Below are 111,476 nucleotides of genomic sequence, written 5' to 3' on the forward strand. Positions count from 1 at the left end.
CCCTGCACGCGGTCCTGCGTGCTGCTTTGGGGGGCATGGTTCATGGATTTACAGCATCTGCGATATCGGCTCAGATCGGGGCACTACTATCTCTACGACATGCGTGATGCGCCCAATGCCATCACGGGCGAGCGCCCCTATCGCCTCAAGACCGAGCTGGTCGCCATCGCCTTCGACCGGATCACAGGCCGCGTGCATCAGCATGGCCACCCTACGCGCATCAACTCCTGGGCCATGGGTACGCAGCGGCGCCTGCGCATGGCCGGCGACTGGGACGGCGCGGACCGGCTGGTCGTGATCTCTGGCCCGCTGCCCGAGGACGAAATCAACAAATGCCTGGGTGTCCAGGGCTATTGCCGCTGGATGCTGATGCGTCTGGCCAGCCTGCCCCATGGCAAGTTCGGCGCCCGCCATACGGGCAGCCACGGCTGGCAACGCCGCGAGTCCGGCCAGCAGCGCCGCGCTGCCTGACTCCAGACAAAACTGCGGCAGCGCCTTTCCCGCCAAGCGCTGCCAGCTAGCAAATCAGGACTCGTCGCCCAGCTCCGAGGCATCGAGCACTTCCATCGCCTCCGGCAGCTTCACCACCGTCACCGGCAGACGGCTGTGGCGCACCACCTCGCGCGATACCGAGCCGATCAGAATGCTGCTCAGCCCGCCCAGACCCGTGGCGCCGATGATGATTTGCTCGCACTCCGTGCTCTGGGAGATGTCGATCAGCGTGTTGGCGGCCTCGCCCAGGCTGATCTCCACTTCATAGGACGCGCCCGCAGCCGTGAGCAGCTCCTGGGCGGCAGCCACCAGATCCATGCCCGCCTCGATGCTGGCGTTGGCGATCAGATCCGAATCCTGGGTGGCCAGCTCCAGCAGCGAGGCTTCTTTCTGCACATGGGCGACCACAAAATGGGCTTTGAGCCCCTGCCCCAGCAATCTGATGCCATGGCGCACGGCCTCCAGAGACGCTTCGGACCCATCCACGGCAATCATGATCTTGACCATATCCACTCCTTGTCCGGCCTTTTAACCCGATGGGCCCAGTGTAGACGCGGGCCACAAAGACGGATACTGATACCGGGCAAGCACGGGCTATTGAGGCAGGCCGCGCACGCATCTGGGAAAATGGCGGGCTATGCTGCAATTTGACCTGCTCAAGACCGATCCGACCAGCCACGCGCGCCGTGGCAAGCTCACGCTGAACCATGGCGTGGTCCAGACCCCCATCTTCATGCCCGTGGGCACCTATGGCACCGTCAAGGGCGTGATGCCGCGCAGCCTCGAGGAGATGGGCGCGCAGATCATCCTGGGCAATACCTTCCACCTGTGGATGCGCCCGGGCCTGGACATCATGAAGAGCTTCGGCGGCCTGCACGAGTTCGAGAAATGGAACAAGCCCATACTCACCGACTCGGGGGGCTTTCAGGTCTGGAGCCTGGGCGCCATGCGCAAGATCACCGAGGAAGGCGTGCATTTCCAGAGCCCCGTCAACGGCGACAAGCTGTTCATGTCGCCCGAGGTCAGCATGCAGATCCAGACGATCCTGAACTCGGACATCGTCATGCAGCTCGACGAATGCACGCCCTACGAGACCAACGGCCACAAGACCACCGAGGCCGAGGCGCGCAAGAGCATGGAGATGAGCCGCCGCTGGGCCAAGCGTTCCAAGGACGAATTCCAGCGCCTGGAGAATCCGAACGCGCTGTTCGGCATCGTGCAGGGCGGCATGTTCAAGAACCTGCGCGAAGAGTCTCTCGAGGCCCTGGTCGAGATGGACTTCCCCGGCTACGCCGTGGGCGGCGTCTCGGTGGGCGAGCCCAAGGAAGAGATGCTGGACATCATGGCCCACACCCCCCATCTGCTGCCGCAGCATAAGCCGCGCTATCTGATGGGCGTGGGCACGCCCGAGGATCTGGTGCAGGGCGTGGCCGACGGCGTGGACATGTTCGACTGCGTGATGCCCACGCGCAATGCGCGCAACGGCACCATCTTCACGCGCTTCGGCGACCTCAAGATCCGCAACGCGCGCCACAAGACCGACCACCAGCCGATCGACACCACCTGCACCTGCCACGCCTGCGCGGGCAGCAGCGGCGTGAGCTGGGACCAGGGCGGACGCGAGGGCTTCTCGCGCGCCTATCTGCACCACCTGGACCGCTGCGGCGAGATGCTGGGCCCGATGCTGACCACCATCCACAATCTGCATTACTACTTGAATCTGATGCAGGAAATCCGCAACGCGCTGGACGCCGGCACTTTTGCCCAGTTCCGCGCCCAGTTCAAGCAGGACCGGGCCCGCGGGGTCTAAGCCTTCGGCGGCGCCCGCCGCGCAAGCGGTGGGGGCCCCATGGTTCGTTTCAATTGAAAAAATTCGTCAACTAAGGCCAAAAAGCAGCAAAACAAGCCAAATCACAACAGGCTCTCATACAAACTTTGTCACACTTCAGACCGACAGCACGCATCTGAGGCCATGATTCATGGTCGTCCCGGTGCGCCTTCCGCAGTTTTTGACTCCGGCAACACGCTCGCGGCACTGTTTCATGACCGAAGCCTCCTCACCCCAGATCCGCTCCAACCCCGCGCCAGCCAGCCATGCTTTCAAGGCCACGGGCGTGCTGGGGAGCATGGTCCTGTTAGCGGCGCTGCTGGGCATCTGGGCCAGGCCCATGGGCTTTCTCTCGGTCGTCTGGCCCGCCAATGCCCTGCTGCTGGGCACGCTGCTGCACAGACCCGCATGGCTGCGGCCCGGCCCCATGCTGGCCGCTTTTGTGGGCTATGTGTGCGCCGATCTGATGACGGGCAGCCGCCCGGAAGTGGCCGTGCTGCTCAGCGCCGCCAATATGGCCGGCGTGGGCGCGGCCTGGCTGTTCATGCACCGACGCAGCCACCTGGTCCTCTTCATGCAGCGCCAGACCTCGGCCCTGCTGCTGTTCACGGGCAGCGGCCTCGCCGCGCTGGTCGCCTCCGCGATCGGCGGCCCGGTGCTCACGGTCGTCTTCCAGACGCCGCCCTGGCAGGCTTTTTCCATGTGGCTGAGCAGCGAATGGCTGAACTACATGATTGTGCTGCCACCCATGCTGGCCTGGCCCACGCGCCGGCTGCAGCGCTCCCCCGCGGCCCCGCAGCTGCCTCTGCTGCTGCGGGCCATACCGCTGCTGCTGGTCGTGGTGCTGGAGATCGTCAGCTACTGGCTGGGCGGCCCCGGAGCCCTGGCCTTTTCCATGCCCGCGCTGCTGTGGTGCGCGCTCAGCTACCGGGTCTTCACGCTCACGCTGATCACCTCGGCGCTATGCCTGAGCAAGATGCTGGCGATCTCGCTGGGTTCCTTCGAGTTCACGCCGGCACATTTTCTCGAGAGCGTGTCGTTTCGCATCGGCCTGTGCATGCTGGTGCTCGGTCCCCTGGCCGTCGCCAGCGCCCATGCAGCCCGTGCCGAGCTGCTGCGCCAGCTCAGGCATGCGGTCAACCACGACGTCCTGACCGACGTGCTGGCGCGCGGCGCCTTCCTCAGCCAGGGCCAGCGCCTGTTGGACCGCTGCGCCCATGACCGCCAGCCCATGGCCGTGCTCATGCTCGACCTCGACCATTTCAAGCAGGTCAACGACAGCTACGGCCATGCGGTCGGCGACCAGCTGCTGCGCAGCTTCGGCCTCATGCTGACCCAGGTGCTGCGCCCTCAGGATCTGGTGGGCCGCATGGGCGGCGAGGAGTTCGCCGTGCTGCTGCCGCAGGTCGACAGGATCACCGCGCAGAAGATCGCCAGACGCATCAACCAGGCGACACGCGAGCTCGAGCTGCCCCAGGCCCCCGACAGCATGCCCACCACGGTCAGCATCGGCATGCTCCATGTCGGTGCGCTGCAATCGCTGCAGCGTCTGGACCTGCTGCTGCAGCAGGCCGATCAGGCCTTGTATGCGGCCAAGTCCCGGGGCCGCGACCGCTATGAAACCCGCCTCTGGTCGGGGCCTGAAACTCCGGCGCTGCAACCCTGAGCCGAGCTCCGCGGCCCGGGCCTCAGCTCCCGGCCGGTGGCGCGGCCGGGCCGTCCACCGCCGCAACGCCCTCCTCCACCGGCAGAATCTTGCGTGCCGGCGTGCCGCAGGCATGGCAGAAGCGCGAGAAGGCGCTCTTGCGGGTGCTGCAGCTGCCGCAATGGTCAAACAGCCCTATGCCGCAATGGGGGCAGAAGTCGATCTCGGTGTTCTTGAGATCCACGGGCCGCTCGCAGCCCGGGCACACGCTCTTGGACAGTCGCTCCAGCGCCACGTCATAGCTGAGCTCCTCGCGACGCTGGACCTCGGGCAGGGCCTCCTGCAGCTTCTGCCTTTCCAGGTAGCGGTTGAGAGCCACGATCGCATAGCGTCCCAGCAGCACCGTGACCACGATGCCCACGATGTAGCGCACATAGCCGCCGTAGTCGGGCAGGTAGGGCACGAGTTCGACAAAGAAGGCGAACAGCGCAAAGAAGATGAAGCCCCAGACAAAAGGCCACCAGGTGCTCTTGCGCTGCCTGGCGAACAACCAGCCCGCGACCACCAACAGCGGCAGCGTGATGACCAGGCGGTAGAGGAAGACACGCAGCTCGCTGGCGCGCATGGCCGACTGCCATTGCGGATAGGCGGCGTCGCGCAGGCCGCTCATCTCGGCTTCGGCTGCGGAGACCGCCTGCGAGGCTTCGAGGTTGGTCTGTTCGTGCTGCTCCAGTTCCTGGCGCGCCTGGTTCTCGGACTGCTTGATATCGTCCAGCGCCTTGGTGCGCGCTATCAGCTCGGTATCCTGTTCGGGCCTTTCGGTGGCGCGGCGCGTGGCCACCCAGTTCTCGAAGGTGTCGCGGGCCGACTGGTAGCGGGCCCTCTCGGCGTCGTACTTGAGCTGGGCCTTGTCGCGCTCCCTGCCGGCCTGGTGGGCCAGGGCCTGGGCCTTGTCGATCTCGGCCTGCACCCGCCGCGCGTCCGCGGGCGGCACAAAGGACTCCACGGTCAACGTGGTGTTGGGCTGCGGCAGATTGCCGACCACCAGCCCGCCCAGCCCGATCAGAAAGAAGGCAAAAGCCACGGCCACCAGCCACAGGCCGCGGCGGAACCATTTCTCGGGCAATCGCAGGGATTTGCTCATCTCATCACTCCTTGCTTGATAGCTGCTAGCGCATTATTCATAAGCGCTGCAGCCAGATTCAATGCCTGTTCACTGCAGCACGCGTACCGGCGCGGCAAGCTGGCTGCGCTCCAGCCACCGGGTGACGGAATCCACGGTCACGGTTTCGATCTGGCTCGCATAGCGCTTGTCGTTGGGGTGATCGTCGAACGCGATGTTTGCGGCCGTCATGCGTCCGCCCAGGCGCGAGAAGGCACGGATGATGAGCGCGCTGGGCTCGTAGCCCTTGGACTGCAGCCAGCTCTGGGCCTGGACCCGGTTCTGGATGGTCGCGGGGTTCAGCGCCGCTGCCAGCGTTTCCGTCGCCCATTGGTTGGACTGCTGGTATTTCTGGCCCCAGGCATAGCTGACCATGCTGTAGGGCTCGCTTTGCAGGCGCAGCACGCTGGGCTGGGTCAGAAAGCTCAGCAGCGCCTGCTGCACGGCCGGCGTCGGCACCTGGATGGCCGCCTCGTAACGCCACAGATCGTCGAGAAAGAACTCGCCCAGCCCCTGCCGGTAGACATGGCCGCCGGCCGTGCCGCATTCGTTGAGCTTGTGCGCCACGCGCCACGGGCCTTCGGGCGTGCGGTAGGCCCAGCCGTAATGGGAATAGGTGAGCTCGTACTTACTCAGATCCTGACCCTGGCGCGCGAGCAGCACCACCTGGGTGCCGTTCTTCTGGTATTCGGCATCCAGCGCCTGCGCGGTGCGCATGGCCAGGTTCAGCGACTTGCTCATGGTCTCGGCCGTCAGGGGCTTGCTCTCGCAGCTGCGTCCCGCCTGGGCCGATCCCGCCCAGGCGATCAGGGCGGCACCCAGCACCAGCAGCAGGGTATTGGGAATGGATTTCAGGTGTTTCTGCGCGGGCAGCATGGCATGGACGACGGTGGTGTTGGGCATGGTGGTCTCCGGCTCGGGATCTGGATTACAGGCGCTCGTTGTGCATCAAGGCCTTGCCGATTTCATTGGGAATGAAAGCCAGCACCTTGCCCGCCGTGGAAAGAATCACGCCGGCGCCAATGGCGCTGGTCTGCACCACCGTGCCCACGCCCACCGACAGCGCGCCCGCGGCCTGGCCCGAGACCTTGACCACGGCCGAAGCACCGTCGGCCATGTTCTTGAGCACATAGCTCACGCCGTCGGTGCTGGGCTCCACGGCCGCCACCACCACGGAGGCGCCGGCGGCGGAAAGAAACAGGGGAATTGCCACGACACCCTCCGACGCGCCGCTGGTAGCCCCTGCGACCACCGAGGCCACCGGCAGGGCGGACAGCACCAGCGAAGCTTCACTGCCGCGCGCCTGGGCTGCGCCGCCGCCCAGCAGGGCGCAGGCCACGCCGAAAGCGCACAGGCCGTGGCGAAGAGTTCGGATAGAGGTCAAGGCGTTGATCACAAAGGGCTCCCGATTGTTGTTGAGGTATGGCGCCGCTTTTGTGCGGCGACGGGTGAATCATCTACGCGCCGGCGGAATTGACCAGCCGATTTGTCAAAATCGGCGTGATGCGGATCCCTGAGTAGCTTGAACCGATACTTTCCCGGCGGCTGCCGCATCTTGCACCGATCTCGCGCCCACAACTTTTAAAAATCATGAGGCATGTCATGCGGACGACTCCCGAAAACCGTGCCCGGCCCGCGCGCACCCTGGCCGTCTGCTCCGCAGCGGCCCTGGCGCTGCTGGTGCAGGGCCGCTGCCTGGCCCAGGGCGACGCCATAGGCGCTTTTTCCCAGATGGCCACGGGGCCGTTGGGCGCTCCCTGGCACTTCGCCACCCTGCCCAACAAGGCCCCCACGGACTTCAGCGTCGTGGAGCTCAACGGCGAGCATGTGCTGCGCGTCGCCACCCGCGATGCCTACGGCAACATGGTCCATGCGCTGCACCAGCCGCCATCGGCGGCGCTGCAGCTGCAGTGGCGCTGGCGGGTGGAACAGCTGGTGGAGCAGGCCGATGTCCGGACCCGGGCCGGCGACGACGCGGCCATCAAGCTCTGCGTGTCATTCGACTACGAGAAGTCCCAGCTGAGCTTTGGCGAGCGCGCCAAACTGCAGCTGGGCAGGATCAGCACCGGCGAGGACATTCCCGCCGAGACTCTGTGCTATCTCTGGGACAACCGCCAGCCCGTGGGAACCGTGCTGCACAACGCCTTCACCCACCGCCTGCGCTTCATCGTGCTGCAAAGCGGCGGCGCTCATCTGGGCCAGTGGATCACGGAGCGGCGCAATCTGGCGGCCGACTATCTGCAGGCCTTTGGCGAAGAGTCCGCCAGCATGCCCGCGGTGATAGGCGTCACGGTTTCCGCCGACTCGGACAACACCCATGGCAGCGGCCTCGCCTATATGGGCGATATCCGGCTGCAGCCCTGATCAGCGCTGCAGCAGGTCGGCCACGCGGGCCTGCAGCAGCGCCGGCGTGGTGGCCGCGGCGGCCACGGGCTCGCCCACGTCCAGGCCCACGCGGTTGAACAGGCCGCGGCGCATGGGCCTGACCATGGCCACATTCCGGCCGCCGCGCACCTCGATGCGGCTGAAATACGAGCCCCAGAGATTGCTCAGCGCCATGGGCACCACGGGCACCTCCAGGCCGTCGTCCCGGGCATGATCGAGAATCTTCATGATGCCGCCCTTGAAGGGCTGGAGCTGGCCGTCGGAGGTGATGCCGCCCTCGGGGAAGATGGCCAGCAGATCGCCGCTCCGCAGCACCTCGGCCGCACGCGCGAACGCGGCTTCATAGGTGGCGGGATCTTCCTGGTGGGGCGCGATGGGAATGGCCTTGGCCAGCTTGAACAGCCAGCCCAGCACCGGCATCTGGAAGATGCGGTGGTCCATCACGAAGTGGATGGGCCGCGGACTGGCCGCCATCAGCAAGATGGCATCGACAAAGCTCACATGGTTGCTGACCAGCACGGCCGCACCGTCGTGCGGGATGTTTTCGTCGCCGCGCACCTTGAAACGGTAGACGAAGTGCGTGATGACCCAGGCCACAAAGCGCAGCAGATATTCGGGCACCAGCAGAAACACATAGAGCGCCACGACGGCATTGGCAATGCCGGTGATCAGAAACACCTGGGGAATGCTGCAGCCCGCGGCCAGCAGGGCGCCGGCCAGCACCGCCGAGGCGATCATGAACAGCGCATTCAGGATATTGTTGGCCGCGATGATGCGCGCGCGGTGCGTGGGCTGGCTGCGCATCTGGATCAGCGCATACATGGGCACGCTGTAGATGCCGGCCGACAGCGCCAGCAGCCCCAGATCCAGCATCACGCGCCAGTGCCTGTGCTCGGCAAAGAAGGCCGCCACGCCCATCAGCTCGGAGGCCGGCAGGGAGCGCGTGGCAAAGAACAGATCGACCGCGAACACGCTCATGCCTATGGCGCCCAGGGGCACCAGGCCGATTTCCACCTGGCGGCGGCTGAACACCTCGCACAGCAGCGAGCCTATGCCTATGCCTACCGAGAAGATCACCAGCAGCAGCGAGGCCACATGCTCGTCGCCATGCAGCACCTCCTTGGCAAAGCTGGGGAACTGGGAGAGAAACACCGCACCAAAGAACCACATCCAGCTGATGCCCAGCAGCGAGCGGAACACCACGGGCTGCTGGCGGGCCAGCTGGAGGTTGCGCCAGGTCTCGGTAAACGGGTTCCAGTTGATGACCAGGCCCGGGTCCGTCGCCGGCGCATGGGGGATGAACTGGGCGCAGATGCGTCCCATGATCGCGACGGCCACGCAGGCCACGGCCACCTGCATATGGCCGACCTCGGGCACGGCGATCAGCAGGCCGCCGGCCACCTGGCCCAGCAAAATGGCCACAAACGTGCCCATCTCCACCATGCCGTTGCCGCCGGTCAGCTCGCGGTCATTGAGCACCTGGGGCAGATAGGCGAACTTGACGGGCCCGAACAGCGTGGAATGCAGGCCCATGAGAAACACGCACAGCAGCAGCACCGGCACCTGGGCCTGCACAAAGCCCCAGGCCGCGAGCAGCATGATGCCTATCTCCAGGTTCTTGACCAGGCGGAACATGCGCGTCTTGTCCCACTTGTCGGTCAGCTGGCCCGAGGTGGCCGAGAACAGCAGATAGGGCAGGGTGAACAGCGCGCCTATCACCAGGCCCGCCATGGAAGGCGGCAGCCACGAGACGCTGAGCTGGTAGGTCACCATCACCGTGAAGGCGAACTTGAACAGATTGTCGTTGCCGGCCCCCGCGAACTGCGTCCAGAAGAACGGCGCAAAGCGGCGCTGCCCCAGCAAGGCGAACTGGTTGGGATGGGTCTGCGGAGCCGCGGCCATGGCCACCTCACCGATCTGCGTGGAACTCATAAATTTCTCCCTTGTGCGCTGCCGGCATTGTGCCAACTTGCCTCGATTCCCGTGTGGGTTTTATGCCGCAAGCGCTTGATGACGCTGCGCCATTTGCTATGAAATCATTAGCTCGTGCGCAGTTTGCGCAAGGCCTGCAGCACGGGCCAGGCAGCCGCGGCGGCCATCACATGCTTGAGGCTGTGACCCGACACCAGGCCGCCCGTGGCCGCGAAGACGGCGGCATCGGAAAGCTCCAGCAGCTTGGCAAGCGCATACAGGCCAAGCACCCAACCCAGCCCCAGCGGCAGTGCGCGGCGACGCGGTGCCAGAAACGCCAGCCCGCCCACGAGCAGCATGCCGCCGGCCTGCACCAGCGCCCAGGGCAGCACATTGCCGGTGCGCGCCCATATCAGCACACCCAGCGGCGCTGCCAGCAGCACGCTGGCAGCCGTGGCCCGGGCGCTGGCATCGTCCAGCCGGGTCTGCACCGCCAGGCCCAGCAAACCTGCAAAAGCCAGGCTCATGCCCAGCCGGTCCCAGACCAGGGATCCATCCTGCGGTGCCCAGTGGTACACGGCCGACCCGGCACCCGAACTCAGCAGGCCCACGAAAAACAGCATGCACATGGCGCGGGCCGTGCCGCCCATGCGGGCCGCTCCCACGCGCCGCAGCGAGACCAAGCCCATGCATCCGGCCAGCACAAAGCCGAGATTGCTCAGCACACCGGCAGCATGCGGCCAGCCGGCCCAGCCACGCTGGTCGGCAAACGCGTGATAGTGTGCGGGCTGCGGCACCGCGGGCAGCACCAGGGCCAGCACCAGCAGCAAAACCATGGCGCCAAACAGGGCACGCCGCCCGAGCAGAGAGCGGCGTGCGGCCGGAATTTCCGCAGTCCGCGGGCCGCCGAAAGCGGACGAGGTGTGCAAACGCATGGTGCAGCTCCTTGAGCGTCGGGATGATTGGTCTGCAGTATGCGAACGCCGCCCGCACCGGCATCGATCTTCTACACTTGCGCCTTATCTCTGCACCGCAAGTACCATAGACCGATACCATGAGCACAACAGCCGATCTTGTCACCGCCATCAAGAAGGAACTCAAAGCCGCGCAGCTGACCTATGCCGATCTGGCCGAGGCCATAGGCATGGCCGAATCCAGCGTCAAGCGCATGCTGGCCAAGGGAGACATGCCGCTGTCGCGCATAGACGAGATCTGCCGCGCCCTGCATCTGGACTTTGCCGATCTGGCGCGCAGCGTGGCCGACAGCCGCCCGCTGCTGCAGCAGATGACGCGCGAGCAGGAGAACGCCGTGGTGGCCGACCGCAAGCTGCTGCTCACGGCCATCTGCGTGCTCAGCCAGTGGACGCTGGAGCAGATCGTCGCCACCTACCGCATCACCGAGCCCGAAGGCATAGGCTATCTGGCGCAGCTGGACCGCATAGGCATCATCGAGCTGCGCCCCGCCAACCGCTACAAGCTGCGCCTGGCCAAGACCTTCCGCTGGCAGGCCAACGGCCCGGTGATGGACTTCTTCCGCGAAAATGCCGTGCTCGACTACTTCGGCGGGCAGTTTGCGGGCGAGGACGAAACCATGCTGCTGGTCCATGGCTCCATCGCGCCGCATCTGGCATCCAATTTCGTGGAGCGCATTCAGCGCATAGGCCAGGACTTCTCGCAGCAGCATCTGCAGGACCAGCGCCTAGCAGCCAGCAAGATCGAGGGCTACACCCTGGTGCTGGGGATGCGCAAATGGGAGCTGCCCGCGTTTGCCACGCTGCGCCGCTGACCTGCAATTCTGATAGCTGCCAGCGCTTTGACCGCCGTGGCTGAAGCGCTATTTGACGTCTGTTTTCAGCTCGCAACCCGGCTTCACCAACGCGATACATAACATTGCAGGACTTAGCGCAAGCGCAACGCCCTCTTGACGTAGGCACCGCAATATCCAGCCATGGATTGACGGATGCCGGGGCCGACCCGAAAACCGGCCCGGCATTGCAACAAGAGGAGAAGGCTTATGTTGTCGCTTCGCAGCATTCTGAACATCACGGCCCTGGGCTTGCTGGCCCAGCTGGCTATCGCGGGCACGGCCCAGGCCCAGCCCATCGCAGTTCCGCAAGGCGCTTATGTGAACGTGCAGTACGGCGCACCGCCGCCCATGCGCTACGAAGCCATGCCCGCACCGCGCCGCGGCTATGTCTGGGCTCCGGGCCACTGGGAGCCGCGCGGCCGCCGCCATGTCTGGGTGGCCGGACACTGGGAACGCGTGCGCATGGGCTATATCTACCGCAAGCCCGTCTGGGCCCAACGCGGCGGCCAGTGGTATTACAGCCCGGGCCACTGGGACCGCGACGGCGATGGCCGGCCCGACCGCTACGACCGCCATCCCCACAACCCCTACCGCCGTTAAACGGCAACACCTATCGCTCCCTCCGCTGGTTTCTCCCTCCGAGTCATCACATTCCAGCGGATTTCAGGCCCACATCCCTTGGCGGATGCGGGCATTTTTTGCGTTTTCCCCACAATTTTTATTCAGCATAAGCATATAAAAGTAAAGCATTACTGCTCAAACATAATAAGCAGCATTCACTGGTTCTTCTGGACATCGTCAACCATGCGCCTGCTACCCCATCTTCTCTCCGGCTCCCGCGCTCTGGCGGCCACCGCCGTGGCCGCCCTGCTTCCCCTGGCCGGCCAGGCTGCCGACCATGGCACAGCCGGCTATCCCCACCAGCCCATCACCATGATCATGGGCTTCAATGCGGGCTCCGGCGTGGATGTGATCGGGCGCGTGGTGCAGGAGCCTCTGGGCCAGCGCCTGGGCCAGCCCATCATCATCGACTACAAGAGCGGTGCGGCCGGCAATATCGGCAGCGAATTCGTGGCCCGCGCCAAGCCCGATGGCTACACCATCTACTTCGGCACGGCGGCCACCCATGGCAGCAATGCGGCGCTCTACAAAAAGCTGCCCTTCGACGTGGAGACCGACTTCGTGCCCGTGGCGCCGCTGGTGGATGTGGCCAATGTGCTGACCATTAATCCCAATGTGATCAACGTCAAGAACCTCAAGGAGTTCGTGGACGAGATCAAGGCCCACCCCGGCAAGTACAACTACGCCTCCACGGGCAACGGCGCAGGCACGCACATGGCGTTTGCCGAATTCAACTCGCGCCTGGGCCTGGATATGGTGCACGTGCCCTACAAGGGCGGCCCCGAAGCCATCACCTCGGTGCTGCGCGGCGAAACCTGCTGCATCATGAACCAGGTGCAGACCGTGCTGAGCCACTACAAGGCCGGCAAGGTGCGCCTCTTGGGCGTGACCACGGCCAAGCCCGTGGAAGCCGTGAAGGAAGTGCCGACGATTGCCTCCAGCGGCCTGCCGGGCACCAAGGGCTTCAACAGCTCCATCTGGTTCGGCATCTTCGCGCCCAAGGGCACGGACCCGGCCATCGTCAAAAAGCTCAACCTGGCCGTCAACGAGGTGCTGAACCTGCCCGATGTGCGCGAGCGCTTTGTCTCCCAGGGCAATACCCTGCGCGAGGAAACACCCGAGCAGTTCAAGAAAACCGTGCACGATGATCGCCTCAAGTGGGCCAAGGTCGTCAGGGACGCGAAAATAAGCATCGATTGATGGCCTCCGCGCAGCCGCCTTCCTCCGAGGAGGGTGGTTGCGGGCGGCCCCTGCCGGACATCTCGCTTGCGGGATGGCGCCGGTTTCAGCGTTTTGAATCTGCGCCCGCCGCTACAAGCTGCTGGCGCTTTGTGGTTTGCTTATGTCTCTGAATGCTCTCGTCCGCGGCGGCCCAGCCGGTCTGGCCGCCCTCGAAGAACGCCTGCGCGACGATTTCGTCACGCTGGGCTGGCCCGCCAAGGCCTGGATCACGCCCACCCAGCGCCAGGCCGCTACGGTGCACGATGTCATCGTCGTCGGTGCCGGTCAGGCCGGCCTGGCCCTGCATGTGGCGCTGAGCCAGGTCGGCATCCGGCCCGTGCTGCTCGACAAATCCCCGCGAGGCTTTGAAGGTCCCTGGGCGACCACGGCGCGCATGGAGACCCTGCGCTCGCCCAAGGAGCTCACGGGCCCGGCCATGGGCATTCCCTCGCTGAGCTTCCGCGCTTGGTTCATCGCCCAGTTCGGCCTGGACGCCTGGTCCGCACTGGACAAGATCCCGCGCCTGCAATGGATGGACTATCTGCGCTGGTACCGGCGCGTGACGGCCGCCGACGTACGCAACGGCCACGAGGTCATGGCCATACGCCCGCAGGCCGATGGCGTGGTGGAGCTGGATGTGAAGGCCGAGGGCGAAGTCACGACCTGGCAGACCCGCCGCCTGGTGCTGGCCACGGGCCGCGACGGCCTGGGCGGGGCCACGATTCCCGCTTTCATGCAGGGTGTGGACAGGAAGTTCTGGGCTCATTCCTCCGACGAGATGGACTACGCCACGCTGGCCGGCAAGCATCTGGGCGTGGTCGGCGCCGGAGCTTCGGCCATGGACAGCGCGGCCACGGCGCTGGAGAGCGGTGCGGCCAGCGTGGACCTGCTGGTGCGCCGCAGCCAGCTGCCGCTGATCAACAAGTCCAAGGGCTCGGGCGTGCCCGGCCTGACCCACGGCCAGTATCTGCTGCCCGACGAGTGGAAATGGCGCATCCGCCACTACATCAATGCCCAGCAGGTGCCGCCGCCGCACGGCAGCACGCTGCGCGTCTCGCGCCATGACAACGCCTTCTTCAACCTGGGCTGCGCCGTGCAAGGCGTGGAGCAGGTCGGCGACAAGCTGCATGTGCAAACCTCGGCCGGCGTCTTTGTGCTGGACTTTCTGCTCATCTCCACGGGCTTTGCGATCGACTGGAGCCTGCGCCCCGAATTCGCCGATATCGCCCCCCATGTGAAGCTGTGGAGCCAGCGCTTCGCACCCGAGGCCGGCGACGAAGATGCCGAGCTGTCCGCCTCGCCGGACCTGGGCCCATTGTTCGAGTTCCAGGGTGGGCTGCCCGGCCTCGACCATATCCACTGCTTCTGCTATCCCGCTGCGCTCTCGCATGGCACGGTGTCCGGCGATATTCCGGCCATCAGCGACGGCGCGCGCAAGCTGGCCCAGGGCCTGGCCTCGCTGTTCTACCGCGACGATATCGAGCAGCACTTTGCCAAGCTGCAGTCCTATGCCGAGCCCGAGCTGGACGGCACGGAATGGACCGCAGCCGACAGCGCCGCGCGCATGCGCCAACTTCAACAATAAGAGACTCTCATGACCGACACGATTGACCGCCTGGCCGGGCTTGCCGCCGGCAGCCCCTGCTTCACCACGCGCCACGAGCGCGAAAAAGTCGCCCTGGCCACCCAGGCCTGCGAAGACCTGCTGCTGGGCAATACGCTGGACAGCGCGCTGACGCAGGCCGAGCGTCTGGTGCTGGCCGCCGAGCAGGCCCGCGTGAGCGGCGTGAGCGTGCTGGAAGCCGAATACCGCGCCCGTGCCGAGACGTTGACAGACGCCATCACGCCCGAGCTGCGCCAGATTCTGGACCAGGCTGGCGCCCGGACCGATGATGCGCGCCTGGATGCCATGCTGCACTTTGTGCGCACGCTGGCGCTGAACCCCGCCGAAAGCGACCGGGCCGCGCTGCTGGCGATTCCGGCCGCCGGCCTGTCGCTCAACGATACCGTGCTGCTGGCCCAGCTCATCGGCTTTGTCGCCTATCAGGCCCGCCTGCTGGTGGGGGTCAGGGCCATGGACGCCATGGGCGGCAAGGCTGAGGCAGCGACAGCCGAGCCCGTCGCCGCCGCCGCTTTTGTGCACCCGGCCAATCTGCCCGCACCCGGCGAGCCGCTGCGCCGCAACGGCTTTACCAGCGAAACCCTGGGCTGGACAAGCTGGCTCGAAGGACTGGACCCCGACACCGCCACACCCGAGCAGCAGCAGGTGCTGGATGTGAGCCACCCCAAGGCCCGCGGCATGGACTTCTATCTGGTGCTGGCGCGCCAGCCCCAGGTGCTGCTGGAGCGCTCCCAGGCCTTCAACGCCATCATGTATGCGCCTGGTGGCCTGTCGCGCGCCGAGCGCGAGGTCGCGGCCACCGCCGTCTCGCGCGCCAACGGCTGCGTGTACTGCGCCTCGGTCCACGCCCAACGCTTCGAGCAGTTGGCCAAGCGCAACGACGTGATGGCCCAGATGTTCGACGACCCCGACACGGCCGGCACCAATGCGCGCGAGCGCGCCATCATCCAGTCCGCGCTGGTTCTGACGCGGGCGCCCGGCGGCTTCGGCGTGCAGAACCTGCAGCCGCTGCGCGATGCCGGCCTGTCGGACCTGGAAATCCTGGACATGCTGCACTCGGCCGCGCTGTTCGGCTGGGCCAACCGCCTGATGCTCAACCTGGGCCAGGAAATCTGGCCCGCCAACGCCTAGGCCTCAGCGCATGGCGCGCGGGGCCACAGCGCCCCTCGCGCGGGCTCAGACGCCCGTGGTCGAGGGCCCTGTAAACACCGTGAGCACGCCGGCCAGCTGATGCACGCGTGCATCCATGAGCTGGGCCTCGGCCATCACGCCTATCAGGGGCACGGGGCCCAGCGCATGGCGCAGCAGCCGGAGCTCGGCATCGGTGCCGCCGAACAGCTCGCTGCCGCGCCCCTTGCTGCTCATGTACACGGCACCGCGAATATGCAGCGGGGCCGGCTCCGACTCGCCCCCGGGCTCGGCATCGGCGAAGTCGGCCAGCAGCGCATCCTTGAGGGCAGCGCCCATTTGCAGCAGCTCGTGGCGCGCCGCACTGGCCTGGCGCTGGCAGAAGATCACCGTATGCTCGGACTCCACCCCCGACGAGAGCGCAATGCCCTGACGCACGGGATCCAGCCCCACGATATGCAGCACCTGGGCCTCGTCGGTCAGCACGCCGCGCTCCAGCCCGCGCCCCAGCGGGGCAATCGCGGCCTGGGTCTTGCGCAGCTGCGACAGCGCCGCCTGCCAGCCGCCGCCCGCATGGGGACCGGCCTGCACGTCCAGCAGCTCCAGCAGCCTGGGCAGTGCGGGCTCGCCGTCAAGCGCCAGCAGCACCGGGCCCCGTGTCTCGGTGATCTCCAGCCCCTGACCCAGCGGAGTGCAGCCCTGTGCCAGACGCGAGATGCAGGCCACGTCGCTATCGAAGGCCACGCCCGAAAAACCGCCTTGAAACACGCCCACGCTGCCCCCAGAACGCAGGCGGGCCAGGTCCTCCTCCCGGCAGGCGAACTGCACGCTGTGCTCGCCGCCCACCGCGCCGAACAGATTGCCCGAGGAGGTGCGCTCCGAAAGCTCGAGCAGCAGCTCGGCCAGCTCGGGCTGGTCCACATCGGCATGCACCAGGGCGGAATGCGCTTCAAAGCCCGCCTCGGTACCGCCCAGAGCCAGCGGCGCCACGCCCGAGTAGATGCGGTAATGGGCGGCGGGAATATCGAGCAGCATCACGGCCAGGGACATCTCTTCGGAGTACTCGTGTTCCATGGCCAGCACCGCATCGCCGGAGCCGCCCACCCAGTCCGTAACCTGCGGCAGGGAGCGTGCCAGCAGCGCCAGCAGCTCCTGCGCATGGCGCACCATGCCCTTGGACACATAGACCAGGCCCAGCCTGTGCCTGGCCTGCGGCTGGCGCAGCAGCTGTTCGCGCAGCTGCAGCAGCACCCGCTCTGCGGCGTTGCGCCAGTCCGCATGACTGGCGTGACCTACGGGAAACAATGACATAAACCCTCCTGCCCCAGCTTGGATGGGCACGCCGTGCCCAGGCTTCAGTCCGCCCCTCTAGGCGCCGGGTCTAGGGCTTGCGCGCCGCCGTGCTTTTACGCGCCGGCTTCTTGGCGGCCGCAGGGCTTGCGGCCGCGGCGGGCTTGCTGCGCCCGCCGGTCGCGGTCTTTTTGGCAGCGGCCGGCTTGATCGGGCTGACGGTCTGGGCGGCCGCCGCGACCTGGTCCATGGCGGCCTTGGCAAAGCCGCTGGCCATCTCGGTCGCCTTCTGTGCGGCGGCCATGGTCTGCGGCGGTTCGGCCATGGCCTTGGCGGCGATCTGCTGGAACTGCTGTGTCAGCGCCCCCCACCACTGCATGGCCTGGCCCAGGGCAGCCTGGGTCTGCTGCTGCGGATTGGCGGCCGCCTCGGCGCCCGGCGTCGCCCCGTCGGCCTGGGCCTGAGCCGCTGGCGCCTCTCCCATGGGCCAGCGGCCGGCGGCCTCGGCCGCTGCACCAGGGAACTGGAAGGATTTGGCCAGCTCGCTCATGCTGACATTCATGCCCTGCAGCGTGGACAGGGTCATGCGCTGCACTTCCAGCGCCTGGATGGTTGCGGCCAGCGCGCGGCCGTTCTGCTCCAGCCAGAACTGCACGGCCTTGAGTTCGGCGATGCGCTTGTCCACCTCTTCCACGCTGACCGTGGGTGCCACCCATTGGGGCACGCGCCCCATGGGGTTGGCCGCCGCTCCGGCGCTTTGCGCCAGCCCCTGCAGAAAATCAAAGCCCGGAATGAATTTGCCGAAACCGAATGCCGATGTATCACCGCTCATAGTGCTCTCCGCGACAGGGATGGAAACCGATCTCCGCGTCCGGCTTGGCCGGACACGGAACTAGCTTACTGCAGTTGCGGCGGATGCTGCAAACAAAGGAGCAGGTCTCAGTGCTGATGCGCACCGTGCCCCATATGGCCGGATTCGGCGGGAGCCGTGCCGGCCGGCGGCGTCAATCGCACCGGCACCTGCAGATGCAGGCGCGAGAGCTCGCCCTTGGCGTCCTTGAACACCAGGGTGATGGGCACTTGCGTGTCCTTGAGCAGCGGGGCCTTGAGCTGCTGCAGCATCACGTGATAGCCGCCGGGCTTGAGGTCCACGGCCACGCCCTTGGGCAGATCCAGGGATTCGATGGCGCGCATGCGCATCACGTCCCCGTCCATCTTCATCTCGTGCACTTCGGACACGGCCGCGGCCGGCGATTCGACGCCCACGAGCGTGAGCGGCTCCTGGGCCGTCAGGCGCATGAACGCTCCCGAGGCCTGCTGGCCCGGCACGCTGGCGCGGGCCCAGGCATTCTCGGCCTTGACATGGGCCGCATCGGGGTGAGCCCAGGCCATGCCGGAAACCATCAACGAGCCCAGGGCCAGCAGGGTGAAACGACGCAGATTCATGAAACTTTCTCCATTCAAAACAGGTGATTTGCAGATACCGATAGCTATACGCTGCAGCCGGCGCCCGCCAGCGGCGGTGCCGGATGCCATGGTTGGGAAAGTTTCACAGCGGCGGTGCGCGCGCCGGTGGCAAGAGGCCGGCGAAGCGGGGCAGGCACCCTGCGTGCCAGATGGGGGCCGCAAACGCGACCCGGACCGGCCGGGCCATGAGCTGGGCCGCAGGCGGCGGCGCCAGCGCCGGCAGACAGAGCGCGCAGTCGATCGCATGCAGCGCCGGCAGCACCTCGTCGCCGGCGGGGCCGGGCACCCAGTGGACGGGTCCGGAGGCCGAGCACACGGGCTCCCAGCCGGCGACGGCCTGAGCCCTGGCATAGGGCGCGGCTATCGTGGCCAGCATCACGCAGCACCAGGCGGCCAGCACCCAGCGGACACTGTTCCGCCATGGCCGGCCTGCCTGATCTTGTACCCGCGAATGCATGGGCGGATTGTAGAAGATGAGCTCCCTATCCGGTTGGCGACCCGGGGCCTGCGGCGCTTGCCTCTACGATATGCACTGCGACTTGCACATTCCAACCACCAAGGAGACATGCATGCTGACTCTGTGCGGATTCTCGGCCAGCAATTACTACAACAAGGTCAAACTGGCCTTGATGGAAAAGCGAATTCCCTTCGAGGAAGAACTCGCCTGGCTGGGCAAAACCCATCCCGATGAATCGCCGCTGGGCAAAGTGCCTTATCTGCGCACCCGGCACGGAGCCATCAGCGAGTCCGACGCCATCATCGAATATGTGGACACCCTGTCGCCCACCGCGCCCTTGCTACCCGCCGACCCGTTTGCGGCGGCCAAGGTGCGCGAGCTCTGCGTCTATCTGAACCTGCACTTGGAGCTGGTGGCGCGCAACCTCTACCCCCAGGCCTTCTTCGGCGGCAAGATCAGCGACGCCACGCGCGACAAGACGCTGGAACAGCTGCGCAAGAACATCGCCGCCTTCGCCAAGATTGCGCGTTTCGACACACCGTTCATCGCCGGCGAACAATTCACCCTGGCCGACTGCAGTGCCATCGTGCACCTGCCGCTGATCAGCAGCGCCACCAAGATCATGGGCGGCACCGACCTGCTGGCCGAGCTGCCGGTGCGCGACTATCTGGCCCGCATGGGCGAGCGCCCCACGGTGCAGAAGCTCAACGCCGACCGCAAGGCCAACACCATCGAACTCATGGAGCATATGCAGGCCCAGGCCGCACGCTGACCGGGCCAGGCAACCCAAGCAATGCTATCTTCGCAGTCACTATGCGAAGCCTGTTTCATCTTGCCTACCATGTGACCGATCTTGACGAGGCACGCCGCTTCTACGGCGGCGTCCTCGGCTGCCGCGAGGGCCGCAGCACCGAGACCTGGGTCGATTTCGACTTCTTCGGCCACCAGATCTCCCTGCACCTGGGCCAGCCCTTTGCCGTGACCAATACCGGCAAGGTCGGCAACCACATGGTGCCCATGCCCCACCTGGGCGTGATCCTGCTCAAGCCCGACTGGCTGGCCCTGGCCGAGCGCCTGAAGGCCGCCGACACGCAGTTTGTGCTGGCGCCACAGGTGCGCTTCGAAGGTGAGCCCGGCGAACAATGGACCATGTTCTTTCACGATCCCAGCGGCAATCCCATCGAGGTCAAGGGCTTTGCCCATTGGGACGCGGTGTACGAGCACTGAGAGCGGGCACCCGCCTGAGTCCTCACCTCCCTACCGAAACCCATGCCAGCTCCCCGCAAGGCTCTTCCGGAAATTGATCCGCAGCGCTGCACGGGCTGCGGCTGGTGCATAGGCGTGTGCCCGCCGCATGTGCTGTCGCTGCAGGTTCAAAGCGCTACAGGGTTCGGCTCCAAACGCTCCACCTTGCACAATGCGCCCGCATGCACGGGCTGCGCCTTGTGTGCGGTGCGCTGCCCGTTTGATGCCATTCAGATGGTGAAAATCGCCAAGCCGCAACGGGTCACCGAGCAAGCTTGAACCACGCTCCGAACGCTCTGGCGGCGGCTGGATTTGTGACAGCCATGCCCGGTTTCCAGGGAAGAGAGCGGGTCTAGACCCGCTCTCTTCCCCCAAGACGACATTCAAACTACGCGGCCGCTTCCAGAAACCGCAGCAAACCGCTGCTGCGCTGCGTAGGACTGCCCATGGCCGACACCAGCAGCCCCGGCACCTCGGACCACAGCGAAAACGCCCGGCGCGCGCGCGTGATGCCGGTATAGACCAGCTCGCGGCTCAGCACGCTGCCGCCCTGGGCCGACAGCACCAGGGCCGTGTGCTCGAACTCCGAACCCTGGCTTTTGTGTACCGTCATCGCAAACGCGGTTTCCACATGGGCCAGGCGTGCCGTGCTCACATGGTGCAGGCTCTCCCCCTGCAGAAAATACACGCGCAGGCGTCCGGGGTCGGCAAAGCTGGACAGCGCCATGCCGATATCGCCGTTGAACACCCCTAGCTGCACATCGTTGCGCGTCACCATGACGGGCCGGCCCGCATACCACTCGCCGTCCTTGCGAATCGCGCCCTGGGCCTGCAGCGCGGCCTCCACCACACGGTTCAGGCCCGCCACGCCCCAGGCGCCCTCGCGCACCGCGCACAGCAGGCGGTAGCGGTCGAAGGCCTGGAGCACAGCCAGCACCCATTGCCGGTGCTCGAGCTCCGACGCGAAGCCCGCACGCCCCAGGGCCAATACCTGCGCATACGCCGCATAGCCGGCCGCCGTGCCGCGGCCGGCCACGGCGCTGCGCACCACGGCTTCCAGGTCGCCGCCCTCGCGCGCCCAGAGCTCCGCATCAGTGCCCGAGCGCGTCTGCTCCCGCAGCAGCTCCATGGCGGCCGGCGCATCGCCGGTATTCACGGCCAGGGCCAGCCGGCCTATGGGGCCGCCAAAACGCCGGCTCTCGCGCAGCATCACCGTGTGCTGGGCCAGCGGCAGCGATGGGCCGGCGGCCCGGAACTGCGCGGGCAGATCCAGGCCCGCGACGCGCCGCGCATAGGCCAGGGTCTGCGCCGCATAGCCGCCCCGCTGCGCGTCGCGGCACAGGTCGCCGAGCACGGCACCGGCCTCAACCGAGGCCAGCTGATCCTTGTCGCCGAGCAGGATCAGGCGCGCCGTGGGCGGCAGGGCCTGGAGCAGCGCGGCCATCATCTCCAGATGGATCATCGAGGCCTCGTCGACGATGAGCACGTCCACATCCAGAGGATGGCCCGCATGGTGGGCAAAGCGCCTGGTGTCGGGCCTGGCGCCCAGCAGCGAATGCAGGGTGCGGGCCGCGCCCATGCGCTTGACCAGGGACTCCAGCTCCAGCTCGCCCTGCACCGCGCCCTTCAGCTCCAGCAGCGAGCTGTCAATGGACTGCTTGAGCCTGGCCGCGGCCTTGCCCGTGGGCGCGGCCAGGGCCACGCGCAGCTGCGCGGCATCCGGCGCCGTGGCGAACAGCAGCGCCAGCAGGCGGGCCGCCGTATAGGTCTTGCCCGTGCCCGGCCCGCCGGTAATCACCGACAGACGCCCGCGCAGGGCCAGCGCACAGGCCAGCTTCTGCCAATCTACGGCAGCGGCCGACGGGGTGAACAGACGATCCAGCCAGCGCTGCACCTGCGCCTCGTCCTGCGCAGCTTCGGCCTCGGTGCGCTGCGCGATCTGCGCGGCCACGCTGCGTTCATAGTCCCAATAGCGGCGCAGATAGAGCAGGGGCGCCTCGCCGTCCAGCAGCACCAGCGGCTGGCCCAGATCGGGCGCGGCCACGGCCTGGCCCACGACGCGCACCACGGGGCTGCGACGCAGAGCCCGCAGCCAGGCCTCGAGCCGGCTTGGCAACTGCTCCCAAAGCGAGAGCTGTACCGGCATGGCCTCCTTGGGCCAGCCCAGGATTTCATTGGGATTCTGTGGCAGCGCGGCCAGCGGCAGGCAGCTGTGGCCGCGCCCTTCCATCTGCGCCAGCACGGCCGCGGCCACCAGCAGCGCGGGCTCGGCCTCGGAATCCTGGCCCGCCACAAAGGCGGCCAGCGCGCTGTCGAGCCGGCGCAGCAGGCCGGCATCGGCCAGGCGTTCCAGCGCTGCCAGAACGGCCGCCGCGTCCGGCGCGGAGCTCTCGTCCTCGTCATGCGCTGCGGCAAACAGATCCAGAGTCTGCAGATCGATTCTGCGGCGCCCCCTCATGGCTGCACCTCCTGCGCATTGGCCGCGGGGTCGCTCAGCAGCTCGTCGAGCGCCTGCAGCAGCGCCAGCGAGGGTTGCAGCAGTTGCATGCCGTCGGTCTCCCCGTCTATCCCGCGCATGAAAAAGTAGAGCGCGCCGCCCAGTTGCCGTGCGGGCTCATAGGCCGCACCCAGGCGGCTTTGCAGCAGACGGTGCAGCGCCAGCAGATACAGCGCGGCCTGCACGTCGTAGCGGTGCTCGAGCATGGCCTGCTCCAGCGCCTGCCGCGTGTATGCGGCGCCGTCGCTGCCCAGATGGTTGGTCTTGTAATCGAGCACCCAGTAGCGCCCCTCGTGACTGAAGACCAGGTCGGCAAAGCCCATGAGCATGCCGTGCAGCTCCCGCTCGGGCAGCACGGGGCGGGCCCGGCCCGGCAGAATATGCTCGCGGCACAGCGCGTCTATGCGCTGGGCGGACAGGCGCTGCGCGGGCAGCCAGAACTCCATCTCGGCCAGCAAGGCATCCGTCTGCCCCAGCTGCGCCAGCGTGACGCCCAGGGGCGCCAGAGGCTGGTGGACCACGGCGCGCAGCCACAGCAGCACATCGGCGGCCTGCTCCTTGCGGCCCGCGCGCTCGCAGCGCCGCAGCAAACGGGATTCCAGCGGATCGGCACACTCGCCCGGCCGCTCGCGCAGGCCGAAGCCCTCGGCCGCCAGCCACTCCATCTGGTCATGCAGAAAATTGCCCACCACGGGGCCGCGCATGAAGCGGTGCCATGCCGCCGTCTGACTGCGCGCGCCGGCCGCCAGCGGCAGAGCGGCAAGAGCGCTCAGATCCAGTGCCGCCTCGGCGGCATCCACGGCCTGCAGCGCACGTTCGTCCTCGGCGGGATGCTGGACGGCCACGGGCAGCACAGGCAGGCTGTGTGCGGCCATGGCCCGCGTCAGCGAGGAAAAGCTGCCAATGCCCCAGCGGCGGTCGAACTCCGCCGCATAGACCGCAGCCGGCTGCAGCGCCGGCAGATCCTGGGCGGGCACATAGCGCTCGGCCAGGGGCAGCTCGGCAGGCAGGTCGACCACGGCAATCTGCGCGCAGCTGTCGCCCAGGGCCTGCAGGCTGGCGCGCCAGTTGTCGGCCGATTGCGAGCTGGCGCCGGCCAGCAGATAGCCGGCCGCGCCCTGCTCGTTCGCGCAGCTCTTGCTGTTGCCGCGCTTCATGGGCGCCAGGCCCAGCCACAGCGCATGGCGCGGCCGGGTCAGGGCCACATAGAACAGGCGCAGGTCCTCGCGCAGCCGCTCGCGGTCGGCCCGCTCCAGCTGTTCGGCGTCATAGTCGAGCAGCAGCTCGCGCTGCGGTCCGGCCGCGCCCTGCAGCGGCAGGGACAGATAGGCGGCCTTGGCATCCACGGGCCTGAAGCTGCCGCCAAACGGCAGGCAGACCACGGGGTACTCCAGCCCCTTGCTCTTGTGCACGGTCACGACCTTGACCAGGTCGGCATCCGACTCCAGCCGCACGATCTGCGCCTCGCCCGCGGCGCCCGGCGCCTCGATCTGCGTGGCCAGCCAGCGTATCAGCGCCTGCTCGCCCTCGAGCTGCGCGCTGGCCGCCTGCAGCAGCTCGGCCAGATGCAGATAGTTGGTCAGGCGCCGCTCGCCCCCCATTTCCGCGAGCCAGCGCGCGGGCAGATCGAAGCGGTACAGCGTCTGGCGCAGCATGGCCAGCACGCCCAGCCGCAGCCAGAGGCTGTGCAGCTCCTTGAGCTGTTCGCTGCGCGCGTCGAACGCCTCGTCGTCGCTGGCCAGCCAGGCCAGCTCCTCGAACGTCAGGCCCATGAGCGGCGTGGCCAGCCCCGCGCGCACGGCCAGGCCGTCCAGCGGCGCGGCCACGGCGCGCAGCCACAGCAGCAGATCTCTGGCCTCGGCGCTGGCGAACACCGAATCCTGATCGGATAGATAAACCGATGCCACGGCGCGCCTGGCCAGGGCACGGCGCACGGCCGCGGCCTCCTTGCCGGTGCGCACCAGCACGGCGATATCGGCGGGGCGGATACGCTGCAGCGGCTTGCCGTCCTCGGCAAAACCCGTGCCCTCGTCCATCAGCCAGTGCACGATCCGGGCGGCGCAAAACTCCGCGCCGCGGCGGCGGATATCGTCATTGCTCAGCGGCTCGCCCGCGCTGCCGTCCCAGGCAATGGTCAGCGCGCTCATACGTCGGCCGCCCTGCACCAAGACCTCGCGGCGGCCCTTGGCCGCCACGGGTTCGAACGGCAAGGGGTTCTGCGCCCCGGCGCGGAACATGAATGCGCCTTCGCCGGGCCGCAGCTCGGCCTGCGCAAACCACTGGTTGACGGCCGCGACCAGCTCCTGGGTGGAGCGGAAATTGGTGCCCAGCACATAGTGCCGCCCCGCGGTGGCCGCACGCGCCTGCAGATAGCTGTAGATGTCGGCGCCGCGAAAGCCGTAGATGGACTGCTTGGGGTCGCCGATCAGCAGCAGCGCGCTGTCTTCGGCATTGTCTGCCGTGCGGTAGATCTGGTCGAACAGCCGGTATTGCAGCGGCGAGGTGTCCTGGAACTCATCGATCAGAGCCACCGGATACTGGGCGAGGATGCTGGCCCGCAGCGCGGGGCCGTTGTCTCCCGCCAAGGCCTGGTCCAGGCGCTGCAGCATGTCGGCGAAGCCGAAAGTGCCGGCCTGGCGCTTGAGCCACAGCAGGCGCTGCTGCACATTGGCCGCCGCATGCAGGCGCAGCGCCACGCCCATGGACGGCAGGCGGGAGATGGCCTGCAGCAGCTGCTGCAGCTCGGCAAACTCCGTGGGCAGCAGCAGATCCATGGTCGAGCCCTTGAAGGCCTCGGCCATGCCTTCGGGGCTCAGCCGCTTGCGCGCGGAATCGCTGAGCTCCAGCGCCATGTTCAGCGGGTCTTGGGCCCAGGCCTGGATGGCGGCGAACCAGCCGGTGTAGTGGCGCGGCTGCAGCTTGCGCTTGTCCCACAGGCCGGCGTTGCCATCGAGCTGGCCGTCCAGCCATCGCTGCAGACGCTCGGCCTTGTTCGGCCAGCCCCGGGCCAGCTCCTGCAGCCGGTGCGCGCGCTGCTGCCGGGTCTGCTCTATGCACTCGCCCAGCGTGCCGGCACCGGCCTCAGGCGCCAGGTTTTCGCGCAGCAGCGCCTGCATGTCCCGGATCAACGCATTCACATCGGGCCAGACTTCGAGCGCCTCCTCCAGCAGCTCGCCGGCCAGCGGATAGCACTGCTGGCGCCAGTAGTCCTGCGCGGCCTCGGTCTGGCGCTGGCTTTCGTCGGCCTCCAGCGTTTCGTCGAACAGATTGCCGCTGTCGAACGCGTGCTCGCGCAGCATGCGCTGGCACCAGGCGTCTATGGTGTGTATGGCCGCATCGTCCATGCACTGCGCGGCCATGTCGAGTCGCCAGGCAGCCGCGTCGCGCTCGCTGCCCTCGGCATAGGCGTCGCGCAGATCGCGCAGGAACAGGTCGTGACCTGCAGGCTCGGCTTCGCCGCGAAAGCACCGCACGGCTTCGATCAGCCGGCCGCGTATGCGGTCCGACAGCTCGCGCGTGGCGGCGCGCGTGAAGGTCATGACCAGAATCTCGGGCGGCATCAGGGGCCTGGTGAAACCATGCTCGCCGCCATGGCCCAGCACCAGGCGCAGATAGAGCGCCGCGATCGTCCAGGTCTTGCCCGTGCCCGCGCTGGCCTCGATCAACCTGGAGCCCCGAAGCGGGAAGTCCAGCGCATTCAGCAGATGGCTGCCGGCCTCGTTGACGCTAGCGCTCATGCCGGCTCTCCTTGCTGTTCCTGCTCGCCTGGCTGCGGCAGCTGCTGGACCCGTACCTGGGTCGCCAGCCACTCGTGCAGCGGGCCGTAGACCTGCTTGGCCAGGGTGTGGAAACGCAGATCGGCAATCAAATCCTCCCAGCCCGGATAGCAGCGTGCCCAGCTCGGGTCTTCGCATTCGCCGGCGTTCATATAGCCGCCTTCGTAGGCCTGGGCCGCAGCGCGCAGATCGTCATCGGCAGCGGCCACCGCGCTTCTGAGCGGCAGGGGCAGCGGCTCGTTCTGGCCCTGCAGCCACAGCCGCATCAGCGCCAGCAGGCGCGTGCGGGCCAACTCGGCATCCAGCGGCTCGACCCAGAGCAGCGCATCGCGCGCGATCACGGCCATCAGCGTCTGTGCGCCCGCAGCGGACAGCGCCAGGCTGCGCACATAGACCGACAGCAGCTTGTAGGCCTGGGGCACCCCCTCCCGGTTCAGCAGGCTGCGCGGCTCCAGCGCAAACCAGCAGCGGGCCGGGCCTTCGGCCTCCCCAGCACTGCGCTCGCGCAATCCGTCCATCCAGTCGTCCAGCACCAGCTCTCCATCGCACAGCAGCAGGCGCTGGCGTGGCGCTGCCTGCGGCCATTGCAGCATCTGCCGCTGCCAGGCCAGCAGCGAAGGCGTGGTCTGTGCGAGCAGGCCCCGGGCTTCGCGCTCGCCCAGGCCCGCCAGCGGCAGCACGCCGGCACGCGCCAGCCGCTGCACATCGCGCTGCAGCTGGGCCGCGACATCGAGCCCCTCGGTCGCAGACCGGGCCAGCTGCATGCGCACGCCCTGCTGCAGCTGCTGCACCAAGCCGTAGGCCGTGAGCCCGTCCACCGTGAACAGCTCCTCGTCCTCCACCACATCCTCCTCCTGCTCGAAGCGCACCAGCAGGCGATTGCGCAGAAAGACGCGCGCGGGATGGCGCAGAAAATCGGCAAGCCGCGCCAGCGTCAGCGGCACCTCGGGGTCCGGCACATAGGGCGCGACCTCGGGCCTGGCCTCCACCTCGCCGGGCTGGTGCGCCGCATGCCACTCACGCGCGAAGGTGGACAGGCCCGAGGCCGGCTCAAAATAGCGACGGCTGAAGGGCTGCAGCGGATGCTGCTGCGTGCGCTGGGCCAGCAGGTCGCCGCCGGCTTCGCCTTGCCAGCCCTGGGCCAGATAGTCGCGCAGCTGCGAGACCAGCACTGAGGGCGGCTGCTCGCTGTTGTCGCGCACATGACGGCCCGCCCAGCTGATATAGAGCCGGCTGCGGGCCGACAGCAGCGCATCCAGCATGAGCTGGCGGTCGTCGTCGCGCCGCGCGCGATCGCCGGGGCGCTGCTGGCCCGGCTGGGCCATCAGGTCGAAATCCGCACGCGTGGCGCGGCGCGGATAGTCGCCGTCGTTCATGCCCAGCAGGCAGACCACCTCGAACGGAATCGCGCGCATGGGCATGAGCGTGCAGAAGGTCACGCCGCCCGCGCGAAAGCGCTGGTTCAGGGCCGGCTCGGACAGGGCCTGCAGCCAGGCCTCCTGCGCGACCTCGAGCGGGATCCCGCTCTCGAAGCCCGCTTGCTCGCAAGCGCTCTGCCAGCTCACCAGCGCCGTATCCAATGCGGCCAGCAGGGCCTGGTCCTCGTCGTTCTGCGCGACAAAAAAATCGTCGAGCAGGGCACGCAGGCGCTGGGCCCAGACCTGGGGCGCAGCGGCCTCGCCGGCCGTCTGCCACCATTGCAGCATGCGGGCCAGCAGGCTGGCCAGGCTGCCGGCCAGCTCGGCCGTCAGCCCGCCAACCTCCTCATAAGGCTCTATCCCCGCGAAAGCCTGCGCGGACTCAAGGCCTAGCTCATCCGTGGCCGCGCCGCTGGCATAGCCGAGCAGCATGCGACGCAGGCCGAACCAGGCGCTGTTCGGGTCGCCGCAGGCCGCCAGACCCAGTCGGGCACGCTGCTCGTGATTGAGCCCCCAGCGTATGCCGGCCCCCGCCATCCAGTGCGTGAGCTGGGGCAGATCATCGGCCCTCAGGCCCACGCGCGCGGCCACGGCGGGAACATCAAGCAGATCGCAGAGTTCGCTCAGGCGGCAGCGCTGTTGCGGCAGCTTGAGCAGCCATTGCAGCGCCGTGACCAAGGGGCTGCTGGCGCGCGCGCCCACGTCGGCGATATCGAAAGGAATATGGCGCGCATCGTGGCGCCCGTACTGACCGAACACGGCGCGGATGGCGGGTGCCGCCTCTTCGATGGCCGGCAGCATCACCACCACCTCACGCGGCGCCAGCGCCGCCTGACCGGCTGCGGCGGGCCGGGCCAGCCAATGCAGCAGCTGGTCGTGCAACACCTCCAGCTCGCGCACCAGGCCATGGGCCTGGTGGAAAACCACGGAGTCGTCGGCGGCGGGGACCTCTAGCCGCGGATGCTCGGGCAGCGGCACCAGATCGCGTATGCGCTGCTGCACCTGCTGCAGCAGCGGCGCCTGCGCCAGCTCCTCGATGCCGCTCTCCTCGAAGACGTCCACGCGCGGCCAGCCCCATTGCGCGGCCGTATCGCCCGTGGTGTCGAAGGCATCGAGCTGGCGCACATAGTCGCGGCTTTGCCGGCCCCAGGCCGCCAGCAGGGGATGGGCGTGGGCATGCATGGCCGCCAGCGGGATCTGCGCCAGGTCCTTGCCGCCCTTGTTGGCGTGGCGGCGGCGCTGCTGACGCAGCAGCTCGCGCCCGTCGATCGCATCGGCCCAGTGAAAGCGGCAGGGGTTGGGCACGGCGATCAGCACCTGGCTGTGCCTGGCGATGCCGCTGAGGAACTGCATCAGCGACAGCGGCATCTGGCTCATGCCGAACACCACCACGCGCCGCGCCAGCGGCGTGACCGGAGGCTGGCCGCTATCCAACGCGCCCAGAATGCGCGCCAGCAGCGCAGGCCGCGTGGCGGCGCGCTGGGTCTCGTCCAGTTCGGCCAGCACCCTGCGCCACAGCTGGGGCTGCCATAGCTGGCCCTCGGGCACGGCCACATCGGGGCGGCCCGGCGTACACATCACATCCCGCCCCTGCTCCCAGGCGGCCAGCCAGTCGGCGCGGTAGATCTGGTACTGGTCGAACAGATCGGCCAGGCGCTCGGCCAGCTGCAGCAGACGCTGGGGCTCACCGGGGCGCAGGAAGTTGGCGATGGGAGCAAAAGCAGGTTCGGTCAGGCATAGCGGCAGCAGGCGCATCAGCCGCCAGATCATGGGTGTCTTGTCCAGCGGCGATTCGCGCGGCACCTCGGCCTGGCCCAGAATCTGCCGGTAGCTGCGCCAGACAAAGCGCGCGGGCAGTTCCACCTGGGCCGCCGCGCAAATGCCCTGCCGCTCGGCCATGCGCATCTTGAACCACTCGGCCATGCCGTTGCTCTGCACCAGCACGATCTCGGGCTCCAGCGCCTGCAGCGGATGCGCGGCCAGCCAGGCCAGCACGGTATCGGCCAGGGCTTCGGTCTGATTGCCATGCAGGGCGATCAACCCCGGTTGCCATTGCGCTGTCGATTGCTGCTCTGCTGCCACACACGCTCCTGTGCCTTGTGAAGGCACTAGCTTAACGGCTGGCGGTGATCCGAGCGCAGCCCGGAGCCGCTATCAAAACCAAAGCAGCCTGCGCCTTGCCAGCCTTCACTTCCCTATTCGACACCTTGGCAAGCGTTCAGGGGCCGGCACCGGTCGCTGCAATGCTTGAAGCGCGGCGCCCGCAGGCATCACGCTTGCCGCACAAAGTCGTGCCAGAGAAAGCGGCCGCGCAAAACAAAAAACCCAGATCGAAACGATCTGGGTTTTGTATTTTGGTGGCCTGGGACGGAATCGAACCGCCGACACAAGGATTTTCAATCCTCTGCTCTACCGACTGAGCTACCGGGCCTTTTGTGTTTCAGCGTTGTGCTGCTGAAGCCACGATTATATGCAAAGTTTCGACCCCAAATCCGAAAACGCGAAATTTCTTGAAAAAACTTAGCTGCGGCGGTTTCGGCCCAGGTCCACGCCCAGCTGCCGCAGCTTGCGGTAGAGGTGGGTGCGCTCCAGGCCGGTCTTCTCCGCCACGCGCGTCATGGAGCCGCCTTCGCGGGCCAGGTGAAATTCGAAATAGGCTTTCTCGAAGCCGTCGCGCGCCTCGCGCAGCGGCCGGTCCAGGTCGAAACCCTGGTGCGAGTTCGGCATATTGTCCTCGGCCGCCTGGGCCATCGCATTCACAGCGGCGGAAGGCGCGGAGCCCGAGTTGGGTGCGCTGGCTGCCTCGGGCGCCTGGCTGGCGGCATTGCGCGCCAAGCCCTGCTCCACGGCCTTGAGCAGCTTCTGCATGGTGATGGGCTTCTCGAGGAAGGACAGCGCGCCTATGCGCGTGGCTTCGACCGCGGTTTCTATGGTGGCGTGGCCGCTCATCATGATGACGGGCATGGTGAGCTGGCCTGCCGTGGCCCATTCCTTGAGCAAGGTCACGCCATCGGTATCTGGCATCCAGATGTCGAGCAGGACCAGGTCATAGGCATTGGTCGCGCGCGCCACGCGTGCCTGCGTGGCGTTCTCCGCCAGATCCACACTATGACCTTCGTCGTTGAGGATTTCCGACAACAAATCCCGGATCCCCAGTTCGTCGTCGACCACCAGTATGTTTGCCATGTTGTCTTAAGCCTGTTGCTGTGCTGTGTGGGAGGCGGGATCAAGCCGCCGGCACACGGTCGTTAGGTACAAATGATAGCGACACTCGCGCGCCTTGCACCACTCCGTCTTCCTCTCGATTACCCAGGTCCACCCTGGCCCCATGCTCGTCGGCAATTTTCTTGACGACGGCCAAGCCCAGGCCCGTGCCGCGGGCCTTGGTGGTCACATAGGGCTCGAAGGCTCTTTGCAGGATATTGGGAGCAAAGCCTGTGCCGCTGTCGCTGATGCTCAGCCGCACCCGCTGGGCCGCATCGTTCCAGCGCGTCTCTATGGTGACGGAGCCAGGAGTCTGCCCGGTTTCCTGAGCCTTCTGCGCGGTCGCATCTTGCGCATTTTGCAAAAGATTGTGGATGACCTGGCGCAACTGCTGGCTATCGCCGCGAATCAGCGGGCAGTTTTCGTCCAGCGAGGCCACCACGCGCACGGTCGCATTCTCCTCGCCGTAAAGCTGCAAGACCTCGGCCACCAATGCATTGAGGTCCATGGGCTGGAGCTTGGCCGCAGGCAGGCGCGCATAATCGCGGAACTCGTCCACCAGGCGTTTCATCGCACCCACCTGATCGACGATGGTCTTGACCGACTTGGCCAGCAGCGCCTGCTCCGTGGGCTGCAGCTTGTCGGTGAGCTTCATGGCCATGCGCTCCGCCGACAGCTGGATGGGAGTCAGAGGATTCTTGATTTCATGCGCCACGCGCCGCGCCACCTCGCCCCAGGCCTGGGCGCGCTGGGCGGAGACGATCTCGGAGATGTCATCGAAGACCAGCAGTCGCTGCTCCTCCGGCAGCTCGGCGCCGCGCATGACCAGGCTGGTGCTGTTGTGCACCACATCGCCATCGCCCGCATCCAGTTCATAGACCTGCTGCCAGCGCTCGCGCCCCTGCTCGGCCGAGGCATCGCCCAGAAACAGCTCGAACTGCCCCTGCACCACGCGCGCGAAATCCTGCAGGCCCGAGACATCGCAGAGGCGCTTGCCCTGGAAGACCGCCATGGGCGCGCGCAGAATGCGCGTGGCGCCGGGATTGCTGAGCACGATGCGGCCATCGCGATCCAGCACGATGACGCCCGAAGTGAGATTGTCCAGAATCGTCTGCAGATTGCTGCGGGCCGCATCGAGCTGCAGCAGATTGCGGTTTGCATCCGCGCGCGCATCGGCCAGCTGCTGGGTCATCACCGCGAACGAGCGGGTGAGCACGCCGATTTCGTCCTTGCTCTGCAGCGCGGGCTTGGGCCGCAGATCGCCGCGCGCCACATCGCGCATGCCCTGGGCCAGCAGCAGCAGAGGCTTGGCCAGCTGGTTGCCCAGCACGATGGCCAGCACCACGGCGCCGAACACCGCCAGGAACAGGGCCAGCGTGAGCGTGCCTATATACATGCGCTGCAGTCCGGTGCGAGCAAGCGCTCGCTCCTGATACTCGCGATTGGCCTCCTGCACCGCCAGCGCATTGCCGACCAGGGTCTGCGGCAGCGGAATCGTAGCCTGCAGATAGCGCGCCTCCTCCAGCAGATTCACCGCGGAGCTGGGCACCAGGGCCAGGGTCCGCACCTTGGCGCTGATACTGGCGTTGTCGGCGCCCGCGTCGCCCGCGTCGTCCAGCCCTTCGATGCTGGCCGCGGCGCGCTGGCCGCCCTGCTCGCGCAGGCTGCGCAGCATCTGCGCGCTGGGACGCTCGGGCGCCAGGCTGAACTGGGACTTGCCGGCGCTGGCGATGGCCTTGCCGGATGCATTCCAGAGCACCACGTCCGTCGCGCCGAGCTGGTCGCGAATGCGCTCCAGCACCAGCGCGGCCCCCGTGTCCGAGGCCTGCGACAGCTGCAGACCGGCCGTGCGCGTGTTGTTGGCCATGTCGTTGGCCACGGTGTCCAGCGTGGCGCTGGCCAGACTCACGCCGGCCGACAGCGCGCCCTCGACCTTGACGTCGAACCAGCTCTCTATGGAGCGCGACACGAACTGGTAGGACACCACATAGATCAGCAGGCCTGGCAACAGCCCGACCAGGGTGAAGATGCCGGCCAGCTTGAGCAGCAGCTTGCTGCCGAAACGTCCGCGCCTAAGGCGCAGCGCCAGCCGCAGACCGCCCCACAGCAGCACCAGCAGCAGCAGGCCCGCGACCACCACATTGGCCCAGAACAGCCAGCTGTAGTTGCGCTCATAGGCCAGGCGATTGTTGGTGGCCATGGTCAGCAGGAACAGCAGCAGCACCCCGACCACCACCATCAGCACCACGCCCGTGCCCACGGCCCAGCGCGTGGTGCGCGACCAGCGCGCCGTCGACGGCAGGCTGGCCTCGGTCTCCAGAGATTGAAAGTCGGGCATCAGGGAGCGGCCTCCATGACCTGGGTGCGCGACAGCTGCAGATTCCAGACCGAGCGCCCCAGCACTCCCATCTGCAAAGGCCTGGGCAGGGCCGACAGGTCCACGCGAAAGCGCAGCTGCACGGAAACGCCCGAAGTCGAGCTGAGCTGCGCGGGCTCCAGAATCTTCCAGCGCGAGATGCGCTGTATGGCCGCCATGGCGTCTTCCAGCTGTTCATAGGTCTGGCCCAGCGCCAGGCCCGTGCCGGAACTCGTGAACGCCGTATTCGAGATATGCAGGCGCCAGCGGCGCGTCAGCGGCTGATGGGTCAGGCGGTAGTAGCGGGTGGCCGTCCCCAGGTGCTGGTCGGACCAGTACCAGCGCTCGCGCTGGACCAGGGCCTCGGCCGTGAAGTACAGGGGAATGCCCTGGCGCAGCGCGTCCTCCACCTGCACCGGCAGGTCGAACTGCAGATTGGCCGAAAGGAAGACGCCCTCGTCCGTGCGCGTGACCTGCATGGAGCTGATGTCCGGCGGCACGGTGTCCGCACGGGTAGTGGCCGCCGCAGCCCACAGGGCCAACGCCATGATGGCCGCCCAGGCCATGCGCCATACCGCCCCCGCCTCGGCGTTAGCGCGTTTTTTCGAGCAGAGCGTAAAAAAAGCCGTCGTGATCACCCAGACGATTGTCGGCCACGACGCCGGCTTTGGTTGAGTTGCCGGGTATTAAATGGCCGGGAGCGGGCAAGCTGGCCGCCGTAGTGTTGCGTGCAAGAAACGCTTGCATCTGCTCATGCCCCTCGGCCTTGAAGATGGAGCAGGTGCAATAGACCATGCGCCCACCGGGCTGCAGCAGCGGCCAGAGGGTATCGAGCAGGTCGGACTGGATGGCCGCGAGCTGGGCCACATCGCTTTCGCGGCGCAGCCAGCGCACATCGGGCTGGCGCCGCACGATGCCCGAGGCCGTGCAGGGCGCGTCGAGCAGGATGGCATCAAACAACTGCCCCCCACATTGCTGTTCGAACCAGTCTTCTGGCCGGGAGGCATCGGCCACCAGCACCTGGGCCTGCAGGCCCAGGCGGGACAGGGTCTCCGTGATGCGGCCAGCGCGCTCGGGATCGATCTCCAGCGCCGTCACCTCGATGCTGCCGGGGGCGGCACGCTCCAGCAGATGGGCCGTCTTGCCGCCGGGGGCCGCACAGGCATCGAGCACGCGCAAAGGCCGGCCCTCGGGCTGGGCCAGGCCGGCAAGCAGCAAAGGGGCGGCCGCCTGGGCCGCGGCATCCTGCACCGAGGCCCAGCCTGCGGCGAAATGCGGCAGCTCCTGCACCGGAGCCGCGCGCTCCAACTGGAGCCCGGTTTCTGCGACCGCTGTCGCCTTCAAATTCATGGCATCCAGCGCCGCCTGATACTGGGCTGGCGTGCACTTCTGCGCATTCACGCGCAAGGTCATGGGCGGCTGCGCATTGTTCGCCGCCAGAATGGCCTGCCAGTCCTGAGGATGGTCTTTCTGGAGCCGCGCAATCCACCATGCGGGATGGTTCCAGACCGCGACGAGGTCGCCATCGGTCGCGGCCACCAGCGCATCGCGCTCACGCAGAAAGCGGCGCAGGCAGGCGTTGATGAAGCCGGACTGGGCGCGGGCCGCGCCGCGCTTGGCCGCCTCGACGGCCTGGTTGACAAGCGTGAACGGCGGGTAAGGCGCATGGCCCTCATCCCAGGCCAAAGCCAGTGCCGTGCTCAGCAAGGCGCTGACCTTGGGTGCGGGCGAGCGCGGCGCCAGCTGTTTTTGCAAGGCCTGGGCGCGTCCCAGATTGCGCAGCACCTGGAACAACAAGGCCTGCACACCGGGACGCAGCCGCTGCGGCACCTGTGCCAGCACGGTCTTGCTGGACTGCCCGCCCAGAATGCCGTGCAGAGCCTGGGCCACAGCTTCCAGCTGTTGCCAGAGCGCGGGAGCAGCGGGCGCATGGGCGTTCTTGTGTGTGGACGGCGTTGAAGTCATGGATGGCAGGCCTGGAAAATCTAGCAAAAGAAAACGCTCCCGTCTGCACGAGGCAGAGCGGGAGCGCGGTGCATCAGCATCGATCCGGACCCTTGCGGGACCGGACCGGCGCCTGGCTTACTCGGCCGATGCGTCGCCAGCGGGCGCTTCGGCTTCGTCGGCCGTGATACCGGCCAGCTCGGCTTCCTCAGCCTCGGCAATGGCGCGGCGCTCGGCGTCGTCCATCTCGTCCTTGGCCTTGCGTGCCTGGTGGTAGGCCAGGCCCGTACCGGCGGGGATCAGACGACCCACGATCACGTTTTCCTTCAGGCCACGCAGCTCGTCGCGCTTGCCCATGATGGCAGCTTCGGTGAGCACGCGGGTGGTTTCCTGGAAGGAAGCCGCGGAGATGAAGGAGTCGGTCGACAGCGAAGCCTTGGTGATACCCAGCAGCACGTTGGAGTATGTGGCCGGCAGCTTGCCTTCCTTTTGCATCTCTTCGTTGGTGTTGAGCACTTCCGAGCGCTCGACCTGCTCACCCTGGATGTAGGAGGTATCGCCGGAGTTCTCGATGACCACACGACGCAGCATCTGGCGCACGATCACTTCGATGTGCTTGTCGTTGATCTTCACGCCCTGCAAGCGGTACACGTCCTGCACTTCGTCAACGATGTAGCGCGACAGCTCTTCGATACCCAGCAGACGCAGGATGTCCTGAGGATCGGCGGGACCGTCGACGATGGATTCGCCCTTGTTCACCACCTGGCCTTCGTGGACCAGAATGTTGCGCTCCTTGGGCACCAGCTCTTCCCAGACCTTGCCTTCCAGATCGGTGATCTGCAGGCGGATCTTGCCCTTGGTTTCCTTGCCGAAGGACACGGTACCGGTCATCTCGGCCAGCGTGCCCTTGTCCTTGGGTGTACGGGCTTCGAACAGCTCGGCCACACGCGGCAGACCACCGGTAATGTCGCGAGTCTTCTGACCTTCCACAGGGATACGGGCCAGCACTTCGCCGGGGCCCACGTCCTGGCCGTCGCGCACCTGAATCAGAGCGCCGACCTGGAAGCCGATCGTCACAGCGTGGTCGGTACCGGGGATCTTGACTTCCTGGTCGTTGGCGTCGATCAGCTTGACCTGAGGACGCACCACCTTGGCCGAGCCGCGACGCTTGGGATCGATCACCACCAGAGTGGACAGACCGGTCACTTCGTCGACCTGCTTGGCCACCGTGAGACCTTCTTCCACATTCTCGAAACGCACTTGACCGGCGTATTCGGTAATGATGGGGCGAGTCAGCGGATCCCAGTTGGCCAGAATCTTGCCGGCCTTGATGGCTTCGTCGGGCTTGATGGTCAGCACGGCACCGTAAGGCACTTTGTGACGCTCACGCTCGCGGCCGTTTTCGCTGATCACGATCTCGCCAGAACGCGAAATCACCACCAGCTCGCCCTTGGTGTTGGACACATAGCGCATCGTGCTGTTGAAGCCGATCGTGCCGTTGGACTTGGCTTCCACGCTGGAGGCAACAGCGGCACGCGACGCGGCACCACCGATGTGGAAGGTACGCATGGTCAGCTGCGTGCCGGGTTCCCCGATGGACTGGGCAGCGATCACACCCACGGCTTCGCCGAGGTTGATCAGGCCGCCACGACCCAGGTCGCGGCCATAGCAGGTGGCGCACAGACCGAAGCGGGTTTCGCAGGTCAGTGCGGTACGCACCTTGACCTCGTCCACCCCCTGAGCTTCCAGCTCTTCGATCACATCTTCGTTCAGCAGGGTGCCGGCAGGCAGCAGAACGTCGCGGGTCTCGGGGTGCAGCACGTCTTCGGCGGTCGAGCGGCCCAGCACGCGGTCGCGCAGGGATTCGATCACTTCACCGCCTTCGACGATGGCGCGCATCAGATAGCCGTTGGAAGTACCGCAGTCCTGTTCGTTCACGACCAGGTCTTGGGTCACGTCCACCAGACGACGGGTCAGGTAACCGGAGTTAGCCGTCTTCAAGGCCGTGTCGGCCAAACCCTTACGAGCACCGTGGGTCGAGATGAAGTACTGCAACACATTGAGGCCTTCGCGGAAGTTCGCGGTAATAGGCGTCTCAATAATCGAGCCATCGGGCTTGGCCATCAGGCCACGCATGCCGGCCAGCTGACGGATCTGAGCGGCAGAGCCACGGGCACCGGAGTCGGCCATCATGTAAATCGCGTTGAACGATTCCTGATCGACTTCGTTGCCGTGACGGTCGGTGGTCTTCTGGACCTTGAGCTGGTCCATCATCACCTTGGACACGTCGTCACCGGCCTTGCCCCAAATGTCCACCACCTTGTTGTAGCGCTCGCCCGAGGTCACCAGACCGGAGACGTACTGCTGCTCGATTTCCTTCACTTCGGCTTCGGCGCGGGCCAGGATGTCGGCCTTTTGCGGCGGCACCAGCATGTCGTCGATGGAGATCGAGATACCGGCGTGCGTAGACAGACGGAAACCGTTCTGCAGCAGCTTGTCGGCAAACACCACGGTGGCCTTCAGACCGCACTTGCGGAACGAAGCATTGATCAGCTTCGAGATTTCCTTCTTCTTCAGCGCCTTGTTCATGTTGCTGAAAGCCAGGCCCTTGGGCAGGATTTCAGACAGCAGAGCACGGCCCACGGTGGTTTCCACGAGCGAGGTCACGGGCTCGAATTCGCCGGTTTCCTTGTTCTTGTTCCACTCGGTCAGACGCACGCTGATCCTGGCATGCAGCTCGGTCTCGCCGGCTTCCAGCGCGCGCTGGACTTCGGCCAGATCGGCAAACACCATGCCTTCGCCCTTGCCATTGATCTTCTCACGCGTGGCGTGATACAGACCCAGCACCACGTCCTGGGAAGGAACGATGGAGGGTTCGCCCGAAGCGGGGAACAGCACGTTGTTCGAAGCCAGCATCAGCACGCGAGCTTCCATCTGTGCTTCCACAGACAGAGGCACGTGAACAGCCATCTGGTCACCGTCGAAGTCGGCGTTGAAGGCCGCGCAAACCAGCGGGTGCAGTTGCAGGGCCTTGCCTTCGATCAGGATGGGCTCGAAAGCCTGGATGCCCAGACGGTGCAGCGTAGGCGCACGGTTGAGCATGATCGGGTGTTCCTTGATGACTTCTTCAAGGATGTCCCACACCACGGGCGTACCGGCTTCCACTTCCTTCTTGGCAGCCTTGATGGTCGTGGCGATGCCGCGCTGCTCGAGCTGCGCAAAGATGAAGGGCTTGAACAGCTCCAGAGCCATCAGCTTGGGCAGACCGCACTGGTGCAGCTTGAGGTAAGGACCCACGGTAATCACGGAACGACCGGAGTAGTCCACGCGCTTGCCCAGCAAGTTCTGACGGAAGCGACCGCTCTTGCCCTTGATCATGTCGGCCAGGGACTTCAGCGCACGCTTGTTGGCGCCCGTCATGGCCTTGCCGCGACGGCCGTTGTCCAGCAAGCTGTCCACGGCTTCCTGCAACATGCGCTTTTCGTTGCGCGCGATGATCTCGGGAGCCTTCAGCTCCAGCAGGCGACGCAGACGCGAGTTGCGGTTGATGACGCGGCGATACAGGTCGTTCAGGTCGGAGGTCGCAAAGCGGCCGCCGTCCAGAGGCACCAGAGGACGCAGATCCGGAGGCAGCACGGGCAGCACTTCCATCACCATCCAGCCGGGCTTGATGCCGGACTTCTTGAACGCTTCCAGCAGCTTCAGACGCTTGGCGTTCTTCTTGACCTTGACTTCGGAGCCGGTCAGATCGTTGCGCAGGCGATCGATCTCGATGTCGATATCAATGCCTTCCAGCAGGTCCTTGATACCTTCGGCGCCCATCTTGGCCGTGAACTCGTCGTAGCCGTACTCGGCGCACTTGGCGTCGTAGTCGTCCTCGGACATGATGCTGAACTTCTTCAGCGGAGTCATGCCGGGGTCGGTCACCACATAGGCTTCGAAGTACAGCACACGCTCGATGTCGCGCAGCGTCATGTCCAGCACCAGGCCCAGGCGCGAGGGCAGGGACTTCAGGAACCAGATGTGAGCGCAGGGCGCGGCCAAGTCGATGTGACCCATGCGCTCGCGGCGCACCTTGGTCTGCGTGACTTCAACGCCGCACTTCTCGCAGATCACGCCGCGGTGCTTGAGGCGCTTGTACTTGCCGCACAGGCATTCGTAGTCCTTGATCGGGCCAAAGATCTTGGCGCAGAACAGACCGTCGCGCTCGGGCTTGAAGGTACGGTAGTTGATGGTTTCGGGCTTCTTGACCTCACCAAAAGACCACGAACGGATCTTTTCGGGCGAGGCCAGACCGATCTTGATGGCATCGAAATGCTCATCAGGCGTAAATTGCTTGAACAGGTCGAGTAGCGATTTCATGGACTCTTTCCCTTTTCAAATTAAGAACGTTCGAGTTCGATGTCCAGGCCCAGGGAACGAATTTCCTTGACCAGCACGTTGAACGACTCGGGCATGCCTGCCTCGATGGAATGTTCGCCCTTGACGATGGACTCGTACACCTTGGTACGGCCTTGCACGTCGTCGGACTTCACGGTCAGCATTTCCTGCAGCACATAGGCGGCGCCGTAAGCTTCCAGCGCCCACACTTCCATTTCACCGAAACGCTGACCGCCGAACTGGGCCTTACCGCCCAGAGGCTGCTGCGTCACCAGCGAGTACGGACCGGTGGAGCGGGCGTGCATCTTGTCGTCGACCAAGTGGTGCAGCTTCAGATAGTGCATGTAGCCGATGGTGGTCGGACGCTCGAAGCGTTCGCCGGTACGGCCGTCATACAGATAGGCCTGGGTGCGGGTCTCGGTCAGGCCCTTGGCCTTGGCGATATCGTCCGGGTAGGCCAGCTTCAGCATGTCCTTGATTTCGGCTTCGGAAGCACCGTCGAACACAGGCGTTGCGAAAGGCACGCCGGTGGTCAATTCCTTGGCCATGGACATGACTTCGCCGTCGTCGAGGTGAGACAGCTCTTCCTTGCGACCGCTGCGGTTGTAGATCTCTTCCAGGAAGGCGCGCACTTCGGCAGCACGGGCTTCCTTCTGCAGCATGTCACCGATGCGCTGGCCCAGACCCTTGCCGGCCCAGCCCAAGTGCACTTCCAGCACCTGACCGATGTTCATACGCGAAGGCACGCCCAGCGGGTTCAGCACGATGTCGGCGGTGGAGCCGTCGGCCAGGAAAGGCATGTCTTCCACCGGAGTGATCTTGGAGACCACACCCTTGTTACCGTGACGGCCGGCCATCTTGTCGCCGGGCTGCAGGCGGCGCTTGACGGCCAGGTAGACCTTGACCATCTTCAGCACGCCGGCCGGCAGCTCGTCGCCTTGCGTGAGCTTCTTGCGCTTTTCTTCGAACGCCAGGTCGAAGGTGTGACGCTGCTGCTCGATGGAGTTCTTGATGGACTCCAGCTGAGCGGCCACATCGTCTTCGGCGGGACGGATGTCGAACCAGTGGAACTTCTCCACGCCGTCCAGATAGGCCTTGTCGATCTTGGCGCCCTTGGACAGCTTCTGAGGACCGCCATTGGCCACACGGCCGGTCAGCAGCTTCTCGATACGGTCGAAGGCATCGGCTTCCACAATGCGCAGCTGGTCGTTCAGGTCCAGGCGGAAGCGCTTGAGTTCATCGTCGATGATCTGCTGGGCACGCTTGTCGCGCTGGATGCCTTCACGCGTGAAGACCTGCACGTCGATCACAGTGCCTTGCGAGCCCTGGTCCACACGCAGCGAGGTGTCCTTCACGTCGGAAGCCTTTTCGCCGAAGATGGCGCGCAGCAGCTTCTCTTCGGGAGTCAGCGTGGTCTCGCCCTTGGGAGTGACCTTGCCCACCAGCACGTCGCCGGGTTGCACTTCGGCGCCCACGTAGATGATGCCCGACTCGTCCAGACGGTTCAGCTGCTGTTCCGACAGGTTCGGAATGTCGCGCGTGATTTCCTCTGGGCCCAGCTTGGTGTCACGAGCCATGACCACCAGTTCTTCGATGTGGATCGAAGTGTAGCGATCGTCAGCCACGATGCGCTCGTTGATCATCACCGAGTCTTCGTAGTTGTAGCCGTTCCAGGGCATGAAGGCGATCAGCATGTTCTGACCGATGGCGATTTCGCCCAGATCGGTCGAAGCACCGTCGGCCAACACATCACCCTTGGCCAGCTTGTCGCCACGGCTGACGATGGGGCGCTGGTGGATGTTGGTGTTCTGGTTGGAGCGCTGATACTTGATCAGGTTGTAGATGTCCACGCCGACTTCACCGGCCACGGCTTCGTCGTCGTTCACACGGATCACGATACGGGTGGCATCGACGTAATCGACGATACCGCCGCGCTTGGCGGTGACCACGGTGCCCGAGTCCACGGCGGCCACGCGCTCGATACCGGTACCGACCATGGGCTTTTCAGGACGCAGCACAGGCACTGCCTGACGCGACATGTTGGCGCCCATCAAGGCACGGTTCGCGTCGTCGTGTTCCAGGAAGGGAATCAGCGAAGCGGCCACGGACACGATCTGCGCGGGCGACACGTCCATGTACTGCACGCGCTCGGCCGACACCAGGGTCGATTCACCGGCTTCACGAGCCGACACCAGCTCGCCCACCAGATTGCCTTCGGCATCCAGATCGGCGTTGGCCTGGGCGATCACGTACTTGCCTTCTTCGATGGCCGACAGGTAGTCGATATCCATCGTGACCTTGCCGTCCACCACGCGACGGTACGGAGTTTCGATGAAACCGTACTCGTTCAGGCGGGCGTACAGAGCCAGCGAGTTGATCAGACCGATGTTGGGACCTTCAGGCGTTTCGATCGGGCAAACGCGGCCGTAGTGGGTCACGTGCACGTCACGCACTTCGAAGCCGGCACGTTCGCGCGTCAGACCACCCGGGCCAAGAGCCGATACACGGCGCTTGTGGGTGATTTCGGCCAGAGGATTGGTCTGGTCCATGAACTGCGACAGCTGCGAGGCACCGAAGAACTCCTTCAGGGCCGCAGAGATGGGCTTGGAGTTGATCAGGTCGTGAGGCATCAGAGGCTCTTGCTCGGCCTGACCCAGACGTTCCTTCACAGCCTTTTCGATACGCGCCAGACCGGTACGGTACTGGTTCTCGGCCAGTTCGCCCACGCAGCGCACGCGGCGGTTGCCCAGGTGGTCGATGTCGTCGACTTCACCACGGCCATTGCGCAGGTCCACGAGGATCTTGACCACGGCCAGGATGTCTTCGTTGGACAGCACCATGGGACCGGTCGCGCCTTCGCGGCCGATCTTGGCGTTGAACTTCATGCGGCCCACGCGCGACAGATCATAGGTGTCGGCGTTGTAGAACAGGCGCTGGAACAGGGCCTGCACGGCGTCCTCGGTAGGAGGCTCGCCAGGACGCATCATGCGGTAGATGGCAACGCGGGCAGCGAACTCGTCCACGGTTTCATCGGTGCGCAGGGTCTGCGAGATGTAGGCGCCCTGGTCCAGTTCGTTGGTGTAGATGCACTGAACGTCCTGCACGCCGGCGCTGCGCAGCTTCTTGAGCAGAGCTTCGGTCAGTTCCTCGTTGGCCTTGGCGATGATTTCGCCGGTATCGGGATCAACGATGTTCTTGGCCAGCACGCGACCCAGCAGGAAGTCTTCGGGCACGCTGACGAACTTGGTGCCGGACTGCTCGAGTTCGCGGGTGTGGCGCGCGGTGATGCGCTTGTCCTTGGCCACGACCACCTTGCCGGCCTTGTCGGTGATGTCGAAGCGCGCGACTTCGCCCTTCAGGCGCTCGGCCACGAACTCCATCTGCGCGCCGCTGTCCATCAGGCGGAAGTTGTCGTTCACGAAGAACGTTGCCAGGATGGTCTCGGGCGTCAGGCCGATGGCCTTCAGCAGGATCGACACAGGCATCTTGCGGCGACGGTCGACGCGGAAGTACAGCAGGTCCTTGGGATCGAATTCGAAGTCCAGCCAGGAGCCGCGGTAGGGAATGATGCGCGCCGAGAACAGCAGCTTGCCCGAGCTGTGGGTCTTGCCCTTGTCGTGTTCGAAGAACACGCCGGGCGAACGGTGCAGCTGAGACACGATCACGCGCTCGGTACCGTTGATGATGAACGAGCCCTTGTCGGTCATCAGAGGCACTTCGCCCATGTAGACCTCTTGCTCCTTGACTTCCTTGACCACCTTGGACTGGGCCGTGGAAGACTCGCGGTCATAGATGATCAACTGGACCTTGGCGCGCACGGCCGAAGCAAAGGTCAGACCACGGGTCTGGCATTCACGCACGTCGAAAGCAGGCTTGGCGAGGTTGTACTCGACAAACTTCATCTCCACAAAACCATTGTGGGAGACGATGGGGAAGGCGGAATTGAAGGCCGCTTGCAGGCCGTCAATGGTACGTTTTTTGGGGGCTACATCTGCCTGCAGGAATGCGGTATAGGCATCTTTTTGCATCTGCAGCAGATAAGGCACTTCGAGCACGCTATCGCGGCTCCCGAAGCTTTTGCGGATTCGCTTGCGTTCGGTATAAGAATAGGCCATGAGATCTCCGGGCAAAGACATGAGTCCTGGGTCTGCGACGACTGCCCCACAGGGGATTCACCCTGCGGGCTTGGCGGTTGGCCACTACCAACCATGGCTGACGGCGATGCGTTGCACATCGCCCGAACCAAGGCATCTTCTGCTGTCGGATTGTCAGAAGACACTAAAAAGCAGACTCCCTAGGAAACCTGCTTTTTGGTGTGTTCTTTCAGCGCGTTCCACAAGCGCCAAAGGCTGGAGACCCTTTTGGAGGTCTCCAGCCCTTGATTTCACTGAATTACTTCAGTTCAGCCTTGGCACCGGCTTCAACCAGCTTCTTCACAGCGGCTTCAGCGTCAGCCTTGGGAGCGGCTTCCTTCACGGTCTTGGGAGCGCCGTCAACCAGGTCCTTGGCTTCCTTCAGGCCCAGACCGGTGATTTCGCGCACGGCCTTGATCACGGACACCTTGTTGGCGCCAGCGTCGGTCAGAACCACGTTGAATTCGGTCTTTTCTTCAGCAGCAGCAGCGCCACCGGCAGCGCCGCCAGCAGCGGGAGCAGCCATAGCAGCGGCGGACACGCCAAACTTCTCTTCAATAGCCTTGACCAGGTCGTTCAGTTCCAGAACAGTCATGCTGTCCAGGGCGGTCAGGAATGCGTCTTTATCGAATGCCATTTTGATTTCCTAAATATGTTGGTTTGTTTTGCTGCGATTAAGCAGCAGCTGCCTCGGCAGCAACTTCTGCGCCTTCGCCCTTCTTGGCCGCCAGAGCGCCCAGCACCACGGCTGTACGCGAGATAGGCGACATGAGCAAGCCGCACAGCTGTGCGAGCAGTACTTCCTTGGAAGGGATGTTTGCCAGTTGCTTCACGCCATTGACGTCCAGGGCCTTGCCACCGAAAGCGCCACCACGAATCACCAGCTTGTCGTTGGTCTTCGCGAAATCGGCCACCACCTTGGCGGCGGCCACAGCGTCTTCAGAGAAGCCATAGACCAGCGGACCGGTCATCTGGTCGGCCACCACGTCAAACTGGCTGCCAGCCACAGCACGGCGGGCCAGGGTGTTCTTCAACACGCTGAGGCTCACGCCCTTGCTGCGGGCATCGGCGCGCAGTTTGGTCATGTCGGCGACCGTGATGCCGCGGTATTCCGCGATCACAAGCGTTTGAGCTTTAGCGGCGAGGCTGGTCACTTCGTTGATGACCGCTTCTTTCTCACTGCGATTCAGACTCAAGGTCTACTCCTTCAAATGCACACCCAGGGCAAGCCCTGAATGCACGCTCTTGTTGCAGCGACCAACTGTTTTGGAAATACATCCATCTGCAGCGGGATCGCCATCTGCGTTGGTCATCATGATTAAGTGATCGAATCACACCAACGGTCTTGGATGACCTGCGGAAGCCTCGGCTTCCACAGCCCACCACACCAGGCGAGCAGCAGCTCACCTGACGATTTCTAGCAATTACGCCGAGATGGTTTGCGTGTCGACGCGAACGCCCACACCCATGGTCGACGAAACCGCAACCTTGCGCAGGTACAGGCCCTTGCTGGAAGCGGGCTTGGCCTTGTTCAGGGCTTCGATCAGAGCAGCCAGGTTACCTTGCAGCTTTTCGGAGTCGAACGAGCGACGGCCGATCGTGCCATGGATGATACCGGCCTTGTCCACGCGGAACTGCACCTGACCAGCCTTGGCGTTCTTCACAGCCGTGGCCACGTCGGGAGTCACAGTGCCAACCTTGGGGTTAGGCATCAGGCCGCGGGGGCCCAGGATCTGGCCCAGCTGACCCACCACGCGCATTGCGTCGGGAGCAGCGATCACCACGTCGAAAGGCATGTCGCCAGCCTTGACTTGGGCAGCCAGGTCGTCCATGCCAACCACGTCAGCGCCGGCAGCCTTGGCTTCTTCAGCCTTGGCGCCTTGGGCGAACACGGCCACGCGAGCGGTCTTGCCGGTACCGTGAGGCAGCACCACGGCGCCACGCACCACTTGGTCCGACTTCTTGGCATCCACGCCCAGTTGCACGGCCACGTCGATGGACTCATCGAACTTGGCGGTAGCAGCTTCCTTCACCAGCGCCACAGCGTCAGCGAAAGCGTACAGCTTGGTGGAGTCCACCTTGCCCTGGAGAGCTTTTTGCTTCTTGGTCAACTTGGCCATTTACACACCCTCCACGATCACGCCCATCGAACGGGCAGAACCAGCCAGCGTACGCACGGCAGCGTCAACGTCAGCAGCGTTCATGTCCTTCAGCTTGGTCTTGGCGATTTCTTCCAGCTGAGCACGAGTAATCTTGCCAACCTTGGTCTTCAGAGGATTGGAAGAGCCCTTGTCCAGCTTCACAGCCTTCTTGATCAGAACGGTTGCGGGAGGAGTCTTGATGATGAACGTGAAGCTCTTGTCAGCAAAAGCCGTGATCACCACAGGCAGAGGCAGGCCGGGCTCGACACCTTGGGTCTGGGCGTTGAACGCCTTGCAGAATTCCATGATGTTGAGGCCGCGCTGACCCAGCGCAGGACCGATGGGAGGAGAAGGATTGGCCTTACCAGCTGGCACTTGCAGCTTGATGAAGCCGACGATTTTTTTCGCCATGTTGAGCTCCTTACGGGTATAGCGCCACTTGCAATGAATGCAGGCAGCTCCCCGGGGTTGCTGACTCTATAAAAAGGCTTCGCATCGAGTCAAAAAATGCGAAGCCTTGGATTCTATTGCGAATCTCAAGTTTTCTCAACTTGAGCAAATTCCAATTCCACAGGCGTTGCACGGCCAAAGATGGTGACCGAAACGCGCAGACGGTTCTTTTCGTAGTTGACTTCTTCGACGGAGCCATTGAAGTCGGCAAACGGGCCTTCCTTGACACGGACCATCTCGCCCACCATGAATTCGACCTTGTGGCGGGGCTTTTCCGTGCCCTCTTGCATCTGGTCCACGATCTTGCGAACTTCTTCCTCGGAGATCGGGGCCGGACGATTCTTGGCACCACCCACAAACCCCGTCACCTTGCTGGTGTGCTTGACCAAGTGCCAGGTGTCGTCGTCCATCACCATTTCAACGAACACATAGCCGGGAAACAGGCGACGCTCGGTGGTGCGACGCTGGCCGTTGCGCATTTCCACCACTTCCTCGGAAGGCACCAGGATGCGTCCGAACTTGGACTGCATGCCGGAGCGCGCAATACGCTCTGCGATATTGCGCTCCACAGCCTTTTCCATACCCGAGTAGGCATGGACGATATACCAGCGCAGATCGGGATTGGCAGATGCCGCTGCCCCACCATTCACATCTGTATCGACAGCATCAGCCATTACTTCCTCCAGCCCAAAATCAGGTCGTACAAAACCCATTCCAGAGTCTTATCGGTGAACCACAAGAACAAGGCCATCACCACCACGAAGCCGAAGACATACAAAGTCATTTGCAATGTCTCCTTGCGGGTAGGCCACACCACCTTCTTCACCTCGCGCCAGGCATCGCGCGCAAAACCAATGAAGCGCTTGCCGGGCTCGGAGATCAGGAACACACCAGCAGCCACGAGCAGGCCGACGATCAGCGCCGCCCACTGCGCCACCGGACCTTGCTTGCTCAGCAGATAAAAACCGGCAATAGAAGCAACGACTAAAGCCGCGACTGCGGCAAGCTTTGCTTTGTCAGCGCCAGAGCTGACTGTTTCAACCTGAGTAGTGGCCATATTTCATTTCAAATGCACAAAGAATGTGCAATTTTCAAGACGCCGAAGCCCGCCAAAGGCGGGCTCTCGTTGATTCCACCATTAAGAGGTGGCAGGGGCAGTAGGAATCGAACCTACAACCTTCGGTTTTGGAGACCGACGCTCTGCCAATTGAGCTATACCCCTACAAACCAATAATTAGGCAATGATCTTGGCAACCACGCCAGCGCCCACGGTACGACCACCTTCGCGGATAGCGAAGCGCAGACCTTCTTCCATGGCGATGGGGGCGATCAGCTTCACAGTGATCGACACGTTGTCACCAGGCATCACCATTTCCTTGCCTTCGGGCAGCTCGATGGAGCCGGTCACGTCGGTCGTACGGAAGTAGAACTGGGGACGGTAGTTGTTGAAGAAAGGAGTGTGGCGACCGCCTTCGTCCTTCGACAGCACGTACACCTCAGCGGTGAAGTGGGTGTGGGGCTTGATGGAGCCGGGCTTGCACAGCACTTGGCCGCGTTCCACGTCTTCACGCTTGGTGCCGCGCAGCAGAAGACCCACGTTGTCGCCAGCTTGACCTTGGTCCAGCAGCTTGCGGAACATTTCCACGCCGGTGACGGTGGTCTTCTGGGTGTCCTTGATACCGACGATTTCGATTTCTTCGCCGACCTTGATGATGCCGCGCTCGATACGGCCGGTCACCACAGTGCCGCGACCGGAGATGGAGAACACGTCTTCCACGGGCATCACGAAGGCGCCGTCAACAGCACGCTCGGGAGTGGGGATGTAGGTGTCCAGAGCTTCGGCCAGGCGCAGGATAGCGGGCTCGCCCTTGTCGGATTGGTCGCCTTCCAGGGCCAGCTTGGCCGAGCCGCGGATGATGGGGGTGTCATCGCCGGGGAAGTCGTACTTGGACAGCAGCTCGCGCACTTCCATTTCGACCAGTTCCAGCAGTTCTTCGTCGTCCACCATGTCGGCCTTGTTCAGGAACACGATGATGTAGGGCACGCCCACCTGACGCGACAGCAGGATGTGCTCGCGGGTCTGGGGCATGGGGCCGTCAGCAGCCGAGCAAACCAGGATAGCGCCGTCCATCTGAGCAGCGCCGGTGATCATGTTCTTCACATAGTCGGCGTGGCCGGGGCAGTCCACGTGAGCGTAGTGGCGGTTAGCCGTTTCGTACTCGACGTGCGAAGTGTTGATCGTGATACCACGAGCCTTTTCTTCAGGCGCGTTGTCGATCTGGGAGTAGTCCTTGGCTTCGCCGCCGAAGTGCTTGGACAGCACGGTGGCGATAGCAGCCGTCAGGGTGGTCTTGCCGTGGTCAACGTGACCGATGGTGCCCACGTTCACGTGGGGCTTGGTGCGCTCGAATTTTTCTTTTGCCATTTTTCCGACTCCGAAAAAACTAAATCACTGCAAGAGGATTTCGGCGCAACCCTATCAAAGCGAGCGCACCAGAAAATGGTGCCCATGGCGGGAATCGGACCCGCGACCTCTCCCTTACCAAGGGAGTGCTCTACCACTGAGCCACATGGGCAGTGAAGTTGCCGAAACAACTCCAAGAATCTTTGCTCGCAAACTGGAGCGGGAGACGGGAATCGAACCCGCGTCATTAGCTTGGAAGGCTAGGGTTCTACCATTGAACTACTCCCGCACAGATTCACTGCACGTGGTCACTATTTCTAGCAACCGCTCTTCTACACCATTTCTGGTGGAGGGGACAGGATTCGAACCTGTGTACGCGTAAGCGGGCAGATTTACAGTCTGCTGCCTTTAACCACTCGGCCACCCCTCCGAAGAGATTTGAATTGTAGCACCGTTTTTTCGACCCAAAAGAAATCAGTGATTTTTTTGATTTTTCGCCGATCGACGATTGCTGGCGCGGCTGGCGGGGATCGAACCCACGACCCTTGGCTTCGGAGGCCAATACTCTATCCACTGAGCTACAGCCGCGAATCCGTTAGTCACGCCGTGCATGGCCAACAACAATTCAACCTCGCAATTATCGCATGGGTTTCACCCTCCAATCACAAATCCAGGCGAAAACCCAAACCTGATAGATAGACATCGACCGTCACCCGCCCTATCGCCACCAGCGGATAGCCTCCCTCATTCAGAACCCAGCCATGGATGAGCCCCACAAACAAGGAATGCAGACCCAGGGCCGCATCCTGCGGCGACACGGCCAGCTGAAGGGATTGCGCCTGGGCCGCCAGACCCAGGTCGCGCGCAAATTTTTCCTGCGAGAGCCTGGCGCTTTCGACGTGCCGCACCCTCATGCCCTCAAGCTCCCCGACGTATTCCATCTTGAACAGCGCCGTCTCGAAGACCTTGCGCCGGCGCTCGTCCCCATCAAGGCTCTCGAACACCTTGAGGATGGACAGGCGAATGCGCTCCAGGGGCTGCAGGTCCCCATATTTGTCGTCGCAAATTTCATCAAACGGCATGCAGATGCGCCCCAGCATGGAGGCAAACACATCAACCTTGTCCTTGAAGTGCCAGTACACCGCACCGCGGGTAGCCCCCGCCCGCTGGGCAATGTCCCCCAGAGAAGTACGGGAAACACCCTTCTCGAAAAACACCTCCTCCGCCGCATCCAGCAACCTGGTGCGAGTCTCATCCGCCTCTGCCTTGGTCCTACGCACCATCCCTCACCCCCTCCGCACCCATCCACTACAACGCATGACAAACAGCCTCTTACACAGTTCTAGTCTCAACTTTTTTAATTATACATTTATGCATGTATGTATAATTTGCTGCCATTGTAGAAACGAGAGAATCCAGTCAACATCTCTCACACTCTGAGTGCACCCTCTTGGGACTGCGCTCTTTTATTGTTTTCAAACGTCTACCGGAAGGACTTTCATGCATCGCATGTATGAAACAAACCAGGCCCCGCAACGTCAATTCATGTTTGCACCAAGCAGCACACGCGCCGCAGTCATCAGCCTGTCCCTGATCGCCGCCCTGGGCCTTGCAGCTTGCAGCGACAAAAAAGCCGACCAGCAAAAAGCCCAGGCCGCAGCACAGGCCCAGCCTCCCGAAGTCGGCGTGGTCACCGTGGAACTGCAGAACGTGCCGCTGGTTTCCGACCTCCCCGGCCGCCTGGAAGCCTCCCGCATTGCCCAGGTGCGCGCCCGCGCTGCCGGCATCGTGCAAAAGCGCCTGTTCCAGGAAGGCTCCGACGTCAAGGCCGGCCAGGCCCTGTTCCAGATTGACGACACGCCTTATCGCGCCAATCTGCAAAGCGCCCAGGCCACCCTGGCTCAGGCGGAAGCCAATCTGGCCCAGGCTGCAGCCACCGCTCGCCGCTACAAGCCGCTCGTCGAAGCCAATGCCATCAGCAAACAGGATTACGACACGGCCATCGCCAACGAAAAAGCCGCCCAGGCCCAGGTCGCCGCCGGCAAGGCAGCCGTGACCAACGCCAACGTCAATCTGGGCTATGCCAGCGTGACAGCACCGATCTCGGGCCGCATCGGCCGCGCCTTGGTGACCGAAGGTGCACTGGTCGGACAGGGCGACGCCACTCAACTGGCCACCATCCAGCAGATCAACCCGCTGTACGTCAACCTCACACAGTCGGCCTCCGACATCATGCGCCTGCGCGAAGCGCTCACTTCTGGCAAGCTAGCAAAGGTAGGCGATAACGGCATCAAGGTCCACGTCTATTTGGACGATGGCAAGGAATATCCCCAGCCCGGCAAACTGCTGTTCACCGATCTGAGCGTCGACCCCACCACGGGCCAGGTCAGCGTGCGCGCCGAACTGCCCAACCCCACCGGGCTGCTGCTGCCCGGCACCTATGTGCGCGTGCGCCTGGAGCAGGCCCAGGTGGACAACGCGGCATTGATTCCCCAGCAGGCGGTGACCCGCAACGAAAAGGGCAACTTCGTCATGGTCGTGGCCGACGATGGCTCCGTCGCTCCCCGCCCCGTCCAGATCGGCCAGTCCAAGGGCACCAACTGGATCGTCACCTCGGGCCTGAAACCCGGCGAGAAGGTTATGGTCGACGGCCTGATCAAGGTGGGCATGGGCGCCAAGAAGGTCAAACCCGTGCCATGGAAAGGCGACGCAGCGCCTGCACAGCCGGCCGCTCCTGCAGCCGCCGCCCCGGCCGAACCGGGCAAGGCTGACGCCGCCAAGGCCGATAACGCCCAGACAGGCAAGTAATCAGGCAGAACTCGTATGTCGAAGTTTTTTATTCACCGACCGATTTTTGCCTGGGTGATCGCGATCTTCGTGATCCTCGCAGGCGTGATCTCCATCACCCGGCTACCGGTGGCGCAGTTCCCGTCCGTGGCGCCGCCCACGGTCAACGTGACCGCGACCTATCCGGGAGCGACCTCGCAGACCATGACGGATTCCGTGCTCCAGCTGATAGAGCGCGAAATGAACGGCGCCACGGGCCTGATGTACATGGAGTCAAAGGCCCCTGCTGGCGGCCAGGGCACCCTGACCATCACCTTTGCGCCCGGCACCAACCCCGATCTGGCGCAAGTGGACGTGCAGAACCGTCTCTCACGCGCTCTGCCCCGCCTGCCTTCGGTGGTCCAGGCCCTGGGCGTGCGCGTGGACAAGTCCATGAGCAACTTCCTGATGATCCTGGGCTTCCAGGCCGAGTCGGGGGAGACCTCGCGCGATGACATCGCCGACTATGTGAACCGCAACGTGCTGCCCGAAATCCAGCGTCTGGACGGCGTGGGCAAGGCCCAGCTGTTCGCCGCCGGCCGCGCCATGCGCGTCTGGGTGGACCCAGCCAAGCTGCAGGGCTACGGCCTCTCGATCGCCTCGGTCAACGCGGCCATTGCGGCGCAGAACCAGCAGATCTCCGGCGGCGCCCTGGGCGACATGCCGGCCCAGCCCGGCACGACCATGAATGCCACGATCGTGGTGCCCGGCCAGCTGACCACGCCCGAGGAATTCGGCAATGTGGTGCTGCGCTCCAACGCCGACGGCTCCACCGTGCGCCTCAAGGACGTGGCGCGCGTGGAGCTGGGCATTGAGACCTATGGCTTCAACTCGCGCATTGACGGCAAGCCTGCCGTCGCCATGGCAGTGCAGCTGACCTCCACGGCCAACGCCATGGCCACGGCCGGCCTGGTCAAGAGCAAGATGAAGGAGCTCGAGCCCTTCCTCCCCCCCGGAGTGAAATGGTCCGCGCCTTACGACACCTCCAAGTTCGTGAAGATCTCCATCGAAAAGGTGGTGCACACGCTGCTTGAGGCCATCGTGCTGGTGTTCATCGTGATGCTGATCTTCCTGCAGAACATCCGCTACACGCTGATTCCCACCATCGTCGTGCCCATCGCCCTGCTCGGCACATTCGCCGTGATGCTGTTCGCGGGCCTGTCCATCAACATCCTGGCCATGTTCGCCATGGTGCTGGTGATCGGTATCGTCGTGGACGACGCCATCGTGGTGGTGGAGAACGTCGAGCGCATCATGTCCGAGGAAGGCCTGCCCCCCAAGGAGGCCACCATCAAGGCCATGGGCCAGATCCAGGGCGCCGTGGTCGGCATCACCGTGATTCTGGTGACCGTGTTCCTGCCGCTGGCCGCGTTCAGCGGTGCGACCGGCAACATCTATCGCCAGTTCTCGCTGGTGATGGCGATCTCCATCTTCTTCTCGGGCTTCTTTGCGCTGACGCTCACGCCTGCGCTGTGCTCCACCATGCTCAAGCCCATTCCCAAGGGCCATGCGCACGACAAGAAGACCGGCCTGCTCGGTCCCTTCTACAACTGGTTCAACGCCAAGTTCGAAGCCGGCACCCACCGCTACAGCCGCGCCCTGCAAGGCGTGGTCAAGCGCTCCGTGCAGGCCTTGATCGTCTATATGCTGGTGATTGCCGGCGCCGCCTTCATCTTCATGAAGCTGCCCACCGCCTTCCTGCCCACGGAAGACCAGGGCTACGTGATCTCGCTGGCCCAGCTGCCCCCGGGCGCCACCATGGAGCGCACCAGCGCCACCATGACCGAGCTGGAGAAGTTCGCGCTGAGCCAGCCCGAGACCGACCACATCGTGAGCATCATGGGCTTCAGCTTTGCGGGCCAGGGACAGAACGTGGGTCTGGCCTTCACCACCCTCAAGGACTGGTCCGAGCGCAGCGGCAAGGGACAGGATGCATCTTCCTTCGCGGGCCGCGCCATGGGCGCCATGTCCAAGCTGCGTGACGGCTTCGTCTTCACGCTGGTGCCGCCGTCCATTCCCGAACTGGGCAACAGCGATGGCTTTACCTTCCGCCTGCTGGACCGCGGTGCCAAGGGCCATGCGGCACTGCTGGCCGCACGCAACGAGTTGATTCGCAAGGCCAACCAAAGCCCCGTGCTGACCGGCGTGCGCTTCGATGGCGTGGACGATGCCCCCCAGTGGCAGGTCGACGTGAACCGCGATGCGGTCTATGCGCAGAGGGTGAACATGGACGATCTGGCGACCACGCTGGCAACGGCGCTGGGCTCCAGAAACTCCACCGACTTCCCCAATGAAGGCTATATGCAGCGCGTCACCATCCAGGCCGATGCGGCTAACCGCATGCAGCCCGAGGACGTGCTGCGCCTGACCGTGCCCAATGCGCAAGGCCAGCTGGTCGAGTTGTCCACCATGGTCACGGCCAAGTGGATTTCCGGCCCCATGCAGCTGACCCGCTACAACGGCTTCCCCTCCATGAGCATCACCGGTCAAGCCAAGCCCGGCTTCACCAGTGGCGATTCCATGAAGGAAATGGAAAAGCTGGCCCAGGAACTGCCTGAAGGCTTTGGCTACGAATGGACGGGCCAGTCGCTGGACGAAATCAAGGCCGGCTCCTCCGCCATGCTGCTGTACGCCTTCTCCATCCTGGCCGTGTTCCTGTGCCTGGCTGCGCTGTACGAGAGCTGGAGCATTCCGCTGTCCGTGCTGCTGGTCGTGCCTCTGGGCGTGTTCGGTGCCGTGGCCGGCGTGCTCGCACGCGGCATGCCCAACGACATCTACTTCCAGGTGGCGCTGATCACGGTGATCGGCCTGTCGGCCAAGAACGCCATTCTGATCGTCGAGTTCGCCAAGGACCTGCATGCCCAGGGCAAGAGCGCGCTGGAAGCGGCTCTCGAGGCCGGTCACCTGCGTTTCCGCCCCATTCTGATGACCTCGCTGGCCTTCATCCTGGGCGTGGTGCCGCTGTACATCGCCTCGGGCGCCAGCGCCGCCAGCCAGAAGGAAATCGGTACCGGCGTGTTCTGGGGGATGATCATCGGCACGCCTTTTGCCGTGTTCCTGGTGCCCGTGTTCTTTGTCGTCGTGTTCAACCTCTTCGGCAAGCAATCCAAGCAAGACAACAACGCCACTTCCCCGGCAGCGATTAGCGCAACGCAGGGAGGCACTCATGATGAATAAAACTCTGCTCCCCGTGGCACTGGCCGGCGCGCTGCTGGCCAGCGGCTGCTCCTTTATTCCGAAGCTCGATCGGCCGGCCCTGCCGGTGGCACAGCAGTTCCCTGCGGCCACCGCGGCCGGAGCGGTGGCTGCTGCCGACATCCCCTGGCAGCAGTTCTTCACAGACCCGCGCCTGCAGCAGATCATTCAGCTCGCGCTGGACAACAACCGCGACCTGCGCGTGGCCGTGCTGAATATCGACAAGGCCCGTGCCCAGTACCAGATCCAGCGGGCGGCCCAGTTCCCTGAAATTGGCGTCGCGGGCTCGGGCAGCCGCCAGCCCAGCACGCTGACCGGTCAGTACGTGAACATGTACACGGCCGGGCTGACCATGCCCAGCTGGGAGATCGATTTCTGGGGCCGCATCGGCAGCCTCAAGGAACAGGCCCTGGCCCAGTACCTGGCCACCGAGGAAGGCCGCAAATCCGCGCAGATCAGCCTGATTTCCAATGTCGCCAACGCCTGGCTGGGCCTGCAGGCTGACGAGGAGCTGATGGACATCTCGCGGCGCACGCTGGGCACGCGCGAACAGTCCGTCACGCTGACCAAGCTGCGTCTGGACTCGGGCGTGGCCTCCGAGCTGGATTTCCGCCAGGCCCAGTCGCTGGCCGAGAACGCACGTGCCACCCTGGCCCAGCAGACGCGCCAGCGCGAGCTGGATGTCAATGCCCTGACCCTGCTCGTGGGCCAGGGCCTGCCGTCCGACCTGCTGGCCAGCCTGCAGGGCAAGAAGCTGTCCGATCTGCCCGCCATCGCCGATGTGCCCTCCGGCCTGCCCTCGGATCTGCTGCTGCGCCGCCCCGACGTGCGCCAGGCCGAGCAGAGCATGATTGCGGCCAATGCCAATATAGGTGCGGCACGCGCGGCCTTCTTCCCCACCGTCTCGCTGACGGCCGCGGCGGGCTTCGTCAATCCTGAACTCTCGGACCTGTTCAGCGCCGGCTCCAAGTACTTCAGCATTGCACCGTCGCTGTATCTGCCCATCTTCAATGCCGGCCGCACCCGCGCCAATCTGGAGGTGGCCGAGGCCGGCGAGAAGATTGCCGTGGCCCAGTACGAGAAGTCCATACAGACGGCCTTCCGCGAAGTCTCCGACGCACTGGTCAGCAGCCAGACGCTGCAGGACCAGCTGCAGGCGCAGTCGCGCCAGCTCGAGGCGGAGCAGGTGCGCTACAAGCTGTCCGACCTGCGCTACACCAACGGCGTGGCCAGCTATCTGGACCTGCTGGATGCCCAGCGCTCGCTGTTCTCCCTGGAGCAATCCGTGGTCCAGGTACGCCTGCAACAGCTGCAGAACCAGGTCAATCTCTACAAGGTGCTGGGCGGCGGCTGGACCGAGCCCGCGACGGCCAGTGCGGCCCCGACTGCCGGCACCGCGCAGTGAACCCGGAACGGCCGGCAGCAGTGCCGGCCTCCAGGCCCCAAAGGCGTCCTCGGACGCCTTTTTTCATGCCGGCCCGGCAATGGAAGCGGGCCAAGGTTGATCCAACTCAACCCCTTTATGCGGCAGCCGTCAACCCGTATCGTCGTGCACTGGCGTTCTTATCCCTCACTTCTATAATGGTTTGTTAAATCAAACCCATACGATGTCAGAGGACTTCATGAGCGAGCAACACCACGAAGAAGCCCATACCGGCCCCATCAAGAATCCCAAGCATTTGCTGCTTGCCGTCTTCTTCTCGTTTGTCGTTCCCGTCTTCGTGATCATTGGTCTGGTCAAGTTCGTGACCTCGTCGGACACCACGGGCGCAGGCTCCAGCCATGCCGAAATGTCCAAGGCCGTGCGCCTGCAGAAGGTCGGCAGTGTGGAGATACGCGATGCCAACCGTCCCCTGCGCAGCGGCGAGGAGGTCTTCAAGTCCCAATGCTCGGCCTGCCACGCCACCGGCGCTGCGGGAGCGCCCAAGTTCCAGGACACCGCGGCCTGGGGCCCGCGCATCAAGCAAAGCCTTGAGACCCTGGTGCACTCTGCGCTGAGCGGCAAGGGCGCCATGGCGGCCCAGGGCGGCGGCGAGTTCAACGACACCGAAATTGCGCGTGGCGTGGTCTATATGGCCAATGCCGCCGGTGCCAGCTTCCCCGAGCCTCAGGCGCCTGCAGGTGCGGCCGGCGCCGAAGCCTCCGCTGCTCCTGCTCCTACCGCGACACCGGCTCCCGCCGCCGCTGCACCGGCCGCAGCCCCCGTCGCCGAGGCCGCCCCCGCGGCCACCGGAGCCGATGCCGGCAAGAATCTCTACAGCACGACCTGCGTGGCCTGCCATGGCAGCGGTGTGGCGGGCGCACCCAAGTTTGGCGACAAGGCCGCCTGGGCTCCCTTTATTGCCAAGGGCATGGACGATATGGTGCAAAAAGCCACTCAGGGCGTAGGTGCCATGCCTCCCAAGGGCGGCTCCACGGCTTCCGATGCGGACTTCAAGGCCGCCATCCAGTACATGGTGAATGCAGCCAAGTAAGCCCCTGCTTCTGCCATGAAAAAACCGGCCTGGTGCCGGTTTTTTATTGTTATCGCCGTAAACCTTTTCCAGGCAAGCGTCAACAGCTATCAATTTTGCAGAGCTTGCGGGCTCAGCACAAAGCCGAAGCGCTGCGGCAGCTGCACGGCGTCGACCTCCTGCAGCTCTGGCAGCTCGCCGCGCTCCAGTGCATCGGCTGCATCCAGCATGTCCAGGCTGTGGACCATGCCCAGGCCCTGCGGCAGCAGCAGAAACAGCCGCCCCTGCTGATCCAGCAAGACCCGTTCCACGGCGGCCACCGGCAGCTCCTGGCCCGTGTGACTTTGCAGCTGCAGGCCCTGCTCCGCGCCGCGCAAGCGCCATATCCAGGGCGCGGCTTCCAGCTCCACATACACGCGCTGCGGACCATTCTGGAAATACCAGCGGCCGTCGGCCTCGGCCATATAGTTGCGGCCTATGAAGGCGGCCAGCTTTTCCTGGCTCACCGCATGGCCCTTGGCCCCTTCGCGGCCGCTGGCAAACGCGCCGCAGGCCTGGGCCTCGGCGTCCCGCAGCCACCATTGGCCGCGCGCATCCAGACCCAGCCAGCCCGCACAGGCCGGCACATTGGGCCATTTGGCCATGGCCTGTTTCACGATCTCATCCATTGCCACACTCCTCGTTGCTCGGCTCCAGCCATTGCGCCAGCCACTGCGTCACGGCCAGCGGCATGGCCTGCACATGGGCCGGCCAGGCGCCCGATGAAAAACCCACATGGCCGCCATGCGGCGGCTGCCACAGCTGCACGGACGCGCTGACATCGCCGGGCCCGGGCAGGCTGTCCGCAGGCACGAAAGGATCGTTGCGCGCATTCAGCAGCAGCAGGGGCAGGGCCACCTGCTTGAGCAGGGGCTTGGCGGATGCCCGTCGCCAGTAATCATCGGCGTCCCTGAAGCCATGGACCGGGCCGGTAAACACATCGTCAAACGCATGCAGCGTGCGCGCGCGCTGCAGCCTGGCCCTGTCGAACAGCCCCGGCGACTGCTGCCACTTGGCCAGGGCCTTGGGCACCAGGGTGCGCATGAACATGGGGGTGTAGAGCCAGCGGTTCAGTCCACGGCCCAGATTGGCTCCACCGGCCACCAGATCCAGCGGCGCGCAAACCACGGCGGCGGCCGTGACGAGCTCGGCCGCCGCCTGGCGCTGCAGGCCCGCCCAGCGGGCCAGGGCGTTGCCGCCCAGCGACACTCCCATGGCCAGCAGTCCGCCTCGCATGCGCGGCCGCAGCTGACGCAAGATCCAGTCCACCTCGTCGGCATCCCCCGAGTGATAGGCGCGCGGCAGGCGGTTGGGTTCGCCGCTGCAGCCGCGGAAATGCGGCACGGCCAGGCTCCAGCCGCGCTGCGCACAGACCTGTGCCAGCGCCAGGGCGTAGTGGCTCGAAGAGGAGCCCTCCAAGCCATGGAACAACACCAGCAGCGGCACTTGTGCGGCAGGGGCATGGCCTGAAAAGTCGACGTCGATAAAGTCGCCATCGGGCGTCTCCCAGCGCTCGCGCCGCCAGCGCAGCGGCGCATCGCCGGCCACGCTGCGGCGTGAACACAGGGCCGACCAGATGGTCTGCACATGACCGCCGGGCTGCCACCAGGGTGCACGAAATGTCTGCAGGTCCATGTTTCTAACCCCGCCAGACCTTGAGCCCAGCCAGCAGCATGCGCGGCCCGGCCGGCGCGACCGGGCCCAGGCGCCGCGCGGCGCGCAAGACATGCAGTGTAGAGACCTCGGACATGGCTCCAATGCTAGCGTCTCGCGCCTCCAGGCAACCGCTGGCGCCGCGCAAAAGCCCATGTGCTATTGTTTCATTTATCTTTTTTGCGAATGGATGCGCCCATGAAACGCTGGCTTCTGCTGTTGCTGACTTTTGCGTCGCTGCTGTCCCTGAACGGCTGCGGCTACAACGACTTCCAGCGCCTCGACGAAAAGACCAAGGCCGCCTGGAGCGAGGTGCTCAACCAGTACCAGCGCCGCTCGGACCTGGTCCCGAATATCGTGGCGACCGTCAAGGGCGAAGCCAATTTCGAGCAGGAAACCCTGACCAAGGTGATCGAAGCGCGCTCCAAAGCCACCTCCATCCAGGCCACGCCGGACCTCATCAACAACCCCGAGGCCTTCAACAAATTCCAGCAGGCCCAGGGCGAGCTGTCTGGCGCGCTGTCGCGCCTGATGGTGGTTGCCGAGCGCTACCCGGATCTCAAGGCCAACCAGGCTTTCCGCGATCTGCGCGTGACCCTGGAGGGTACGGAAAACCGCATTACGGTGGCGCGCAACGAGTACATAGGCACCGTGCAGGCCTATAACGTGCTGGCACGCAGCTTCCCGAGCAATATCACGGCCAAGGTGTTCGGCTATTCCGTCAAACCCAACTTCACGGTGCAGAACGAGGCCCAGATTTCCGAGCCGCCCAAGGTGGACTTCTCGGCCCCGGCGGCCCCTGCCGGAGCCAAGTAACCGCCACCGCGCCCAGATCCCATGCCAAACAAGACGCCAGCCCTTATTTGCAGAGCGCTTGCAGCTATTGTTTTTGCATGGCTGGGACTGCTCGCCGCGCTGCCGGCCTGGGCCCAGGCCGGCACCCAGCTGCAGCCCGTGCCCGAGCTCACGGGCCGTGTGATCGACACCACCGGCACGCTGGCCAGCGGCGATCTGCAGTCGCTCGGCGCCCAGCTCAAGAAGCTCGAGGACGACACCGGCGCCCAGGTCGTGGTGCTCATGGTGCCGACCACGGCGCCCGAGGACATTGCCGCCTATGCCTGGCGCGTGGCCAGCAGCTGGAAGCTGGGCCGCAAGGAGATAGGCGACGGCTCTCTGATCGTGGTGGCCAAGAACGACAGGCGCATGCGCATCGAGGTGGCGCGCAGGCTTGAAGGCGCGATTCCCGACATCCAGGCGGGCCGCATCATAGACGGGGCCATGAAGCCGCGCTTTCGCGCCGACGACTATGCGGGCGGCCTGTCCGCGGCCATAGAGCAGATGGGCCTGCTGATTCGCGGTGAAAAACTGCCTGCCCCCGAAGCTCAGCGCGCCAGGCAGTCCTGGACCCAGCATGCCGACTTCTTGCTGCCGCTGCTGTTCTTCGGCTTTCCGCTAGGCATTGCCGTGGCGCGCGCCGTCTTCGGGCGCGCAGTGGGCTCGCTGGTCGTGGGCGGTGCCGCCGGGGCCCTCGCCTATGTGTTTACCACCAGCCTGATGATTGCGGGATTTGCAGCCTTTCTGGGACTGCTCTTCACCCTGCTCTCCAATCTGTCGCGCGGCGGCCGGGGTGGCCCCTATATAGGCACGGGAGGCGGTGGCTGGAGCAGCGGCGGAGGTGGCGGCAGCTGGAGTTCCGGCGGCGGCGACAGCTTCAGCTCGGGCGGCGGTGGCAGCTTTGGTGGCGGCGGCGCCTCGGGGGATTGGTGAGATGAGCAGTGTTTTCCATCGCTTCGCGCGCCTGGTGCGCCATCGCTGGGCCGAGCTGCATCTGCGCCGGGCCCTGCCCGCGGCCACGCTTGCCGAGCTAGAACAGCTGATCGCCCACAGCGAGCTCGGCCATACCGGCCAGGTGCGCATCTGCGTGGAGGCCGGCCTGCCGTTCAGCTATATCTGGCGCGATGCCACGCCGCGCCAGCGCGCGCTGTCGCTGTTCGGCAAGCTGCGCGTCTGGGACACCGAACACAACAACGGCGCGCTGATCTATCTGCTGCTGGCCGACCATGCGATAGAGATCGTGGCCGACCGCGCGCTGGATCGCACCATGAGCGCAGAGCAGTGGCAAACGCTGCTCAGCGATATGCAGTCGGCCTTCCAGAGCGGCCATTTCAGCGTGGGGCTGGTGACGGCGCTGGAGCGCGTGAGCCGCCATCTGCAGCATCATTTTCCGCGCCGCAGCGAGCCAGGCCATGGGCAGGACGAGGACCACCTGCCCGACGCCCCCGTGGGGCAACAGCATTTGCCGCGCCGCAACAGCTGAGCGGCATGAAGCGCTTCAAGCCGGCCAGTGGCGCCCCGGCGACGCAAGCAGCCACAGCAGGGCCGCGACATTGACCAGGGCCAGCGACCAGAACCGCAGCTGAAAGCTGGTCTTGCTCGACTTGTGACGCAGCCACTGCTGGGCCAGTACCGCTCCGGGCCAACCGCCCAGCAGCGCCAGAGCCTGCAAGGTGTTCTCGGGCGTGCGCCAGCGGCCCTGCTGGGCCGACCACTTGTCCTGCCAATAGGCCATGAAGGTCAGCGCACTCAGTCCCGCATAGGCCAGCCAGACCCAGCGCGGCATGCTCCAGAAAACCGAGGCGGCCAGCATCAGCAGCAGCCAGGCCAGCAGCATCCCATAGCTGAACCGGCTGGAAGCCTGCCAGCCGGCCGCGCGGGCGGTCTGCGCCGTCCTGGCGCGTGGCTGGCCCCCGATTGGCGGCTGCGGCTTGCGCCAGGCGACCTGCTGCGCGCGCTTCCTGCCGTTTTCCAGCCCCACGGCAAATTCCAGCCTCTGCCCGGGCTGGGGGCGCTGCTCGGCGGGCGGACGCGGCACAAAAGCGCTGATGTGCACAAAGACCTTTTCGCCGCCGGCATCGGCCTCGATCCAGCCGAAGCCCCGCTCGTCATGCCACTGAACCAGGGTTCCCCGATAACGCATAGCGCTCATTTCTTGTTGTCGTCACAGTTTGAGGCCGCACGGCGATGGTCGGCAAATCGCCGGAACGAAGCTGTTGGATGATTGCAAAATAGCTGCCTGTCCTGCGCCGCCAGACCGGTTAGCGCCGGTGACTGTGTTAGCTTCGGGACAGCCGCATTTTCCAAAGAAAGCACCACCGCATGAAGAAATCTTCGCTCTCTCTTGCCATCATCAGCTCGGCCCTGGCGCTGAGTGCCTGCTCGTCCATCATCCCCAAGGGCGCCGAAACGCCCGACGAATACGACTATGTGCTGAGCTGCAAGCTCAAGGTCGATGATCCCAAGAAGTGCGAAGCCCAGGCGCGTGCCATGTGCGACGACCCCAGCAAGGCCGTGATCCGCAAGTCCCGCCATGTGGACCCCAAGGACAACTCCGTGGTCTACGCCTATCAGGCCGCCTGCAACAACTAAGCGGCAGCCCGCACTGGAACCAAAGGCTTGGGCTGGCGCTCAAGCCTTTTTGCCGTCTGCGCCTGATTCGGCCACAAAAAAAGCCACCGGAGCGATCCGGTGGCTTTTTTCACTGCAGGCAGCCGCATGGGAGCCGCACAACGAAGGATCAACGCTTCTGGCGATACTTGCGCAGGGCGGCAATCTGGGCCGCCATGACGGCCAGCTCGGACTGCGCGCGGGCAATGTCCAGCTCGCCCTTGGCGTTCTTCAGGGCTTCCTCGGCGGCAGCCTTGGCCTCGTTGGCCTTTTGCTCGTCCAGATCCTTGCCGCGGATGGCGGTGTCGGACAGCACGGTCACGCAGTTGGGTTGCACTTCCAAAATGCCGCCGGCCACGAAGACGAACTCTTCGCTGCCATCAGGCATTTCGATGCGCACCGAACCCGGCTTGATGCGGGTGATCAGCGGTGTGTGGCGGGGATAAATGCCCAGCTCGCCCGCTTCACCAGGCAAGGCGACAAAACGCGCTTCACCGGCGAAGATGGACTCTTCGGCACTGACCACATCAACGTGGATGGTGTTCATCTTTGCTCCTCAAAAAAGGTAAGACTGGAACTTGGAACCGGCAGGGCCCAGATCGGGGACACCGAGCAAGGGCCGCCCCGCAGCGAAGGTGTCGTCCCCCTCCTGAAAGAGAGGGGGAAGCGACGCAGTCGCTCAGGGGGTGCCGCAGGCTCAAGCCGCCAGCTTCTTGGCCTTCTCGAAGGCTTCGTCGATGGTACCAACCATGTAGAAGGCCTGCTCGGGCAGGTGGTCGGCTTCGCCGTTCACGATCATCTTGAAACCACGGATGGTTTCGGCCAGAGGAACGTACTTGCCGGGAGCGCCGGTGAACACTTCGGCCACGTGGAAGGGCTGCGACAGGAAACGCTGCATCTTACGAGCGCGGGACACGACCAGCTTGTCTTCGGGAGCCAGCTCGTCCATACCCAGAATCGCGATGATGTCGCGCAGTTCCTTGTAGCGCTGCAGCGTACCCTGCACTTGGCGAGCCACCTTGTAGTGCTCTTCGCCAACCACTTGCGGGTCCAGCTGACGGCTGGTGGAGTCCAGAGGATCCACCGCGGGGTAGATACCCAGCGATGCGATGTCACGGGACAGCACGACGGTGGAGTCCAAGTGAGCGAACGTCGTGGCAGGCGAAGGGTCGGTCAAGTCGTCGGCAGGCACGTAAACGGCCTGGATCGAAGTGATCGAACCCACCTTGGTGGAGGTAATACGCTCTTGCAGCTTGCCCATTTCTTCGGCCAGAGTAGGCTGGTAGCCCACGGCGGAAGGCATACGGCCCAGCAGAGCGGACACTTCGGTACCGGCCAGCGTGTAGCGGTAGATGTTGTCCACGAAGAACAGCACGTCCTTGCCTTCGTCACGGAAGGCTTCGGCCATTGTCAGACCGGTCAGCGCCACGCGCAGACGGTTTCCTGGGGGCTCGTTCATCTGGCCGTAAACCATGGCAACCTTGGATTCGTTCAGGTTGGCCTGGTTCACCACACCGGCGTCCGACATTTCGTGATAGAAGTCGTTGCCTTCACGGGTACGTTCGCCCACACCAGCAAACACCGACAGACCACCGTGGCCCTTGGCGATGTTGTTGATGAGTTCCATCATGTTCACGGTCTTGCCCACACCGGCGCCACCGAACAGACCCACCTTGCCGCCCTTGGCGAAAGGAGAAATCAGGTCGATCACCTTGATGCCGGTTTCCAGCAGTTCCTGCGAAGGCGACAGTTCGTCGTAGGCGGGAGCCTTGCGGTGGATAGGGGCAGTCAGTGCCTGGTCCACATCGCCGCGCTCGTCGATGGGGTTGCCCAGCACGTCCATGATGCGACCCAGAGTCGCCTTGCCCACGGGCACGGTGATGGGGTTGCCGGTGTTGGTGACCATCAGACCGCGCTTCAGGCCGTCCGAAGAACCCAGGGCAATGGTACGCACCACGCCGTCGCCCAGCTGCTGCTGAACTTCCAGGGTCAGGGCCGTGCCTTCCAGCTTCAAGGCGTCATACACCTTGGGCACCTGGCCGTGGGCAAACTCCACGTCCACCACGGCGCCGATACATTGAACAATCTTGCCTTGTACTTGAGCCATTTTTTGCTCCAATCTGTTTGTTCGTTAAAGCCGTTTACACAGCGGCTGCGCCTGCCACGATTTCCGACAACTCGGTCGTAATCGCTGCCTGACGCGTCTTGTTGTAGACCAGCTTCAACTCGCTGATGACGTTGCCGGCGTTGTCGGTAGCGGCCTTCATGGCCACCATGCGCGCCGATTGCTCGGACGCCATGTTTTCCGCAACTGCCTGGTACACGAGGGACTCCACGTAACGAACCAGCAGTTCGTCGATGACGCTCTGAGCGTCAGGTTCGTAGATGTATTCCCAGGATGCACCCGTCTTCTCGGCTTGCAATTTTTCGGACGACAGGGGGAGCAGTTGCTCCACCACCGACTCCTGCTTCATGGTGTTGATGAACTTGGTGTACGCCAAGTACACCGCGCTCAGCTTGCCTTCAGCATATTGGTCCAGCAACACCTTGACAGGCCCGATGAGCTTGTCCAAGTGAGGCGTGTCGCCCAAGCCTGTAGCGTGAGAGACCACCTTGGCACCGACACGGTTCAGGAAACCCAGTCCCTTGCCGCCAATGGCCACTGCATCTGTCGCAACACCCGCATCTTGCAGTTCGCGCAACTTGTTAGTGACGACACGCAACACGTTGGTGTTCATGCCACCGCACAAACCCTTGTCGGTCGTCACCACGATGACGCCGACCTTCTTGGCATCGTTCACTTGCATGAACGGATGCACATACTCAGGGTTAGCTTCGCCAAGATGGGCTGCAATGTTGCGGATTTTTTCGCTGTATGGACGGGCAGCCAACATCCGGTCCTGCGCCTTGCGCATTTTGGATGCAGCCACCATTTCCATGGCTTTGGTGATCTTCTTGGTGTTTTCCACCGATTTGATCTTGCCGCGTATTTCCTTACCTGCTGCCATGATGACTCCTCGCCGGTATTAAGCGAAGGACTTCTTGAATGCAGTAATGGCTGCAGTCAGTTCGGCTTCGTCCTTGCCTTCCTTGTCGAAAGCACGCTTTTCGTTCAGACGGTCCAGCAGAGCGCCGTGGCTGGTCTTCAGGAACTGGTGCAGACCAGACTCGAAGGACAGCACTTGCTTGACTTCGATGCCGTCCATGAAGCCCTTGTTCACTGCGAACAGCGAAGCGGCCATCAGAGCGGTCGACAGGGGCGAGTACTGAGCTTGCTTCAGCAGTTCGGTCACGCGGGCACCGCGGTCCAGCTGCTTGCGGGTCGCTTCGTCCAGATCGGAAGCGAACTGGGCAAACGCTGCCAGTTCACGGTACTGCGCCAGGTCGGTACGGATACCGCCGGACAGGCCCTTCACCACCTTGGTCTGAGCGGAACCACCCACGCGGGACACCGAAATACCGGCATTGATAGCGGGACGGATACCGGCATTGAACAAGCTGGTTTCCAGGAAGATCTGGCCATCGGTAATCGAAATCACGTTCGTGGGAACGAAAGCGGACACGTCGCCAGCCTGTGTTTCGATGATAGGCAGAGCGGTCAGAGAACCGGTCTTGCCCTTGACTTCACCCTTGGTGAAAGCTTCGACGTAGTCGGCGTTCACGCGAGCGGCACGCTCCAGCAGACGGCTGTGGAGATAGAACACGTCGCCGGGGAAGGCTTCACGTCCGGGAGGACGGCGCAGCAGCAGAGACACTTGACGGTAAGCCACGGCTTGCTTGGACAGATCGTCATAAACGATCAAAGCGTCTTCACCGCGATCGCGGAAGTATTCGCCCATCGTGCAGCCGGAGTAGGCCGACACGTACTGCATGGCAGCCGATTCGGAAGCGGTAGCAGCCACGACGATGGTGTATTCCATCGCGCCGGCTTGTTCCAGAGCGCGCACCACGTTCTTGATCGAAGAAGCCTTCTGACCAATCGCCACGTAGATGCAGGTAACGCCTTGGCCCTTCTGGTTGATGATGGCATCGATAGCGACAGCCGTCTTACCAGTCTGGCGGTCACCGATGATCAGCTCGCGCTGGCCACGGCCCACGGGCACCATGGAGTCGATGGACTTGATACCGGTCTGCAGAGGCTGGTCCACGGATTGACGCGCGATCACACCGGGAGCGACCTTTTCGATCACGTCGGTCATCTTGGCGTTGATCGGGCCCTTGCCGTCGATGGGCTGACCCAGGGCGTTCACCACGCGGCCGACCAGTTCGGGGCCCACGGGCACTTCCAGAATACGGCCGGTGCACTTGACGGTGTTGCCTTCGGCGATGTGCTCGTAAGCACCCAGAATCACGGCGCCGACGGAGTCGCGCTCCAAGTTCAGGGCCAGACCGTAGGTGGGCTGACCATCGGCACCGGCGGGGAACTCCAGCATTTCGCCAGCCATCACGTCCGACAGGCCGTGCACGCGCACGATACCGTCGGTCACCGAGACCACGGTACCTTGGTTGCGGACGTCAGTGCTAGCAGCCAGCCCTTCGATGCGGCTCTTAATCAGTTCAGAAATTTCTGCGGGATTGAGTTGCATGACTCTTTCCTTCTTTCTTGTGTGTTAGCCGAGACCTCAAGCGCGCATTACGCGGTGAGGGCCGCTTTCATTTGTTCCAGACGGGCCTTGACGGAGGTATCGAGCACCTCGTCGCCCACCACGACGCGAACGCCACCGATCAGCGAGTCATCCTGCTTTACAGTGAGGTTCAGCTTGCGGCCAAAGCGCTTTTCCAGCGAAGCGCCCAGCTCGGCCAGCGCTGCATCCGCAATGGGGAAAGCGCTGAACACCACGGCATCCGAAGAGCCGCTCTTGCTGTTCACGAGGCTGCGGAACTGAGCTGCCACTTCGGGCAGCGCGTCCAGACGGCCGTTTTCGAGAATCACACGCAGAAAGTTGCGTGCGGACTCGGGCAATGCCGACTTGACCACCCCCGTGATGAGATCGAACACCTGAGTGCCGGTCACATTCGGGTTGTCGGCCAGTTGGCGCAATTGCGGATTGGCGGCAATCGCCGCCAATTCCTCCACCCAAGCGACAGTGCTGCTCAAATCTGCGCCCTTGTCGGCGCAGGCTTTGAACAATGCTTCGGCGTAAGGGCGGGCAATGGTGGCGAGTTCTGCCATTTTTGCTTTCCTTACAGCTCTGTCTTGAGGCGGTTCAGCAGATCAGCGTGGACGCCGGCATTGACTTCCTTCTTCAGGATCTGCTCGGCACCCTTGACAGCCAGTGCAGCCACTTGCTCACGCAGGGCTTCACGGGCGGCAACGGCTTGCTGCTCGGCTTCGGCGCGGGCAGCGGCAACAATCTTGTTGCCTTCTTCTGTCGCGCGGGCTTTGGCCTCTTCGATGATGGCCTGGGCGCGGCGTTCGGCGTCCGCAAGCCGCGAAGCTGTTTCGTTGCGCGTCTGGGCCAATTCCTGCTCGACGCGCTTGTTGACAGCGGTCAGTTCGGTCTTGGCCTTGTCGGCAGCAGCGAGGCCATCGGCGATTTTCTGGGCTCGCTCATCCAGTGCCTTCGCGATCGGGGGCCACACGAACTTCATCGTGAACAGCGCCAAGACCAGGAAAACACCGAGCTGAACGAACAGGGTCGCGTTGATACTCACGGCAACACCTTTCTATTTAGGGCGTTGAACGGAGCTTAGGCCACCAGTTGGAAGGGGTTGGCGAAAGCGAACAGCAGGGCGATAGCAACACCGATCAGGAAGGCGGCGTCGATCAGACCGGCCAAGATGAACATCTTGGTTTGCAGTTCATTGATCAGCTCAGGCTGACGTGCCGAGGATTCCAGGAACTTGCCACCCATCAGGGCGATACCGATCGAAGCGCCGATAGCGCCCAGACCAACAATCAGACCGCAAGCCAGAGCGACGAGACCGAGAACGTTTTCCATGATGACTCCTAGGGATTAAAGGAAAGTTGAATTGAAAGGGAAAGGTCAGTGAGCTTCATGTGCCTGGCCGAGGTAAATCAGCGTCAGCATCATGAAAATGAAGGCCTGCAGGGTGATGATCAGAATGTGGAAGATCGCCCAGATAGAGCCTGCAATGATGTGCCCCACAGGGAGCAACACACCAGAGAGCGACATAGCCGCCGCACCACCCATCAGGGCAATCAGCATGAACACCAACTCACCAGCGTACATGTTGCCGAACAGTCGCATGCCATGCGACACGGTCTTGGCAACGTATTCAATGATCTGCATAGCCAGGTTCACGACACCCAGGATCACAGCAAAAATCGGATTCTTCGAGGTGCCGAACGGAGCGGTCACCAGTTCGTGCGCCCAGCCGCCCAGGCCCTTGATCTTCACGGAGTAGATCAGGCACAGCACCAGCACGCCGGTCGACAGACCCAGGGTGGTGGACAGGTCGGCCGTAGGCACGACACGCAGATAAGCGTGGTGGTCGCCGGTGCCGTGCTGCCACAGCACGGGCAACAGGTCCACGGGCAGCATGTCCATGGCGTTCATCAGGAAGATCCAGACGAACACGGTCAGAGCCAGGGGGGCGATGAACTTGCGCGATTGAGCGTTGTGGATATTGGCCTTGGCCTGGTTGTCCACCATCTCGACCAGCATTTCCACGGCAGCCTGGAAGCGACCGGGAACGCCGGAAGTAGCCTTGCGAGCGGCCAGCCACATCACGAACAGACCCAGCAGACCCAGCACGACGCTGACGGTGATGGAGTCCAGATTAATCACGGAAAAGTCCACGATGGACTTCTGCTTGATGTTCTGGAGGTGCTGCAAGTGGTGAACGATGTATTCACTTGCCGTTGGTGCGTGCTCTTCTGCGGCCATCGTCAACTTCTCTCAAATATCAATCGGTTTTTTGGACACCGGATCGCACCAGAAGCGCAATCCAATACGTTTTCATTACGACTATCAAGCCGACCAGCAAAGCCAGCCAGCTCAAGTTGGGCACCAGCTTGGGCGCAGCCGCCAACATGGCGATGCACAGCACCAGCTTGACCAGTTCCCAACCGAAAATTCCTGCCATGGCCGCCCCGGCACCTCCCGGCCGCTGACGCACCACACCTCTTGCAAACAAAGCCGCCGGCAGTACCACCGACAAAGCCCCATAGCCCGCCGACCATCCGGCCGCCGCACGCCCCGTCACCAGCCAGGCCAGCAAGGCCACGATGACTCCGACGGCCGCCTGGACCGCAACCATGCGCCAGACCGAGACCTGCGGAAAGCGCGAGCGCCATGCCGAGGCTTCCTGTGCCGTCAGGGGCTTGAAGTCTTCAACTTCGTCCTCATCCTGGTAATCAGCGGGCATCTTCGTCATGTTTTCTTTCGCACCACTGACCAGAACCGGGCAAGACTTTTTTACAAAGCCTCTGATTATAAGTAAAAACCCCCGACGATCGATAGGGGTTGATACCGTCATGAGCAAAAGGTCTTTGAACAAATTGCACGGCTGTCGCTGCAGGCCAACAATCGCCGGCCCGGGCTTCGACGCGGCGCAAGTGTGCCTCAGTCGGATGACGGAGTGCCCGGAATTGTCCGCCGCCCCCAGGGGACTTTGAGCCCCTCGGGCATGCTCTTCCGGCGCGGATTTAGGCCTACGCGCGCGTGCCACACGGGCGTGGCGCACAATCTTCGCCATAGCAGCACTCCTGGAACGGGAGCGCTTCGGATTACAAGCCAGCAACGGGATATCACCATGAACGACTCCACACCCAGCACCTCCGCCGCCAATGAGAACGGGTCCGCGGAAGATCCGCGCAAGGACTCGCTGATCGAGTACCCGAGCCAGTTCCCGATCAAGGTCATGGGCCTCAAGGACGAGCATCTGGTGCACGAGATCACCAAGATCGCCGAAAGGTTCGACCCCCATTTCGACGCCACCACCATCGAGCTGCGCCCCAGCTCGGGCGGCAAATACCTGGGCGTGACCATCACCATCACCGCCACCAGCCGCGAACAGCTGGACGACACCTACCGCGCCCTGACCTCGCACCCTCTGGTCAAGGTGGTACTGTGAACGCAGCCCCGGCCGCGCCCATGGATCTGCGCATTCTGGGCCGCACCGGCTACGCAGCCACGGTGGCCGCCATGCAGGAGTTCACGCGCACCCGCGATGCGGGCACCCGCGACGAGCTCTGGGTTTGCGAGCACTCACCACATTTCACCCAGGGACTGGCCGGCAACAGCGACCATATGCTGAGCCCCGGCGAGATCCCCGTGGTGGCCACCAATCGCGGCGGCCAGGTGACCTATCACGGCCCCGGCCAGGTCGTGGCCTATCCACTGCTGGACCTGCAGCGCATGGGCTACTTCGTCAAGGAATATGTGTACCGGCTCGAGGATGCCGTGATCCGCACGCTGGAGCACTTCGGCGTCACCGGTCACCGCGTGGCCGGTGCGCCCGGCATCTATGTGCGCCTCGACGACCCGCGCAGCCACGCCATGCTGGAGCAGCGCCCCCAGCTGCGCGAGCCCGGCAGCCCGCCGCCCGAGCCCCATTTCGAGGGCCTGGGCAAGATCGCGGCACTGGGCATCAAGGTCAGCCGCCACAGCACCTACCACGGAGTGGCCCTCAATGTCGATATGGATTTGGAACCTTATTCGCGAATCAACCCTTGCGGATACGCAGGGCTGAGAACCGTGGACCTTTCTACAATCGGCGTACAGACAACCTGGGACGACGCCGCGCATGTGCTGGGCCGCCAGCTGAAGGCGCGTCTGACTCCCTGAAGGCAAATCATGAGCACCAACGAAGTCGTGCGCGAAGCGCAATCCCAAGCCGATTACAACCCGCTGGCCAAGCAGAAGGCTGCCGCCAAGCTCTCGCGCATCCCCGTGAAGGTGGAGCAGGCCGAAGTGCTCAAGAAGCCCGAGTGGATCCGCGTCAAGGCCGGCAGCCCCAGCACGCGCTTCTACGAGATCAAGGACATTCTGCGCAAGAACAATCTGCACACGGTCTGCGAGGAAGCCTCCTGCCCCAATATCGGCGAATGCTTCGGCAAGGGCACGGCCACCTTCATGATCATGGGCGACAAGTGCACGCGCCGCTGCCCGTTCTGCGACGTGGGCCACGGCCGCCCCGATCCGCTGGACGTGAACGAGCCGCTGAACCTGGCGCGCACCATTGCTGCGCTGCGCCTGAAATACGTGGTGATCACCAGTGTGGACCGCGACGACCTGCGCGACGGCGGCTCGGGCCACTTTGTGGAATGCATCAAGAACATCCGCGAACTCTCGCCCGAGACGCAGATCGAGATCCTGGTGCCCGATTTCCGCGGCCGCGACGACCGCGCGCTGGAGATCCTCAAATCGGCACCGCCCGATGTGATGAACCACAACCTGGAAACCGCGCCGCGCCTGTACAAGGAAGCGCGCCCCGGCTCCGACTATCAGTTCAGCCTGAACCTGCTCAAGAAGTTCAAGGAACTGCACCCCAATGTGCCGACCAAGAGCGGCATCATGGTGGGCCTGGGCGAAACCGACGAGGAAATCCTGCAGGTCATGCGCGATATGCGCGCCCACAACATCGACATGTTGACCATCGGCCAGTACCTGGCTCCTACCAACAGCCACCTGCCCGTGCGCCGCTATGTGCACCCCGACACCTTCAAGATGTTCGAGGAAGAAGCCTACAAGATGGGCTTCACCCATGCCGCCGTGGGCGCCATGGTGCGCTCCAGCTACCACGCCGACCAGCAGGCGCATGCCGCCGGCGTCTGACCCTTGCCACCCGCTCACCAAGCCCGCATGCCGCGGGCTTTTTTTATGGCCGGCAGCGTTTGGGACAATAAAAAAGCAGAGCTGCTCGCGCATGCTCTGCCGTCATCTGGAGTGGTTTTCTCTCCGAATACCCTGTCGATCCAATACCAGTGCCCTGCAAAACAAGGCACGCAGCTCCGATCTCATCGCAAAAAAAAAGCCTGGCTAACCGGCAAACCGCTGGCTGGCAAAAACGACTGCAGGCTGAACAGGCCCGACGAGTCGCCCCACGATGAAACCGAGCTGTGCAGCGCCTGAATCCCACCAGAGTCGTTGCGCTGCAAGCTGGAACGCATCTTAACACCAAATGAGAATCAATCTCAATTGATTTTTCACAGTCGATGCAAAAGATTCTGTAAGCGGCTGTTTTGCAGCCACTTCGCAACCGTTGGCGCTTCTGACCTGCAAGCAGGGTGTCGGCCTCAATGGCGTTGCAAGACCAGACGGGCTTGATCGAAACGACGCGCACGCAGGTCATCGCGGCGGATCCACAGATAGAGCTGACCACTGTCGCCCCAGCCCATGCCGCCTTTTTCATCGCTGCCGATCTGCAGCAGCAAAAGCCATTGCGTTGCGGTATCGCGCACGGACTGCAAGGCGGCATCCGCATAGGCCTTGCCATTGCCGCAGCAATGGCCCGCAGCCACCAGCGCGCACTCGGTCTGCATATCGCTTTGCACGGGCGTAGGCCAGCCGCCTATGCGGTGGCAGCAGCTGTCCTCCCCGTCGCTGCCGGCACCGTTTTGCGCCTCGTCATGCCACCACTCGGCAAAGCGTTCGCCCTGTTCATCGGAGAGGTCCAGGCCCAGTGCAGCCCACTGCGCAGCCTCCATCGGCAAGGGCGTGCAGCAGGCATGCAGCTCGCAGGCCATGGGCGAAAGCTGCCAGTGCTCCGGCAAGTCCCGCAGGGCCGGTGGCAGTTGCCGCCGCTCCAAAGCGGCGGCGTCCTCGGAAAAAATCAGCTTCAGGGCGCAGGCATCGGCCGGGTCATAGCCCCAGGGCTGCTCCACCAGATCGTAGAAGACGGAAAGCACACCGGCCCGGGGGAAATCTTCGTCTACCGGAGCGACCGCCCGAACCTCGGCAAAGTTGATCTGGGCCAGAAAGCTCAGGGGAAAGGGCTTTTCAAGCCTCGCGACATGCTGCAAGGCCTCTTCACGGAACTGCCGGGCCTGCTGCGGTGTGGCCCAGCTCCAGCGGCGGTCGGGCGCCACGCTGTCCGCGCGATGCGACTGCACGCGCTGGAGGTGGTCGGGATAGGGGCCGCGCTCGGGCCAGCCCGTGCCGGCAGGCAGGTCGGGACGGCCGCCGAGCTTGGTGCAGCCGGGCGCGATGTCAGCCTCATCCGCGACGGACGAGGTCTTCAGCCAGACCGCGGGTCTGGCCTGCTCGGCCAGGCGCCGGGCCAGGCCCTCGTCTTCCAGCACCGGGATCAAAGCCTGGGCGAGCTGCTGCGGATTGGCATAGTCCATGGCCGGGACCTTGTCAGTGCGCCAGCAGCTCTGCGGGGTTGTCGCTGTTGATGACCTCTCTTGCCCAGGGCTCGAGCTTGCTGGCATCCGCGCGCAGTATCTCCTGCTTGATCGCCAGAATCTGCGCCGGGTGCATGGAGAAGCTGCGTAGCCCCAGACCCAGCAGCAGCCGGGTCATGCTCACATCGCCGGCCATCTCGCCGCAGACGCTGATCTCCTTGCCCGCCTCGTTGGCGGCGGCAATCACCTCGGCCACCAGCCGCAGCACGGCCGGGTGCATGGGGTCGTAGAGATGGGCCACGGTCTCGTCGGCGCGGTCTATGGCCAGCGTGTACTGGATCAGGTCGTTGGTGCCTATGGACAGGAAGTCGAAATACCGGAGAAAGGTGCGCACCATGAGCGCCGCCGCCGGTATCTCTATCATCGCGCCGAGCTTGACCTGGCCGTAGGCCACGCCGCGTGCGTCCAGCTCGCTCTGCGCCTGCCGCAGCTGGGCCAGGGTCTGCTCGATCTCGCTGCGATGGGCCAGCATGGGGAACAGCAGCTTGACCTGCCCATGGGCCGCCGCGCGCAGAATGGCGCGCAGCTGGGTGCGGAACATGGCGGTGTCGGCCAGGCTCCAGCGAATCGCGCGCAGACCCAGCGCGGGGTTGAGGTAATAGTCCTTGGGTTGTGCCTTGTCCAGCGGCTTGTCGGCGCCCACATCCAGCGTGCGTATGGTGACCGGCATGCCCTGCATGCCGTTGAGCGCCTCGCGGTAGGCGCGGTACTGCTCCTCCTCCCCGGGCAGATTGCCGCTGCGGCCCATGAAGAGGAATTCGGAGCGGAACAGGCCCACGCCCACGGCGCCCGCGCGCACGGCCGCGGCCCCGTCGCTGGGCTGCTCGATATTGGCCAGCAGCTCCACCTTCTGCCCGTCCATGGTGAGCGAAGGCGTGAAGCGCAGGCGCGCCAGGCGCTCGCGCTCGAGCTCGTTCTGGCGCTGCCTGAAGCTGTATTCGGCCAGGATGATGGGCGTGGGGTCGACGATCACCACGCCTTCGTTGCCGTCGATGATGAGCCAGTCGTCCTGGCGTATCAGCTGGCTGGCGGCGCGCGCGCCCACCACGGCCGGGATGTCCATGCTGCGCGCCACGATGGCCGTGTGGCTGGTCTTGCCGCCCACGGCGGTGACGAAGCCCGCAAACACCTTGCTCTTGAACTGCAGCATGTCGGCCGGCGACAGGTCCTGGGCCACCAGCACCAGCGGAGTTTCGCTCGCGCCTTCCAACGCCAGCTGCGGCCCGCCCTCGGCCGGTGCCATGGGTGGCGAGATGGGGCTGGCCGCACCCTTCATATGGCGCAGGATGCGCTCCACCACCTGCTCCAGGTCGGCCTTGCGCTCGCGCAGGTACTCGTCGTCCATCTCGTCGAACTGGCGCGAGATGATCTCCAGCTGCGTGGTCAGCGCCCATTCGGCGTTGTACAGGCGCTCGGAAATCCAGTTGCGTATGGCCTCGGCCAGCGCCTGATCCTGCAGCAGCATCAGGTGCACATCCAGCAACGCATCCAGCTCGCCGGGCGCATCCTTGGGCATTTCCTCCTGCAGGCGCCGCAGCTCGTCGATCACGGCGTTGCGCGCATCGCGCGCGCGCGCGATCTCGGCCTCCACCTGGTCGGGACGTATGAAGTAGTGCACCACCTCCATGCGGCTGGAGGCCACGACCACCGCGCGTCCAATCGCAATTCCCCGGGATACGGCCAGGCCGTGGATTGCAAATGTCATAGCGAATGCCCTTTCGCAACTGCTGCGATTGCTTCTTGCTCTTGTTTCCGCAGCAGACAGCACGTATCCCTGCCGCATCGCGACACGAAAACCTGCTCTTTGCTGCGTCCGGCAGGGTCTGCTGCGGCCCTGCCCCATCCTCAGCCCTGCGCGCCACAGCTGTCAACACGGCACGGCGCGCAGACAGCTTTTACTGGCCTTCGCCGAATTTGTCGTTGATCAGCGCCGCCAGCGCATCGATCGCCTGCTGCTCCTGCTCGCCATCGGTCTCCAGTTCCACTTCGGAGCCTATGCCGGCGGCCAGCATCATCACGCCCATGATGCTCTTGGCATTGACGCGGCGTTCGCCCTTGGTCAGCCAGACTTCGCAGGGAAAGCTGCCCGCCAGCTTGGTCAGCTTGGCCGAGGCGCGGGCATGCAGGCCCAATTTATTGCTGATGGTTATATTCGTCTTGATCATGAGAAGGTCGTGCGCTTTGATTTTGTCTGGAACTGCTGGCCACCTGCATCACGCCCTGGCTGCCGCCCACCATGGCCCTGGCGACCAGGGCATCCAGCGGCTCATGTCGATAGGTAATCGAGCGCAGCAGCATGGGCAGGTTCACTCCCGCCACCAGCCGCGCCGGCAATTGCCCCGTGAGGCGCTGGGCCACATTGCAGGGCGTGGCGCCGAACAGATCGGTCAGCACCAGCGTCGGAGCCTCCAGCCCGCCCTGCCCCGCAGCCAGCAAAGCCAGAGCGCGCTCCAGCGTGGCCTCGGGTGCCTCATGGGAAGGCACGTCCAAGGCCAGCAGGTCGTCGGCGCTATCGGCAAACACATGCAGGGCGCATTCGCGCAGCGCAGTGGCCAGCGGAGCGTGGGTGAGCAAAAGAATGCGCGTGGTCATGGGATCACAGTTCTTGATAGCAAATTATGGCGCGTTGACGGGATGGCCTAGATATTGAATGCGTGAGCCGGGTTTGCAGCACGTGAGGGATGGAGGCAGCTACTGCAGCCGCAGCCCCGCAAAAAACGTGTCGGCCTCGGCCGGCAGGACCTGGTCCGCGTAAATCACCGCGTGATAGACCCGCGCGGCCTGGCCCTCCATGCGGGCAAACCACAGGCCGTGGCCTACGACCTTGCGCCCTCCGGCGTCCAGGCCCTCGAAAGTCAGGCGCTGCGACTGCGGCAGGTTCAGCGCCCCGGCACTCACCCAGGGGCCGTCGCCTCTGGCATGCAGCAGCGCAGCCTGGCCCGCGGCCTGCTCGGAATGCAGCTGGGCCAGCACCGCGGCCTGCCAGTAGGTCAGGGTCTCGGCCGCGCGCGCGGGCTCCGCCACCCGGAAATGCGAGACCGCATAGGTGGCTCGCCGCGCCTCGCAGCCCAGTACCGACAGCTGCACCGTACCCAGGCCCAGCGCCACGGGGCGCGTGGCGGTCTGCGGCTCGCAGGGCAGAGCGATCTGCAGCGGCGCATCCTTGAGCTGCACCGTGCGCCAGTTCAGGACCGGGCTGCAAGCGGCCAGCGCCAGCGCAACGCCGGCGGCAAGAATGACAGCTTTAGCCCTCAGAAACTTCATACAGGCATTATCGGCAGCGCCCGGTGCCGCACCCGCCACATAAGCCTAGGGTTGACCCGGGGTCCGCAGGCGACTGAACTTTTTGCCCCTGCCAAACTCCAACCGCCAGGATTTGTGCACAATCAATCGCTATGGCAAGCAAACATTGGATCTTGGGCCTTGTGGCCGCCGCCGCTATCGGCATCGGGGCTTGGGTGTATTCGGGCGCCGGACAGTCGGCCGCGCCGCAGTCCACCTTCGTGCTGCTGGACGGCAGCCACAAGACCACCAACGACCTCAAGGGCAGGGTCACGCTGGTCAACTTCTGGGCCACCAGCTGCACCACCTGCGTGGGCGAGATGCCTGAAATCATCAGCACCTACAACAAATACAAGGACAAGGGCTTCGACACCCTGGCCGTGGCCATGAGCTACGACCCGCCCAGCTATGTGGTGAACTTTGTCGAGTCGCGCCAGCTGCCGTTCCAGGTGGCGCTGGACAACACCGGCAATGTGGCCAAGGCTTGGGGCGATGTGAAGCTCACGCCCTCCACCTTCATCGTCAACAAGCGCGGCGAGATCGTGAAGAGTTATGTGGGTGCGCCCGACTTCGCCGAGCTGCACAAGCTGATCGAAAAGCTGCTGGCCGAACCCGCCACGGTCTGATCTCAAAAAGTAGCTGCCGGCGCGCGACCCCACTGAGTTTCAAGCTGTTTTCTGCTTGAAAGGCTTGAACATCCAGCGCCAACAGCTATCAGTTCAAAAGCAGAACAAAAAAACCGGCTGCCCGCCGGTTTTTTATGGCCGCAGCAGGCGGAGCTCAGCGCTTGCGGAAGCTGTCGTGGCAGCTCTTGCAGCTGTTGGCGGCGGGGCCGAAAGCCGTCTTGAGGCTGTCCAGATTGCCGCTCTTGGCGGCCGCAGTGAGCTTGGCCGCCTCGGCCTCGGCCTTGCCCGCCAGGTCGTTGAACTTGGCCTGCTCCTGCCACACTTCGGGCTTGGCCTTGCCACCTTCGGTGCCGGCACCGAAGCCGGCCCAGGGCAGCTTGGACATCAGGGCCACGATCTCGGCGCTTTCCTGCGCGAGCTTGGCATCGAAAGCCATCTTGCCGTTGGCCATGGCGCCCAGACGGCCGAAGTGCGTGCCCATCACGCTCAAGGCGCTCTGACGGTATTTGATGGCATCTTCGGGCTTGGCAAATTGCGCCGCTGCCGGCAAGGCCGCGGAGGCGAGCACGGCGGCCAGAGCCAAGGCGGAGAAAGCTTTCATCGGGGTTTCCTTTCTTTTGAACAAACTGTCGCTGGCGAATTTCAAAAATCAGTATGCCAGAGGGTTGCGCGGCGCCCCGGGCGGCCTGCGGGCACAATGTGCTGCCACGATCCGCCCTGCATCACGCCCCCATGACACAGTCCTCCCACCCCGCCGCCGCCCGCAAAGTCCGCATCTGGGATCTGCCCACGCGCCTGTTCCACTGGCTGCTGGCCGGCTGCATCCTGGCGCTCACGGTCACCGGCAAGCTCGGCGGCAATGCGATGAACTGGCATCTGATCCTGGGCCAGACGGTGCTCGCGCTGCTGATCTTCCGCCTGCTCTGGGGCCTGGTCGGCGGCTACTGGTCGCGCTTTGGCAGCTTCACCCCCTCGCCAGCCGCGCTGGTGCGCTATCTGCGCGGCGGCGCCACGACGCGGGAGCATGCGGGCCACAATCCCCTGGGCGCTCTGTCGGTGCTGGTCATGCTCACCGTTTTGGTAGCGCAGGTGGCAAGCGGGCTGCTGAGCGACGATGAGATCGCCTTCAGCGGACCGCTGACCCGCTTTGTCTCGGGCGAAGCGATTTCCCTGGCCACCTACTATCACGCCCACTGGGGCCAATATCTGATCTACGGACTGGTGGGCCTGCACCTGCTGGCGGTTGCCTGGCACAGCCTCCGTGGTCAGCGGCTGGTTCCGGCCATGGTCACGGGCGACAAGCTGCTGGACGGCCCGGTCGCCACCAGCCGGGACAGCGCGGGCACGCGCCTGCTCGCCGCAGCGCTGGCCGTCGCGGCCAGCGCCATGGCCTGGTGGGTCGGCCAGCTGGGGCAGATCGCCGCTTTCTGAGCGCGGCCTGCCGTGCTTTAACCATGCGGCGCGCTTGCCGCTACACTGGACCTTCTTTCATCATTGCCTAGTTGCCGTGGACAAGCCTGCCGTGGACTTGTTGATCCCGACCCCGAAGGAAATGGACGCCGTGCGCCAGATCTTTCAGGAGTATGCGGACAGCCTGCACATCGACCTGGAATTTCAAGGATTCGAATCCGAAATCGCCGAACTTCCCGGCGAATATGCCGAGCCCCGGGGCCAGATTCTGCTGGCCCGCGTGGACGGAGCCATCGCCGGCTGCTGCGCGCTGCGCCCGCTCGACGATTGCGACTACCCCAATGCCGCCGAGATGAAGCGCCTCTATGTGCGCAAGGCCTTCCGCGGCTTCGGCCTGGGCCGCCAGTTGGCCGAGGCCATGCTCGACGTGGCCCGCCGTGCCGGTTATGACCATGTGCTGCTGGACACTCTCGACGATATGGAAGCCGCGCGCGCCCTGTATGTGGAGCTGGGCTTCGAATCCATCGAACCCTACTATCACAACCCCCTGCCCGGCGCGCATTACCTGAAGGCCGATATCTTGTAGCCCCCTGAGCCGCTACGCGGCGTCCCCCAGAGGGGGCGACAGCCTTTGCTGCGGGGCGGCGGGGCCGCCTAGGCCCTTGCTGGCCGTCTCTGGCCTGGCTGCGTCAGCGGTGGGCAGCCCAGGCTGCTTATATTTTTTGGCAACTGCGGTTTTGGCATTTAAGTTCCGCGCGGCCGCTGTCGCTTAGTACGGACAAGAGCGCCACGGTGGCGTTCGGTCCGTCATAACGACACTGTTTTTAGGAGCACTCCATGCTGAGCCTGCACACCAACGCCGCTTCCCTGAGCACCCAGAACGCCCTGGGCTCGACCAACAAGGCCCTGACCTCTTCCATGACCAAGCTGGGCACGGGCTACCGCGTCAACTCCGCCATGGACGACGCTGCCGGCCTGCAGATCGCCACCCGTCTGAACGCACAGTCCCGCGGCATGAGCGTGGCACAGAAGAACACCCAGAACGGCATCTCCATGCTGCAGACTGGCGAAGGCGCCCTGAACGAAGTCAACAACATGGTCCTGCGCATGAAGGATCTGGCCACCGAGGCAGCCAACGCCACCTCCACCACCAACGACCAGACCGCGATGAAGGCCGAGTTCGATGCACTGGCTACCGAAATCGACAACATCATGACCAACACCGGCTTCGGTGGTCAGGCTCTGTTTGCCGCTGGCGGTACGTTCACCAAGGCAGCAACCTTCCAGATCGGTGCCTCGGCCTCCGAAACCTATGCCTACGATGCCTCGGCCGACCTGACCTCTCTGACTACCGCTCTGGCCGCACTGAAGGGTGGCGACATCAGCACCGGTGCCAACGCCGCCATCACACTGGCCGACACTGCCTCGGCTGCCGTGGGCACGCTGCGCTCTTCGTTCGGTGCCGCCGCCAACCGCCTGGAACATGTGTACAACAACCTGGGCAATATGATCCAGAACACCGAAGCTTCCAAGGGCCGCATCATGGACGTGGACTACGCTTCCGAAACCGCCAACATGACCAGCAAGCAGATGCTGATGCAGGCCTCGACCGCCATGCTCAAGCAATCTTCGAGCATGAGCCAGATGGTGGCTTCGCTGCTGCAGTAATCGCAGAGCCCATGAAAGGCGCAAGCCTTTCTGGCCTCATGAAAAAAGCCAACCTCAGGGTTGGCTTTTTTCATGGGCTTATCGCACGCCTGGCCTACGCGTTCTGCGCCGCCGTGATGCGCGCCAGCACCGCCCTCACCTCGTCGCTCAAACCCTCCAGGCTGCAGCCCACGATGACCTGCTCGCCAAGCAGAAACGAGCGATAGCTGCGCCGCGAGCGCACGATCAGATCCACCTGGACCTGCACGCTGCTGCCCAGCTCCAGCACCGCCTTGGCGATCTTGCGGCCCATGAACAGCATGGCGGTTTCCTGGCGCGTGCCGCGCAAGGCAACCCCGCCCAGACTCAGGTCCTCCAGATGCAGCACGCAGCGCCGCTGGCCGAACTGAAAGCCGGCCTGGTAGTGTTGCCCCAGCGGCAGCTGCCAGCGCGGGTGGCGACGCCGCTGCTGCTGCAGCACCTGGGCCGGCCAGGGCGCCTGCAACCGCCAGCGCCCCGCGGCCGCGGGCTGCCAATCGGCCTGCAGCAGCCACTGGGCGCGCACGCCGCCAGGCATATGGGCCAGGGCCAGCACCTGGGGCGGCAGCGGCTGCACCGCTCCCGAGACCTCCAGCACCAGGGGCTCGCCCGGCTCCGCCCGCGCCAGCAAGGCCATGCCGCAAGGGCGGCCGCCGACGTCGCGCAGATCGGCCTCGTCGCGTACCTCAGCCAACAGGGTCATGACGATCTGCTGATGCTGCAGCAGCGCAAACACCTGCTGCATGGCCGCAGCTGTGTCGAGACGGTGGTACGGCATATCCGCTGCGGCGGGGACGGCTACGGCATCAGTCATGCATCTGGTTTTCGTGGTGGCGGACAAACTTCGAACGCGCTCAACCCAGCATGCCGCGGCTTTGCAGCAGCCGCGCCACACGCCGGCGGGCAATGGCGCGCACAGCCGGCACCACGGCCAGCACCCAGTCATAAGCGGGCGCCTGGCCCGCGTCGGCAAAGGTCTGTGCAAAGTGCTGCATGGTCGCCAGCTGGGCCGACATATCGGGCAGGCTGTGCCCGGCCTGCTGCTGGAAGGCGCGCACCACGGCCAAGGCCTGGCTCACCCGTTCGCGTGCGGCCGGCAGCGCCAGGCTGCAGGCCTGCACGGCCTCGGCATCGCCGGCGCTCCAGCGCTCCAGACCCAGGGCCTGCGGCCCGGACTGCAGGCGCGGCGCCACCCACTGGCCCGCGGGGAAGCGCTTGCCATTGCCCTTGACCATCAGTCTTTGCTGCAGCACAGGCCAGTCGGCCTCGTCCACCGACAGCAACAGGGGCTGCTCCACCCGGCCCACGAGAATGCCCAGCGGAGCCAGGGCCTGGGCCAGCGCATGGGCGTTGCCGGCCGGAGAACGCAGCTCGTCCGCCTGCCATGCGCCCTGCGCGCCATCCTGCCCCAGCAAGCAAAAGCCCAGCAGCTCCTGATCCTGGGCGGTTTCGGCCTGCAAGCTGTCCCAGCTCCAGCCATTCCAGACAAAGCCCTTGCGGGCCCGGTGCGTGGGCGACCAATGCAGGGTGTCGTCAAGACTGGCCAGGCTGCGCGCATGGCGCTGGCGCCAGCGCTGCTGCAGCGCCGCCAGAGCCGTGCGCAGGCGCGCCAGCCCGGCATCGGATGGCAGCTTGCGCTGGTGGCGGCAGGCCTGGGCCAGAACGTCCAAGGCCTCGCCGAGGGCTTCCAGATAGGCGGCGGCCATCTGGGCCTTGCTGATCTGGGTATGGAACTCGCGCACCCGCTGAGGTACCGCAGCAGCCATCCAGCCTCGCGGCCAGGTGCTGGCGTCGCGCACGGCGGGCAGGCTCGGCGTCGCCACCGGAGCCAGGGCCGCGGCCTGCGCGGAAACTCCGGGCTGCGCCGGCCCTATTCCTCCCAGGCGCCCAGGGGCGCCATGACCGATGCGGGTACTGCTCACAGCGCGTCAAACAGGCTCAGCTTGCTGACCTTCCCATAGGCCGACTGCGTGGCCTCAATGGCGGAAATCAGGGTCTTGAGCTGAACCGCAGCCGTCGAATAGTCGAGCTGCGAGTAATCCAGCACCGCGGTCTTGTTGGCGGTGCTAAGGTTGTTCCAGTCGGTGGACAGCGTGCTGATGATGTTCTGCGTACCTCCGAGCTTGGAGATCTTGGTGGATACCTGGTTCATCGCCGTATCCACGCCGGCCATGGCGCTTTGCAAGATTGCGCGGGTGGTGGGATCGTTGGCCGTGGTCGTGCCGCCCTGGATGGTGTCCACCGCTTTATCCAGCGCATTGAGCATGGCGCTCATTTCGTCGCCCAGCGTGACATTGGCCGGCTGGGTCAGGCCGTTGCCCACCACCACCTGCTGCTGCTCCGCATTGCCGCCCACGCTATAGCGGCTGCCGGCGGGCGCCGTGGCGTCGTAGAGCACGGTCGCGGTCTTGGACAGGGTGCCCGAAAAAAGATAAGTGCCTTCCTGGTCCTTGGTCAGGCTGCCCGCATAGAGCGCGTCGCGCAGCGAGGCCAGGTTGGTCGCCATGGCGCCCAGGTCTGCGCCGGAATTGCCGCCGTCGAGCGCCCACACCAGCAGATCGCGCGCACTCAGCAGGTCGCTGTTGATGCTGGACATGATGGTCTCGCTCTGGGTCATGCGGCTGGAGAGCGCGCCGATATTGTCCTTGTACTGCGCAATGCTGGCCTCTTCGCGCTGCAGGCGCGAGATGCGCACATGGGCGATGGGGTCGTCGCTGGGCCGGGTCAGCCGGTTGCCGGTGGACATCTGCCCCATCAGCTTCTCGAGCTGGGCATTGGAGTTCTGCAACGAGGCGTTGACGGTGATGTGGTACTGGGTGCTGGATACGCGCATGGCAGTTTCTTACGGAGCGTGGGACTGCGCTTCAGCGCATCTGGAGCAGGCTGTCGAACAGCGTGTTGGCCACGGTGATGACCTTCATATTGGCCTGGTACATCTGCTGGTACTGCATCAGGTTCACGGCCTCCTCGTCGGTGTTGACTCCGCTGGTGGAGCGCCAGTTCGACTCCGACTGGTCGCGCACCGTCTTCGCGGTCTCATACGAGGCATTGTTCTGCTGGCTGTACATGCCCAGCTTGCCCACCAGCTGGGTGTAGACATCGCCCAGCAGCACCGAGGTCCCCACCATGCCGGTGTTGCCCGCGCCATAGATGTTGACGCTCTGGTGCTGCAGCGCGATCAGCTCCTGCAGCTTGCTGCTGTCGCCCACCTTGGCCGCGTCGCCGGACAGGCCCAGCTGGGCGGGCGTGATGCCCGCATTGATGGTCAGCAGCGCCGCGCTCGAGGTGCCGTCGAAGACAAACAGGTCGGCGCCGGGCTGGCCGTCGGTGCCGAAGCCGCTGTTCAGCACCGCATTGGCCTTTTCGGCGATCACCTGGGCCAGGCCGCGTATCGATGCATCCAGCGGCGCAATCACGTCGCGCTCCAGCGCCGCGAGGCCGCCCAGCGTGCCGTTCCAGTTCTCCGCGCCCAGCTGGAAGGTTTCCGTGCCGAAGTTCACGTCCAGGGTTTGCGCACCCTGGTCCACCGTCACCGTCGCCGCGCGGTTGCCCACGACCAGCGGCTGCCCGCCCTTGAGCGAGAGATTGATGGCGCCATCGGGCTGCTGCGTGGCCTGCAGGCCCACCAGCTTGGACAGCTCGTCGATCTTGGCATCGCGCTGATCCTGCAGCGACGAGGTGTTGAGCCCGGCCCCCGTGCTCTGGGCGATCTTGTCGTTCAGCGCCGCGATCTCCTTGATGTAGGAGTTGACCTGCTCCACCGCCACGGCGCGCTGCTGGCGCACGGCCAGGGCCTGGTTGGCCACGATCTGGCTGAGGTTGTTGACGGTCTGGCCCAGCGCCTTGGCGGACTCGATGATCTGCTGGCGCAGCGGCGTGGAGGTGGGCTCCACGCTGGCCGCGCTGAGCGCGCCGAAGAAACCGTCCAGCGCCGTGTTGATGCCACCGCCGGCATCGCCCATCACCTGCTCGAGCTGCAGCAAATAGGTTTGCGCCGCCTCGTACTGCCCCTTGGTGCTGGCGGCACGCCACATCTGCTGGGTCTTGTAGCTGTCGGAGTAGCGGATCAGCGAGGTCACGGCCACGCCGTCGCCCGCCGACAGCGCGGTATTGGAAGAGGCCTTGGCCGTCAGCGCCACACCCTGGCGGGTGTAGTTGGGGGTCAGGGCATTGGCCAGGTTCTGGCTCACGGTGTTCAGTGCCACCTGTGAGGCCACCACCCCGGTCAGCCCGTTGAAAAGCATGCTCATGTCGAAGTCCTTGTCGCGGCAGAGGAAGCGGGCAGCATCTGCCGCACCAGCACATCGGCGATGCCGAACGCCCGGTGTCCGGCCAGGCTGTCGGCCACCGACTGCTCCGCCAATGACAGCGCGCTGTCATTGACCCGGTCGTTGATGGCGCTGCCGGAATCGGCCAGCGCCGCCGTGGTCTGCCGCATCTGCTTCAACATCTGGGCGACAAAAAAGCTCTCGAACTTTACCGCTGCCGCGCTCAGGCGCTGGGCGGTCTCCGCGGCGGAGGCCACGGCCGGGCCATGGGAAGCCGTGACGGCTGCGCCGGCTGCCGCTTCCAGAGGGCTCGATGTAGGGGCGAGATCCATGCTCAGCTTCCTCAGATGACGATCAGCTCGCCCTGCAGCGCGCCCGCCTGATCCAGGGCCTGCAGGATGGACATGATGTCGTCCGGCGACGCGCCGGTGCGGTTGATGGTGTCGATGATGGTCTGCAGCTTGGCGCCGGCCGGCCACTCGAACATATGGCCGTTGCCCTCCTGCACCAGCACGTCGGACTGCGGCGTGACCGCGGTGCTGCCCTGGCTGAAAGGCGCGGGCTGGCTGACCTGTGGCTGTTCGCGGATCACCACGCGCAAAGCGCCGTGCGATACGGCCGCGGCCTTGACGGTGACGCCCTCGGCGATGACCACGGTGCCGGTGCGCGAGTTGAAGACCACGCGCGGCAGTTCCTGGCCCATGGCCACCTGCAGGTCCTGCAGGTCGGCCACAAAGCCCACGCGCTGGGTCGGCACCTGGGGCGCACGCACCTCGATGCTGGTGCCGTCGCGCGTGGTCGCGATATCGCCGTAGCGCGCATTGATGGCTTGCACGATGTTGCGCGCCGTGCGGAAGCTCGGCTGGCGCAGCGACAGCATCACGGTGTCGCCGCTTTCGAAGTCGGTGGGAATCTCGCGCTCCACCGTCGCGCCGTTGGGGATGCGGCCCGAGGTGGGCGTGTTCACCGTCACGCTGGAGCCGCTGCTGCCCGAGGCATTCAGGCCGCCCACGACCAGCTGGCCCTGGGCCAGCGCGTAGGTCTCGTTGTCCACGCCGCGCAGCGGGGCCATCAGCAGCATGCCGCCGCGCAGGCTTTTGGCATCGCCCAGGGAGGACACCGTGACATCGATGGTCTGCCCCTTGCGGTAGCCCGGCGGGAACATGGCGCTGATCATCACCGTGGCCACGTTCTTGAGCTTGGTGCTGGTCTTCTCGGGCAGCTTGATGCCGAACTGGGTCAGCATATTGGTCACGGACTGGCCGGCAAACTTCACCTGGGTGCTGTCGCCCGTGCCGTTCAGGCCCACCACCAGGCCGTAGCCCACGAGCTGGTTCTCGCGCACGCCTTCCACATGCACCAGGTGGCGCAGGGGCCGCATCGCGCCCCTGGCGGCCAGATCGCCCGCCCGCGCCGACCTGCCGGAAGTCGATTGCGCGCCGGCCTGGGGCGCGAGGCCGGCCAGCGCCAGCGCCAGGGCAGCCAGCCCGGCATGACGGATCAAGCGGTCAACAAACATCGTGGTTCAGAAAGGGAAAAGAGGGCTTTGGAAAAACCGGGTCAGCCAGCCCGCCTGGCTGGCATCCGAGAGAGCGCCGTGGCCGGAATAGCCGATGCGCGCATTGGCCACGCGCAGCGAGGACACGCGGTTGTTCAGGTCCACGTCGGTGGCACGCACATAGCCGCTGAGGCGCAGCACCTCGTCGCCCTGATTGAGCGACAGCGCACGGTCGCCCTTGATATACAGCAACCCGTTGGGCAGCACCTGCTGCACGATCACCGTCATGGCTCCGGTCAGCGCGTTCTGTTGCGTGCTGCTGCCGCCGCCGTTGAACTTGCTGCTGCTGGCCAGCTCCACATCGGCCTTGATGCTGCTGCCGGCCAGTATGGGAGGGCTGATGCCGACATTGCTGCCCTTGTTGGTCTGGGTGTTGGCCTTTTTGCTGGCCTGGGTCACTTCTTCCAGCACCACGGTCAGCACATCGCCGGCGCGATGGGCGCGCTGGTCCGCGACCAGGCCCGTGGAGGCCTGGGGCACGAACAGGCCGCCGCCCTGGGCACGGGCCTGCGGTGCCAGCAGAAAGTCGGGCACCGTTTCCGCGGGCTGCGTGAGCTCGGGCGGCCGGGCCGCGCAGCCGGCCAGGGCCGCCGCACCCGTCATCAGCAGCAGGCGCGCGCGGGCCGCGCTCAGGGCCATCATGCGGCCTGCGCCAGATTGCGCATCATGTCGTCGGCCGCCGACAGCACCTTGGTGCTCATCTCATAGCTGCGCTGGGCGGAGATCATGTCCACCATCTCTTCCACGGCCTGCACATTGGAACTCTCCAGCGCGTACTGGCGCAGCGTGCCGAAGCCGGCCTCCCCGGGAGCGCCCAGCACGGCATCGCCGCTGGCCTGCGTCACCAGATACAGGTTGTCGCCCTGCGCCTGCAGGCCGGCCGGGTTCACGAAAGTCGCCAGCTGCAGCGTGCCCAGCTCACGCGGGGTGGCATCGGTCCCCACCATGGCGGAGACCAGGCCCGTGGCGCTGATGGTCACGGATTTGGCGCCTTCGGGAATCGTGATCTCGGGCTGCAGCGGCAGGCCGTTGGCATTGACCAGACGTCCCTCGTTGTCCACCTGCAGCTGGCCCGCCCGGGTATAGGCGGTATCGCCGTTGGCCTGCAGCACCTGCAGAAAGCCATTGCCCACAATCGCCACGTCCAGCTGCTGGCTGGTGTTCTGCAGGCTGCCTTCGGTGAACTGCTTGTGCGTGGACGCCAGGCGCACGCCCGTGCCCAGCTGCACGCCGGCGGGCACGCGGTTGTCGCCCTGGCTGTTGCTGCCCGGCATGCGGGCGATCTCGTAGAACTGGTCCTCGAACGCGGCGCTGTTGCGCTTGAAGCCCACGGTGTTCACGTTGGCCAGGTTGTGGGCGATGACCTGCAGCTTGGCTTCCTGGGCCTGCAGGCCGGTCTTGCTCACGAGCAATGCGGGATTCATAGGGATGCTCTTTTCTTGGTTTGCGGGCCGGCAGCGCTGCGGCTGCGGCACTGAGACTTAGTCGCGCAACAGGCGGTTGCCTGCCTCCACCATGCCGTCGGCGGCCTGGTAGAGCTTCATCTGGATTTCGAACTGGCGGCTGATGTCCATCACCGCCACCATCTCCTCCACGGGCCGCACGTTCGAGCTTTCCAGCGCGCCGCTGCGCACGCGCACGGTTTCGCTGGCCGCCAGCGTGGCGCCGTCGCGCGACACCAGCAGGCCCGAGAGGTTCTTGGCCAGCGGACGGCTGCCGTCGACCAGCTTCAGCCGGTCCACGGCCTGCATCTCGTTTCCGTTCTCGGGCAGGATGGACAGCGTGCCGTCCTCCGCCACCGCGAGCTTGCGAAACGGCGGCAGGACCACCGGCCCGCCGTCGCCCAGCACGGCGCGGCCCTGGATGGTGAGATTGCCCTGCGCATCTACCTGCATGACGCCGGAGCGCGTGTAGGCCTCGCCGTTCCCGTTGGCCACGGCAATCAGCCCCTGGCCCTGCACGGTGATGTCCAGCTCGCGCCCGGTTTCGCGCACGCTGCCCGTGCGCTGCGACACCACATCGGTGGAACCCGTGCTCTGGTGACGGCTGTCGTAGCCATAGCCCGGCACGGCCTGCGTGCCCGCGACTTCGTAGTCGGCGCGAAAGCCCGCCGTGTCGGCATTGGCCAGGTTGTTGGCATGCACCTGCTGGGCGTGGAAAGCACGCTCCGCGCCGGTCATGACGGTATAGATCAGCTTGTCCATGGCGGCCGCGCGCTTACAGCACCTGCATCAGGGACTGCATGATGTCGTTCTGGGTGCTGATCACCTTGGTATTGGCCTGGTAGTTGCGCTGCGCGCTCATCAGGTCCACCAGCTCGGATGCCACTTCCACGTTCGAGCGCTCGAGCTGCTGGCTCTCCAGCTCGCCCAGCTGGCCTGTGCCCGGCGTGCCAAGCAAGGCCGCGCCCGACTTGTTCGATGCCTGCCAGCTGGTGCCGTCGACGGCGACCAGGCCGCTTTCGCTGGGGAAGCTGGCCAGGGCGATCATGCCCACGCTTTGCACCATGCCGTTGCTGTACTGGGCGTTGACCGAGCCGTCCTTGCCGATCAGCACATTGACCATGGTGCCCGAGGCATAGCCGTCCGCTGCGTTGGCCGTGGTCGCGGTGTCCCCTGCGAACTGGGTGGTGCCCGCGTAGTTGAACGCCACGGACAGCGCGTTGGCTCCGGTGGGCGCCAGATTCACGGGATTGACGGTGGAGGCCGCGGCATCCAACTGGCCGGCGGCCGTGAACTGCAGCGTGCTGCTGCCCACGGCATTGTTCTCGTTCTGATAGTGGACCGTCACCTCGTTGCTCGCCGTCTTGACGAAGTACTGGGTGATGGTGTGCTGGCGGCCCAGCGAGTCATAGACCACCGAGACCGTGGAGCTGTTGTAGCTGCTCGAATCCTTGGGGTCGAAGGCATTGGCCGGCACCGTCCAGTCGGCCGACAGATTGCCGACGAAGTCCACCTTGGTGCTGGCCTGTGCGGGAATCTGGCCCGTGGGCACCTTGATCGTGCCCAGATTGCCCAGGGCCGTGCTGCCGGGAGTCAGGCCATAGCCCTGCACCTGGCGACCCATGTGGTCCACCAGATTGCCCTGCTTGTCCACGTCGAACACGCCCACGCGGGTGTAGTTGGTCACCCCCGTGCTGTCCTTGACCATGAAATAGCCCTTGCCGGAGATGGCCACGTCCAGATTGCGCCCCGTGCTCAGCAGGCCGCCGCCCACGTCCAGCGTCTGGGTGGTCGAGGCCGCGCGCACGCCGTTCGGGGCCGAGCTCGCATACATCGCGGCGAAGTTGGTGCGACTCGACTTGTAGCCCGTGGTGCCCGTGTTGGCAATGTTCTGGGAGATGTTGTCGAGCTGGTTGTTGATCGCTTGCAGCGCCGACAGCGCAATCTGGTAGCTCATGGTGTTCGGTCGGGTGAGGGAGGAAGAAAAACGTCAGCGCGCTCAGGCCTGCTGACCCACGAAGCGCGTGATGCGGGAGGGCAGGACATCGCCCAGCCCCTGCACCTGCAGGGCCACGGCGCCGGTGGAGGTCATGCGCACGGCCTGCAGCTTGCCGGCCACTTCGACCGGATAGCTGGTGCCGCCGGCGTCCTTTACGGCGATGTCGTAACGGCCCGCGGGCAGGCCCAGGGCCACCGGGTCGACGGAGAAGCTCGCATCGCCCACGCCGTGTGCGCCCAGGCCGACGGTGGTGACCTTGCCATCGGGCGCGGTCAGCTGCAGCGTCAGCTCGGCGGAGGCCGGCAGATTGACCACGGCCTGCAGCGGCGCATCGGCCAGTTGCAGGCTGCTGCTGCTGACCATCACCGTGGAGCCCACCTGGCTGCCCAGCTGCATGGTCTGCAGGCTATCTAGGATGGAGGACTGTGCGCTCAGCTGCGAGGACAGCGACTGCAGCGACTCGGTCTGGCTCAGCTGCGTCAGCTGGGTCACGAAGGTGCTCGAGTCCGTGGGCTGCAGCGGATCCTGGTACTTGACCTGGGCCACCAGCAGCTTGGTGAACATCTGGCCCAGCTCGCTCCCGCCCAGGGCCTGGGAGATGGCGTCGCTGCTGCTGCCCGCGGTGCTGCTGGCGGTGGTGGCGCTGTTGATCAGGCTCATGATTGCTCCCCGAGGCGCAGCAGCGATTGCTGCATGGAGCGCACGCGCCCCAGCACCTCGACATTGGTTTCGAAGGCGCGCGAGGCCGACATCATGTCGGTCATCTCGGCCACGCTGTTCACATTGGAGTAGTAGACATAACCCGCGGCGTCGGCCACGGGGTTTTCGGGCTCGTGCGCCTTGCGCACGGGCTCGGTGGTTTCGAGCACGTCCAGCACCTGCACGCGGGCCGCATAGCTCTCCAGCGAACTCTGGCCCATCACGGCTGCGAACACCGGCTTGCGCGCCTTGTAGGCCTCGGTTTCCGAGGAGGCCGCGGCGCCGGCATTCGCCAGATTGCTGGCCACGGTATTCAGGCGCGTGCTCTGGGCCGTCATGGCCGAGCCGGCGATCTGCGCAATTTCACGGAATCCCATGCTCACTCACCCTTGATCGCGGACTGCAGGCCGCGCAGCTTCATGTTCAGAAAAGTCAGGCTGGTCTGGAAGTCCGAGACGTTCTGCGAAAACAGCGCCTGCTCCACGCCCACTTCCACGGTGTTGCCGTCCCGCGAAGGGTGGTTGGGCACGCGGTAGAGCGCATCGGAGCTGCTGGCGCCCCAGTCCGCCGTGGACAGCAGGGAAGCACCGCTTTCGGCGGCCCTGGCCATGGTGGCGGAGAAGTCGATGTCGCGGGACTGGTAGCCGGGAGTGCTGGCATTGGCCAGATTGGACGCCAGCAGCTGCGTGCGCTCCGAGCGCACCCGTAGCGCCTGTGCATGCACGGCCAGGGCCGTGTCGAAATTCAATGCCATATCACCCTGTCGCGCGCCGCAAGGCTGGCGCGGATTTCTGTTTTCAATTGCGCATGAGATATTTCATTCGCTCCCTTTAAATCATACTATGACGAATGTTTCATTTCGATACTTTCCCTGGACTCAGTCCACAGAAACCGCAAACTTCTCGTTTTTGATAGCTTGAATCTCCTTTGAATATTGATGATTAGAGAAAATTATTTTTCAAATCGTTTTACAGCAATGCATTCAAGCTATCTATTTATGAGCAGTCTCCTAGAACCACGGTATGCCATCGCGGGCATAGGCAGCAGCACGGAAGCTCGAACCGGATCTTCAGAGCGAGGAACGATGGCTCCATCAACAGTAAATTAGATATATTAATTACATGAATTTATGGCAAATTGTTCGGCCCCGCTGCTGGTGCGCGCTGGCCCTCGGCGCAGCCGGCTGGTCCGCCGCTGCCGGCGAGCTGCCCGCAGGCCTGGAAGCCGCGCTGCAGGCCCGGCTGGAGGCCGCCTGGCAGCAGGCGGCCCTGCCCCCGGCTCTGCGCGAAGGCCTGCAATGGCAGGTGCAGTTCAGTGCCCCGCGCGGTGCGGCCCTTGAGTCCTGCCCCGATGGCTGGGAGCTGCCGCCGGTGGCACTCCAGCGCTTGGCCCGGGTGTCCATGCCCGTGCGCTGCGGCGCTGCGCGCGGCAGCGTGGTGGCCCAGTTGCAGGTGCGCGCACCGGTCTGGGCGCTGCGCGCGGACACTCCGGCCGGCCGCCCCCTGCAAGCCCAGGACCTGGTGCAGCGGCTGCAGCCCGTTGCCCATGCGAACGAGCTGCTGCCGGCCAGCACCTGGCTGGGCCTGCCGCTACGGGCCGATGGCCAGGCCGGCCAGGTGCTGCGCGCGCGCGATGTGGAGCGGCCCATTGCCGTGCGCAAGGGCGACAAGGTGGAAATCCGCGCCCAGGGCGACGGGGTTCAGGTCAGCGTGGCCGGCATCGCCACCGCCAGCGCCAAGCTCGGCGACACGATCACGGTGCGCAATGCGCGCACCGGCCGCCCGGTCAAGGGCACGCTGATAGCGCCCGGCGTGCTGCAGGCGGGCAGCCAGGCGCCGGCGGGAGCGCTGCAGATCAGGGCTGAGGAATCTGACGACTGATGCGCACCAGCTTTTGCGCGTAGTCGGGGTCGGTCGCATAGCCGCCGGCCGCCAGCGCGCCCGCAAAGGCCTGGACATCGTTGCCCGTGCGCAGGGCGCTGCGGTAGCGCGGGCTGTGGGCCAGCAGATTCACGTAATCGGCAAAAGTGGCATCCAGACTCGCGTACTGGCGAAAGCTCTGTGCCTGCTGCACGGCCTGGCCGTCTTCGTATTCCGTGGTCATGGCCTGGGTGCTGGCGCCGCTCCAGCTCCCCTGCGCCTTGATGCCGAACAGGTTCAGGCTGTCCAGCCCCTGGGCATCGCGCACCGGGCGCTGGCCCCAGCCGCTTTCCAGCGCCGCATGGGCCATGACGGCGCGCGCAGAAACCCCCAGGCGCTGCGCGGCCTGCTGCGCCCACGGACCTATGCGGTCGAGAAACGCCTGCTGTGCGGGCTGCAGGGCTGCAGCAGCGCCGTCTGCAGCGCTACTGCGGTCGGCGGCACCGGCCGCCCCCGCGGCCTCGGATTTGCGCTCGGTCTGCCTCAGCGCCTGCATGGCCAGCCATTGGGCCTGAGGACTGGGCAGCGCAGCGGCCGAGCCGCCCTGGGCAATGAACTGCTGCACCTCGCGCGCCACCTCCTGGCCCAGCGGGGTATAGCCGGCCGCGCCCATCTCCGGCGGCATGCCGGCCCCTGCGGCGGCGACCGCCGGCTGCGGACCGACACTCCAGGCACCGCCTGCGGCCGGCACGGACGAGAACGAGGGAAGCGCCGGCAGCGCGGGCCAGTCAGAACGGAGCATAGATTTCCGCCTGCGCGCCGCCCGCGATCACGGTGCGCATCAGATCGGCCTGTTCCATGATGAGCTCGCAGTTGCGCAGATTCAAGGCCTTGCAGCTCTGCACCTGCGTCTCCAGCTGTGCCCACAGCGCCTGCAGCTGCTGCTGCAGCGGCGCCTTCAGCAGGCCGAACAGCGCACTCATGGACAGCGCCGCCCCGGCCGGCAGCAGCGCACGCGCATGGGATACGCGCTGCTGGCGGCTGTCCGCCAACGCATCCGCCTGGGCCGTGATGTTCTGTGCCACCTGCGCCATGGCCGGTGCGTCATGCCGCAGGGCCGCGTGGAACTGCTGCTCGAGCAGCTCGCGCAGGCGGCCATAGGCCGCCAGATCCTGCTGCATGCCCTGGGCGATGGCCGCCCAGCGCTGTTGCATCCCCGGAAGGACTGGAGTCTCGCCCATCAGACCGCGCTCCCGTGATGGCGCTGGATCAGCTGCGCCAGCTTCCGAGGATCGAAGCTGATATCGCCCCGCGCCAGCGCTTCCTTGATCTCGGCCACGCGGGCCGCATCCACCTCGGGCATCTGCGCCATCTGGGCCTGGGCGCGCTGCACGCTGGCGGCCTGGGCACCGACCTGCACCTCGGGCGCCGCCACGGCCGCAGCCATGGGCAGCGCCGCGGCGGCTTCCTGCACGCGGTTGCCATGGGCTGCCGCACTGCCTGCGGTCGGCGCCAAGGGAGTCAATTTCATTCGTGAGCCTCTGAGTTTGCTGCTTTGCATCATGACAGCTTTCAAGGGGCTTTGGCCGCAGCGCCCGGCGCGGGCTTGAGCAGCATCTCGCGCAAGCGCTCCAGCATCGGCGTGTCGGCCGGCGAGCTTTGCAGCTCCGGCGTCAGCGGCTCGCTCACCGGTAGCTGGCCAAAGGTCCGGTGCACGTTCTGGGCATGGGCCTTTGTCGTGACCAGCAGCTCCACGCGCCGGTTGATCGGGGCTTGCGGATTCTGGGGGTCGGCTGGCGCCACCTCCGCCATGCCTATGACCTGCAGCACGCTGCGCGCGGGCATGCCGCCCAGCATCATGTGGGCACGCGCCATCAGGGCCCGCTGCATGGACAGCGACCAGTTGGAGGCCGCGAACGCATCGTGACCGCTGAAAGGCTGGGCATCGGTATGGCCCGCGATCACCAGCTGGTTGTCGATCTCGCGGAACATGGGGCCGATGCGGCGCAGCAGGCGCACGAACTCCGGCGTGGGCTCGGCGCTGCCGACCTTGAACATGCCGCTTTGCTCCGTGTCATGCACGGTGATGCGCAGGCCCTCGGCCGTCACGGCGGTGATGATGTGCTGATCCAGGCCCACCTGCGCGCCCACCTCGCGCACCCGGCGCGACAGCTGGGCCAGCTCCTCGGGCGTGTCCAGCAGCTTCTGCACCTGGAGCTGGCCGCCGCTCTGCTCCTGGGACTGGGGGTTGACGGGTTGCTTGGGGATCAGCGCGCCCGGCTGGTATTCGCCCACCATGCGCGTGCCCAGCCCCTGATAGGTCATATTGGGCGCGGCTCCCGCGGCCATGGCCACCTCGATCTCTTCCTTGTCGCGCGCGGCCAGCACCCACAGCACCAGGAACAGGCACATCAGCGCTAGGCAGAAGTCGGCAAACGCCACCTTCCAGGCGCCGCCATGCTCCTCATGCGCATGCTTGCCGCCGCTTTTCTTGACGACGACCTCGCCATGCTCCTGACCGGGGCGCTTAAGCACTCGCGCCTCCGGTGTCGCGCGTGTTCATGTCGTTGATCCAGGTTTCCAGCGTCGCAAAGCTGGGCTTGATGTTCAGCGGCACCAGACGGCGCCCCGCGTCGATGGACAGCAGCGGCGGCTTGCCCGCCACATGGGCCACCAGCACCACTTTCACGCACTCCATGGCCGACAGATGCTCCATCACCCGCTGCTTGATGAAGTTGCACAGCGGATCCAGCACGCCATAGCACAGGAAAATGCCGATGAAGGTACCGACCATGGCCGCACCCACCTTGACCGCGATCTCGCCGGCCGTGGCGCCGTCGGCCACATAGCTCATGGCCATCACGATGCCCAGCACCGCCGCCAGAATGCCGAAGCCGGGCATGGCCTCGGCAATCTTGCCCAGCGACTTGGCGGGCTGCAGCAGCTCTTCCTGGATGGCTTCCAGCTCCTGGTCCAGCACGCCTTCGAGCTCGTGGCTGCTGATCTTGCCCATGGCCATCAGGCGGAAGTTGTCCACGATGAAGTGCAGCAGCTTGGTGTCCGCCAGCACCAGCGGATAGCGCTGGAACAGAGGGCTTTCCTTGGGCTTTTCCACATGCGCATCCAGGGCCTTGAGGCCGCCCGAGGCGGTCAGCAGCAGCTCATACATCAGCAGCAGCAGCTGGCGCTGGAACTCCACGGTCTGCTTGGTCTGCGACATCACCTGACGCAGCTGCAGCCACAGTTCGGCCAGGATGTGCTTGGGATTGCCCAGCACCAATGCGCCCAGCCCCGCGCCGGCGATGATGAACACCTCCATAGGCTGCCAGATCACACCCAATTGCCCACCGCTGAGCACATACCCTCCGAAGATGGTGCCCAGCACGATGGAAATGCCCAGTAGTTGCAACATGTTCTGTGTTTTCCCGATGGCGACTGGAGGACTCAGGCCTCCACCAGCACCGCGCGCATCTTGCGCAGTGCCTCTTTGTTGATCTGACAGACCCTGGCCTCGGACAGCTCCAGCACGGCAGCGATTTCCTTGAGGTTCAGGTCGAATTCGTAATAGAGCTGGATCACGCGCTGCTCCCGCTCATGGAGCTGGGCCAGCACCTGCTCCAGCAGATGGCGCTGCAGCACCGCATGCTGCGGATCGGCGGCGGAGCAGGGCACATCCAGCCCCTGGCCCAGCATCTCGTCCAGGCTGGCCATGGCCTCGGCCGACTCGGCCTGCTCGTAGGCCAGATAGGCTTCGTCGTCCATGCCCAGCGCCTGCTGGATCTGAGCCGGCGTGGGCTCCGCGCCCAGCTGCCGGCGCAGCGCGCGCACGGCGTCGCGGGCCTTGTGCGCGTTCTGGCGCACGGTGCGCGGGCGCCAGTCCTGGCGGCGCAGCTCGTCGAGGATGGCGCCGCGCACGCGCTGGCGCGCATAGCCGGCAAAGGCCTCGTCCACGGCGCCGTAGCGGCGCAGCGCCTCCAGCAGGCCCAGCAGGCCGATCTGGGTCATGTCGCTCTGGTCCATGACCTCGTCGGCCTGCGAAGCCAGCTGCCGCACCACGCGCTTGACCATGGGCAGGTAGGCGGTCAGCACCTCCTGCTCCTGCTGCGGCGAAACGGCCGCCTGGCCGTAGCCCAGGCCGTCCGGCGCCCAGGCGGCCGCCGGCAGCAGCGCTGCCGCAGCGTAGGCGTGGGTGTCTGGCTGCAACATCGGTGCGCGGCTTATTCGATGATCAGGCGCGAGACCATGACCTTGTCGAAGGGCTGCAGGTCCGGCTGGCCGGCATAGGCGGCCTCCAGATCGGTGCTCAGCAGCTCGGTCCAGGCATCGATGCTCATGGCCCGTGCCTGCTCCAGATCCAGTTGCGACAAGGTGCGCACGGCCACGCCCTTGAGCATGGGCAGCTCGGCCTTGACCGCTTTTTCATGCAGCTTGTCGGTGCGCAGCACCAGATCCAGCGAGATATAGGTGTTTTGCATGCGCAGGCCCGGCTGCGACTCGCTCTTGAGCATGACCAGGACCTTGTCCAGCGTCACATAGCTGGCCTGGCGCGCATCGAAGCGCGGCGCAGCCTGCTCGGCAACCGAGGCCGCCGACGCATGCTGCTTCCACCACCAGAGACCGCCTGCGGCGCCGAGCAGCAGCACCAGGACCACAGCGATCAGTATTGCTATCTTCTTACCCATCATTCCTCCTGCACTGCCTAGGCAGCGCCATTCCAGGCCTGCAAGGCCTGGCCTATCTCATCGTCCTCGGCCAGCTGCCAGGGTCTGTTGCCGTCGCGCGGCTGGCCGCCCTGGCCGTTGGCCCCGGCGTGCCGGCCCTGGGCCACCACCACGGAGGCTTCGCCGCTGGTGCGCGCCTGCAGCTCCTGGCGCAGGCCTTCGGCCAGACCTGCCAGCTGGCGCCCGACCTCGGCATGCGAGGCCTGCATCCACACCTGCACACCCGCGCCGTCGTGCTGGATACGCAGCTCCACCGTGCCCAGCTGCGGCGGATCCAGCCGCACCGTGGCGACCTCCACACCCTGGGCCTGCTGCCACTGGATCCGGTCGGACAAGGCTTGCAGCAAAGGCGTTGCCGAGCGCGCCTGGGGCGCGGCAGCGGCCGCTGCCACTGTCGGCGGCTGGGCCTGGCCCTCATTGCGCTCGGGCGCCACGACCGGCGCCGCGCCCTGCAGCGAAGTCGCATCCACCACCGCAGCCACGCCGGCTTGCAGCCGCTCGCCCGATGCGGCTGGGGCGCTGGCGGCTCCCGCCGCTGCCGCCTGGCCCAGGGGCAGGCGCGACATCTGGCTGCGCGCCAGGGCGTCCACCGCGTCGCTCGCCGGGGGCGCCCCCTTCGCGCTGTCCACGGCCTTGCGAGCGAGCTCTGCCGCCCCGGTGATGGCGGCAGGCGCAGCGTCCCCGGCGCCGGGCGCTACGGCAGCCATGGCCGGCTGGGCTGTGGGCTGCCACACGGGAAGAAAGCTGGCGAGTTCCTGCCATGCGGCCTGGTCGGGGCTGTTTTCCTGCGCTGCTGCGCCCTCGTCCTGATGCACCTCACCGACCGGCGCGGCCGCATCGCCGAGCACGGCCTGGGCCACGGCAGCAAACAGCTGCAGCGGCTGGACGGCGTCCGGAGATGGGGCTGCGGCGGCCTGATCCGCGGCCGGCGCCACGACGGCGCTAGGCGCAGCAGTGGCGGCCGCAGGAGCTTCGGCCTGTGGTGCCAATGGCAATGCGTTCATGAAAACTGCTCCTGCCATGCATAGGCTTTATGGGCTTCGTTCTGGTTCTGCAGGTCGCGCAGACGCTCGCCGGTTTCGGCCAGAGCCAGCTGGCAGGCCGCGCGCGCCTGGGCATGGGCCCGGGCAATCTGCTGCCAGGCCGCCAGCACTGCGGCATCGCCGGGCAGCGCGGCAGGCGGCTGCTGCGCCCACTGCTGGGTCAGGCGGTCCAGCTGCGCCAGACGCTCCCAGTCCTGGTCAGCGCCCGCTGCGGCCAGTTGCTGGGCCAGCGCCTGCAAGCGCGGGAGATCAGAGACGGGCATCCGCCATTCCCTGCCAGCCCGCCCGCAAGGTCTGGACTATGCCCAGCACCTCATCCACCTTGGACACATCCATCTCGAACCCGGCCTGATTCAGGCGGTGGGCGCAGAAGTCATACAGCCGCGACAGGTTCTCCACCACGCCGTTGCCGGTGTCGGCCTCCAGCGCGCTGCCCAGACCCGTGAGGATGTCGGCACATTTGGCGATGGAGTGGGCTTTTTCCTCGAAGCGCTGGTGCTCGATGTGCATGCGCAGACGCGCCATCTCCTCCAGCAGGCCATCCACCAGCATCAGCACCAGCTCCACGGGCGATGCCTGGGCGGTTTGCGCCACCATATTGGCGGCGCGGTAGCCGCCGTATCCTTCGTTCCAAATCTGCTCGTTCATGTGTCAAGAGGACGCGGTCCGGCTCACTTGGAGGAGGACGAGAACAGCGAGCCCAGCAGGCCCGTGGTGTTGCCCATCGTCGCTTCCAGGTTGGCCAGCGCCGTAAATTGCGTCAGATAGCGTTGGTAGGCCTGGTCATGCAGGCGGTCGATCGTGCTCTGGTCCTTGGTGTACTGGGCCAGCTGTTTTTGCAGACCGTCCTGACGGTTCTTGAGATAGCCCGTCGTGGAGTTGGTCCAGGTGTTGATATAGGTCTGCAGCGTCCCCATCACGCCGCTGCGCTTGTATTCCAGCGTATTGGTCTGGCCCAGCAAGGTGTTGAGGCCGTCGGGGTTGGCTGCCACCTTCTTGGCGAAGCGGTCGGCATCCAGAGCGATGGTGCCGTCCCGCTGGGCGGAGATGCCGTAGTCCGTCAGGCTGACGCCGCCGACACTGGTGCGCAGCAGGCTGTTGAGCTGGTTGCGCAGGCCGCGCACGCCGGAATCGCCGTTGAGGGGGCCGGCCGAGACCTTGGTGTCGGCATTGCCCGCGGCGGTCAGCTTGTCTATGGCCTTGACCAGGGTGTTGTAGGCATCGACAAAGCCCTGCATATTGCTCTTGGTGGCGGAGTCGTCCTTGGCCACCGTGACCGTGAACGGGCTGGAGCTTGCCTCCTGCAGCACCAGCGACAGGCCCTCGATGCCGGTATAGGTGTTGGAGGCCTGGCGGATTTCCGCGCCGCTGCCGCCGCCAAGGCTCAGCACCGCGTTCTGCGCCAGGGCCAGCTGGGTGCCGCCTATGCCCGAACCACCCGCAGGCGGCATGGTGACGGCAGTGCCCGCCTGATCTTGCGTCTTCAGCGCAGCCACGGTATTGGCCCAGTCGGCAGCCAGTTGCGCAGCGTCCGCGGCAGCCGTGCTGGTGGACACCTTGTGCAGCTGGAACGCATTTTCCAGGCCGGTGCTGGTGGCATTGAGCAGCAGCTTTTGCTCGCCGTTCTCGGTGACGACGGCGGCCGTGATCTTGCCTTCGCTGGCCTTGTTCAGAGCGCGGGCGATTTCCGTGACGGACAGCTTGCCGTCATGGTTCTCGTCGGCGGCGCTCAGGTCCAGCTGGATGTAGCCGCTGCCACCCAGGGTGGTCACCACCAAGGTGGTGTCCTGGGGGTAGCTGGTATCGAGCGCGAGGCCCAGCTCCTGCATGGAGTACAGCGACTGCTGGGCCGTGGCCAGCTGGCTCACGGAAAAACTGTAGGTTCCCGCCGAGGCGCTGCTGCTGGCCGACGCCGTGGCCGCCGTGCTGCGCGAGACCGTGGCGGTCTGCGCCACCACGCTGCCCTTGCCGGACAGGGTACCCAGCGCCGTGGTGAACGTGGACAGGGCCGACTGCAGGCTGCTGAGCGCCGTGACCTTGCCTTGCGCCTTGCTGGTGCCGGTGTTCACCTGCGTCTGCCGCGCGTAGATATAGCTGTCTGCCAGAGCCTTGGCGGTAGAGACCGGATCGTAAGTTGCCACTGTATTCCCCTTGTATGCGTTCGCGGTTGGGCGGTACTAGCGGTTTCCGGTATCCGACAGGCGCCGCTGGCGCTGCCATGTCTGGCCGGCCAGTTCATCCATGCGCTTTTGTTCCTGGCGCTGCTGCTGCACGGCCAGGTCGGTGCGTGCTCGCTCCAACACCGACTGCATGCTTCCATGCTGCCGGACGGCCGCCTGCAGTTGCGCCTGGGCCTGGGCATATTCGAGCTGCTGCACCCCGAAGGTGTCGCGGCATTGCTCGGCCATGTCCAGCAGCCCGGAACGGAAACCCGCTGCGTTCGCATACAAGGCGACGTTGGCGTGCAATTTCTTCACTCCGGCGCTGTCGGCCATGCTGCGCAGGCGGTCCAGCTGGCTGCGCGTGTGCTCCAGCCGCTCGCGCGCCTGGCTGGTTTCGGCCAGGTTCTGCTGGGCGCGCTGGTCCAGCACCTGCACCCAGCGGGACAGAGCCGTCATGGGGACACTCATGCCAGCACCTCCCGGAGTTGGGCCCAGCAGGCCGGCAGCGCCGCGGACTCATGGGTGCCCTGGCGCACATAGGCCTCGAGCTGCGGCCAGCGCTGCACCGCCCGGTCGGTGCGCATATCCGCACCGGGCACATAAGCCCCCATGGGAATCAGGTCCCCGACCTGGGCATAGCGCGACATCAGTTCCTTGGCCTCGCGCGCCGCCTGCAGCTGGGCCTCGGACACCACCTGGGGCATGCAGCGGCTGATGGAGGCCCCCACGTCGATGGCCGGGTAATGCCCGCGCTCCGCCAGCTCGCGCCGCAGCACGATGTGACCGTCCAGAATGGCTCGCGCCGTGTCCGCGACCGGGTCCTGCTGATCATCGCCTTCGGCCAGCACGGTGTAGATGGCCGTCATGCTGCCCGCGCCCTGCTCGCCGTTGCCCGCGCTCTCCACCAGCTGGGGCAACATGCTGAACACCGACGGCGGATACCCGCGGGTGGCCGGCGGCTCGCCCAGGGCCAGCGCGATCTCGCGCCGCGCCATGGCATAGCGGGTCAGCGAATCCAGCAGCAGCAGCACATTGCTGCCCTGGTCGCGAAAATGCGCGGCGATGCTGTGGCACAGCTCGGCCGCCATCATGCGCAGCAGCGCAGGCTCGTCGGCCGGCGCCACCACCACGATGGCCCGGCGCATGCCTTCCGGGCCCAGAGCCTGGTCTATGAACTCCCGCACTTCGCGGCCGCGCTCGCCGATCAGGCCGACCACGATGACATCCGCCTCGGTCTGGCGCGTCACCATGCCCAGCAACACGCTTTTGCCCACCCCGCTGCCGGCGAACAGCCCGACGCGCTGGCCGCGCCCCAGCGTCAACAGACCATTGATGCAGCGCACGCCCACGTCCAGCGCCTGGTCTATGGGGCGCTTCTTCAGCGGATGCACCTTGGGCGGCTGGGCCGGCAAAGGCGTCTCGCCGCCCAGCCGGCCCTTGCCGTCCAGCGGCTCGCCCAGGCCGTTGACCACCCGGCCCAGCCAGGAAGGGCCGATCAGCGGCTGCTGGTGCTCGCCTTCGGGCACCACGCGTGCGCCCGTGGCCAGGCCCGTGGCCAGGCCTGCGGCCTGGCGCAGCGGCATCAGATAGGACACGGCACCGCGAAAGCCCACGACCTGGGCCGGCAAAGGCATGCCCGAGGGGCTGTCGATCAGGCAACGCGCACCCAGCGGCAGCGCGGCGCCCGTGCTCTCCAGCAGCAGTCCGGTGGCGGCATGCAGGCGGGCCGTGGGCTGTGCCACGGGCACATCCTCCAGCCGGATGCTGCGCAGCGACTGCGCCAGCACTCCCTCTGCCGCGGCCACCGGGCCCGTCATGGCGCGGGCTCCTGCAGCAACTGCCCCCGCACCTGCTCCATGCAGGCGGTCAGACGCTGCTTGCAGCCCGCGTCCACCTCTTCTTCTCCGACCAGCAGCCGGCACTCGCCGGCTTCCAGCCCGCTGTCGGCCTGCAGCTGCCAGGCGGGAATGCGCGCGGCATCCAGCTCCTGAATGCGCTGCAGGTCGGCGGGATTCAAAAAGACATGCACGGTGCCCGTGCGCTGCGGCATGCCGCTCAGGGTTTCCTCGACCAGGGCCAGAATCTGCGCGGGCTGCAGCGTCAGCTCGCAACGCACCACCTGACGCGCCACTTTTTCCACCAGTCCGACCAGATCCTTGCGCAGGCTGGCCTCCCAGTCCGCATGCAGGGCCTGCAACTGCGCGGTCAGCGCCGTCACCGGAGCCCCCAGGCGCTGCAGCTCGTCGCGGGCACCGGCCAGCGCCTGCGCGCGGCCCGCATCCAGACCGGCCTCATGACCGGCCGCATAGCCCGCAGTTTCACCTTCGCTCTGCCCCTGTGCAAAGCCCTGCGCATGTCCGCGCTGTGCGGCCTGCTCGTAGGCCTGGGCCAGCTCCTGGGCGCCCGCCGAAACCGGCGCGTCCTGCGCCTGCTCCGGATGCGTGCTGTCGGCCAGCACCAGGTCCAGCGGCGGAAAGTGGTAGGGGCGGTAGCGCACGCTCATTCCACCACGGCCTCGGCAAACAGCTGGATCTCCAGCTCTCCGGCCTCGACCATGGCCTTGACCAGGTCCATGATTTCGCGGCGCGCCTGCTCCACGCGACTGAGCGGCACGGGGCCGCTGCGGCGCATCTGGTCCTCGAAGCTCTGCGCCTGGCGGCGGGGCATGGCGCCCAGCACGGCCTTGCGCACGGCAGGCTCGGCGCCCTTGAGGGCCAGGGCCCAGAGCTCGGCGGGCACGGCTTCGATGATCTGGGTCAGCGAGGTCTCGGACTGGGTCGACAGCATGAAGAAGTCGTACATCTCGGTCTCGATCGCCGAGGTGATCCCCGGGTCGCGGGCGCGCAGCCGCTCCACCAGCTCCTGCTTGTTGCCCGGAATGCGGTTGAGGATCTCCGCCGCCTGCTTCACGCCCTCCATGGCCACGCTCTGGGTGCCGAACTCGCTCAGATACTGATCGGTCAGCAGCTCCAGCTGCACCAGCAGGTCGCGGTCTACATCCTTGAGCTTGGCCACGTTCAGCACCAGGGCCTCGCGCCCCGATTCCGGCAGGTACTCGATCACATCGCCGGCCAGCTTGGGCGGCAGGAATGCCAGAAACACGGCCTGCATGCGCGGATGCTCCTGCGCCAGGCGCTCGGCCAGCCAGGCCGGCGAAGCCCATTGCAGCCGCCCCATCTTGGGCCGGATCTCGTCGCCGTAAATGCTGTCGAGCACGCTGCCCGCGATATCGCTGCCCAGGGCCAGGCCCAGCGAGCGCTGCAGAAAGCTGCGCGAGGCGCCGTGCACGCCGCTTTGCTCGCGGTAGTCGTCAAAGAAATGCTGCAGCGACTGGCGCACCGAATCCACGCGGATGCCGCTCATGCGCGACATCACCTGCGTCACGGCGAGCAGGTCTTCGCGCTCCAGGCAGCGCAGCACGCCGGCCGCGGGCTCCTCGCCCATGCTCAGCAGCACGATGGCCGCCTGCTCGATCAGGTTCAGGCTTGCCTCCTGCCTGGCGGCCAGTGCCGCCGCGCCCTCAGCGCCCGTTACCAACTGGTTGGCCATGCTTTTGCACCCATTGTTTGACCACTTCCGCGACGCGCTCGGGCTCCTTGGCCGCCAGCGTGCGCAGGTGTTCCACCATCACATCCACCTCCGAGCCCGGCGGCGGCAGGTCCACGTCCTCCAGCAACGGCACCATGGACAGCTCGGCCGACGGCCTGGCCGCGGCTTGCGGAGCCTGCAGCAGACCGGCGGCGCCGGCCGCGGCGCCCAGGAGGGCGGGCTCGGCAGCTGTCGTGGCGGCAGTGCGCCCGCCTTCGCGCAGATGGCGCAGCACGCCATTGACCAGGCGCACCAGCACCACCAGCACCACCACGCCGGCCAGGCTCCACAACACCATCACGGCGATGTCGAACCAGTGCGAGGGCTGCTCCCACCAGGCGGGCAGCGCCAGCGGCGCCTTGAAAGCCATGCTGGCGACCGCGATCTGGTCGCCGCGCGCGGCATCCACGCCCAGGCCCACGCGCAGCAGCTTTTCCACGCGCGCCAGCTCCTCGGCAGTCCAGGCCTTGGCTTGTTGCGGAGCCACGGCATCGTCCAGCATCACGGCCACATGCAGCTTGTTGATGCGGCCCTTGCCGCGCTTGACCTGCACCACGTTGCGGTCATAGGCATAGCTGCGCGAGACCGCGGCGCGGAAATTGCCGTTGGCAGCGTCCTTGGCCGCGTCTTTTCCAGGCTCGGCCTGCACATTGACCGGGCGATTGCTCAGCGAGCCCGGCACGCCCAGCGCCACGCCGCCATGGCGGTCGTTTTCCTCGCGCGTGGCCTCGCTGAGCACGCGCGGATCGCCGCTGTAGCGCTCGAAGGACTCCTCGGTGCGGTCCTGGCTCAGGTCCGCCGTCACCGTCACGCGGAAATGCCCCTCGCCCACGGCGGCCGTCAGCAGCTCCTGGGCGTTCTGACGCAGCTCGGCGCTGAGCTTGCCGGCCTGCCCCTCCTGGGCCAGGGGGTCGAAGCCTTCGGACAGGTCCACGCGCGCGGACAGAAAGTTGCCCGCCTGGTCGGTCAGCGCCACGCGCTGCGGCTCCAGGCCGGCCACGCTGCTGGCTACCATGTGGATGATGGCCGCGATCTGTTCCTGCTTGAGCTGCTGGCCCGGCTTGAGCTGCAGCACCACCGAGGCCGAACTCTTGTCGCCGGTGTTCACCACGAACGAGGAGGAGCGCGCAATCGACAGATGCACGCGGGCCGCGGCCACGGCGTCGAGCGAGCCTATGCTGCGCGCCAGCTCGCCCTCCAGGCCGCGGCGGAAACGCACGTCCTGCACGAACTGGCTGACGCCCAGCGGATCGTTGCGATCCATCAGCTCCAGGCCCTCGGGCAGCTTGGCCGCGACTCCCTTGGCGGCCAGCAGCATGCGCGCACGGCCGAGATCGGTATCGGCGACCAGCACCTGGCCGGAATCAGGATCCAGCCGGTATTTGAGTCCGTCGGCCTCCAGCACCGACACCACGTCGGCCGTGGCCACGTTTTCGCGGGCACCGAACAGGGGCCGGTAGTGACCGCTGCCCTGCCACATCAGCAGCACCACGACGGCGGTCACGATGGCCGCCACCAGCACCAGGGGCAAGGCCACGCGCGCCAGGCCGGGATGGCTTGCAAATGAGAGCACACCGCCCTTGCCAGGCAGGCTCGATAGACGGTTTTTCATGGAATCCAGCAGCTGCATCGCGAACCTCAGACCTGAAGCTTGACGACTTCGTCGACCGCGCCCATGACCTTGTTGCGCACCTGCATCAGCATGGAGAACGACAGGCCGGCTTCCTGGCTGGAGAGCATGGCGCCCACCAGGTCATCGCTGTGGCCGGCGTCGACGGCGGCCATGCGGTCGGAGGCCGCACGCCCCTGGGCATCCACGGACAGCACAGCGCCTTCCATGAGGCGCAGAAAGCCGCTGCCGGAGGCGGGCTGATCGGCCGCAGGCGCGATGGGCGACTGGGCCAACTGCGGAGCCGCCATGGGCTCGAAAGCCACCTGGGAGCGCAGCAGAAGGCTGGAAGGTTCGATCTTCATCGGTACGTCCCCAGCCATGCCACCCGCGCATGCATGACGCGTACAGGTGGCAGCCCTCAGGGAATAAGTTGTTGCACGAATAGTATACTATTCACAATTGATACAAATTGAATCGCTTTACCAAGACACTTGGATTTCACAGTGCAGACGGCATTTTTTCTTCAGAATCGCACTGCACTACCGCATCAAACTAAAGCGTAAAAGATATCTATTGTGCAGAATGCAACAGCCTTGAACCCTGTCTTGCTAGGCCGTCCGGTGCAAGCCTTCGACCAGCTGGCCCTGCTGCTGGCACAGCAGGTGCAGGCCGCGCTGCAGCGCACCGGTCACCGGCAGGTGAACCTGCACATCGCCCAGACCCAGTTCCTGCCGCAGCGCAGCCCCGCCCCCGCCCGGATGCAGGTGCAGATGCAGCGCGCCACCGTGCTGGCCCATATGGCGGCCCGCTACGGCTTCAGCGCCGAGCCCATGCCCCAGGGGGTTGACGCGCCTCCCGTCAGCAGCACCGAGCAGCGCATTCACGCCGCACTCGACGCCGCGGTGTGCGCGGCCGCGCAAGACCTGTGCGCCCAGGCCCAGGCCGCGCTGCAGGAGCAGCCCGCCACCACGGCCAGCGCCTGGCAGTGGCAGGCCCAGATCCAGATCGGCGACGGCGACTGGCAGCCTCTGCTGCTGACCCTGGACGCCGACACCAGCCGCACGCTGGAGCACTACGCCCTGCAGCTGCGCCGCAGCCAGCGCCCGGCCGCAGCCGCCCAGGCCAAGCCGGCCGCCCCCCTGCACGTGGACGTCACCGCCTGCCTGCTGGAAAAAACCGTATCCACCGCCGACATCCAGGCCCTGCGCCCGGGCAGCGTGCTGCCCATCGCCCTGGGCCGCGCCACGGTGCTGCTCAACGGCCAGGCCCTGCTGTCTGCGGCCGTGGCCGAGCACCAGGGCAAGTTGCATCTGACGGCTTTCGAGACTTTGGAGTAAACCCATGGACCTGCAAGACCTGCTGGACAGCCCGGTGGACACCGGCGCCGAACTCAGCCCCCCTCCCGTAGCCAGCGCCGCCGCCGCGCACAGGCTGTCGCCTTTTCTGCATCGCATTCCGGTGACGCTGACGCTGGAAGCCGGCTCGGCCCGCATCACCCTGCAGGAGCTGGCCGAACTGGGCGCCGACAGCGTGGTGCCGCTGGACACCATGGTCGGCGAGCCCCTGACCATCAAGGTCAACGGCACGGCCATCGGCAAGGGCGAGGTCGTGGTCAGCGGCGAGGCCTACGGCCTCAAGGTGCTGGAGCTGCACGCCGAGCTGCCGGCACTGGACCTCTGAGCCGCCCGACTCCTCACATGCCTGCTTCCATCCACAGGGCGCCACGCGCCCTTGTTTTCTTGGCGCTGGCCGCCGGCCTGTGGACGCTGCTGCCGCATGCGCAGGCGGCCAATATCCCGCTGCTGGAAAGTCAGCAAAGCCATGGCGTGACACAGCTGTCGGTCAAGACCGAGGTGCTGGTGCTGATGACGCTGCTGGGCCTGCTGCCCATGATGGCGTTGATGATGACCACGTTCACGCGCTTCATCATCGTGCTGGCGCTGCTGCGCTCGGCGCTGGGCCTGCAGCAGGGCCTGCCCACGCGGGTGCTGACCGGCGTGGCGCTGATCCTGACCCTGCTGGTCATGCGCCCCGTGGGCGATCGCCTGTGGACCGAAGCCTTCGAGCCTTACGAGAAGGACAAGATCGGCCTGATCGAAGCGCTCAAGCGCGCGGAAAAGCCCATGTCCGACTTTCTGCTGGCCCAGACCCATGAAGCGGCGCTCAAGCAGGTCAGCGCCCTGGCCAAGGAAGGTCCGGTGGCCGATCCCAGGGACCATGCCTTCACCGTCAAGGTGGCGGCCTTTGTGCTGAGCGAGCTCAAGACCGCCTTCATGATCGGCTGCGTGCTGTTCATCCCCTTCCTGGTGATCGACCTGGTCGTCTCCTCGGTGCTGATGGCCATGGGCATGATGATGCTGTCGCCGCTGGTGATCTCGCTGCCCTTCAAGATCCTGCTGTTCGTGCTGGTGGACGGCTGGTCGCTGACCGTCAACACCCTGGTCACCAGCGTGCAGGGGCTGTAGCGCCATGACTCCCGATATCGCCGTCGACCTGCTGCTCCAAGCCATCCGGCTGGTGCTGCTCATAGTCTGCGTGCTGGTGGTGCCCGGCCTGGTCACGGGTCTGCTGGTCAGCCTGTTCCAGGCGGCCACGCAGATCAACGAGCAGACGCTGAGCTTTCTGCCGCGCCTGCTGGTGACGCTGCTGGCCCTGGCGCTGAGCGCGCGCTGGCTGGTCACCCAGCTGATGGACTTCTGCGTGCGCTTCTTCCAATACGCCAGCACGCTGCTGGGCTGAAACGCGCCATGGAGCAAGGCCTCTACCCCTTTCTGCTGCACTGGCTGCAACTGCTGTGGTGGCCGTTCGCGCGCACCATGGCGCTGCTGGCCTTCGCGCCCATCTTCGGCGACGCCACCGTGCCCATGCGGGTGCGCGTCATCCTGGCGCTGACCCTGGCGGTGGTGGCCCTGCCCAGCGTGGCCCCGCAGGTCACGCCCGTGAACGCTCTGTCGCTGACCGCCGTGGCGCTGACGCTGGAGCAGATCGCGATTGGCGCCGTGCTCGGCCTGGGACTGCAGTTTGCGGCCACGGCGCTGAACATCTTCGGCTTTCTCAGCGCCTCGCAGACCAGCCTGGCCATGGCCATGCTCAACGACCCGGTGCACGGCAGCTCGTCGGACGCGCTGTCGCTGCTGGCCCTGCTGCTGGGCATGCTGCTGTTCTTCCTGCTGGATGTGCATCTGCTGGTGACCGGCATCCTGGCCGCCAGCTTCGATGCCTGGCCCGTGGGCCAGAGCCTGGCGCGGCTGCAGCTGCAGACCGTGGCCTACAACGTGGGCTGGGTGTTTGCGGCCGCCTTTCTGCTGGCCACGCCCATCATCTTTTCCGCCATGCTGGTGCAGCTGGGCTTTGGCTTCATGGCCCGCATCTCGCCCAGCCTGAACATCTTTGCGCTGGGCTTCTCCGTGGTCACGCTGTTCGGCCTGGCCATGCTGGCCTTCATGCTGCGCCATATCCCCGCGCACTATCTGCAGATGACTCAGCGCACGCTGGACATGCTGACCCAGCTGATGAAGGGCTGACGCATGGCCGAGAGCTCCGGCGACAAGTCCGAACAGGCTTCGGATCACAAGCTGCGCAAGATGCGCGAGGAAGGCCAGGTGGCCCGCTCGCGCGACCTAGCCACGGCCGTGGGCCTGGTGGCCACGCTGCAGGTGACGGCGCTGTTCATGCCCGACTATCTGCGCCAGTTCCACGGCCTGTTCCAGCGCGGGCTGGCAGATGCCTCCGGGCCCGGCGCCATCGACAGCATGGTGGGCGCGGTCTGGGCCGACGCGGCGCGGCTGTTCCTGCAGATGCTGCTGCCGCTGTTCATCACCCCGGTGCTGACGGGCCTAGCCTCGCTGGTGCCCGGCGGCTGGCTGCTGTCGCTCAAGAACCTGCAGCCCAAGTTCGGCCGGCTGAGCCCCAAGCAGAACCTGTCCAAGTTCTTCAAGTCCAAGCATTACGGCGACCTGCTGATGGCCGTGCTCAAGGTGCTGGCCGTGGCCGGCGTGGTCTATGCGTTCTGCAAGGCCAATATGCGCCACTTCACCGCCCTGCCCTCCATGACCCTGGACCTGGCGGTGCGCGAAGGCGTGAGCCTGTTCCTCTCGGGCGTGATGTCCATCGTCATCATCTTCGTCATCCTGGCGCTGATCGACGTGCCGCTGCAGCGCTTTTTCTTTCTGCGCGGCCAGCGCATGAGCAAGCAGGAAGTCAAGGAAGAGCACAAGAGCAACGAAGGCCGGCCCGAGGTCAAGAGCCGCATCCGCCAGATCCAGCGCCAGCTGGCCCGCCGCAGCGTGCGCGCCACCGTGCCGCAGGCCGATGCCGTCATCGTCAATCCCGAGCACTATGCGGTGGCCGTGCGCTACGACACCCAGCGCGCGGAGGCGCCCTTTGTGATTGCCAAGGGCGTGGACGAGATGGCTTTCTACATCCGCGAGATCGCGCAGCGCCACCAGGTGGAGGTGGTCAGCCTGCCGCCGCTGGCGCGCGCCATCTATCACAGCAGCCAGGTCAACCAGCAGATACCCGCCGTGCTCTACCGCAGCGTGGCCCAGGTGCTGCACTACGTGCTCCAGATCAAGGCCTTCCGCCAAGGCCAGCGACCCGCACGCCCCGAAATGCCGCAGGCGCTGGACGTGCCTGCCGAACTGTCCGATCCGCCCCCCGCACCATGAAGCCCTATCTCGCTGCCCTGCGCCAGTCGCTGTCCCGCCACCAGTGGGCCGTGCCCGTGTTTCTGCTGGCCCTGCTGGCCATGGTCATGCTGCCGCTGCCGCCCCTGGCGCTGGACATCTTCTTCACCTTCAACATCGTGCTGTCCCTGGTGGTGGTGCTGGTGGCCGTGGGCGTGAAGCGGCCGCTGGATTTCGCGGTCTTTCCCACCATCATCCTGGCCACCACGCTGCTGCGCCTGGGGCTGAACGTGGCCTCCACGCGCGTGGTGCTGCTGCACGGCCAGAACGGCCCGGACGCGGCCGGCCATGTGATCGAGTCCTTCGGCAATGTGGTGATAGGCGGCAACTTTGTCGTGGGCCTGGTGGTGTTCATCATCCTGATGATCATCAACTTCGTGGTGGTGACCAAGGGCGCGGAGCGCATCTCCGAGGTCTCGGCCCGCTTCACGCTGGATGCCCTGCCCGGCAAGCAGATGGCCATCGACGCCGACCTGAATGCCGGCCTGATCAACCAGCAGCAGGCCCAGGTGCGGCGCAAGGAGGTCGCGACCGAGGCCGACTTCTACGGCGCCATGGACGGCGCCTCCAAGTTCGTGCGCGGCGATGCCATCGCCTCCATCCTGATCCTGGTGATCAATCTGATCGGCGGCGTGGCCATTGGCTCGCTGATGCACGGACTGCCGCTGGGCGAGTCCTTCCGCCTGTATGCGCTGCTGACCATAGGCGACGGCCTGGTGGCCCAGATTCCCGCGCTGCTGCTGTCGGCGGCGTCGGCCGTGATCGTGACCCGCATCAGCGATGCGGACGCGGGCGAGTTCTCGGAACAGGTGCACCAGCAGCTGCTGGCCAAGCCCTCGGTGCTGTATGGCGCGGCGGCGGTGATGCTGGTGCTGGGCCTGATCCCCGGCATGCCCTGGCTGCCCTTCCTGGCCTTTGCGGCGGTGCTG

General features: G+C 65.3%; 111 protein-coding genes and 6 tRNA genes (1 of these 117 only partly in view). 36 read left to right on the forward strand and 81 right to left on the reverse strand.

From position 1 onward, the window contains the following. The first annotated feature begins 42 nt into the window (after positions 1-42). A complete protein-coding gene (locus AB6724_RS04800) occupies positions 43-471 on the forward strand; it encodes a hypothetical protein (RefSeq protein ID WP_369337376.1) in 429 nt (142 codons plus the stop codon). A gap of 54 nt (positions 472-525) precedes the next feature. Here AB6724_RS04800 and AB6724_RS04805 read toward each other — a convergent pair whose 3' ends face one another. Further along, positions 526-999, reverse strand: a complete 474-nt coding sequence (locus tag AB6724_RS04805; protein ID WP_369337377.1) for a universal stress protein — start codon at positions 997-999, stop codon at positions 526-528. Positions 1,000-1,129: 130 nt separating this feature from the next. Between AB6724_RS04805 and tgt the strand changes: the two genes are divergently transcribed. Continuing rightward, positions 1,130-2,302: a tRNA guanosine(34) transglycosylase Tgt gene (gene tgt, locus AB6724_RS04810; RefSeq protein WP_369337378.1), complete on the forward strand. Its 1,173-nt coding sequence runs from the start codon at positions 1,130-1,132 to the stop codon at positions 2,300-2,302. A gap of 232 nt (positions 2,303-2,534) precedes the next feature. Further along, positions 2,535-3,986, forward strand: coding sequence for a GGDEF domain-containing protein (locus AB6724_RS04815; protein ID WP_369337379.1), 1,452 nt, complete (start codon positions 2,535-2,537; stop codon positions 3,984-3,986). Positions 3,987-4,008: 22 nt separating this feature from the next. Here AB6724_RS04815 and AB6724_RS04820 read toward each other — a convergent pair whose 3' ends face one another. From AB6724_RS04820 to AB6724_RS04830, 3 genes are all read right to left on the reverse strand, one after another. After that, positions 4,009-5,109, reverse strand: coding sequence for a serine endopeptidase (locus AB6724_RS04820; RefSeq protein WP_369337380.1), 1,101 nt, complete (start codon positions 5,107-5,109; stop codon positions 4,009-4,011). A gap of 69 nt (positions 5,110-5,178) precedes the next feature. Further along, the gene (locus tag AB6724_RS04825; RefSeq protein ID WP_369337381.1) at positions 5,179-6,030 is read right to left on the reverse strand and encodes a DUF2145 domain-containing protein; all 852 of its coding nucleotides are present in this window, start codon (positions 6,028-6,030) and stop codon (positions 5,179-5,181) included. A 25-nt stretch (positions 6,031-6,055) separates the two neighbouring features. After that, positions 6,056-6,523: a hypothetical protein gene (locus AB6724_RS04830; protein ID WP_369337382.1), complete on the reverse strand. Its 468-nt coding sequence runs from the start codon at positions 6,521-6,523 to the stop codon at positions 6,056-6,058. A gap of 206 nt (positions 6,524-6,729) precedes the next feature. On the opposite strand from AB6724_RS04830, the gene AB6724_RS04835 reads away from it, so the two are divergent. Continuing rightward, entirely contained in the window at positions 6,730-7,491 is a 762-nt protein-coding gene (locus tag AB6724_RS04835) for a DUF3047 domain-containing protein (protein WP_369337383.1), read from the forward strand. Here AB6724_RS04835 and AB6724_RS04840 read toward each other — a convergent pair whose 3' ends face one another. Beyond that, positions 7,492-9,444 carry an MFS transporter gene (locus AB6724_RS04840; RefSeq protein ID WP_369337384.1) on the reverse strand — a complete coding sequence of 651 codons (1,953 nt, stop codon included), beginning with the start codon at positions 9,442-9,444 and terminating at the stop codon, positions 7,492-7,494. Positions 9,445-9,551: 107 nt separating this feature from the next. Then, positions 9,552-10,358: a hypothetical protein gene (locus tag AB6724_RS04845; protein ID WP_369337385.1), complete on the reverse strand. Its 807-nt coding sequence runs from the start codon at positions 10,356-10,358 to the stop codon at positions 9,552-9,554. A gap of 119 nt (positions 10,359-10,477) precedes the next feature. Here AB6724_RS04845 and AB6724_RS04850 point away from each other — a divergent pair, with 119 nt between their 5' ends. From AB6724_RS04850 to AB6724_RS04870, 5 genes are all read left to right on the forward strand, one after another. Then, entirely contained in the window at positions 10,478-11,209 is a 732-nt protein-coding gene (locus tag AB6724_RS04850) for a helix-turn-helix domain-containing protein (protein WP_369337386.1), read from the forward strand. 228 nt (positions 11,210-11,437) lie between these two features. Next, on the forward strand, positions 11,438-11,830 hold the full coding sequence (locus AB6724_RS04855; protein WP_369337387.1) for a YXWGXW repeat-containing protein: 393 nt from the start codon (positions 11,438-11,440) through the stop codon (positions 11,828-11,830). 204 nt (positions 11,831-12,034) lie between these two features. Further along, on the forward strand, positions 12,035-13,051 hold the full coding sequence (locus AB6724_RS04860; protein WP_369337388.1) for a Bug family tripartite tricarboxylate transporter substrate binding protein: 1,017 nt from the start codon (positions 12,035-12,037) through the stop codon (positions 13,049-13,051). A gap of 142 nt (positions 13,052-13,193) precedes the next feature. Beyond that, on the forward strand, positions 13,194-14,657 hold the full coding sequence (locus tag AB6724_RS04865) for a SidA/IucD/PvdA family monooxygenase (protein WP_369337389.1): 1,464 nt from the start codon (positions 13,194-13,196) through the stop codon (positions 14,655-14,657). A 9-nt stretch (positions 14,658-14,666) separates the two neighbouring features. Continuing rightward, positions 14,667-15,824, forward strand: coding sequence for a CMD domain-containing protein (locus AB6724_RS04870; protein WP_369337390.1), 1,158 nt, complete (start codon positions 14,667-14,669; stop codon positions 15,822-15,824). Between the two features lie 45 nt (positions 15,825-15,869). Here the strand turns inward: AB6724_RS04870 and AB6724_RS04875 are convergent, their stop codons facing one another. The 4 genes from AB6724_RS04875 to AB6724_RS04890 all read right to left on the reverse strand — a co-directional run bounded on the left by AB6724_RS04875 (position 15,870) and on the right by AB6724_RS04890 (position 18,954). Continuing rightward, a complete protein-coding gene (locus AB6724_RS04875) occupies positions 15,870-17,132 on the reverse strand; it encodes an FIST signal transduction protein (protein WP_369337391.1) in 1,263 nt (420 codons plus the stop codon). A gap of 70 nt (positions 17,133-17,202) precedes the next feature. After that, on the reverse strand, positions 17,203-17,943 hold the full coding sequence (locus AB6724_RS04880) for a PhaM family polyhydroxyalkanoate granule multifunctional regulatory protein (RefSeq protein WP_369337392.1): 741 nt from the start codon (positions 17,941-17,943) through the stop codon (positions 17,203-17,205). Between the two features lie 107 nt (positions 17,944-18,050). After that, positions 18,051-18,557 carry a copper chaperone PCu(A)C gene (locus AB6724_RS04885; protein ID WP_369337393.1) on the reverse strand — a complete coding sequence of 169 codons (507 nt, stop codon included), beginning with the start codon at positions 18,555-18,557 and terminating at the stop codon, positions 18,051-18,053. A 103-nt stretch (positions 18,558-18,660) separates the two neighbouring features. After that, positions 18,661-18,954 (reverse strand): hypothetical protein, encoded by a 294-nt coding sequence (locus AB6724_RS04890; protein ID WP_369337394.1) that lies wholly within the window; start codon positions 18,952-18,954, stop codon positions 18,661-18,663. 193 nt (positions 18,955-19,147) lie between these two features. On the opposite strand from AB6724_RS04890, the gene AB6724_RS04895 reads away from it, so the two are divergent. The 3 genes from AB6724_RS04895 to AB6724_RS04905 are packed head-to-tail and all read left to right on the forward strand — an operon-like array spanning position 19,148 to position 20,559. Further along, a complete protein-coding gene (locus AB6724_RS04895; RefSeq protein WP_369337395.1) occupies positions 19,148-19,807 on the forward strand; it encodes a glutathione S-transferase family protein in 660 nt (219 codons plus the stop codon). Positions 19,808-19,848: 41 nt separating this feature from the next. After that, complete coding sequence (locus AB6724_RS04900; protein ID WP_369337396.1) at positions 19,849-20,262, forward strand: VOC family protein; 414 nt, start codon at positions 19,849-19,851, stop codon at positions 20,260-20,262. A gap of 42 nt (positions 20,263-20,304) precedes the next feature. Next, positions 20,305-20,559, forward strand: a complete 255-nt coding sequence (locus tag AB6724_RS04905) for an ATP-binding protein (protein ID WP_369337397.1) — start codon at positions 20,305-20,307, stop codon at positions 20,557-20,559. A 109-nt stretch (positions 20,560-20,668) separates the two neighbouring features. Here AB6724_RS04905 and recD read toward each other — a convergent pair whose 3' ends face one another. The 23 genes from recD to AB6724_RS05020 all read right to left on the reverse strand — a co-directional run bounded on the left by recD (position 20,669) and on the right by AB6724_RS05020 (position 50,266). Further along, positions 20,669-22,738 carry an exodeoxyribonuclease V subunit alpha gene (gene recD / locus AB6724_RS04910; protein ID WP_369337398.1) on the reverse strand — a complete coding sequence of 690 codons (2,070 nt, stop codon included), beginning with the start codon at positions 22,736-22,738 and terminating at the stop codon, positions 20,669-20,671. Beyond that, on the reverse strand, positions 22,735-26,514 hold the full coding sequence (gene recB, locus AB6724_RS04915; RefSeq protein ID WP_369337399.1) for an exodeoxyribonuclease V subunit beta: 3,780 nt from the start codon (positions 26,512-26,514) through the stop codon (positions 22,735-22,737). The genes recD and recB overlap by 4 nt, the downstream gene beginning before the upstream one ends. Further along, complete coding sequence (gene recC, locus AB6724_RS04920; protein ID WP_369337400.1) at positions 26,511-30,053, reverse strand: exodeoxyribonuclease V subunit gamma; 3,543 nt, start codon at positions 30,051-30,053, stop codon at positions 26,511-26,513. Before recC ends, recB begins: the two co-directional genes overlap by 4 nt. 273 nt (positions 30,054-30,326) lie before the next feature. Then, positions 30,327-30,402, reverse strand: a tRNA-Phe gene (locus tag AB6724_RS04925). A gap of 89 nt (positions 30,403-30,491) precedes the next feature. After that, positions 30,492-31,157 (reverse strand): response regulator, encoded by a 666-nt coding sequence (locus tag AB6724_RS04930; RefSeq protein WP_369337401.1) that lies wholly within the window; start codon positions 31,155-31,157, stop codon positions 30,492-30,494. A gap of 40 nt (positions 31,158-31,197) precedes the next feature. Further along, positions 31,198-33,513, reverse strand: a complete 2,316-nt coding sequence (locus AB6724_RS04935) for a sensor histidine kinase (RefSeq protein ID WP_369337402.1) — start codon at positions 33,511-33,513, stop codon at positions 31,198-31,200. Next, entirely contained in the window at positions 33,513-34,079 is a 567-nt protein-coding gene (locus AB6724_RS04940; protein WP_369337403.1) for a DUF4390 domain-containing protein, read from the reverse strand. Before AB6724_RS04940 ends, AB6724_RS04935 begins: the two co-directional genes overlap by 1 nt. Positions 34,080-34,122: 43 nt before the next feature. Then, entirely contained in the window at positions 34,123-35,496 is a 1,374-nt protein-coding gene (gene rsmB, locus AB6724_RS04945) for a 16S rRNA (cytosine(967)-C(5))-methyltransferase RsmB (protein WP_369337404.1), read from the reverse strand. Positions 35,497-35,613: 117 nt separating this feature from the next. Further along, entirely contained in the window at positions 35,614-39,837 is a 4,224-nt protein-coding gene (rpoC, locus tag AB6724_RS04950; RefSeq protein ID WP_369337405.1) for a DNA-directed RNA polymerase subunit beta', read from the reverse strand. A 20-nt stretch (positions 39,838-39,857) separates the two neighbouring features. Next, a complete protein-coding gene (gene rpoB / locus AB6724_RS04955) occupies positions 39,858-43,970 on the reverse strand; it encodes a DNA-directed RNA polymerase subunit beta (protein ID WP_369337406.1) in 4,113 nt (1,370 codons plus the stop codon). A gap of 277 nt (positions 43,971-44,247) precedes the next feature. Beyond that, positions 44,248-44,625 (reverse strand): 50S ribosomal protein L7/L12, encoded by a 378-nt coding sequence (rplL, locus tag AB6724_RS04960; RefSeq protein WP_003065690.1) that lies wholly within the window; start codon positions 44,623-44,625, stop codon positions 44,248-44,250. Between the two features lie 37 nt (positions 44,626-44,662). After that, positions 44,663-45,184, reverse strand: a complete 522-nt coding sequence (rplJ, locus tag AB6724_RS04965) for a 50S ribosomal protein L10 (RefSeq protein ID WP_369337407.1) — start codon at positions 45,182-45,184, stop codon at positions 44,663-44,665. Positions 45,185-45,412: 228 nt separating this feature from the next. After that, positions 45,413-46,108, reverse strand: a complete 696-nt coding sequence (rplA, locus tag AB6724_RS04970; protein ID WP_369337408.1) for a 50S ribosomal protein L1 — start codon at positions 46,106-46,108, stop codon at positions 45,413-45,415. Further along, positions 46,109-46,540, reverse strand: coding sequence for a 50S ribosomal protein L11 (gene rplK, locus AB6724_RS04975; protein WP_066480245.1), 432 nt, complete (start codon positions 46,538-46,540; stop codon positions 46,109-46,111). Positions 46,541-46,665: 125 nt separating this feature from the next. Next, a complete protein-coding gene (gene nusG, locus AB6724_RS04980; RefSeq protein ID WP_369337409.1) occupies positions 46,666-47,253 on the reverse strand; it encodes a transcription termination/antitermination protein NusG in 588 nt (195 codons plus the stop codon). Continuing rightward, positions 47,253-47,636: a preprotein translocase subunit SecE gene (gene secE, locus AB6724_RS04985; RefSeq protein WP_369337410.1), complete on the reverse strand. Its 384-nt coding sequence runs from the start codon at positions 47,634-47,636 to the stop codon at positions 47,253-47,255. The genes nusG and secE overlap by 1 nt, the downstream gene beginning before the upstream one ends. An 89-nt stretch (positions 47,637-47,725) precedes the next feature. Next, positions 47,726-47,801, reverse strand: a tRNA-Trp gene (locus AB6724_RS04990). A 12-nt stretch (positions 47,802-47,813) separates the two neighbouring features. Beyond that, complete coding sequence (gene tuf, locus AB6724_RS04995; protein WP_369337411.1) at positions 47,814-49,004, reverse strand: elongation factor Tu; 1,191 nt, start codon at positions 49,002-49,004, stop codon at positions 47,814-47,816. A gap of 76 nt (positions 49,005-49,080) precedes the next feature. Then, positions 49,081-49,155 (reverse strand) — tRNA-Thr (locus tag AB6724_RS05000). A gap of 43 nt (positions 49,156-49,198) precedes the next feature. Continuing rightward, positions 49,199-49,272: transfer RNA gene (locus AB6724_RS05005), tRNA-Gly, on the reverse strand. 55 nt (positions 49,273-49,327) lie between these two features. Next, positions 49,328-49,413: transfer RNA gene (locus AB6724_RS05010), tRNA-Tyr, on the reverse strand. Positions 49,414-49,495: 82 nt separating this feature from the next. Continuing rightward, positions 49,496-49,571: transfer RNA gene (locus AB6724_RS05015), tRNA-Arg, on the reverse strand. 74 nt (positions 49,572-49,645) lie between these two features. Further along, positions 49,646-50,266 (reverse strand): TetR family transcriptional regulator, encoded by a 621-nt coding sequence (locus tag AB6724_RS05020; protein ID WP_369337412.1) that lies wholly within the window; start codon positions 50,264-50,266, stop codon positions 49,646-49,648. 226 nt (positions 50,267-50,492) lie between these two features. Here AB6724_RS05020 and AB6724_RS05025 point away from each other — a divergent pair, with 226 nt between their 5' ends. The 4 genes from AB6724_RS05025 (at position 50,493) to AB6724_RS05040 (ending at position 57,478) form a co-directional block, all read left to right on the forward strand. Beyond that, positions 50,493-51,791: an efflux RND transporter periplasmic adaptor subunit gene (locus AB6724_RS05025; RefSeq protein WP_369337413.1), complete on the forward strand. Its 1,299-nt coding sequence runs from the start codon at positions 50,493-50,495 to the stop codon at positions 51,789-51,791. Between the two features lie 15 nt (positions 51,792-51,806). Continuing rightward, positions 51,807-54,986, forward strand: a complete 3,180-nt coding sequence (locus AB6724_RS05030) for an efflux RND transporter permease subunit (RefSeq protein ID WP_369337414.1) — start codon at positions 51,807-51,809, stop codon at positions 54,984-54,986. Next, a complete protein-coding gene (locus tag AB6724_RS05035) occupies positions 54,979-56,409 on the forward strand; it encodes an efflux transporter outer membrane subunit (protein ID WP_369337506.1) in 1,431 nt (476 codons plus the stop codon). The genes AB6724_RS05030 and AB6724_RS05035 overlap by 8 nt, the downstream gene beginning before the upstream one ends. 217 nt (positions 56,410-56,626) lie before the next feature. Then, positions 56,627-57,478: a c-type cytochrome gene (locus AB6724_RS05040; protein WP_369337415.1), complete on the forward strand. Its 852-nt coding sequence runs from the start codon at positions 56,627-56,629 to the stop codon at positions 57,476-57,478. Between the two features lie 89 nt (positions 57,479-57,567). Here the strand turns inward: AB6724_RS05040 and AB6724_RS05045 are convergent, their stop codons facing one another. Both AB6724_RS05045 and AB6724_RS05050 read right to left on the reverse strand, forming a co-directional pair. After that, positions 57,568-58,125: a DUF2946 family protein gene (locus tag AB6724_RS05045; RefSeq protein ID WP_369337416.1), complete on the reverse strand. Its 558-nt coding sequence runs from the start codon at positions 58,123-58,125 to the stop codon at positions 57,568-57,570. Beyond that, positions 58,118-59,131, reverse strand: coding sequence for a YheT family hydrolase (locus tag AB6724_RS05050; RefSeq protein ID WP_369337417.1), 1,014 nt, complete (start codon positions 59,129-59,131; stop codon positions 58,118-58,120). Before AB6724_RS05050 ends, AB6724_RS05045 begins: the two co-directional genes overlap by 8 nt. A gap of 216 nt (positions 59,132-59,347) precedes the next feature. On the opposite strand from AB6724_RS05050, the gene AB6724_RS05055 reads away from it, so the two are divergent. The 3 genes from AB6724_RS05055 to AB6724_RS05065 are packed head-to-tail and all read left to right on the forward strand — an operon-like array spanning position 59,348 to position 61,466. Next, positions 59,348-59,965 carry a LemA family protein gene (locus tag AB6724_RS05055; protein ID WP_369337418.1) on the forward strand — a complete coding sequence of 206 codons (618 nt, stop codon included), beginning with the start codon at positions 59,348-59,350 and terminating at the stop codon, positions 59,963-59,965. Positions 59,966-59,986: 21 nt separating this feature from the next. Next, entirely contained in the window at positions 59,987-60,916 is a 930-nt protein-coding gene (locus AB6724_RS05060) for a TPM domain-containing protein (protein WP_369337419.1), read from the forward strand. 1 nt (position 60,917) lies between these two features. Next, positions 60,918-61,466 carry a TPM domain-containing protein gene (locus AB6724_RS05065; protein WP_369337420.1) on the forward strand — a complete coding sequence of 183 codons (549 nt, stop codon included), beginning with the start codon at positions 60,918-60,920 and terminating at the stop codon, positions 61,464-61,466. A 15-nt stretch (positions 61,467-61,481) separates the two neighbouring features. Here AB6724_RS05065 and AB6724_RS05070 read toward each other — a convergent pair whose 3' ends face one another. Continuing rightward, the gene (locus tag AB6724_RS05070) at positions 61,482-62,135 is read right to left on the reverse strand and encodes a DUF1294 domain-containing protein (protein WP_369337421.1); all 654 of its coding nucleotides are present in this window, start codon (positions 62,133-62,135) and stop codon (positions 61,482-61,484) included. 170 nt (positions 62,136-62,305) lie between these two features. Between AB6724_RS05070 and AB6724_RS05075 the strand changes: the two genes are divergently transcribed. Further along, positions 62,306-62,575, forward strand: coding sequence for a hypothetical protein (locus AB6724_RS05075; protein ID WP_369337422.1), 270 nt, complete (start codon positions 62,306-62,308; stop codon positions 62,573-62,575). A gap of 148 nt (positions 62,576-62,723) precedes the next feature. Here AB6724_RS05075 and AB6724_RS05080 read toward each other — a convergent pair whose 3' ends face one another. The 9 genes from AB6724_RS05080 to AB6724_RS05120 all read right to left on the reverse strand — a co-directional run bounded on the left by AB6724_RS05080 (position 62,724) and on the right by AB6724_RS05120 (position 69,925). After that, positions 62,724-63,140, reverse strand: a complete 417-nt coding sequence (locus tag AB6724_RS05080; protein ID WP_369337423.1) for a F0F1 ATP synthase subunit epsilon — start codon at positions 63,138-63,140, stop codon at positions 62,724-62,726. Positions 63,141-63,290: 150 nt separating this feature from the next. Further along, complete coding sequence (atpD, locus tag AB6724_RS05085; RefSeq protein ID WP_087085357.1) at positions 63,291-64,700, reverse strand: F0F1 ATP synthase subunit beta; 1,410 nt, start codon at positions 64,698-64,700, stop codon at positions 63,291-63,293. A 34-nt stretch (positions 64,701-64,734) separates the two neighbouring features. Further along, entirely contained in the window at positions 64,735-65,601 is an 867-nt protein-coding gene (atpG, locus tag AB6724_RS05090; protein WP_003065400.1) for a F0F1 ATP synthase subunit gamma, read from the reverse strand. Between the two features lie 18 nt (positions 65,602-65,619). Further along, positions 65,620-67,179, reverse strand: a complete 1,560-nt coding sequence (gene atpA / locus AB6724_RS05095) for a F0F1 ATP synthase subunit alpha (protein ID WP_369337424.1) — start codon at positions 67,177-67,179, stop codon at positions 65,620-65,622. Positions 67,180-67,226: 47 nt separating this feature from the next. Next, positions 67,227-67,766, reverse strand: coding sequence for a F0F1 ATP synthase subunit delta (locus AB6724_RS05100; protein ID WP_369337425.1), 540 nt, complete (start codon positions 67,764-67,766; stop codon positions 67,227-67,229). A gap of 11 nt (positions 67,767-67,777) precedes the next feature. Then, positions 67,778-68,248, reverse strand: a complete 471-nt coding sequence (locus tag AB6724_RS05105) for a F0F1 ATP synthase subunit B (RefSeq protein ID WP_369337426.1) — start codon at positions 68,246-68,248, stop codon at positions 67,778-67,780. 35 nt (positions 68,249-68,283) lie between these two features. After that, entirely contained in the window at positions 68,284-68,535 is a 252-nt protein-coding gene (atpE, locus tag AB6724_RS05110; protein ID WP_003059376.1) for a F0F1 ATP synthase subunit C, read from the reverse strand. Positions 68,536-68,580: 45 nt separating this feature from the next. Beyond that, positions 68,581-69,444: a F0F1 ATP synthase subunit A gene (gene atpB / locus AB6724_RS05115; RefSeq protein ID WP_369337427.1), complete on the reverse strand. Its 864-nt coding sequence runs from the start codon at positions 69,442-69,444 to the stop codon at positions 68,581-68,583. A gap of 19 nt (positions 69,445-69,463) precedes the next feature. Beyond that, the gene (locus AB6724_RS05120; RefSeq protein WP_369337507.1) at positions 69,464-69,925 is read right to left on the reverse strand and encodes an ATP synthase subunit I; all 462 of its coding nucleotides are present in this window, start codon (positions 69,923-69,925) and stop codon (positions 69,464-69,466) included. Positions 69,926-70,312: 387 nt separating this feature from the next. Here AB6724_RS05120 and AB6724_RS05125 point away from each other — a divergent pair, with 387 nt between their 5' ends. Genes AB6724_RS05125 through AB6724_RS05140 form a run of 4 tightly spaced genes read left to right on the forward strand, consistent with a single transcriptional unit; the run spans position 70,313 to position 72,633 of the window. Then, positions 70,313-70,633: a YbeD family protein gene (locus tag AB6724_RS05125; protein ID WP_369337428.1), complete on the forward strand. Its 321-nt coding sequence runs from the start codon at positions 70,313-70,315 to the stop codon at positions 70,631-70,633. A gap of 20 nt (positions 70,634-70,653) precedes the next feature. Beyond that, positions 70,654-71,346, forward strand: a complete 693-nt coding sequence (gene lipB, locus AB6724_RS05130) for a lipoyl(octanoyl) transferase LipB (RefSeq protein WP_369337508.1) — start codon at positions 70,654-70,656, stop codon at positions 71,344-71,346. Between the two features lie 9 nt (positions 71,347-71,355). Continuing rightward, positions 71,356-72,336 (forward strand): lipoyl synthase, encoded by a 981-nt coding sequence (lipA, locus tag AB6724_RS05135; protein WP_369337429.1) that lies wholly within the window; start codon positions 71,356-71,358, stop codon positions 72,334-72,336. A 45-nt stretch (positions 72,337-72,381) separates the two neighbouring features. Further along, complete coding sequence (locus AB6724_RS05140) at positions 72,382-72,633, forward strand: hypothetical protein (RefSeq protein WP_369337430.1); 252 nt, start codon at positions 72,382-72,384, stop codon at positions 72,631-72,633. Positions 72,634-72,797: 164 nt separating this feature from the next. Here AB6724_RS05140 and AB6724_RS05145 read toward each other — a convergent pair whose 3' ends face one another. The 5 genes from AB6724_RS05145 to AB6724_RS05165 all read right to left on the reverse strand — a co-directional run bounded on the left by AB6724_RS05145 (position 72,798) and on the right by AB6724_RS05165 (position 77,171). Next, entirely contained in the window at positions 72,798-73,847 is a 1,050-nt protein-coding gene (locus tag AB6724_RS05145) for a YwqG family protein (protein WP_369337431.1), read from the reverse strand. A gap of 13 nt (positions 73,848-73,860) precedes the next feature. Next, the gene (gene ptsP, locus AB6724_RS05150) at positions 73,861-75,612 is read right to left on the reverse strand and encodes a phosphoenolpyruvate--protein phosphotransferase (protein ID WP_369337432.1); all 1,752 of its coding nucleotides are present in this window, start codon (positions 75,610-75,612) and stop codon (positions 73,861-73,863) included. A 190-nt stretch (positions 75,613-75,802) separates the two neighbouring features. Beyond that, positions 75,803-76,072, reverse strand: a complete 270-nt coding sequence (locus AB6724_RS05155; RefSeq protein WP_369337433.1) for an HPr family phosphocarrier protein — start codon at positions 76,070-76,072, stop codon at positions 75,803-75,805. Continuing rightward, entirely contained in the window at positions 76,041-76,499 is a 459-nt protein-coding gene (locus AB6724_RS05160) for a PTS sugar transporter subunit IIA (protein WP_369337434.1), read from the reverse strand. Before AB6724_RS05160 ends, AB6724_RS05155 begins: the two co-directional genes overlap by 32 nt. A gap of 99 nt (positions 76,500-76,598) precedes the next feature. Next, entirely contained in the window at positions 76,599-77,171 is a 573-nt protein-coding gene (locus tag AB6724_RS05165; RefSeq protein ID WP_369337435.1) for a hypothetical protein, read from the reverse strand. A gap of 131 nt (positions 77,172-77,302) precedes the next feature. On the opposite strand from AB6724_RS05165, the gene AB6724_RS05170 reads away from it, so the two are divergent. Next, positions 77,303-77,815 carry a peroxiredoxin family protein gene (locus tag AB6724_RS05170; protein ID WP_369337436.1) on the forward strand — a complete coding sequence of 171 codons (513 nt, stop codon included), beginning with the start codon at positions 77,303-77,305 and terminating at the stop codon, positions 77,813-77,815. A gap of 154 nt (positions 77,816-77,969) precedes the next feature. On the opposite strand, the gene AB6724_RS05175 is transcribed toward AB6724_RS05170, so the two are convergent. Beyond that, positions 77,970-78,416: a c-type cytochrome gene (locus AB6724_RS05175; protein WP_369337437.1), complete on the reverse strand. Its 447-nt coding sequence runs from the start codon at positions 78,414-78,416 to the stop codon at positions 77,970-77,972. 131 nt (positions 78,417-78,547) lie between these two features. On the opposite strand from AB6724_RS05175, the gene AB6724_RS05180 reads away from it, so the two are divergent. From AB6724_RS05180 to AB6724_RS05190, 3 genes are all read left to right on the forward strand, one after another. Then, positions 78,548-79,246, forward strand: a complete 699-nt coding sequence (locus tag AB6724_RS05180) for a cytochrome b/b6 domain-containing protein (RefSeq protein ID WP_369337438.1) — start codon at positions 78,548-78,550, stop codon at positions 79,244-79,246. A 76-nt stretch (positions 79,247-79,322) separates the two neighbouring features. Next, positions 79,323-79,811: a GNAT family N-acetyltransferase gene (locus AB6724_RS05185; RefSeq protein ID WP_369337439.1), complete on the forward strand. Its 489-nt coding sequence runs from the start codon at positions 79,323-79,325 to the stop codon at positions 79,809-79,811. A 251-nt stretch (positions 79,812-80,062) separates the two neighbouring features. Then, positions 80,063-80,893, forward strand: coding sequence for a flagellin N-terminal helical domain-containing protein (locus tag AB6724_RS05190; RefSeq protein ID WP_369337440.1), 831 nt, complete (start codon positions 80,063-80,065; stop codon positions 80,891-80,893). Between the two features lie 94 nt (positions 80,894-80,987). Here the strand turns inward: AB6724_RS05190 and AB6724_RS05195 are convergent, their stop codons facing one another. The 13 genes from AB6724_RS05195 to flgB are packed head-to-tail and all read right to left on the reverse strand — an operon-like array spanning position 80,988 to position 91,631. Continuing rightward, complete coding sequence (locus AB6724_RS05195) at positions 80,988-81,725, reverse strand: PilZ domain-containing protein (RefSeq protein WP_369337441.1); 738 nt, start codon at positions 81,723-81,725, stop codon at positions 80,988-80,990. A 40-nt stretch (positions 81,726-81,765) separates the two neighbouring features. After that, positions 81,766-82,833 (reverse strand): hypothetical protein, encoded by a 1,068-nt coding sequence (locus tag AB6724_RS05200; protein WP_369337442.1) that lies wholly within the window; start codon positions 82,831-82,833, stop codon positions 81,766-81,768. Further along, positions 82,830-83,744 carry a flagellar hook-associated protein FlgL gene (gene flgL, locus AB6724_RS05205; protein ID WP_369337443.1) on the reverse strand — a complete coding sequence of 305 codons (915 nt, stop codon included), beginning with the start codon at positions 83,742-83,744 and terminating at the stop codon, positions 82,830-82,832. The genes AB6724_RS05200 and flgL overlap by 4 nt, the downstream gene beginning before the upstream one ends. A 31-nt stretch (positions 83,745-83,775) precedes the next feature. Continuing rightward, on the reverse strand, positions 83,776-85,161 hold the full coding sequence (gene flgK, locus AB6724_RS05210) for a flagellar hook-associated protein FlgK (protein WP_369337444.1): 1,386 nt from the start codon (positions 85,159-85,161) through the stop codon (positions 83,776-83,778). After that, on the reverse strand, positions 85,158-85,511 hold the full coding sequence (locus tag AB6724_RS05215) for a hypothetical protein (RefSeq protein ID WP_369337445.1): 354 nt from the start codon (positions 85,509-85,511) through the stop codon (positions 85,158-85,160). The genes flgK and AB6724_RS05215 overlap by 4 nt, the downstream gene beginning before the upstream one ends. A gap of 11 nt (positions 85,512-85,522) precedes the next feature. Beyond that, positions 85,523-86,698 carry a flagellar basal body P-ring protein FlgI gene (locus tag AB6724_RS05220; RefSeq protein ID WP_369337446.1) on the reverse strand — a complete coding sequence of 392 codons (1,176 nt, stop codon included), beginning with the start codon at positions 86,696-86,698 and terminating at the stop codon, positions 85,523-85,525. Between the two features lie 6 nt (positions 86,699-86,704). Beyond that, complete coding sequence (flgH, locus tag AB6724_RS05225) at positions 86,705-87,379, reverse strand: flagellar basal body L-ring protein FlgH (protein ID WP_369337447.1); 675 nt, start codon at positions 87,377-87,379, stop codon at positions 86,705-86,707. Continuing rightward, the gene (flgG, locus tag AB6724_RS05230; protein WP_369337448.1) at positions 87,376-88,161 is read right to left on the reverse strand and encodes a flagellar basal-body rod protein FlgG; all 786 of its coding nucleotides are present in this window, start codon (positions 88,159-88,161) and stop codon (positions 87,376-87,378) included. Before flgG ends, flgH begins: the two co-directional genes overlap by 4 nt. A gap of 57 nt (positions 88,162-88,218) precedes the next feature. Then, positions 88,219-88,941 carry a flagellar basal body rod protein FlgF gene (locus AB6724_RS05235; RefSeq protein ID WP_369337449.1) on the reverse strand — a complete coding sequence of 241 codons (723 nt, stop codon included), beginning with the start codon at positions 88,939-88,941 and terminating at the stop codon, positions 88,219-88,221. 13 nt (positions 88,942-88,954) lie between these two features. Continuing rightward, entirely contained in the window at positions 88,955-90,136 is a 1,182-nt protein-coding gene (locus AB6724_RS05240) for a flagellar hook protein FlgE (protein ID WP_369337450.1), read from the reverse strand. A 42-nt stretch (positions 90,137-90,178) separates the two neighbouring features. Beyond that, entirely contained in the window at positions 90,179-90,838 is a 660-nt protein-coding gene (locus tag AB6724_RS05245; protein ID WP_369337451.1) for a flagellar hook capping FlgD N-terminal domain-containing protein, read from the reverse strand. After that, the gene (gene flgC, locus AB6724_RS05250) at positions 90,835-91,254 is read right to left on the reverse strand and encodes a flagellar basal body rod protein FlgC (protein WP_369337452.1); all 420 of its coding nucleotides are present in this window, start codon (positions 91,252-91,254) and stop codon (positions 90,835-90,837) included. Before flgC ends, AB6724_RS05245 begins: the two co-directional genes overlap by 4 nt. Positions 91,255-91,256: 2 nt before the next feature. Beyond that, the gene (flgB, locus tag AB6724_RS05255; RefSeq protein ID WP_369337453.1) at positions 91,257-91,631 is read right to left on the reverse strand and encodes a flagellar basal body rod protein FlgB; all 375 of its coding nucleotides are present in this window, start codon (positions 91,629-91,631) and stop codon (positions 91,257-91,259) included. A gap of 367 nt (positions 91,632-91,998) precedes the next feature. Between flgB and flgA the strand changes: the two genes are divergently transcribed. Further along, the gene (flgA, locus tag AB6724_RS05260) at positions 91,999-92,757 is read left to right on the forward strand and encodes a flagellar basal body P-ring formation chaperone FlgA (protein ID WP_369337454.1); all 759 of its coding nucleotides are present in this window, start codon (positions 91,999-92,001) and stop codon (positions 92,755-92,757) included. Here flgA and flgJ read toward each other — a convergent pair. Genes flgJ through fliE form a run of 17 tightly spaced genes read right to left on the reverse strand, consistent with a single transcriptional unit; the run spans position 92,732 to position 106,224 of the window. After that, positions 92,732-93,538 carry a flagellar assembly peptidoglycan hydrolase FlgJ gene (flgJ, locus tag AB6724_RS05265; protein WP_369337455.1) on the reverse strand — a complete coding sequence of 269 codons (807 nt, stop codon included), beginning with the start codon at positions 93,536-93,538 and terminating at the stop codon, positions 92,732-92,734. The two genes, flgA and flgJ, sit on opposite strands and share 26 nt — an antisense overlap. Beyond that, on the reverse strand, positions 93,525-93,950 hold the full coding sequence (flgN, locus tag AB6724_RS05270; RefSeq protein WP_369337456.1) for a flagellar export chaperone FlgN: 426 nt from the start codon (positions 93,948-93,950) through the stop codon (positions 93,525-93,527). The genes flgJ and flgN overlap by 14 nt, the downstream gene beginning before the upstream one ends. Before the next feature lie 26 nt (positions 93,951-93,976). After that, complete coding sequence (gene flgM, locus AB6724_RS05275; RefSeq protein ID WP_369337457.1) at positions 93,977-94,267, reverse strand: flagellar biosynthesis anti-sigma factor FlgM; 291 nt, start codon at positions 94,265-94,267, stop codon at positions 93,977-93,979. Between the two features lie 41 nt (positions 94,268-94,308). After that, positions 94,309-95,271: a flagellar motor protein MotB gene (locus tag AB6724_RS05280; RefSeq protein WP_369337458.1), complete on the reverse strand. Its 963-nt coding sequence runs from the start codon at positions 95,269-95,271 to the stop codon at positions 94,309-94,311. Next, positions 95,264-96,148, reverse strand: a complete 885-nt coding sequence (gene motA, locus AB6724_RS05285; RefSeq protein WP_369337459.1) for a flagellar motor stator protein MotA — start codon at positions 96,146-96,148, stop codon at positions 95,264-95,266. The genes AB6724_RS05280 and motA overlap by 8 nt, the downstream gene beginning before the upstream one ends. A 32-nt stretch (positions 96,149-96,180) precedes the next feature. Continuing rightward, complete coding sequence (locus tag AB6724_RS05290; protein ID WP_369337460.1) at positions 96,181-96,942, reverse strand: FliA/WhiG family RNA polymerase sigma factor; 762 nt, start codon at positions 96,940-96,942, stop codon at positions 96,181-96,183. Positions 96,943-96,953: 11 nt separating this feature from the next. Beyond that, positions 96,954-97,418 (reverse strand): hypothetical protein, encoded by a 465-nt coding sequence (locus AB6724_RS05295; protein ID WP_369337461.1) that lies wholly within the window; start codon positions 97,416-97,418, stop codon positions 96,954-96,956. A gap of 17 nt (positions 97,419-97,435) precedes the next feature. Then, a complete protein-coding gene (locus AB6724_RS05300) occupies positions 97,436-98,461 on the reverse strand; it encodes a flagellar hook-length control protein FliK (protein WP_369337462.1) in 1,026 nt (341 codons plus the stop codon). Continuing rightward, positions 98,458-98,763 (reverse strand): flagellar protein FliT, encoded by a 306-nt coding sequence (gene fliT, locus AB6724_RS05305; protein WP_369337463.1) that lies wholly within the window; start codon positions 98,761-98,763, stop codon positions 98,458-98,460. The genes AB6724_RS05300 and fliT overlap by 4 nt, the downstream gene beginning before the upstream one ends. Next, complete coding sequence (gene fliS, locus AB6724_RS05310; RefSeq protein WP_369337464.1) at positions 98,750-99,148, reverse strand: flagellar export chaperone FliS; 399 nt, start codon at positions 99,146-99,148, stop codon at positions 98,750-98,752. The genes fliT and fliS overlap by 14 nt, the downstream gene beginning before the upstream one ends. 23 nt (positions 99,149-99,171) lie before the next feature. After that, positions 99,172-100,641, reverse strand: coding sequence for a flagellar filament capping protein FliD (gene fliD, locus AB6724_RS05315; protein WP_369337465.1), 1,470 nt, complete (start codon positions 100,639-100,641; stop codon positions 99,172-99,174). A gap of 36 nt (positions 100,642-100,677) precedes the next feature. After that, positions 100,678-101,118 (reverse strand): flagellar FliJ family protein, encoded by a 441-nt coding sequence (locus AB6724_RS05320; protein WP_369337466.1) that lies wholly within the window; start codon positions 101,116-101,118, stop codon positions 100,678-100,680. An 8-nt stretch (positions 101,119-101,126) separates the two neighbouring features. Further along, positions 101,127-102,449 carry a FliI/YscN family ATPase gene (locus AB6724_RS05325; protein ID WP_439329830.1) on the reverse strand — a complete coding sequence of 441 codons (1,323 nt, stop codon included), beginning with the start codon at positions 102,447-102,449 and terminating at the stop codon, positions 101,127-101,129. 26 nt (positions 102,450-102,475) lie between these two features. Next, entirely contained in the window at positions 102,476-103,165 is a 690-nt protein-coding gene (gene fliH / locus AB6724_RS05330; protein ID WP_369337468.1) for a flagellar assembly protein FliH, read from the reverse strand. Next, positions 103,162-104,211: a FliG C-terminal domain-containing protein gene (locus AB6724_RS05335; RefSeq protein ID WP_369337469.1), complete on the reverse strand. Its 1,050-nt coding sequence runs from the start codon at positions 104,209-104,211 to the stop codon at positions 103,162-103,164. The genes fliH and AB6724_RS05335 overlap by 4 nt, the downstream gene beginning before the upstream one ends. Beyond that, positions 104,183-105,862, reverse strand: coding sequence for a flagellar basal-body MS-ring/collar protein FliF (gene fliF, locus AB6724_RS05340; protein ID WP_369337470.1), 1,680 nt, complete (start codon positions 105,860-105,862; stop codon positions 104,183-104,185). Before fliF ends, AB6724_RS05335 begins: the two co-directional genes overlap by 29 nt. 26 nt (positions 105,863-105,888) lie before the next feature. Further along, positions 105,889-106,224, reverse strand: coding sequence for a flagellar hook-basal body complex protein FliE (gene fliE, locus AB6724_RS05345; protein WP_369337471.1), 336 nt, complete (start codon positions 106,222-106,224; stop codon positions 105,889-105,891). A 231-nt stretch (positions 106,225-106,455) separates the two neighbouring features. Here fliE and AB6724_RS05350 point away from each other — a divergent pair, with 231 nt between their 5' ends. The 7 genes in view from AB6724_RS05350 to AB6724_RS05380 are tightly spaced (at most 17 nt apart) and all read left to right on the forward strand, a layout consistent with a single transcriptional unit that may run on beyond the window. Beyond that, the gene (locus tag AB6724_RS05350; protein WP_369337472.1) at positions 106,456-107,199 is read left to right on the forward strand and encodes a hypothetical protein; all 744 of its coding nucleotides are present in this window, start codon (positions 106,456-106,458) and stop codon (positions 107,197-107,199) included. A gap of 4 nt (positions 107,200-107,203) precedes the next feature. After that, positions 107,204-107,542 (forward strand): FliM/FliN family flagellar motor switch protein, encoded by a 339-nt coding sequence (locus tag AB6724_RS05355; RefSeq protein ID WP_369337473.1) that lies wholly within the window; start codon positions 107,204-107,206, stop codon positions 107,540-107,542. Between the two features lie 17 nt (positions 107,543-107,559). Further along, a complete protein-coding gene (gene fliP, locus AB6724_RS05360; RefSeq protein ID WP_369337474.1) occupies positions 107,560-108,327 on the forward strand; it encodes a flagellar type III secretion system pore protein FliP in 768 nt (255 codons plus the stop codon). Between the two features lie 4 nt (positions 108,328-108,331). Continuing rightward, positions 108,332-108,601, forward strand: coding sequence for a flagellar biosynthesis protein FliQ (gene fliQ / locus AB6724_RS05365; RefSeq protein WP_369337475.1), 270 nt, complete (start codon positions 108,332-108,334; stop codon positions 108,599-108,601). A gap of 8 nt (positions 108,602-108,609) precedes the next feature. Further along, positions 108,610-109,386, forward strand: coding sequence for a flagellar biosynthetic protein FliR (locus tag AB6724_RS05370; protein ID WP_369337476.1), 777 nt, complete (start codon positions 108,610-108,612; stop codon positions 109,384-109,386). Between the two features lie 3 nt (positions 109,387-109,389). Beyond that, positions 109,390-110,529: a flagellar type III secretion system protein FlhB gene (gene flhB, locus AB6724_RS05375; protein WP_369337477.1), complete on the forward strand. Its 1,140-nt coding sequence runs from the start codon at positions 109,390-109,392 to the stop codon at positions 110,527-110,529. Continuing rightward, positions 110,526-111,476, forward strand: partial view of a flagellar biosynthesis protein FlhA gene (locus AB6724_RS05380; protein WP_369337478.1) — the beginning only. It continues 1,149 nt past the right edge of the window; only the first 951 of its 2,100 coding nucleotides appear in the window; the start codon lies at positions 110,526-110,528; the stop codon falls past the right edge of the window. Before flhB ends, AB6724_RS05380 begins: the two co-directional genes overlap by 4 nt.

The organism is Comamonas guangdongensis (genome assembly GCF_041079535.1).
Classification (GTDB): Bacteria; Pseudomonadota; Gammaproteobacteria; order Burkholderiales; family Burkholderiaceae_C; genus Comamonas; species Comamonas guangdongensis.

Coding starts and splice junctions, on each gene's coding strand:
- AB6724_RS04800 (WP_369337376.1), top strand. CDS start 43: ATGGATTTACAGCATCTGCGATATCGGCTCAGATCGGGGCACTACTAT.
- AB6724_RS04805 (WP_369337377.1), bottom strand. CDS start 999: ATGGTCAAGATCATGATTGCCGTGGATGGGTCCGAAGCGTCTCTGGAG.
- tgt (WP_369337378.1), top strand. CDS start 1,130: ATGCTGCAATTTGACCTGCTCAAGACCGATCCGACCAGCCACGCGCGC.
- AB6724_RS04815 (WP_369337379.1), top strand. CDS start 2,535: ATGACCGAAGCCTCCTCACCCCAGATCCGCTCCAACCCCGCGCCAGCC.
- AB6724_RS04820 (WP_369337380.1), bottom strand. CDS start 5,109: ATGAGCAAATCCCTGCGATTGCCCGAGAAATGGTTCCGCCGCGGCCTG.
- AB6724_RS04825 (WP_369337381.1), bottom strand. CDS start 6,030: ATGCCCAACACCACCGTCGTCCATGCCATGCTGCCCGCGCAGAAACAC.
- AB6724_RS04835 (WP_369337383.1), top strand. CDS start 6,730: ATGCGGACGACTCCCGAAAACCGTGCCCGGCCCGCGCGCACCCTGGCC.
- AB6724_RS04840 (WP_369337384.1), bottom strand. CDS start 9,444: ATGAGTTCCACGCAGATCGGTGAGGTGGCCATGGCCGCGGCTCCGCAG.
- AB6724_RS04845 (WP_369337385.1), bottom strand. CDS start 10,358: ATGCGTTTGCACACCTCGTCCGCTTTCGGCGGCCCGCGGACTGCGGAA.
- AB6724_RS04850 (WP_369337386.1), top strand. CDS start 10,478: ATGAGCACAACAGCCGATCTTGTCACCGCCATCAAGAAGGAACTCAAA.
- AB6724_RS04855 (WP_369337387.1), top strand. CDS start 11,438: ATGTTGTCGCTTCGCAGCATTCTGAACATCACGGCCCTGGGCTTGCTG.
- AB6724_RS04860 (WP_369337388.1), top strand. CDS start 12,035: ATGCGCCTGCTACCCCATCTTCTCTCCGGCTCCCGCGCTCTGGCGGCC.
- AB6724_RS04865 (WP_369337389.1), top strand. CDS start 13,194: ATGTCTCTGAATGCTCTCGTCCGCGGCGGCCCAGCCGGTCTGGCCGCC.
- AB6724_RS04870 (WP_369337390.1), top strand. CDS start 14,667: ATGACCGACACGATTGACCGCCTGGCCGGGCTTGCCGCCGGCAGCCCC.
- AB6724_RS04875 (WP_369337391.1), bottom strand. CDS start 17,132: ATGTCATTGTTTCCCGTAGGTCACGCCAGTCATGCGGACTGGCGCAAC.
- AB6724_RS04880 (WP_369337392.1), bottom strand. CDS start 17,943: ATGAGCGGTGATACATCGGCATTCGGTTTCGGCAAATTCATTCCGGGC.
- AB6724_RS04885 (WP_369337393.1), bottom strand. CDS start 18,557: ATGAATCTGCGTCGTTTCACCCTGCTGGCCCTGGGCTCGTTGATGGTT.
- AB6724_RS04890 (WP_369337394.1), bottom strand. CDS start 18,954: ATGCTGGCCACGATAGCCGCGCCCTATGCCAGGGCTCAGGCCGTCGCC.
- AB6724_RS04895 (WP_369337395.1), top strand. CDS start 19,148: ATGCTGACTCTGTGCGGATTCTCGGCCAGCAATTACTACAACAAGGTC.
- AB6724_RS04900 (WP_369337396.1), top strand. CDS start 19,849: ATGCGAAGCCTGTTTCATCTTGCCTACCATGTGACCGATCTTGACGAG.
- AB6724_RS04905 (WP_369337397.1), top strand. CDS start 20,305: ATGCCAGCTCCCCGCAAGGCTCTTCCGGAAATTGATCCGCAGCGCTGC.
- recD (WP_369337398.1), bottom strand. CDS start 22,738: ATGAGGGGGCGCCGCAGAATCGATCTGCAGACTCTGGATCTGTTTGCC.
- recB (WP_369337399.1), bottom strand. CDS start 26,514: ATGAGCGCTAGCGTCAACGAGGCCGGCAGCCATCTGCTGAATGCGCTG.
- AB6724_RS04930 (WP_369337401.1), bottom strand. CDS start 31,157: ATGGCAAACATACTGGTGGTCGACGACGAACTGGGGATCCGGGATTTG.
- AB6724_RS04935 (WP_369337402.1), bottom strand. CDS start 33,513: ATGCCCGACTTTCAATCTCTGGAGACCGAGGCCAGCCTGCCGTCGACG.
- AB6724_RS04940 (WP_369337403.1), bottom strand. CDS start 34,079: ATGGCGTTGGCCCTGTGGGCTGCGGCGGCCACTACCCGTGCGGACACC.
- rsmB (WP_369337404.1), bottom strand. CDS start 35,496: ATGACTTCAACGCCGTCCACACACAAGAACGCCCATGCGCCCGCTGCT.
- rpoC (WP_369337405.1), bottom strand. CDS start 39,837: ATGAAATCGCTACTCGACCTGTTCAAGCAATTTACGCCTGATGAGCAT.
- rpoB (WP_369337406.1), bottom strand. CDS start 43,970: ATGGCCTATTCTTATACCGAACGCAAGCGAATCCGCAAAAGCTTCGGG.
- rplL (WP_003065690.1), bottom strand. CDS start 44,625: ATGGCATTCGATAAAGACGCATTCCTGACCGCCCTGGACAGCATGACT.
- rplA (WP_369337408.1), bottom strand. CDS start 46,108: ATGGCCAAGTTGACCAAGAAGCAAAAAGCTCTCCAGGGCAAGGTGGAC.
- rplK (WP_066480245.1), bottom strand. CDS start 46,540: ATGGCGAAAAAAATCGTCGGCTTCATCAAGCTGCAAGTGCCAGCTGGT.
- nusG (WP_369337409.1), bottom strand. CDS start 47,253: ATGGCTGATGCTGTCGATACAGATGTGAATGGTGGGGCAGCGGCATCT.
- secE (WP_369337410.1), bottom strand. CDS start 47,636: ATGGCCACTACTCAGGTTGAAACAGTCAGCTCTGGCGCTGACAAAGCA.
- tuf (WP_369337411.1), bottom strand. CDS start 49,004: ATGGCAAAAGAAAAATTCGAGCGCACCAAGCCCCACGTGAACGTGGGC.
- AB6724_RS05020 (WP_369337412.1), bottom strand. CDS start 50,266: ATGGTGCGTAGGACCAAGGCAGAGGCGGATGAGACTCGCACCAGGTTG.
- AB6724_RS05025 (WP_369337413.1), top strand. CDS start 50,493: ATGTATGAAACAAACCAGGCCCCGCAACGTCAATTCATGTTTGCACCA.
- AB6724_RS05030 (WP_369337414.1), top strand. CDS start 51,807: ATGTCGAAGTTTTTTATTCACCGACCGATTTTTGCCTGGGTGATCGCG.
- AB6724_RS05035 (WP_369337506.1), top strand. CDS start 54,979: ATGAATAAAACTCTGCTCCCCGTGGCACTGGCCGGCGCGCTGCTGGCC.
- AB6724_RS05040 (WP_369337415.1), top strand. CDS start 56,627: ATGAGCGAGCAACACCACGAAGAAGCCCATACCGGCCCCATCAAGAAT.
- AB6724_RS05045 (WP_369337416.1), bottom strand. CDS start 58,125: ATGGATGAGATCGTGAAACAGGCCATGGCCAAATGGCCCAATGTGCCG.
- AB6724_RS05050 (WP_369337417.1), bottom strand. CDS start 59,131: ATGGACCTGCAGACATTTCGTGCACCCTGGTGGCAGCCCGGCGGTCAT.
- AB6724_RS05055 (WP_369337418.1), top strand. CDS start 59,348: ATGAAACGCTGGCTTCTGCTGTTGCTGACTTTTGCGTCGCTGCTGTCC.
- AB6724_RS05060 (WP_369337419.1), top strand. CDS start 59,987: ATGCCAAACAAGACGCCAGCCCTTATTTGCAGAGCGCTTGCAGCTATT.
- AB6724_RS05065 (WP_369337420.1), top strand. CDS start 60,918: ATGAGCAGTGTTTTCCATCGCTTCGCGCGCCTGGTGCGCCATCGCTGG.
- AB6724_RS05070 (WP_369337421.1), bottom strand. CDS start 62,135: ATGAGCGCTATGCGTTATCGGGGAACCCTGGTTCAGTGGCATGACGAG.
- AB6724_RS05075 (WP_369337422.1), top strand. CDS start 62,306: ATGAAGAAATCTTCGCTCTCTCTTGCCATCATCAGCTCGGCCCTGGCG.
- AB6724_RS05080 (WP_369337423.1), bottom strand. CDS start 63,140: ATGAACACCATCCACGTTGATGTGGTCAGTGCCGAAGAGTCCATCTTC.
- atpD (WP_087085357.1), bottom strand. CDS start 64,700: ATGGCTCAAGTACAAGGCAAGATTGTTCAATGTATCGGCGCCGTGGTG.
- atpG (WP_003065400.1), bottom strand. CDS start 65,601: ATGGCAGCAGGTAAGGAAATACGCGGCAAGATCAAATCGGTGGAAAAC.
- atpA (WP_369337424.1), bottom strand. CDS start 67,179: ATGCAACTCAATCCCGCAGAAATTTCTGAACTGATTAAGAGCCGCATC.
- AB6724_RS05100 (WP_369337425.1), bottom strand. CDS start 67,766: ATGGCAGAACTCGCCACCATTGCCCGCCCTTACGCCGAAGCATTGTTC.
- atpE (WP_003059376.1), bottom strand. CDS start 68,535: ATGGAAAACGTTCTCGGTCTCGTCGCTCTGGCTTGCGGTCTGATTGTT.
- atpB (WP_369337427.1), bottom strand. CDS start 69,444: ATGGCCGCAGAAGAGCACGCACCAACGGCAAGTGAATACATCGTTCAC.
- AB6724_RS05120 (WP_369337507.1), bottom strand. CDS start 69,925: ATGCCCGCTGATTACCAGGATGAGGACGAAGTTGAAGACTTCAAGCCC.
- AB6724_RS05125 (WP_369337428.1), top strand. CDS start 70,313: ATGAACGACTCCACACCCAGCACCTCCGCCGCCAATGAGAACGGGTCC.
- lipB (WP_369337508.1), top strand. CDS start 70,654: ATGGATCTGCGCATTCTGGGCCGCACCGGCTACGCAGCCACGGTGGCC.
- lipA (WP_369337429.1), top strand. CDS start 71,356: ATGAGCACCAACGAAGTCGTGCGCGAAGCGCAATCCCAAGCCGATTAC.
- AB6724_RS05140 (WP_369337430.1), top strand. CDS start 72,382: ATGGCCGGCAGCGTTTGGGACAATAAAAAAGCAGAGCTGCTCGCGCAT.
- AB6724_RS05145 (WP_369337431.1), bottom strand. CDS start 73,847: ATGGACTATGCCAATCCGCAGCAGCTCGCCCAGGCTTTGATCCCGGTG.
- ptsP (WP_369337432.1), bottom strand. CDS start 75,612: ATGACATTTGCAATCCACGGCCTGGCCGTATCCCGGGGAATTGCGATT.
- AB6724_RS05155 (WP_369337433.1), bottom strand. CDS start 76,072: ATGATCAAGACGAATATAACCATCAGCAATAAATTGGGCCTGCATGCC.
- AB6724_RS05160 (WP_369337434.1), bottom strand. CDS start 76,499: ATGACCACGCGCATTCTTTTGCTCACCCACGCTCCGCTGGCCACTGCG.
- AB6724_RS05165 (WP_369337435.1), bottom strand. CDS start 77,171: ATGAAGTTTCTGAGGGCTAAAGCTGTCATTCTTGCCGCCGGCGTTGCG.
- AB6724_RS05170 (WP_369337436.1), top strand. CDS start 77,303: ATGGCAAGCAAACATTGGATCTTGGGCCTTGTGGCCGCCGCCGCTATC.
- AB6724_RS05175 (WP_369337437.1), bottom strand. CDS start 78,416: ATGAAAGCTTTCTCCGCCTTGGCTCTGGCCGCCGTGCTCGCCTCCGCG.
- AB6724_RS05180 (WP_369337438.1), top strand. CDS start 78,548: ATGACACAGTCCTCCCACCCCGCCGCCGCCCGCAAAGTCCGCATCTGG.
- AB6724_RS05190 (WP_369337440.1), top strand. CDS start 80,063: ATGCTGAGCCTGCACACCAACGCCGCTTCCCTGAGCACCCAGAACGCC.
- AB6724_RS05195 (WP_369337441.1), bottom strand. CDS start 81,725: ATGACTGATGCCGTAGCCGTCCCCGCCGCAGCGGATATGCCGTACCAC.
- flgL (WP_369337443.1), bottom strand. CDS start 83,744: ATGCGCGTATCCAGCACCCAGTACCACATCACCGTCAACGCCTCGTTG.
- flgK (WP_369337444.1), bottom strand. CDS start 85,161: ATGAGCATGCTTTTCAACGGGCTGACCGGGGTGGTGGCCTCACAGGTG.
- AB6724_RS05215 (WP_369337445.1), bottom strand. CDS start 85,511: ATGGATCTCGCCCCTACATCGAGCCCTCTGGAAGCGGCAGCCGGCGCA.
- AB6724_RS05220 (WP_369337446.1), bottom strand. CDS start 86,698: ATGTTTGTTGACCGCTTGATCCGTCATGCCGGGCTGGCTGCCCTGGCG.
- flgH (WP_369337447.1), bottom strand. CDS start 87,379: ATGATGGCCCTGAGCGCGGCCCGCGCGCGCCTGCTGCTGATGACGGGT.
- flgG (WP_369337448.1), bottom strand. CDS start 88,161: ATGAATCCCGCATTGCTCGTGAGCAAGACCGGCCTGCAGGCCCAGGAA.
- AB6724_RS05235 (WP_369337449.1), bottom strand. CDS start 88,941: ATGGACAAGCTGATCTATACCGTCATGACCGGCGCGGAGCGTGCTTTC.
- AB6724_RS05240 (WP_369337450.1), bottom strand. CDS start 90,136: ATGAGCTACCAGATTGCGCTGTCGGCGCTGCAAGCGATCAACAACCAG.
- AB6724_RS05245 (WP_369337451.1), bottom strand. CDS start 90,838: ATGAGCCTGATCAACAGCGCCACCACCGCCAGCAGCACCGCGGGCAGC.
- flgC (WP_369337452.1), bottom strand. CDS start 91,254: ATGGGATTCCGTGAAATTGCGCAGATCGCCGGCTCGGCCATGACGGCC.
- flgB (WP_369337453.1), bottom strand. CDS start 91,631: ATGGCATTGAATTTCGACACGGCCCTGGCCGTGCATGCACAGGCGCTA.
- flgA (WP_369337454.1), top strand. CDS start 91,999: ATGAATTTATGGCAAATTGTTCGGCCCCGCTGCTGGTGCGCGCTGGCC.
- flgJ (WP_369337455.1), bottom strand. CDS start 93,538: ATGCTCCGTTCTGACTGGCCCGCGCTGCCGGCGCTTCCCTCGTTCTCG.
- flgN (WP_369337456.1), bottom strand. CDS start 93,950: ATGCAACAGCGCTGGGCGGCCATCGCCCAGGGCATGCAGCAGGATCTG.
- flgM (WP_369337457.1), bottom strand. CDS start 94,267: ATGAAATTGACTCCCTTGGCGCCGACCGCAGGCAGTGCGGCAGCCCAT.
- motA (WP_369337459.1), bottom strand. CDS start 96,148: ATGTTGCAACTACTGGGCATTTCCATCGTGCTGGGCACCATCTTCGGA.
- AB6724_RS05290 (WP_369337460.1), bottom strand. CDS start 96,942: ATGTTGCAGCCAGACACCCACGCCTACGCTGCGGCAGCGCTGCTGCCG.
- AB6724_RS05295 (WP_369337461.1), bottom strand. CDS start 97,418: ATGGGTAAGAAGATAGCAATACTGATCGCTGTGGTCCTGGTGCTGCTG.
- AB6724_RS05300 (WP_369337462.1), bottom strand. CDS start 98,461: ATGAACGCATTGCCATTGGCACCACAGGCCGAAGCTCCTGCGGCCGCC.
- fliT (WP_369337463.1), bottom strand. CDS start 98,763: ATGCCCGTCTCTGATCTCCCGCGCTTGCAGGCGCTGGCCCAGCAACTG.
- fliS (WP_369337464.1), bottom strand. CDS start 99,148: ATGAACGAGCAGATTTGGAACGAAGGATACGGCGGCTACCGCGCCGCC.
- AB6724_RS05320 (WP_369337466.1), bottom strand. CDS start 101,118: ATGACGGCTCTGTCCCGCTGGGTGCAGGTGCTGGACCAGCGCGCCCAG.
- fliH (WP_369337468.1), bottom strand. CDS start 103,165: ATGAGCGTGCGCTACCGCCCCTACCACTTTCCGCCGCTGGACCTGGTG.
- AB6724_RS05335 (WP_369337469.1), bottom strand. CDS start 104,211: ATGGCCAACCAGTTGGTAACGGGCGCTGAGGGCGCGGCGGCACTGGCC.
- fliF (WP_369337470.1), bottom strand. CDS start 105,862: ATGAAAAACCGTCTATCGAGCCTGCCTGGCAAGGGCGGTGTGCTCTCA.
- fliE (WP_369337471.1), bottom strand. CDS start 106,224: ATGAAGATCGAACCTTCCAGCCTTCTGCTGCGCTCCCAGGTGGCTTTC.
- AB6724_RS05355 (WP_369337473.1), top strand. CDS start 107,204: ATGGACCTGCAAGACCTGCTGGACAGCCCGGTGGACACCGGCGCCGAA.
- fliP (WP_369337474.1), top strand. CDS start 107,560: ATGCCTGCTTCCATCCACAGGGCGCCACGCGCCCTTGTTTTCTTGGCG.
- fliQ (WP_369337475.1), top strand. CDS start 108,332: ATGACTCCCGATATCGCCGTCGACCTGCTGCTCCAAGCCATCCGGCTG.
- AB6724_RS05370 (WP_369337476.1), top strand. CDS start 108,610: ATGGAGCAAGGCCTCTACCCCTTTCTGCTGCACTGGCTGCAACTGCTG.
- flhB (WP_369337477.1), top strand. CDS start 109,390: ATGGCCGAGAGCTCCGGCGACAAGTCCGAACAGGCTTCGGATCACAAG.